We start from the raw sequence: 114,631 nt of genomic DNA on the forward strand, positions 1-114,631 counted from the left end.
CTCCGGCGGCGTCAAGCCGGTGACGGTCTGGGTCTCGCCCGACTACACCCGGGCCGGGCCCGGTGGCACCGGCGCGGCCAAGTGCGGCGGCAACTACGCCGCGTCGCTGGCCGCCCAGGCACAGGCCATCGAGCACGGCTGCGACCAGGTGGTCTTCCTGGACGCGGTGGAGCGCAAGTACGTCGACGAGCTGGGCGGCATGAACGTCTTCTTCGTCTACGACGACGGCTCGGTGGCCACCCCGCCGCTGACCGGCACCATCCTTCCCGGCATCACCCGGGAATCGGTGATCATGCTGGCCGAGGCGGCCGGACACCGGGTCGAGGAGCGTCCGGTGACCTTCGACGAGTGGCGTGCCGACGCCGCCAGCGGCCGGCTGCGTGAGGTCTTCGCCTGCGGCACGGCGGCGGTGATCACGCCGATCGGCGTGGTGCGCTTCCCCGAGGGGGAGTTCGCCGTCGGCGGCGGCGCGCCGGGCACGGTGACCATGGGCCTGCGTCAGCAGCTCGTCGACATCCAGCGGGGCAAGGGCACCGACCCGGCCGGCTGGGTCCACCGCGTGCTCTGAGCCGTTCTGAACTGCTCTGAGATGCAAGGAAGGGTCCCCTGCTAACGCCTACGGCATAGCAGGGGACCCTTCCTAACATCCGGACGGTGTAGCGCCGTGCGCGCGGCAGCGGCGTCGGGTGCGCTCGCTCAGGCGAGCAGATGGGTGCGCAGGGCGGTGAGCTGTTCGTCGGTGACTCCGGCGTGCCGCAGGTAGTCCTCGACCGAGCCGTGGCCCGCCCGGATCTCGGTGAGGAACAGCAGCATCGTCTCGGCCGGCGAGGACAGGAACGGCGCCGGCAACGCCGGGGCGTCGGGCAGGGTGGCGGCCACCCACTCGCTGAACCGTTGCGAGGCCTCGGTGCTCAACGCGTAGTCCGACGCGATCTCCTCGTCGTCGACGCCGAGCACGGCGAGGGTCAGCCCGCAGACGATCCCGGTGCGGTCCTTGCCGGCCACGCAGTGCACCACCACCGGGCTGTTCGCCGCGTCGGCGATCAGCCCGATCGCCTTGGCCAGCCCGGCCGTGCCGGTGCGGGCCAGGTCGGCGTACCGGTCGGCGAGGTAGCGGGCCAGGTCGGTGTGCGAGTCGTACAGCCCGGCCCACTCCGCGTGCTCGGGATGGATGTTGCGGTAGGTCAGCCCGTCGAACTCGGGGACCCGGCCGTCCCGCTCCACCTCGTGCGGCCGACGCAGGTCGATGACCGTGCGGACACCGAGCGCCGCGAAGGCGTCCCGGTCGCCGTCGCCGATGCGGTGCAGCGAGTCGGAGCGGTAGAGCCGGCCGGTGCGTACGGTCCGGCCGTCGTGCCCCCGGTAGCCGCCGACGTCCCGGAAGTTGAACGTCGTGGTGAACGGGATCCTGCGGTTGACCTCGATGGCGTCCACCCCTGTCACGGTAGACGGCCGGCGGGCGGATGCCCACCGGCCGTCAGGCCGTACGCCCTGCAGGGGAGTCGTCAGCGGAGGTGGCCGGGCGGGGTGGCGGCGTACGTGTCGTTGTAGTAGCCGCCGAGCTTGTCCCGGTACGCCGGGTCGGTGGCGGTCTCGTCGTACTCCGGAGCGGCCTTGATCTGGTCCTTCTCGCGGTCGACGTAGACCTTCTGCTCCTCGTGGTCGACGTGGTTGACGGTGCCGGCGGGCAGCATGACCTTCTTGCCGAAGATCCACGGCCCGGTGTCGACGACCAGGTAGCTCGCGTTGACCTCCGCGCTGTTGCTGTCGATCTTGCCAATCGACCCGTCGGTGGCCTCGACCTTGTAGCCGACCAGGTTGGCGCCGGCCACTCCGGCCTCGTCCCGGTAGCTCCACGGGTCGAAGGCGCCGGCGGGGGCGCCGCCGGGCACCGTCCCCTGGTCGCCCTGGATGGTGACGTCCTCGCTCGACACCGCGCGCAGCGTCGGGTCGGACTGAGTGCCGTGCAGCGCCGGGTCGGGCGTGGCGTGCGTGCTGTCCGGGTTGATCCTGTCCATGGGATCTCTCCTGCCCCGACTGTGGTCAGTCGTCTCGGAGGAAGTGGTTCGCTGTCCCGAAGACACGTACCCGGCGCGACGTCTTCTACACCCACTGCGGGGAATCCGCCTCGATGTCCCGTCCCGACATGTGGATTGTTTCTCCCACAGGCTGTCTGAGAGTGGCAGAGTACCCACCGTGACCAGCACCGCCCTCATTATTGGCAACTAGCGCGCCGGCTTCTCCCTCCGCCGAGCGCGCAGACCTCCCGCATCCGCGGGGGGTCTTTTTGTTGCGTCGGCCGGTGCCTGTACGAAGGGATCTCCCCCATGACGTTCCAGGTCTACGACACGACCCTGCGCGACGGTGCCCAGCGCGAGGGGGTCAGCTACTCGGTGGTCGACAAGCTCGCGGTGGCCCGGCTGCTCGACGAGTTCGGCGTCGGCTTCATCGAGGGCGGGTGGCCGGGTGCGGTGCCCAAGGACACCGAGTTCTTCCGCCGGGCGCGGACCGAGCTCGACCTGAAGCACGCGGTGCTGGTCGCCTTCGGCGCCACCCGCCGGGCCGGCGCGGTCGCCGCCGACGACCCGCAGGTGCGCGGCCTGCTCGACGCGCAGACCCCGGCGATCGCCCTGGTGGCCAAGGCCGACCTGCGGCACGTCGAGCGGGCGCTGCGCACCACCGCCAAGGAGAACCTGGCGATGATCCACGACACGGTGACCCACCTGGTCGCCGAGGGGCGGCGGGTCTTCGTCGACGGCGAGCACTTCTACGACGGCTACCGCCACGACCCGGCGTACACCGCATCGGTGGTGGAGACGGCGCTGGCGGCCGGGGCCGAGCGGTTCGTGCTCTGCGACACCAACGGCGGGATGCTGCCCTCCTGGGTCACCGCGGCCATCTCCGACCTCACCGACCGGATCGGGGTCGCACCCGAGGTGCTCGGCATGCACGCGCAGAACGACACCGGGTGCGCGGTCGCCAACACCCTCGCCGCCGTCGAGGCGGGCGTCCGCCACGTGCAGGGCACCGCCAACGGGTACGGCGAGCGGCCGGGCAACGCCGACATCTTCGCCGTCGCGGCGAACCTCCAGCTCAAGCTCGGGCTGCCGGTCCTACCGGAGGGCTGCCTGGAGCAGATGGTGCGGGTCTCCCACGCCATCGCCGAGATCGCCAACATCGCCCCCGACACCCACCAGGCGTACGCCGGGGCCGCCGCCTTCGCCCACAAGGCGGGGCTGCACGCGAGTGCGATCAAGGTGGATCCGCTGCTCTACAACCACGTCGAACCCGAGGTGGTGGGCAACGACATGCGGATCCTGGTCACCGAGATGGCCGGCCGGGCCAGCATCGAGCTCAAGAGTCGTGAGCTGGGGCTGGATCTGGCCGGCCATCCGGAGACGCTGTCCCGGGTCACCAACCGGGTCAAGGAACTGGAGGCCGGTGGCTGGTCGTTCGAGGCCGCCGACGCCTCGTTCGAGCTGCTGGTCCGCTCCGAGTTGCCGGACGCGGCACCGGCCCGGCCGTTCGCGCTGGAGTCGTACCGGGTGCTGGTCGAGCACCGCGAGGACGGCGCGGTGGTCTCCGAGGCGACCGTCAAGATCCGGGTACGCGGCGAGCGGGTGATCGCCACGGCCGAGGGCAACGGCCCGGTCAACGCGCTCGACGAGGCGCTGCGCGTCGGCCTCGGCCGGCACTACCCGGAGCTGCGCAACTTCGAGCTGGCCGACTACAAGGTCCGCATCCTGGAGGGCAGCCACGGCACCGGCGCGGTCACCCGGGTGCTGGTCGAGACCGCCGACGGTCGGGGCGGTGGCTGGACCACCGTCGGCGTGCACCCCAACGTGGTCGAGGCGAGCTGGCACGCCCTGGTCGACGCGCTGACGTACGGCCTCGACCGCGCCCGCGTGTAGCACCGCACCCGGCTAGCCGGCGGTCGAGGGCAGGCGCAGGTCGGCGAGGACCATCCGGTGGTCGCTGCCGGGTAGCGGGTGCACCGTCACGGCGCGTACCGCGATCCGGCGGTCGACCAGTACATGGTCGATCACGACCGGCGGGATGGGGTCACCGTCGTACGGCCCCCAGGTGCCGGTCAGCCCGGCGCCGACCGAGGCGGCGGCGTCGGCGTACCCGGTGCGTAGCAGGGCACGCAGCGGGCCGTGGTCGAGGGTGGCGTTGAAGTCACCGGCCAGGATGCTCAGCGGCCCGTCCGGGGTGGCCGCTGGTTGGGCCGCCAGGTCCGCGCGCCAGCCGGGCACCTGGTCCACCGCGTACGGGGCCGCCGGGTGGACCGACTCGACACGGACGGCCGGCGCCCCGGGCACCGCCACCGTCGCGTACGCCTGGGTGAAGCTCCAGCCGCCACGGAGTTGGCGGACGCCGCCGTCGCCGATCGGGTGGCGGGCGTAGAGCCCGGAGCCCGGCGTGCCGTCCATCGGGTTGAGCTGCCGATGGGGGAGCAGGTCGGCCAGGCCCAGCCGGTCCAGGTCGGCCTGGGCCGTCGGGGTGAACTCCTGCACCACCAGCACGTCCACCCGCGCCTGCCGGACCAGCGCGACCACCGTCCGTGGGTCGGCGGCACCGGCCAGCAGGTTGGCGGTGAGCACGCGCAGTTCCGGCCCGTCGACGGTCGGCTGCGGCGAGGGCAGCGCGCGGGGCACGACCGCCGCGAGCAGCGCCGCCGTGGTCACCGCCGCGACCACCGCTGGCCAGCGGCGTCGCAGGGCGACCGCGAGCACCACCGGGATCAGGCTGCCGAGCAGCGCGTACGGCGTGAAGGCCAGCGCCTGCACCAACGGTCCCCGGTCCAGCCCGGCCAGCCGGACGACCGCCCACCCGGCCCCGGGGGCGACGGCGAGCCAGCAGAGCACGGTACGTCCGGACAGCGTCGACGGCCGGCCGAGGGTGATCGCCACAGCAGGCAGGGTAGCCGTCGCCCGACGACCGGCGATCGGCGGAGATCCACCGCGTACGCGATTGACCGAATGGTTCTCACGCCTCGTTCGCGAATGTGTCTCTCACAATTGCTGACGATGTTCCGACATTGCTTCAGGAGCGTGAAGGGTTATTGACCGACGGTATTTTCCGGTGTTACGTTCCTGCTGGTCGGGTGGTTGCGGTCGGGAGATTTTCCCAGCTCAGAGCGTTTGTGGGCCATCGAGTGCAGCCGTTTGTGGAAGCGAATAAAAATGACGCATCCAGCGTTCGGCGGTCACTGCGGCCCGACCTCGAAATAGGCACTATCCGCCCCGCGTGTCGCGGGTCGGGTGTATCCCCACGGTCACCAAGGGAGACCTGTCATGACCAGATTTTTCCGACGGAAGGCGGCCGCGGTGTCGATCGCGGCCCTGGCCCTGGCCCTCGCCGGCGGTGGTATCGCCGCGGCGAAGCCCACCGTGTCGGGCAACCAGCCCACCGCCCGCGCCACCGCGCAGCAGCCGGCGGTCACCACCGCCTCGATGAACAGCGCCCGGTCCCTGCTGGCCAAGGGCGAGGTCGCCGCCGCCAGCACCTCCGGGTACGCGACGGCGGTCAACGCCAACGGCACCAAGGCCCGCGGTGACGGGGTCGTCATCAAGTACGGCGTCGGCCAGTACGAGGTGCAGTTCGGCACCAACGTCACCACGGGTATCTACGTGGCGACGATCGGCCGGCCGGACTCGTGCTGCGTCCCGCCCGGCGGGGAGGTCTCGGTGGCACCTCGGCTGCTCACTCCGAACGGGGTGTTCATCCAGACGCGCAACTCCGCCGGCGTCGCCGCCGACCTGCCGTTCTTCCTTCTCGTGCACCGCTGAGCGGCGCACTGTCAACGGCCTCCGCCCCGCCGGGCGGGGGCCGTTGTCGTGCTGCGGGACCGCCGTCCCGGTTCGGCACCGAACGACCGCGACCGGCACCTTCGCGGCGTCCGGGACGGTCCACGTCGTAACGGTGGCGGTCGACCCGTCTGGGCCGGGCAGGGCCGGTAATTCCGACGTTTGCCCGAGGTCCGCCTCGGGAAGCAAGCACCGTGACGGACATCTCGGACACCATGGCCAGCCTGCCCAGCCCGGTCGATCCGGACGCGACCGCAGCCGAGCTGGACCAGACGCTCTTCGAGGTCAAACGCGTGATCGTCGGGCAGGATCGGCTCGTCGAGCGCCTGCTCGTCGCCCTGATCGCCGACGGGCACTGCCTCCTGGAGGGCGTGCCGGGGGTGGCCAAGACGCTCGCCGCGCAGACGCTCGCCACGGTCGTCGGCGGCACCTTCTCCCGCATCCAGTTCACTCCCGACCTCGTCCCCTCGGACATCGTCGGTACCCGCATCTATCGGGCGTCGAAGGAGAGCTTCGACGTCGAACTCGGGCCCATCATGGCCAACCTGGTGCTCGCGGACGAGATCAACCGGGCCCCGGCCAAGGTGCAGTCCGCGCTGCTGGAGGCGATGGCCGAACGTCAGGTCTCGATCGGCGGGCGCAGCTACCGGGTGCCGGAGCCGTTCCTCGTGCTGGCCACCCAGAATCCGATCGAGTCGGAGGGGGTCTACCAGCTCCCCGAGGCGCAGCGTGACCGCTTCCTGATGAAGATCCTCGTCGGCTACCCGGACGGCGCCGACGAATTGGCCATCCTCTATCGGATGAGCGCCGACCGACCACGGGCCCGTCCGGTGCTCGACGCGGACCGCCTGCGCGCCTTCCAGCGGCAGGCCGCGCAGGTCTTCGTGCACCACGCGATCGCCGAGTACGTGGTCCGTCTCATCCTCGCCACCCGGGACCCGGTCCGGTTCGGGCTGCCGGAGATCGCCCCGCTGCTGGCGTACGGCGCCAGCCCGCGCGCCACCCTCGGCTTGGTCGCCGCCGCGCGGGCGCAGGCGCTGCTGCGCGGCAGGGAGTACGTGCTGCCCGATGACGTCCGGGAACTCGCGGGTGACGTGTTGTCGCACCGGCTGGTGCTCTCCTTCGACGCGGTCGCCGACGGGGTGACCGCCGAGGCCGTCGTGCGCCGCCTGGTGGAGGTGGTCCCGCTGCCCCGGGTGGCGGCCACCGGCCAGCCCGAGTACGCCCCTGACCTGGCCGCCGCCTGATGGCCCGCCGATCCGCCCCGGTGCCCGTACCGGCCGATCCGGTGCTCGCCGACCTCACTCCGGACCAGCGGCTGCGTCGGCTGGAACTGACCGTCACCCGCCGCCTCGACGGCATGCTGCACGGCGAGCACCGGGGCCTGCTGCCCGGTCCGGGCAGCGAACCCGCCGGCAGCCGGGAGTACCGGCCCGGCGAGGACGAGGTCCGCCGGATGGACTGGTCGGTGACCGCCCGGACCACCGTGCCGCACGTCCGGCAGGTGGACGCCGACCGGGAACTGACCACCTGGCTGCTGGTGGACGCCAGCCCCAGCATGGAGTACGGCACCGCCGAGCTGGACAAGCGGGAACTGGCGGTGGCCGCGGTCGCCACGGTCGGCTTCCTCACCACCGGTCCGGGCAACCGGCTCGGCGCCCAGGTGCTCACCACCTCCGGGCTGCGTCGGCTGCCGCCGCGCGGTGGGCGTACCCATCTGCTCGGCCTGCTGCGCGGGCTGCTGGCCGAACCCCGGGTGGGCGGCCACGACGGGCCCGGTGGGCCGTCGCCCGGCGCGGCCGACCTCTCCGACGCGGTGGCGGCGGTGCACCGGGTGGCCCATCGGCGCGGCCTGGTGGTGGTGGTCTCCGACTTCCTCGACGGTCTGCCCGACGATCCCCGGCTGCCGGCCACCTGGGAACGCCCGCTGCGCCGGCTGGCCGTGCGGCACCAGGTGCTGGCGGTGGAGATCACCGACCCTCGTGAGCTGGAACTGCCGGACGTCGGTCTGATCACCCTGGCCGACCCGGAGACCGGCGAGCGGCGCGAGGTGTGGACCGGCGACCGGCGGCTGCGCGAGCGGTACGCGGCAGCCGCCGCCGCCCAACGCGACCAGGTCCGGGACGCGGTACGCCGGTCCGGCGCGACCCACCTGAGCCTGCGCACCGACCGGGACTGGGCGGCCGACGTCGTGCGGCACGTCCACGCGCAACGGCGGCTGGCCGCCGCCGGAGCCGGCCCGCACCGGGGAGGTGCGGCATGATCTGGCAGTCACCGGTGCGGCTCTGGCTCCTGCTCGGCGTGCTGGCCCTGGCGCTGGCCTACCTGGTGGCGCAACGGCGGCGCAGCCGCTACGCGGTCCGCTTCACCAACCTGCGGCTGCTCGACCGGGTCGCGCCCCGGCGCCCGACCTGGCGGCGGCACCTGCCCGCCGGTCTCTTCCTGGCCATGTTGGCGCTGCTGGTGGTGGGTTTCGCCAGACCCACCGCCGAGGTGCGGGTGCCCCGGGAACGGGCCACCGTGATGGTGGCGGTGGACGTGTCCACCTCGATGCTCGCCGGTGACGTGGACCCGGACCGGCTCACCGCCGCCAAGAGCGCCGCCCGGCGGTTCGTCGACGGTCTGCCGGACGAGTTCAACGTCGGGCTGGTCGCCTTCGCCGGCAGCGCGGCGGTGCTGGTGCCGCCGAGCACCGACCGGGAGGCCCTGCACGACGGCATCGAGCGTCTCGCCGAGGGGGTGACCGGCGTGCAGGGCACCGCGATCGGCGAGGCGATCAGCACCTCGCTGGGGGCGGTGAAGGCGTTGGACGAGGCCGCCGCGACCCAGCCGCCACCGGCCCGGATCATCCTGCTCTCCGACGGGGCGAACACCTCGGGAATGGACCCGATGGAGGCCGCCGCCGACGCCGTCGCGGTCGAGGTGCCGGTGCACACGATCTCGTTCGGCACGCTGAGCGGCTTCGTGGACCGGGGCGGTCGGCCGATCCAGGTGCCGGTGGACGGCGAGACGTTGCAGGCCGTCGCCGAGCAGACCGGCGGCGTCTTCCACGAGGCCGCGACGAGCGACGAGCTGCGGGCCGTCTACGACGACATCGGCAGCTCGGTGGGCTGGCGCAAGGTACGGCAGGACGTCTCGTCCCGGTTCATCGGGCTCGGACTGGTGTTCGCGATGGGTGCGGCGTACGGCTCGATGCGGTGGTTCTCCCGCCTGCCCTGATCCGCCCCGTCGACCCGGCCGACCCGGGCCCGCCACACGTGAGGAGCGTACGAATGGCAGTGCAGACCGGACTGGGTGAGCCACGCGGGCCCTGGTTCGTCTCGCCGGACCTCGGCCCGGACGGGCGGGGCGGACCGGACGGGACGAGCGGTGACCGGGCGGCGTGGAGTTGGCGCCGCCGGCTGTTGGCGGGGCTGGCGGTGGTGACGCTCTCCACCGGATCGGGGGCGTTGGCCGGGGGCTGGGTGGCCGGTCGTGACGGTGTACCGGGTCCGGCTGCGGCATCCGCCGCCCCGGTGCCGGCCGAGCTGGTCACCGCGGCCGAGAAGACCGTGCCCGGAGTGGTGTCGGTGCTGGTGGGCGACGGGGGCGGCGCCTCGGCGACCGGCTCCGGGTTCGCCGTCGACACCGAGCAGCACATCATCACCAACGACCACATCCTGGCCAAGGGACGCGGTGCGGTGACCGTCGAGCTGCCGGACGGCCGGCGGCTCGCGGCGGAGGTGGTGGGCCGGGAACCGGGCAGCGATCTCGCCGTGCTCCGGGTGCCGCCGTCCGCCGGGCTGACGGCGTTGCCGTTGGCCAAGCCGGGATCGACCCGGGTGGGCGAGCCGGTGCTGGCGGTCGGTTCGCCGCTGGGGTTGCCGGGCACGGTCACCGCGGGGATCGTCAGTGCGCTGGACCGCCAGGTCCGCCTCGGTGACAACCGGCACCGGGCGGTGCAGACCGACGCCTCGATCAACCCGGGCAACTCCGGTGGGCCGCTGGTCAACGCCCGGGGCGAGGTGGTCGGGGTGAACACCGCGATCGCCACCATCGACGGCAACGGCTCGATCGGCATCGGGTTCGCCATCCCGATCGAGCAGGTGCAGCAGACCGCCGACACGATCATCGGCAAGGGCGGCTGATGTCACGTACGGTCACTGTCCGATTACGTGCGGATGCGCGGTCTGTCGGGTTTCTGGCGGTCAATGATCGGAGAATGGAAATATTACGCTGAGTATGGATACTGGCGTGGGTGGAGCGTCCTCTCATCGCGGTCCTCCTGCTGGTGGGCCTCATCATCGGAAGTGGTGTCGGGTCGTCGTACGCGCGGGCCCGGCGCGGCTGGAACGACTACCGGGCGGCGAAGAAGACCGTGCCCGGCGCGCGTCGCGCTGCCTGGCTGTTGATCAAGGTAGTCACCACGAAGGTCGGGGTGATCGCCCTGTTGCTGGTCGGGGCGGTCGCGTACGCGGCGGCCGGTGGCGACGAGTCGACCGTGCCGGAGTCGAATCCGAGCAGTGCTCCGAAGTAGCCGCCGGCACGTTAGCCTCGGTGCGTGGACGACGGACTGCGGGTGACCGACCGGTGGAGTGTCCCCGCCGCCGAGCTGCGGGAGCGGTTCTCCCGGTCGTCCGGGCCCGGCGGTCAGGGGGTCAACACCACCGACTCCCGGGTCGAGCTGAGCTTCGACCTGGCCGGGTCGCCCAGCCTGCCGGAGTCGCTGCGGGCGCGGGCGCTGGAGCGTCTCGCCGGCCGGCTGGTCGACGGCGTGCTGACCATCGCCGCCAGTGAGCACCGGGCGCAGCTCGCCAACCGCGAGGCGGCCCGGGAGCGGCTCGCCGCACTGCTGCGCGAGGCGGTCGCCCCGCCACCCCCGCCGCGTCGGCCGACCCGCCCGTCGCGGGCCGCCAAGGAGCGTCGGCTCGCCGAGAAGAAGCGCCGCTCGCAGCGCAAACGCGACCGTCGAGCGGACGGCGAGTAGCGCGGCGCGAGGCGGTGGCTGCGGCCATCGATTGATGAACATCGTTGCGTCTGGTTGACTGTCGGCGGGAGCGCCAGGGCCGGTCACCACAGCCACCACTCGTGACGGGAGTCCCTCCACCATGCTCCGAAGGTCCCTGCTGACCGCCTCCACCGCCGCCGTCGCGGCGGTCGTCCTCGCCCTCGCCGCCGGCTCGGTCGCGGCCCGTCCCTCCGCCGCCGCACCGGCCGCTCCCTCCGCCGACAACCGACCGGCACCCGCCGTCGCCGCTGCCGACCCGGTACGCGTGATGCCGCTCGGTGACTCCATCACCGGCTCGCCGGGCTGCTGGCGGGCGGTGCTCTGGAACCGCCTCCAGTCCGCCGGGCACACCGCCGTCGACTTCGTCGGCACCCTCGGCCCGCAGGGCTGCGGCCAGCCGTACGACGGCGACAACGAGGGGCACGGCGGGTACCTGGTGACCAACGTGGCCAACCAGAACCTGCTGCCGGGCTGGCTGTCGGCCACCCGCCCGGACGTCGTCCTCATGCACTTCGCCACCAACGACGTGTGGAGCAACCTCGCTCCGGCCACGATCCTGGCCGCGTACGGCCGGTTGGTGGACCAGATGCGGGCCGCCAACCCCGCCATGCGCGTCCTGGTCGCGAAGATCATTCCGATGGCGCCGAGCAGTTGCCCCGAGTGCGGCCAGCGGGTCGTCGCCCTCAACAACGCCGTCGACGGGTGGGCGGCGGGCAAGACCACCGCCCAGTCGCCGATCGTGGTGGTGGACCAGTGGACCGGCTTCAGCACCACCACCGACACGTACGACGGGGTGCACCCGAACGCCGCGGGCGACCAGAAGATCGCCGACCGCTGGTACCCGGCGCTGGTGGCGGCCCTGACCGGCGTACCCACGCCCACGCCCACCGCGACGCCCACGCCCACCGCGACACCCACGCCTCCCGCGACGCCCACGCCGCCGGTGGGCGGCTGCGTGGCGAGCTACCGGGTGGCCGGACAGTGGCAGGGCGGATTCCAAGGAGAGGTGACCGTCCGTAATGGAGGGTCGACCGCGATCGCCGGTTGGACGGTGCGATTCGACACCGCCGTCGGTCAACGGATCACTCAGGCGTGGGGTGCCGAGGTGGTCCAGAGCGGAACGACGGTCACTGCCCGTAACGCGGGCTGGAACGGCGCGCTGGCCTCCGGTGCCCAGACCACGTTCGGCTTCCTGGCCAGCACCGCCGGCACCCCCATCGTCCCGACGGTGAGCTGCACGGCCTCCTGAGCATCGGTGCGGGGCCGCGTCCATCGGAGGTGGCCCCGCCCGGTGTCAGGCGGGGATCGCCGCCAGCAGCCGATCGCGCAGCACCCCGGCCCGCTCGGCGAACTCCCGCTGCGCCCCGGCGTACGCGGCCCGCCCCTCCGGGGTCTCCACCCGCACGGGCGGGTAGCCGAGCGCCGCCAGGTCGTACGGCGAGGCCCGCATGTCCAGCGTGCGGATCTCCCGGGCCAGCGCGAAGGCGTCGGCGACCAGCTCCGACGGCACCAGCGGGGAGAGTTTGTACGCCCACTTGTACAGGTCCATGTTGGCGTGCAGGCAGCCCGGCTGCTCGTGGTCGTGCTGCGTGTCCCGGGTCGGCCGGAGCACGTTGAGCGGGCGGGCCGGCTCGGTGAAGAACCGGTACGCGTCGAAGTGGCTGCACCGTACGCCGCGCTCCTCGACGACCTCGGCGGTGCGCTCCGGGCTCAGCCGCAGCGGCCAGGCGCGGTGCCGGACCTCGTCCTGGTTCTGCCGGTAGACCATCGCCCACTCGTGCATCCCGAAACAGCCCAGGTGGGCGGGGCGTGCCGAGGTCGCCGCCAGCAGAGACCCGATCCAGCGCACCGACTCGCCACGACGGGCCAGGACCGCCCCGGTGTCGAGGACGACCCCACCGTCGACCAGCCGGTAGTCCGGACCGAAGTCGACCGCGTCCGCCTCGCGCAACAGCACCCCCACACCCGGATGCCATCGCCGCAACTGCGCCGGCCGGCACGAGTAGTAGGTGAAGAGGAAGTCCTCCACCGGATGCTTCTCGCCCCGCCTGCGGCGCTCCAGGTGCCCGCTGAGCCAGCCGTCCACCCGCTCCTCGTGGGCGCGGCGGCGCGCCTGCCAGTCGGCCGCGTCGAGCACGGCGGGGGCGAGGGCGGCGGTCATCGTCCCAGGGTACGGCCGCCGCCCGCCCGCCGGTCAGGGCACGTCCACCCGCACGCCGGCGGAGAAGACCCCGCTGCGCAACTCCAGGTGCCGGGGCGGCTCCGCGCCGTCGACCGTGAAGACCAGCGGCAGCACCGTACGACTGCCCGCCGCCATCGGCTCGGCGAAGACGTCCCGCCCCCGGTTGGCCCGCCGGGTGGCCTGCTCGTCGGTGGTGACCCAGTTGCCGTCCGCCAGGTACGCCCGCTGCAACTTGCCGTGCCAGGTGTGGTGCTCCGGGGTGACGTTGCGCACCCCCACGGTCGCCTGGCACTGGCGGGCGCCTCGGCCCGGCTCACAGGCCATCCGATAGACGGTGAACTCGAACGCGTCCTCGGTCAGCGGCACGCCGATCCCACCGCTGATCCCGGTGCCCTTCCAGGCGCCGCTGGTCGGCTGGCTGTCGGTGTCGATCGCGGCGACCCGCCGGGTGGCGGTCCACGCCGCCACCCCGATCGTGACGATGAGCACCGTCGCGGCCACCGGCACCACCAGCCAGACCGGCGGCGTACGGCGACGGACCGGGGGCCGGGGCGTGGCCGGGCGCGGGTACACCGTCCCCCGGCCCTCCGAGGCCAGCGCGGCGGCGACCGGCCGCCTGCGTCGACGCCAGGTGACGAAGCCGATAACGCCGAGCACCAGCACCGCGATCGCACCGGCGAGCAGCGCGGGCGCCTGATGCCGCCAGCCCGACTCCGCCGCCGCACCGGCCGCCGGTGCCGCCGGGGACGTCCAGGTGGCCGACGCGCAGTCGTACGGCTGCTGGTCGTCGGTGCCGTAGGCGCAGGCGGGCGTGGTCAGCGGTTGCTGCGCGGAGGCGGCGGTCAACGTGGTGTCCAACGTCCTGGTGCTGCGCGGCGGCAGGCTCAGACGCCAGGTCACCTCGGTCGCCGGTGACCCGTCGGGGCGTACCTCCCGGCCGCCGCCGCTGATCGTCGTCGCCGTGGCGCCCTGCGGCAGTTCCTGGCGCACCGTGGTGGAGACCGGCGCGTCGCCCCGGTTGCGGACCTCGATCCGGTAGCCGGGCGCGGCGGTGTTCTGCGGTCTCACCGCCACGCTGATCTCCGGCCTGGCCGCCGGTGAGGCGACCCGGGTCGGCGTGGGCACCGCCGGCGGTGCCGACGGCATGGTGGGCTCGGGCGTGGCGGCTGCCGCGTGCGGCCGACCGGGCGCCGGTGCGTCCGGGGCGGTGGCCGCCGGCAGGACCGGCAGCGCCGTGAGCAGACCGACGCAGTGCACGATCGCCGCGAGCTTCCTGTGGTGTCGTGTCGATGCAGGCATGCGAACGAACCTCCGCAGCCGACGCTAGGTGCGCGCGCACGTCGTGCGGGTACGAAGCGACGAATCCGGCCCCGACGCTGATCGTCGCGGGTACGCTGCGCCACCGTCGATCCGGCCGGACTGCGTTGGCCTGGGCGGTCCGGTCTGCGATCCGACGAGATTGGCTTGGGCGGTCCGGTCTGCGGCCGGACGAGATCGGCCTGGGCGGTCGGGTCTGCGGCCGGACGAGATTGCGCTGGTCGGTCCGGTCTGCGACCGGACTAGATTGGCCTGGTGCGTATCGCTCGTTTCGCTCATGCCAAGGGAATGTCGTTCGGGGTCGTCGAGGGGGAGCCGGAGGCGGGCCCGCAGGGGTTGACCGTCGCCGAGATCACCGGACACCCGTTCGGCCAGATCACGTTCAGCGGTGTCCGGTGGGCGCTGTCCGACGTCCGCCTGCTCTCGCCGATCCTGCCCAGCAAGGTGGTCTGTGTCGGCCGCAACTACGCCGAGCACGCCGCCGAGCACGGCAACGAGGTACCGAAGGAGCCGCTGCTCTTCCTCAAGCCCTCCACCTCCGTCATCGGCCCCCGGGACGCGATCCGCCTGCCCGAGTTCAGCAAGCAGGTGGAGCACGAGGCGGAGTTGGCCGTGGTCATCGGTGCCCCGGGCGCCCGCCGCGCCGACCGGGCCGCCGCCGAACGGGCGATCTTCGGCTACACCTGCGCCAACGACGTCACCGCCCGGGACCTCCAGCGTTCCGACAGCCAGTGGACCCGGGCCAAGGGGTTCGACTCGTTCTGCCCGATCGGTCCGTGGATCACCACCGGTCTGGACGTCACCGACCTGGAGATCCGCTGCGAGGTGGGACGCGACCCGGAGGAGATGGAGGTCCGTCAGCTCGGCCGTACCCGGGACATGGTCTTCGACGTGCCAGCCCTGGTGTCGTACGTCTCGCACGTGATGACGCTGCTTCCCGGCGACATCGTCCTGACCGGCACCCCGGCGGGGGTTAGCCCGCTCACGGACGGGGATACGGTGGCCGTCCGGATCGAGGGGATCGGCGAGTTGGCCAACCCTGTCGTGTCCGCGACCTGACCGCCGTTTACGCAGCTCAAGGGCGGTTTGGGGAAGTCGATTTGGCCCGTCGGTGCCGGGAGGGTAGAGTTTGCCCCCGGCGCCGCAAGGGGCCAATGGGGTATGGGGTAATTGGCAGCCCAACTGATTCTGGTTCAGTTAGTCTAGGTTCGAGTCCTGGTACCCCAGCGCAGCCGCGATTCGCAAGAATCGAGGCCGCTGGATTCTGGTGGAGTTCAGCACCGATGCTCTGCAAGGGCGTCGGTCGCGAGTTCTGGTAGAGTTTGGCGACACCACCGCGCGGTGGTGTCGCAATGTGTTCTGGCCCCGTCGTCTAGCGGCCCAGGACGCCGCCCTCTCAAGGCGGTAGCGCCGGTTCGAATCCGGTCGGGGCTACAAATTCAGGTGACGGCTCGTCCCGCTCAGCGGGCCGGGCCGTTTCGCTGTGGTGGGTGAGTCGAGCTGCGGCAGCCGATGCGCGCTCGACCGCCCGGCCCCCTGCCGCCCGATCTCCGCCCACCCCACTTCCGCCCGGCCTCCTGCCGCCCGACCCTCCGGCCCGGCTGCCCACCTCTTGCCGCCCGACCCTCCGGCCCGGCTGCCGCCGGCCGGGCGTCGCGCCTCACCCGATCGGGTGAAACCGCCTCCGACCTCGCCGGACGGCACCGCCCCACCCCAGATTCCGCCGCTGCGAAGGGCGCCGCTAGACTACTGCCGCACCGCCCGCAGGGGTGGTGAACCAGGAAAGTCTTGGCCCCGTCGTCTAGCGGCCCAGGACGCCGCCCTCTCAAGGCGGTAGCGCCGGTTCGAATCCGGTCGGGGCTACCACACCGAAGCCCGTCTCGCCCCGCGAGGCGGGCTTCTCCCATCCCACCCCCCCCCCGTTACCTCCCACTCCCACTCCCGCCCCAGCCCACTCTCCGGCGAGTTGATCAAGGAGTTTGCGTCGGGCTCGGGCCCTGCCGGTGACCAAAACTCCTTGATCACCGCGAACAAGCCGGGTGGGGAGGGAGGGGAGGGGAGGGTGGGTTAGAGGCCGGAGAGGCGTTGGCCGGCGCGGACGACGGCCATGGCGTGACGTTCGCCGGGGCGGCGGCCGAGCCGTTCGATGGGGCCGGAGATGCTGATCGCGGCGATGACCCGGCCGGTGCGGTCCCGGATCGGTGCGGAGACGCTCGCCACACCGGCCTCGCGTTCGGCGACGCTCTGCGCCCAGCCTCGGCGGCGTACCTCGGCGAGGGTGCGGCCGGTGAACTTGGACCGGGGCAGCAGCGGCATCACCGCCTCGGGCGGCTCCCAGGCGAGCAGGATCTGCGCCGCCGAACCGGCCACCATCGGCAGCACCGAGCCCACCGGGACGGTGTCCCGCAGGCCGCTGGCGCGTTCGGCGGCGGCCACGCAGATCCGTTCGTCCGCCCGGCGCAGATAGAGCTGCGCGCTCTCGCCGGTGGCATCGCGCAGCGCGGCCAGCAGTGGCTCGGCGGCGGTCAGCAGCACGTCCGGTGCGGCGTTCGCCAGTTCGCCCAGGCGTGGACCGGGACGCCAACGGCCCTGGGTGTCCCGGACCAGCATCCGATGGATCTCCAGCGCCTGTGCCAGCCGGTGCGCGGTGGCCCGGGGCAGCTTGGTGCGTTCAACGAGTTCGGCCAGGCTGGCGCCGTCGACACAGGCGGCCAGGATGACCACCGCCTTGTCGAGAACGCCGACACCGCTCATACTGTGTCCCACAAGCCGAAATTTACCTCCCAGAATTTAGGATGTCCAGATGGTGGGAGTCACTCCTGAGCCGAGGACCCTGGCCGAGAAGGTCTGGGACGCACACGTGGTCCGGTCCGCCGATGGTGAGCCCGATCTGCTCTTCATCGACCTGCACCTGCTGCACGAGGTGACCAGCCCGCAGGCCTTCGACGGGCTGCGGCTCGCCGGTCGCCCGGTGCGCCGTACCGACCTCACGCTCGCGACCGAGGATCACAACACCCCGACCGGGTACGCCGATCCCTCGTTCCGGCAGCGTCGTGGTGACCTGCTCACCATCGCCGACCCCACCTCCCGTACGCAGATCGAGACGCTGCGCCGCAACTGCGCCGAGTTCGGCGTGAAGCTGCACCCGCTGGGCGACGAGAACCAGGGCATCGTGCACGTCATCGGGCCGCAGCTCGGGCTCACCCAGCCCGGCATGACGATCGTCTGCGGCGACTCGCACACCGCCACCCATGGCGCGTTCGGTGCGCTGGCGTTCGGCATTGGCACCAGTGAGGTCGAACACGTCCTGGCCACCCAGACGCTGCCGCAGGCCCGCCCCAAGACGATGGCGGTCACCGTCAACGGCCGACTCCGTCCCGGCGTCACCGCCAAGGACCTGGTCCTCGCGCTCATCACGAAGGTGGGCACCGGCGGCGGGCGCGGGCACATCGTGGAGTACCGGGGCGAGGCGATCCGGGCGCTCTCCATGGAGGGCCGGATGACCATCGCCAACATGTCCATCGAGTGGGGCGCCAAGGCCGGCATGATCGCGCCGGACGAGACCACCTTCGCGTACCTCAAGGGGCGGCCGAACGCACCGGCCGGCGCGGACTGGGACGCCGCGGTCGCGTACTGGCGGACGCTGCCCACCGACGAGGGCGCGACGTTCGACGCCGAGGTGACGCTGGACGCGGCCGAGATCACGCCGTTCGTCACCTGGGGCACCAACCCGGGCCAGGGCGCGCCGCTGGGCGCGGCGGTGCCGAACCCGGACGACTTCGGCACCGAGCCGGAGCGGGCCGCCGCCCGTCGGGCCCTGGAGTACATGGACCTGCGGCCCGGCACGCCGCTGCGGGACCTCTCGGTCGACGTGGTCTTCGTCGGCTCCTGCACCAACGGTCGGCTGGAGGACCTGCGGGCCGCCGCCGACGTGCTGCGCGGCCACCAGGTCGCCGACGGCGTACGCATGCTGGTCGTGCCGGGCTCCGCCGCGGTACGCGAGGCCGCCGAGTCCGAGGGGCTGGACAAGGTCTTCACCGACGCGGGTGCCGAGTGGCGCTTCGCCGGCTGCTCGATGTGCCTGGGCATGAACCCGGACACGCTCTCCCCGGGGCAGCGTTCCGCCTCCACCTCGAACCGGAACTTCGAGGGCCGGCAGGGCCGGGGTGGGCGTACCCACCTGGTGAGCCCGCCGGTCGCCGCCGCCACCGCCGTGGCCGGTCGGCTGGCCGCCCCCGCCGACCTGTAGAGAAGGGCTGCGACAGATGGACAAGTTCACCGTGCACACCGGCACCGCCGTGCCGCTGCGTCGGTCCGACGTGGACACGGATCAGATCATCCCGGCCGTGTACCTCAAGCGGGTGACCCGTACCGGATTCGCCGACGGGTTGTTCAGCGCGTGGCGGGAGGACCCGGGATTCGTACTCAACGATGAATCATATTCGGGTGCCTCGATTCTGGTGGCCGGTCCGGAGTTCGGTACCGGGTCGTCGCGGGAGCACGCCGTGTGGGCGTTGCGCGACTTCGGCTTCCAGGCGGTGATCTCGCCGCGCTTTGGTGACATCTTCCGCGGCAACGCCCTCAAGGAGGGTCTGCTCCCGGTCGAGCTGGAATTGAAAGCCGTCGAGGAGATCTGGGCCCTGGTCGAGTCCGACCCGAAGGCCGCGATCACCGTCGACCTCACCGCCCGGCAGGTCCAGGCGGGCGGTTCCACGTGGTCGTTCCCGCTCGACGACTTCAGCCGCTGGCGGCTGATGGAGGGCTTGGACGACATTGGACTCACCCTTCGTCACGAGGCGCAGATCAGTGCCTTCGAGGGCACTCGGTCGCCCTTCCTGCCCCGCGTCGCCTAGGCCGTTCACCCGGCTCCGTCGCCGATTTCGCCCCCACCGGTGCCACCGGTGGGGGCGAATCCGTTACGACACAAGGGCTTTTTTCCACCGAATGTTTGTGTCCGGGCAGCACAGGGCATACCGTGCGCGCAGAATGGCTCGCGTCGAGTCAGTTGCACAATCAGGAGGAAGTAGTGAACAAGGCCGAGCTCATCGAGGCGCTCGCCGTTCGCCTGGGGGACCGGAAAACGGCGACGGCCGCGCTCGACGCGGTCCTCGCTGAGGTCCAGGCGGCGGTCACCAAGGGCGAGAAGGTGGCGATCACCGGATTCGGAGCGTTCGAGAAGCGCGTACGGGGCGCGCGAACAGCCCGCAACCCGCGTACCGGGGAGGCGGTGAAGGTCAAGAAGACCTCGGTGCCGACCTTCCGTCCGGGCGCTGGGTTCAAGGAGATGGTGGCCAACGGCAAGGTGCCGAAGGCCACGGCGGCGGCGAAGAAGACCGCCGCGGCCACCGCCAAGACCACCGGTGCGAAGGCGACCGGTGCGAAGGCGACGGGTGCGAAGGCGACCGCTGCCAAGAAGACGACCACGGCGAAGGCCACCGCGGCAAAGAAGACGACCGCCACGAAGACCACGGCGGCGGCGAAGAAGACGACCGCGGCCAAGGCGACCAAGACCACCGCCGCGGCCAAGAAGACGACCGCCAAGAAGACGACCGCCACGAAGAAGGCCGCCCCGGCGAAGAAGACCGCCACGGCGTCCAAGGCCACCGCGGCCAAGAAGACCGCGACGGCCAAGAAGGCACCGGCGAAGAAGGCGCCGGCCAGGAAGAGCGCGACCCGGCGCTGAGCCGGTCGTACGACGAGGGCGTCCGCCGCACGGCGGGCGCCCTCGCCATGTCCGTCGGGTCCGCCGCCGAAGGTCCGCATCCGAGAGACGTTGACGGGGCGGGGCACGACGCCCAGAATCGCCGGACCACCCCTCGGCGAAAGAGGAACCGTGTCGCGTCACCGCCATCTCGGTACCGCCACCCTGGCCCTCGGTCTCGTCGTCCTGACCGACGTGCTGCGGGTGTTCCTGCCGTCGGTCATCACCATCTTCGGGCAGGCCGCCTCGACTCCGGCCGAGCTGCTCGGGGCGTTCGCCCTCGGCTGGTTCGTGCTGGCGCTCGCCGCACCGCCGCTCGTCCGGCTGGTCGGCAGCCGCGTGGTCGGCGTGGTGGCCGTGGCGCTGCTGGGCGTCGCCCGGCTCGCCCTCACCGCCGGCCCCGGCGGCGACGCGCAGCTCTGGCTCGCCGGCGCCGGCCTGCTCGCCGGTCTGGTGTGGCTCGCCGCGACCGCGGTCCGGGGCGAGCGCACCGTACCCGGACTGGCGCTCGGACTGGCCGCCGCGGCGCTCGGGCACGTTCTGGTCGGCACGTACGACCTGGTGTGGTGGGGGAGTTGGGCGGCGTGGGTGGCCGGCGGTGTGATGGTGGTGGCGCTGCTCGCCGGTGAGGTCCTGCTCGCCCGTCGTTCCGATACGTCCACGCCGGTGCCGCACGGTCGGGCGTGGTTGCTCGTCGGGCCGGCGTTGTTGCTGGGCGGCATGGTGGCGTTGGCACCGGCGGTGGTGAGCACCGCGACGTCCTACTGGTTCGGCGCGGCGGGCACCGCCTCGACCCCGCTGTTCGCGTTCGCGCCGCTCGGCCTGGCGCTGGCGGTGTTCCTGCTCGCCGCCCTGACTCCGCCCCGGCCGCGTACCCGACTGGTGTGGCCGGGGCTGCTGCTGGCCGGTGCCCTGCTGTTCGGGTACGGCCCGCCGGCGATGCTGACCGTCGCGGTGCTGCTCAGCGCGGCCGGTCTGGGCGGCTGCCTGGCGTCGGCCGACGGGGCCGCCGTGCCGTCGGCACGGTCCGCGACCCGTCGGGGGTACGCGGCGGTGGGCGGCATGCTCGTCTTCGCGGTCGTCTCGGTGCTCTACTACGCCGCCTACGACCTCGGCTATCCCAACGGGTGGCTGCCGGCCCTGGTGGCCGCGCTGACCGGCCTGATCGCGCTGGAGGGCCGTCTTCGGCCCCGTCCGGCCACCGCACCGGCCACCGAGGAGTTCGGCGCTCCAGCGGCTGCTCCGGCCGTCCCGGGGGCCAGCACGTTCGCCCAGCTGCCCAGGGTGCCGATCGCCGTGCTCGCCGCGCTGACCGCCGTCGTCGCGGCGGTGGTGCACGAGCCGTGGCCGGTGGCGACGAACCGGCCCGGTCCGCCCGAGCAGGTGCGGGTGGTGGCCTACAACATCCGGATGGGCTTCGGCATGGACGGCCGGTTCGACCTGCCCGCCCTGGAACGGGCGGTCCGGGGCGCCGACGTGGTGGCGCTCAGCGAGGTGGACCGGGGCTGGCTGCTCAACGGCGGCCACGACACCCTGCACCTCTTCTCCGCCCGGCTGGGCCTGCCGTACGTCTTCGCGCCGGCCGCCGACGCGCTCTGGGGCGACGCGGTGCTCAGCCGGTGGCCGGTGGACCGGGCCCGGACCCGGGTGCTGCCCGCCGTGGGCGCACCCACCGGCGCGCAGGCGCTCGGCGTGACCGTGGACTTCAGCGAGGGCGTACGCCTGGCCGTGGTGAGCACGCACCTGCAACCACCGCCCGGTGCGGATCCGGTGGTGCAGGCCCGTGCCGTCGCCGAGTTCGCCACCGGGTACGCCGACGGCCTGCCGCTGGTGGTCGCCGGTGACTTCAACACCGAGCCGGGCGACCCGGCGTTCGCCGCGCTCACCGGCGCCGGTCTGGTCGACGCGTTCGCCGCCGCCCGCCCGCTGGCGACCAGTCCGGCCGACGACCCGCGTCAACAGATCGACCACGTCTTCGTCTCACCCGACCTGGTCGCCTCGGACGCCGTCGCGACCCCCGGCACCGCCAGCGACCACCTGCCGGTCGCGGTCACCCTCACCCTGCCCGGCGGTGCCGGCTGACGTCGGATCAGAGCCGGTCGGCGGCGACGAGGCGGTCGTCGCTGAAGGCGAGCAGCCAGCCCGTGCCCTTGTCGGTGTCGTAGTCGCCGTCCTGCCCGGCGAGGCGTTCCAGCGCGCCCGGGATCACCTTGCCCTGGCTGCACACCGCCGTCCGTTCGCCGGCGGCGGCCAGCGCGACCATCCGTGCCGCCGCGGCGAGGACCCGTTCGTCGGGCTGCTGGCCGGCGAGGGGCTCGTCCAGGTCGCCGCTGATCTCGATCGGCAGGTCCAGCGTCGCGGCGGCCGGGTCCAGTGTCTGTACGCAGCGGCGGGGTGACGCCGACAGCAGCCGGCTGGGCCAGGTCAGCGCGATCAGCGGTGCCAACGCCCGCGCCTGCGACCAGCCCCGGTCGTCCAACGGCCGGGCCGTGTCCGGGCCGGACCAGGTCAACCGCTTGCCGGCGTGGCCGTGCCGGACCAGCACCATGGTGGCGGTGACCCGGGGCAGGGCGGCGAACGCGGCCAGGATCTCCGCGTCGTGCGGGTAGCTGGCCAGCGCCACCGCGTCGTCCACGTCGAGCCAACGCACCGCGTCGACCTCGGTGCCCGGCTGGAAGCCGCCGGTGCCCATCGCCCGCATCGACCAGTAGTCGACCTCCTTGAGACTGCCCTCGCTGCGGTACCGCACCGAGGGCAGGCGCACCTCGGGCGCGGCCCGCGCGTCGGCCTCCTCGGCGACCTCCCGGACGGCTGCCGCCAACGGATGCTCGCCCGGCTCCAGCTTGCCCTTGGGCAGGGTCCAGTCGCCGTACCGGGGGCGGTGCACCAGACAGACCTGGACGTCGTCGTACGATCCGGGCCGCCACACCACGCCGCCGGCCGCCCGGATCTCGATCACGTCGGGCATCCGGTCCGTCGCCGTTCCTCCTCGATCATCCGCTCAGCCTATTCCGCCGTCGCTCACCCGGCGGTGCTGCCGACCCGCCGCAGCAGCATCCCCTGCAGGTGGGCCGGTGGCGCGTCGGTCGTGCCGTTACGCCGGGTCCAACTCCCGTCGGCGGCCAACTCGAACGCGTCGATGTCGGGGCTCATCGCGGCACCGAACACCTGGTCCAGTTCGGCCCGGGCCACCGGGTCGCTGACCTGGACCAGTGCCTCGACCCGCCGGTCCAGGTTGCGGTGCATCAGGTCGGCGGAGCCGATCCAGAACTCGGCGTCGCCGTTGTTGCCGAACCGGAAGACGCGGGAGTGTTCCAGGAACCGGCCGAGGATCGAGCGGACCCGGATGTTCTCCGACAGCCCCGGTACGCCGGGACGCAACGTGCACATGCCCCGGATGATGAGGTCGACGTGGACGCCGGCCTGGGAGGCCCGGTACAACGCGTCGGTGATCTCCTCGTCGACCAGCGCGTTCACCTTGAACTGCACGAGTCCCGGCATGCCCAGCCGGACGTGGGCGATCTCCCGTTCGACGCGTTCGATCAGGCCGCTGCGGATGCCCTGCGGCGCCACCAGCAGCCGCCGGTACGCGGTCTGCCGGCTGTAACCGGTCAGCACGTTGAACAGGTCGGTCAGGTCGGCCCCGATCTCCGGGTCGGCGGTGAGCATGCCGAAGTCCTCGTAGAGCCGGGCCGTCTTCGGGTGGTAGTTGCCGGTGCCGATGTGGCAGTAGCGCCGGATCTGGTTGCCCTCCTGGCGTACCACCAGCGCGGTCTTGCAGTGTGTCTTGAGCCCGACCAGGCCGTAGACCACGTGACAGCCGGCCCGTTCCAGGGTGCGCGCCCACCCGATGTTGGCCACCTCGTCGAACCGCGCCTTCAACTCCACCAGCACCACCACCTGCTTGCCCGCTTCGGCGGCGTCGACCAGCGCGTCCACGATCGGCGAGTCGCCGCTGGTGCGATAGAGCGTCTGCTTGATGGCCAGCACGTTCGGATCGGCGGCGGCCTGCTCCACGAAGCGTTGCACGCTGGTGGCGAACGAGTGGTACGGGTGGTGCACCAGCACGTCCCCGTCGCGCAGGGTGGCGAAGACGCTGCGCGGCACCTCGCCCTCGGCGAGCCGGGGATGGGTGGCCGGCACGAACGGCGGGTCCTTGAGGTCGGGCCGGTCGGCCTCGCCGTACAACTGCCAGAGCGCCGAGAGGTCGAGCAGGCCCCGGACCCGCAGTACGTCCTGGGCGTCCATGTCCAGTTCGCGGACGAGCAGCTCCAGCATGTGGTCGGAGATGGAGGCGGCCACCTCCAGCCGGACCGGCGGGCCGAAGCGACGCCGGGCAAGCTCCCGTTCCAGCGCCTGGAGCAGGTCCTCGTCGCGGTCCTCGTCCACCTCCACCTCGGCGTTGCGGGTGACCCGGAACAGGTGGCACTCCACCACCTGCATGCCGGAGAAGAGCTGGCCGAGGTGCACCGAGATGACGTCCTCGACCGGCACCATCCGCACCCCGGGCTGGTCCCGGTCGACGCGGACGAACCGGGGCACGTTGTTGGGCACCTTCACCCGGGCGAACAACTCGGGCCCGCCGTCCGGGTCGCGCACCGACACGGCCAGGTTCAACGACCGACCGGAGATGTACGGGAACGGGTGGGCCGGGTCGACCGCGAGCGGGGTGAGCACCGGGAAGATCTGCTCGCGGAAGTAGGCGCGCAGCCGGTCCCGCTCGGCGTCACCCAGGTCGGACCAGCGCAGGATCCGGATGTCCTCGTCGGCGAGCTTGGGCAGCACGTCGTCGACGAAGCAGGTGGCGTGCCGGGTGACCAGGGTGGCGGCTTTCTCGGCGACGAGCGCCAACTGGGTACGCAGCGGCATGCCGTCGCCGCCGCGCACCGGCAGGCCGGCGGAGAGCCGGCGCTTGAGCCCGGCCACCCGCACCATGTAGAACTCGTCCAGGTTGCTGGCGAAGATGGCCAGGAACTTCGCCCGCTCCAGCAGCGGGGTGCGCGGGTCCTCGGCCAGCGCCAGGACCCGGGCGTTGAAGTCGAGCCAGGACAGCTCCCGGTTGAGGAACCGGTCCTCCGGCAGCGGCCGGACCGGCGGCGGCTCGTCGCCGGAGGGTTCCGTGGCACCCGGCCCGGACACCGGGTCGATCACCTCCTCCAGCCCGGTGGAGGCGGCGGCCGGGTCGGTGCCGTTCAGGTCGTTGGTCGGCCGGGTACGGCGGAAGCGCCCGTCTGATCCCCGGGAGCGACCTGCGTCGCGGCTGGTGTCGTCGTCGGTGCCGGCGGGACTGGCGTGGCGTTCGCGAGGGGTGCTCACCTGCTCATAATCACCCGACTCGGGTTAACGCAAAATGAACTTCCGCTGGGTAGGTCAGGACATCGTCGGCAGGGTCACGCGGATCACGTCCCCGTCGGCGTCGGTCTCGACGCGGACCCGCTGGCCGAGCCGGAGCAGCCGCAGCCCGGAGGCGTCGAAGGCGCGGGCCGGGAAGGACAGCTCGGTGCCGTCGTCGAGCAGCAGCAGCCCGCTGCGGGTCGCCGCGTCGAAGGTCGCCACCGTGCCCTGCATGCCCAGCACCGTACACCGCAGGGGTGGCTCAGCCGGTGAGGCAGCCGGCGGCCAGTCGCGCGGTGCGCGGCCCGAGCCCGAGCCGGGCGGCGGCGGCCAGGTCGTCCGGAATGTCCACGTCTCGGCGCAGGCTGGGCCAGTCGCCGGCCAGCAGCCGGGCGCCGCTCGCCGCGTGCGCCGCGGCCGAACCAGGCCCGAAACACGGCCCGAGGGGCACGTCGGCCGGCGCGGTCAGCAGCACGGTGCCGGTACCCGGCGCGTCGGCCACGAAGCAGCGGACGCCGGGTGGGGCGTCCCGCGCCGCGCGCAGCGCCGCCGCCAGCTCTACCGGACGCAGCGCCGGAAGATCGGCGGTGATCCCGGCCACCGGACCGGACACCTGTGCCGCACCGTGCCGGAACGCGCCGTTGAGTCCGGCGTCCGCGACGTCCGCCAGCACCCGCGCCCCGGCCGCGAGGGCCTCGGCCCGGACCCGGGCGTCGTCGGTGACCACGAGCACCTCGACCACCTCGGGACAGGCCCGCACCGCGTCGAGGGTGTCGGCCACGAGCGCCAGCGCCAGCTCCTCGTGGGGTACGCCGGGCAGCCCGCCACGCAGCCGCGACTTGGCGGCGACCAGGCGTTTGACCGGCACCACCACGCTCCAGGGCTGACTCACACCTGTCATCCTGCCAGCCCGGCGGCGGTACCCTCACTGGCCGTACCAGGGGCGAACAGGCATGATTTCGGCTGCGGGCGTCACCGGATCTCTCCGGTGGGCGGGTCGGGGTGGGCACGAGGAGGCACGGTGGGTCGGCGCAGGCTGGGGTTCTGGCGGAGGTTCGCCGTGGTGCTGGTCAAGCCGGTGGTGACCGTCTGGACCCGGCGTACCTGGCGGGGCATGGAGCACCTGCCGCAGGACGGTCCGGTGATCATCGTGGCGAACCACATCTCGCACGCCGATCCGCTGGTGTCGGCGCACTTCGTCTACGACGCCGGCCGGTGGCCGCAGTTCCTCGGCAAGGCGAGCGTGTTCAAGGTCCCGGTGGTCGGCTGGATCCTGCAACGGTGCCGCCAGATCCCGGTGGAGCGCGGCTCGGTCGACGCGGCCAAGTCGCTGGAAGCCCTGGTCAAGGCGCTGAGCGAGGGCGCGGCGGTGATCATCTATCCGGAGGGCACCACCAGCCGGGAGCCGGACCTGTGGCCGATGAAGGGCAAGACCGGCGCGGCCCGGCTGGCGCTGACCACCGGTGCCCCGGTCGTGCCGGTGGCGATGTGGGGCCCGGAGCAGATCTTCGACCCGCGCCGGGCCCGGCTGAACCCGCGCCCCCGCATCCCGGTCAGCGTGGTGGCCGGTCCGCCGGTCGACCTGAGTCGCTGGGCCGGCGCCGCGCCGAGCCGGGCGGTGCTGGAGGAGATGACCGACGTGATCATGCTGCGGGTGCGGGACCTGCTCGCCGAGATCCGGGGCGGCACACCTCCGCCGCTGTGGCAGCGCACCTCCCGCGCCAACGCCAACGCCGACCGCCCCGAGGCGACGGCATGAGCGAGCGTCAGCCTCGTGGCGGCACGCAGCGAAGCGGAGTGCCGGCATGAGCGAGCGTCAGCGAGTGAATCGTCAGCGCGGTGCGGTGGTGCCTCGTGGCGGCACGCAGCGAAGCGGAGTGCCGGCATGAGCGGACATGTGGCGGTGCTGGGGGCCGGGTCGTGGGGGACCGCGTTCGCCAAGATCCTCGGCGACGCCGGGCGGGACGTCACGATCTGGGCGCGGCGACAGTCCATCGCCGACGTCCTCCGGGACGAACGGTGCAATCCGGAGTACCTGCCGGGAGTGGTGCTGCCGCAGCGGGTCACCGGCACCGGTGACGCCGCCGAGGCGATCGAGGGCGCCGAGATGGTGGTGCTGGCGGTGCCGTCGCAGACGCTGCGCGGCAACCTCGCCGAGTGGGTCGGTCACCTGCACCCCGACGCCACCCTGGTCTCGCTGATGAAGGGTATCGAGCTCGGCACCACCAAGCGGATGAGCGAGGTCATCGTGGAGACCGCCGGTGTGGCGGCGGACCGCGTGGTGGTGGTCTCCGGGCCCAACCTGGCCCCGGAGATCGCGGCCGAGCAGCCGGCCGCCACCGTGGTCGCCGGCACCGACGCCGACCGTGCCGCGCAGGTGCAGCACTCGATCACCACGCCGTACTTCCGGCCGTACACGAACGACGACGTGATCGGCTGCGAGCTGGGCGGGGCGGTGAAGAACGTGATCGCCCTGGCGTACGGCATCGCCACCGCCATGGGGTTCGGTCACAACACCCGGGCGATGCTGGTCACCCGGGGACTGGCCGAGACGGCCCGGCTCGGGGTGGCCCTCGGTGCCGACCCGCTCACCTTCGCCGGCCTGGCCGGCATGGGTGACCTGGTCGCCTCCTGCTCGTCGCCGTCGGCCCGCAACCGCACCTTCGGCGAGCACCTGGGTCGGGGCGCGACGCTGGAGGAGGCGCGGGTGGCGACCCGGCAGACCGCCGAGGGCGTGAAGAGCGCGCTGGCGATCCGGGACCTGGCCCGCGCGCACGGGGTGGAGATGCCGATCACCGAGCAGGTCGAGCTGGTCTGCCACGAGGGCGTCGACCCGCGGCGCGCGGTCCGGGCGCTGATGAGCCGCACCACCAAGCCGGAGTGAGCCGCGTGGACGAGATGCGTTCCCCTTCCCCCGAGCCGGACGACCGGACGTTCGGGTCGGCCGGTGACGGCACCCGCTGCGTACACGCGGGTCTGCCCGAGCCGACGCCCGGCGCGCCCTTCCTGCCCGGTCCGGTCTTCGCCGCGCCGTACCACCTGGATCCCCGGCAGGGACCGGCGGCGGCGCCGAACGGCTACGGGCGGCCGGACAACCCGACCCGTCGCCTGCTGGAGGCGGCGATCGGCGAGCTGGAGGGCGGCGACTGCCGGGTCTTCGCCAGTGGCCAGGCGGCGATCACCGGCCTGCTGCTGGCGGTGCTGCGGGCCGGTGACACCGTGGTGCTGCCCGCCGACGGCTACTTCCCGGTGCGCGCGTTCGCCACCGACACACTGGCCGGCAACGGGGTCCGGGTGCTGTTCGCGCCGACCGCCGGGCCGTACCCGGACTTCACCGGGGTACGCCTGGTGCTGGTGGAGACGCCGGCCAACCCGGGACTCGACGTGGTGGACCTGCCCGCCCTGGCCGAGCGGGTGCACGCGGCCGGCGCCCTGCTGGCGGTGGACAACACCACCGCCACCCCGCTCGGTCAGCGTCCGCTCGACCTCGGCGCGGACCTGGTGGTGGCCTCCGGCACCAAGGCGTTGACCGGGCACTCCGACCTGCTGCTCGGCTACCTCGCGACCCGGTCGACGCCGTTGCTGGAGCAGGCCACCGGCTGGCGGACGGTCACCGGTTCGGTGCCCGGGGCGTTCGACGCCTGGCTGGCCCACCGCTCGCTGGCCACGCTCGACCTGCGGCTGGCCCGGCAGACGGCGAACGCCGAGGCGCTGGCCCGACTGCTCGTGGCCCGCCCCGACGTGTCGGGGGTGCGCTGGCCGGGACTGCCGGACGACCCGGCGTACCCGGTGGCGTCGCGGCAACTGCGGCGGATGCCGGGGGTGCTCTCCTTCGACCTGGCCGACGCCGACCGGGTCGCCCGGTTCCTCGACGCGGCCCGGCTGGTCGGGGCGGCGACCTCGTTCGGCGGCCTGCACACCACCGCCGACCGGCGCGCGCAGTGGGGCGACGACACCGCACCCGGCTTCGTCCGACTCTCCTGCGGGGTGGAGGACACCGTCGACCTGGTCGCCGACGTCACGGCCGCGTTGGACGCGGCAGCCTGATGGAGCCCGTCTCCCCGGCCGAGATCGACGCCCTGGCGCGCCGGCTGCGGGAGGCCGGTTGTGTCTGGGCCGAGGACGAGAGTCGCCTGCTGGTCGAGGGGGCCGACAGCCCGGAGACGTTGGCCGGGCTGGTCGACCGGCGGGTCGCCGGCGAACCGTTGGAGTACGTGCTCGGCTGGGCGGAGTTCTGCGGCGAGCGGATCGGCGTACGGCCGGGGGTCTTCGTGCCCCGGTCGCGTACCGCGCTGCTGGTCTCGGCCGCGGTGGCGGTGACCGGACCGGGCGCGGCCGTGGTGGAGCTGTGCTGCGGTTCCGGTGCGGTGACCCGGGCGCTGGCCGGTCGGCTCACCGCGCCCCGGCTGGTGGCCGCGGTCGACCTGGATCCGGCGGCGGTGGCCTGCGCCCGACGGAACCTGGCCGACCTGGCGGTGCCGGTGCTCCGCGGTGACCTGTTCACGCCGCTGCCGGCCGCCTGCCGGGGTGCCCTGGACCTGGTGGTGGCGAACGCCCCGTACGTGCCGACGGCGGCGCTGCCGTTGCTGCCGCCCGAGTCCCGTCGGTACGAGGCGCCGGTGGCGCTGGACGGCGGCCCGGACGGCCTGGCGGTGCTGCGCCGGGTCGCCACCACCGCGTCGCGCTGGCTCGCCCCCGGCGGACACCTGGTGGTGGAGGTGGGCGAGGACCAGGTGGACGAGCTGTGGACGGTGCTGACCGGGGTCGGTCTGGTGCCGGAGGTGCTCCGCGACGCCGATCTGGGGGCCACCGCGATGACCGCCCGCCAGCCGGTCCGTGCCGGACACCGGGACGGGAACGGCCCGGCAAGCATGGCGGGCCGGCGGACCGAGAACTAACCTCGCGTCAGGTTCGGACGGCGGGAGGCGGGTTTCGGGTGAGTGGCGCAGCGGTGCCGGTGGTCGTCGGGATCGACAACGGAGGAACGAGCAACAACACCACGGTCCTGACCCTCGACGGGCGGTTCCTGGTGGACGAGCTGGTGGAGACGCCCAGCGAGGTGCAGGCCGGGCCGGAGGCGGCGGTGGCGGCGATGGCACGGGCCTTCGACGGCGTGCTGACCCGGACCGGGGTGCCCCGCGAGTCGGTCCGGGCGGTCGGGCTGGACACGCCGGGCCCGGCCAGCGCCACCGGGGTGATCTCGTCGAAGGGCTCGACGAACTTCTCCCAGCCGGCCTGGCGCGGGTACGACGTGCGGGGCGCGCTGGAGCGCCGACTCGGGCTGCCGGTGGTGTATCACAACGACGGCAACGCGGCCGCGCTCTACGCCCACCACGTGCACTTCGGTGCCGACGCGATGCGGCGGTCGTCGGTGTCGGCGATCGTCGGCACCGGGCTGGGCGGCGGCGTGGTGGAGAACGGCCGGGTGGTGTCCGGCGCGGCCGGCATGGCCGGTGAGCTGGGGCACGTGCAGATCCCGCTGACCACCGTGCTGGCCCCGGAGCAGCCGGTACCGACCTGCGCCTGCGGTTTCGCCGGTGACGTGGAGAGCGTGGCCTCGCTGACCGCGATCGGCCGCAACCTGTTGCCGTACTGGCTGACGCGCTTTCCGGGTCACCCGCTGGCCGACGAGTCACCGGCTCGGGCGGCCAAGCTGGTACGCGGCTACGGCGAGCGCGGCGACGAGATGGCCCGGGAGATCTTCGCGCAGCAGGCACGGGCGCTCGGCGCGCTGTTCACCATCGCGGCGAACTTCACGGATCCGCACGCGTACTTTGTCGGTGGTGGCGTGGTGGAGACGGTCCCGGAGTTCCGCGACTGGTTCCTCACGGCGGTACGCGAGCACACCGCGCTCCGCGCGGAGCAGGCCGCCCTGGCCACGTTCGCGTTGGTGCCGGAGCGAGACATGGCCGGTGCGCGGGGCGTCGCGCTCGCCGCACTGGAGGCGGCCCGGGACCTGCCGGCACCACTGCCGCTGGTCGGCGACTGACCCCGTCCGCTGGTCGGCGACTGATCCCGGTCGCCGGTCAGCCCAGTCGGACGTCTTCGAGGACCGGGAAGTCGTACCAGCTCAGCGAGAAGGGCTCGGTGGGGGACGGGGACACCGGGAAGGCGCCCCACGTGTCGGTCGACTGTCCCGGGGCGACGGTGACCGTCTCGCCGGCCCGTTCGGCGGCACACCAGGTGTCGGTGGGGCGTACGGTGCGGCCGTCGGCGAGGGTCAACGCGGAGGAGTTCAGGTCGTCCTCGCGGCTCGGGCAGCTCAACGGCCACGGCAGCAGCGAGTCGTTGCGGTAGCGGAAGGTGAGTCGCAGCGTGCCGGCGGAGGTCTCGGCACCGGTCAGCGTGAGGCTGAACGACGACTGCTGGTAGATCTGGCGGTCGAGCCGGTACGTCTGCCGGTCGGTGCCCGCCGGGGTCGGCGAAGCGTCGTCCGCGTCCCGGGCGGGAGTCCCGCTGCGGTCCGTCACGTTCTCCGGGCTCTGGTCCGATCCGGCCTCGACGGACGGCGACCGTGGATCGGCCAGGTAGTAGCCGGCGAGGGAACCGATGATGGCGAGACTGGCCGTCGCCACGACGACGGCGGTCAGGACGCCGTACCTTCTCTCCACACGGACCCCCGGCTGCTGGGCGGCAACGTCGGCCGTGAAGGTAGCACCGGTGGGGAAGCGCGTCGGCACCCGAGCCGAGGCTGACCGGGCCGGCGGTGCCCTTACCGGCCCGGTCAGCGGTCCTGGTGTGGTGGTACGGCTCAGGGGGTGCGGACCCGGGTCAGCGGGTCGGGGGCGACTGGGCGAAGGTGGTCCAGGCGGTCGGCGGGAAGTGCAGCAGCGGGCCGTCCGGGTCCTTGGAGTCGCGTACGGCCACCGTCCCGGGAACGACCGCCACCTCCACGCAGGCTCCCTCGTCGCCGCTGTGGCTGCTCTTGCGCCACCCGGCCACGGCCACCACGGTGTTGGTCGTCGGTGTCATTCTCTTACCGTCCCTTCAGGGTTTTCAGCAGGAGGTCACGGCTGTCCGTCGGGCTGAGTGCGACAGTCCGCAGGTGTTCCATGATCTTGGTGCAGGTGCGCAGGTCACCGGGCCGATCCAGGATCATCTGGCCGGCGACGGTCTCCACCGAGGCGATGATCGGGTCCTCCGGGTCGGCGAACTCGAGGATGTGCAGCGAACCTCGGGTGCCCCGGTGGTAACCGGCGACCAGCGGGATCACCTGCACGGTGATGTTCGGCAGATCGCTCATCTTGAGCAGATGGTTGAGCTGCCCCTGCATGGCCGACTCGTCGCCGACGGGACGCAGCAGCGCCGCCTCGTCGAGGATCGCGTCGAAGATCGGCGGGTCCTGCTCGAAGACCCGCTGTTGCCGGTCGAGCCGCATGTGGACCCGCTCCTCGACGTCGTTGTCGCTGAGCGTGTGCGGTCCGCCCCGCATCACCGCGCGGATGTAGTCGGCGGTCTGCAACAGACCCGGCATCACCGACGGCTCGAAGTTGGCGATGCCGGTGGCCTCGGCCTCCAACGCGATGAAGTCGATGGTGCGCCGGTCCAGCAGGTACGAGTACGAGACCCACCAGCCGGGCTTGCGCGCGTCCTTGGCCAGCGCGACGGCCGCGGCGACGTCCTCGGCCTTGACGCCGTAGAGGGTGAGCAGCGCCCGCACGGTGGCGGGGCTGACCAGTGTCTGCGCGTTCTCGTAGCGGGAGAGCGTGCTACGGGTGCTGTTGATCTCGTCGGCCGCGGCCTCCAAGGTGAGGCCGGCGGCTTCCCGGTGGTGGCGCAGCGCGAGGCCCAACCGGCGAGCGCGAGCGGTCTTCGGTGCCATGCATCGATGGTCGCACGTATTTGGGACTCTGTACATGAGAGAACGTCGGTGAGAGTTGCATTCATGCCCATGGACCTGTCAGTCTGTTAGCGCGTCCTCACCGCCGGTTGTCGTGGCGACGGTGGTGGTGAGCGACCGGAGGGGATGGGGCGCGCGGCGGTCGGGTTATTCCCCCGTACCCGACCGCCGCGTGCCGCGCCAGTTGTCGGCCACCGGAAGGGAATCGACGTGCGAACTGGTCAGCGGGTGTGCGCCGAGCGCCTCGGCGGCCGGCGATGACACGTTTCCTGGTAGTCCTGACCGACGTCCGTCCATACGAGATGGACGGTCGCAACGAGCGGGTCACCCCGGAGCGGCGACGCCAGGTCGTCGGCGCGAGCAGCCGGGAGGCGGCGGACCGGATCGCCGGCGCGTTCATGGCCCTGGGCATGGTGCGCGCGGGCCGGCAGCGGGTCAAGGTGATCGCCATCGGCCGGCGGCACGCGTTCGGCGAGCGGGAACTGGTCGGCTGAGCTGCCCCGGTAACGCACCGTATATGTCGCGTTGACCGAATGCTGTCATCCCGTGTTCCCGCAGGGTATCGGCCACCCGGCTCCGCCACGCACAGTAAGGTCATCCGGGAGAGCGCCAGCAGTGCGTCCCGGAAAGGTGACCGCAGTGACCACCCCAGGCAAGACCCGCGTGGCGATCGTCTTCGGCGGCCGCAGTCCGGAACACGGCATCTCCTGTGTCAGTGCCGGGAGCGTGCTCGCCGCGCTGGACCCCGACGAGTTCGAAGTGGTGCCGGTGGGCATCACCCGGGCCGGGCAGTGGGTGCTGACCAACGGCGACCCCGCCCAACTGGCGATCAGCGCGCGTCAGCTGCCGGAGATCACCGCCGCGTCCGGTGTGGACGTGGTGCTGCGCGCCGACCCGACCGGCAGCGGCCTGCTGGTGCTCGACCCGGCCGACGGCCCCCGCGCGCTGGCCGATGTGGACGTGGTCTTCCCGGTCCTGCACGGCTCGTACGGCGAGGACGGCACCATCCAGGGCATGCTGGAGATGGCCGGCATCCCGTACGTCGGGGCGAAGGTGTTCGCCTCGGCTGCCGCGATGGACAAGGAGTTCACCAAGAAGCTCTGCGCCGCCGAGGGCATCCCGGTCGTCCCGTACGCGGTGCTGCGCAGCGGAATGACGCTCAGCGAAGCGGACAAGGAGCGGCTCGGCCTACCGGTCTTCGTCAAGCCCTCCCGGGCCGGGTCCTCGTTCGGCGTCAGCAAGGTCAGCGACTGGGCGGACCTGGAGGCGGCGATCGCCTTCGCCCGGGAGATCGACAGCAAGGTGCTGGTCGAGAGCGCCATCGTCGGTCGCGAGATCGAGTGCGGCGTGCTGGAGGGCGAGGCCGGCGGGACGCCCGAGGCGTCCGTGCTCGCCGAGGTGCGGGTGGTCGGCGACTACGAGTTCTACGACTTCGAGGCCAAGTACATCGACGCGGCGTCCGCCTGCGAGTACGACCTCCCCGCCGACCTGCCCGACCGGGTCACCCGAGAGGTGCGCGACTACGCCGTCCGGGCCTTCACCGCCCTGGACTGCGCCGGCCTGGCCCGGGCCGACTTCTTCGTCACCCCGGAACTGGACGTCTATCTCAACGAGATCAACACGATGCCCGGCTTCACGCCGACGTCGATGTTCCCCCGGATGTGGGCGGCGGCCGGCCTGGAGTACCCGAAGCTGATCGACCGGCTGATCCGCACCGCGCTCACCCGCGGACCCGGGCAGTACTGAGTCCCCACCCCGACGCGGCGGGCCCGCCACCGGGGCGGCGGCCCGCCGTCGGCAGGTGGGTCAGGCGGTGCAGCCGGTGGGCTTCGAGTCGCCCGACGGGATCGACTCGACGATGGTCGCGGAGATCGGGGCGGCCCACTGCAACGCCTCGCCGTAGAAGTGCGGCACCCGCAGGGTCACCTCCGTCTCCCGGTCGACCGTGGTCAGCTCCGTCGCGTCCGGCCCCTCCACCGCGAACCAGCAGACCGAGTTGACCAGGTAGAGGTGCGCGTCGCGGGCCAGGGCGGGCCGTTGGGCACCGCAGGCCACCGTCATTGCCGGATCGCCGTACGCGGCGTTCTGCTCGGGACCGGCCGAGACCGGCCGCTGCGACAGGTCACGGACGGTGTCCGGCAGCTGTGACAACAGGGCGCGACAGACCACGGTCGGTCGTTCGGCCAGCTCGGGAGCCGCCATCTCGACCGGGGTGGTGGACCGGGGAGCGGCCGTGCTCGGTGACGCCGTGGGTGCGGCGGTCGGCTCGCTCGACGGGATATTGGCCCAGGCGACCGCGCCCACCAGCAGCGCCACCGGCAGCGCCACGGCGGTGGCGATCAGCGCGGCGGAGCGGTTCGTGCGGTCGGGCGCCTTCGCGCCCTCGGAGCGGTCCCCGTCGGCCGGCTTCTCGGTGGTCTCGTCCACTTACAGTCGCACCACCGAACAGGTCAGGGTGCGGGTGATGCCGGGCACCATCTGCACGTTGCTGACGATGAGCTTGCCCAGCTCATCGACGGTGTTGGCCTCGGTGAGCACGACCACGTCGTACGGCCCGGTGACGGCGTCGACCCGGACCACACCGGCGAGATCCGCGATGAGACCGGCCACGTCACGTGCCCGACCGACCTCTGTCTGGATGAGGATGTACGCCTGTACCACGCTCGACCTCCCTCCGTCGCCGCCGTCAAGCGGCCCGAAGGGAGAAAGTACCTTACGGACCAGGGGTGATCCCTATCGGTGGCCAAGGAGAAGCAGTGAGCGAGCGAGCTGAGCGGCTCAACGCGACGACGTCCCCCGTCGGCACGGGGCGTGACGGAGCGGCGGCGTGAGCGTGGCGGGTGTCGGCGAGTTCGGGCTGATCGACCGGGTGACCTCCCGCCTGTCGTACGGCTCCACGGTGCTGCTCGGCCCCGGTGACGACGCGGCCGTGGTCGCTGCGCCCGACGCCAGGGTGGTCGCCTCGACGGACGTCCTGGTGGAGGGGCGGCACTTCCGCCGGGACTGGTCCGGCGCGTACGACATCGGGCGCCGGGCGGCGGCGGCGAACCTCGCGGACGTGGTGGCGATGGGCGCCGACCCGACCGCGCTGTTGGTGGCGCTCTGCGTACCGGCCGACGCGGCCACCGACTGGGTGGAGCAGCTCGCCGACGGGCTCGGTGCCGAGGCGGCCGAGGTCGGCGCCAGCGTGGTGGGCGGGGACATGTCGGCCAGCCCCACCCTGACCATCGCGGTCACCGCCCTGGGTGACCTGGGTGGTCGTGCCCCGGTGACCCGGGCCGGTGCGCGACCCGGGGACCTCGTCGCCCTGGCCGGTCGCACCGGGTACGCGGCGGCCGGATTCACCGTGCTCTCCCGGGGGTTCCGGACGCCCCGGCTGCTGGTCGAGGCGTACCGGCGGCCGGAGGTGCCCTATCCGGCCGGGCCGCAGGCCGCCCGGCTCGGTGCCACCGCGATGATCGACGTCTCCGACGGGCTGCTGGCCGACCTCGGGCACGTGGCGAGGGCCAGCGGGGTGACCGTCGACCTCACCCGGGACGCCTTCGAGGTGCCGCCGCAGATGCGGGACGCCGCGCAGGCGCTCGGCGTCGACCCGTACTCCTGGTTGCTGGCCGGTGGCGACGATCACGCCCTGGTGGCGACCTTCCCGCCGACCACGGCGCTGCCCGCCGACTGGCGGGTGGTCGGCCGGGTCGGGGAGGGCTCCGGGGTGACCGTGGACGGGCGACCGTTCGACGGTCCGGGCGGCTGGGATCACTTCCGGTGACCCCGCCCGGTAAGGGGCAGGCCGGGTCGTACCCTTTACCTGTGCAGCAGATCGAGATCCACGTGGTGCCCTTCGACTCCCCGGTCGCGCAGCGGTTGATCACCGCCGCGCTGGCCGATCTGGGCGCCCGCTACGGCGGCAGCGGCGACGAGACCCCGGTCGACGCCGACGAGTTCGCACCCCCGGCCGGGGCGTTCCTGGTCGCCCATTTAAACGGGCAGCCGGTCGGCTGCGGCGGCTGGCGCAGTCACGGCGACCAGGGCGACACCGCCGAGCTGAAGCGGATGTACACCGCGCCGCAGGCCCGTGGCCGAGGGGTGGCCCGGACGGTGCTCGCGGCCATCGAGCGCTCGGCCCGCGAGCACGGCCGCAAGCGGCTCATCCTGGAGTGCGGCGACCGGCAGCCCGAGGCGATCGCGATGTACACCGGTGCCGGCTACGAGCGGATCCCCAACTTCGGGTTCTACGCCGCCGAGCCCGGCTGCCTGTCGTTCGGCCGCACGCTCTGAGACGTTCTGAGATGTTCTGAGATGTAAGGAAGGGTCCCCTGCTAACGCCTGGTGCATAGCAGGGGACCCTTCCTAACATCAGCGACGGCGCCGCCGCCGGTTCGGTGCCGGCGCTGCCGCCGGTGCGGACCTTCCGGGCGCGGACACGACGATGCCGGTGGGCCATCGGCCCACCGGCATCGAACGACAGTGTGATCCCGCGTCAGGCGCGCGCGACCTTGCCCGCCTTGATGCAGGACGTGCAGACCTTCAGCTTCTTGGTCGTGCCGCCACCGGCGGGGGTACGCACCGACTGGATGTTCGGGTTCCAGCGGCGGTTGGTCCGCCGGTGCGAGTGGGACACGTTGTGGCCGAAGCCCGGTCCCTTGCCACAGACGTCGCACACGCTAGCCACGGGATACTCCTGGGTTTGAAACGTTCATGAGGTCGCCGGCAGGTGCTGCCCGGGCAACCTGGCCAGGGTACCCGATGGTGGAACCGGCTGCCCAATCGGCCCCGGCCCGGCCTCGGCGGCCGCCGTCCGGCACCAGGACCGGCCCCACCGGGAGCCCGGCCGCCCGGCACGGCGGATCCGGCCGAGTGGCACCCGGGTCCGGCCAAGTGGCTTGTGGGCCGAGTGGCACGTGGATCCGGCCGCGACGTGACACGCCCGGCGACTGTCACCCTACGCCAGTAGGCTTCCACCGTGCTGGACACCCTCGATGCCGCCGCCGTGCGCCGCTGGTGTGCCAGCGGGCTGGCCACGCTCAAGCGGCACCAGCGGGAGATCGACGACCTCAACGTCTATCCGGTGCCCGACGGCGACACCGGCACCAACCTGGTGCTCACCCTCACCTCGGCCCAGCAGGCCCTGGCGATGGATCTCGACACCGGGGCGGACGGCACCTCGACCGCGCACGGGCACGCCCTGCGGCTGCTGGCCCGGGGCGCGCTGCTCGGGGCCCGGGGCAACTCCGGCGTGATCCTGTCGCAGATCCTGCGCGGCCTCGCCGACGCGCTGGGCCCCGTCCCCGAGGTGCGCGGACGGGAGTTGGCCGCCGCCCTGCGCGTGGCGAGCGACGCGGCGTACGCGGCGGTGGCCCGGCCGGAGGAGGGCACCCTACTGACGGTGGCGTCAGCCGCCGCCGACGCGGCCGCGCGGGTCGCCGACGGCGCGCTGCCCACGGTGACGCGGGCCGCCGCGTCCGGCGCGGCGACGGCCCTGGCGCGTACGCCCGAGCAACTGCCGGCGTTGGCCCGGGCCGGTGTGGTCGACGCCGGTGGGCGGGGGTTCAGCCTGCTGCTGGACGCGCTGGTCGAGGTGGTCACCGGGGAGAACCCGGTGACCTGCACGCCGACTCCCCGGCCGGTGCCACTGGCCGCCGCTCGGGAGACCATGTCCGCCGGGTACGCCTACGAGGTGCAGTTCCTCCTCGACGCCGAGCCCGAGGCGGTGCGGAGGATGCGCGACGAGTTGGACGCGCTCGGCGACTCCCTGGTGGTGGTCGGTGACGGCAGCCCGACCGGCGGGACCTGGCAGGTGCACGTGCACGTCGACGACATCGGGGCGGCGATCGAGGCGGGTGTGGTGGCCGGCCGCCCGTACCAGATCTCGGTGACCCGCTTCGCCGACCAGCGTGCCCCCGAGGCGACCCCGGCCTCCGACGCCGCCTCAGCTCTCGACAACACCCCGGCGCCCGGCACGACTCCGGCCCCCGGCGCGGCCCCGACCTCGCCCCCCGGCGCGGCCCCGGTCCCCGGCGCGACCCTGGCCTCCGGCGCGGCCCCGACCTCGGCCCCCGACGCGACCTCGACCGCCGGTGTGGTCCCGGCCCCCGGCGCGGCGCCCGGCGGAACTCTGGCCTCCGTGCCGGTCCCGGCGCTCGACGCGGTCCGGGCAGCCGCGACGGGTCCGGCGCCCGACGGCCGGGGGGCCGTGGTGGTGGCCACCGGGCCCGGCATCGCCGAGCTGCTGGCCGGTGAGGGCGCGGTGGTGGTGCCCGGCAACCCGTCCACCGGCGAACTGCTCGACGCGGTCCGCGCGACCGGGGCGGCGCGGGTCGTGGTGCTGCCCAACGACCCGAAGGCGCAGGCGGTGGCGAACCAGGTCGCGGTGGAGGCACACCGGTCGGGCGTGAAGGTCAGCGTGGTGCCCACCCGGTCACCGGTGCAGGCGCTCGCCGCGCTCGCCGTCCGTGACCCGGGTCGGCGCTTCGAGGACGACGTGATCGCGATGGCCGAGGCCGCCGGGGCCTGCCGGCACGCGGAGGTGTGCCGGGCCGGCCGGGACGCGCTCACCGTCGCCGGTCCGTGCCGCGCCGGTGACGTACTCGCCCTGGTCGAGGGGGAGGTGCACCTGATCGGCACCGATCTGGTGCAGACCAGCGTCGCCCTGGTCGACCGGATGCTCGGCGGCGGCGGCGAACTGGTCACCCTGCTCGTCGGCGCGGACGCGCCGGACGGGCTGGCCGAGGCGGTGCGTACGCACATCGTCGGCCGGTGGCCCTTCGTGGAGGTGCACACGTATCCGGGCGGACAGCCGCATTATCCCCTGCTGGTAGGTGTCGAATGACCTCGGATGCGTCCACCGTGGACACGCCGCTCAAGAAGCTCGTCGGTGACCGGACCGCCAAGGCGCTCGCCGGCCACCTCGACTTGCACACCGCCGGTGACCTGCTCTATCACTTCCCGCGCCGGTACGACGAGCGCGGCGAGCACACCGACATCCGCGCGCTCGACGTCGGGGAGCAGGTCACCGTGCTGGCCCAGGTGCAGCGCACCGCGGTACGCCCGATGCGTCAGCGTCGAGGCAACCTGCTGGAGGTGACCGTCGGCGACGGTTCCGGCGGCACGCTCACCCTCACCTTCTTCGGCAACCAGGCATGGCGGGAGCGGGAGCTGCGCCCGGGTCGGTGGGGCATGTTCGCCGGCAAGGTCACCGAGTTCCGTGGCAAGCGGCAGCTCAACGGACCCGAGTACGTGTTGCTCGGCGACCAGACCGACGGGGAGGCCGCGGCCAACGAGCAGGTGGAGGAGTTCGCCGGTGCGCTGATCCCGGTCTACCCGGCGGCTGCCGCCGTACCGACCTGGGTGATCGCCCGCTGCGTACGGGTGGTGCTGGACACGGTGGAGCCGCCGGAGGACCCGTTGCCCGCCACCGTGCGGGCCACCCGCAACCTGATCGGCCTCGACATCGCCCTGCGCGAGATCCACCGGCCGTCCAGCCGCGAGGACCTGTACCGCGCCCGGCGCCGGTTGAAGTGGGACGAGGCGTTCGCCGTGCAGTTGACCCTGGTCCGCCGCAAGCAGCAGGCCGCCGCCTGGCCGGCCCGGGCCCGCCCGGCACGGCCGGGCGGGCTGCTGGACGCGTTCGACGCCCGGTTGCCGTACGAGCTCACCGGGGGCCAGCGCGACGTCGGCGTGGAGATCGCGGCGGACCTGGCCACCCACCATCCGATGCACCGCCTGTTGCAGGGCGAGGTCGGCTCCGGCAAGACGGTGGTGGCGCTACGGGCCATGCTCCAGGTGGTGGACGCGGGCGGTCAGGCGGCGTTGCTGGCCCCGACGGAGGTGCTCGCCGCCCAGCACCACCGGGGCATGCTCGACCTGCTCGGCCCGCTCGCGCAGGCGGGTCAGCTCGGTGCCGCCGATCAGGCCACCCGGGTGGAACTGGTCACCGGCTCCCTGGGCGCGGCGGCCCGGCGGCGGGCGCTCGCCGAGGTGGCCAGTGGTGCGGCGGGCATCGTGCTCGGCACCCACGCCCTGCTCTACGAGGGCGTCGACTTCGCCGACCTGGGACTGGTGGTGGTCGACGAGCAGCACCGGTTCGGCGTCGAACAGCGGGACGCGTTGCGGGCCAAGGCCGACCAGCCGCCGCACGTGCTGGTGATGACCGCCACGCCGATCCCCCGGACGGTGGCCATGACGGTCTACGGCGACCTGGAGATCTCCACGCTGTCCCAGCTCCCGCAGGGCCGTTCGCCGATCGCCTCGCACGTCGTGCCGGCCGCCGAGAAGCCCGCCTTCCTCGACCGGGCCTGGCGCCGACTGCGCGAGGAGGTCGGCAAGGGGCATCAGGCGTACGTGGTGTGCCCCCGGATCGGGGAGGCGGACGCGAAGTCCGGCGGCGACGAGGAGCCGCCGGAGCTGGACGACAACGGCCGCCGTCCGCCGCTTGCGGTGACCGAGGTCGCTCCGCTGCTGGCCGAGGGACCACTGCACGGGGTACGCATCGGCGTCCTGCACGGTCGACTGCCCGCCGACGAGAAGGACGCGGTGATGCGGTCCTTCGCCGACGGGGACCTGGACGTCCTGGTGGCCACGACCGTGGTCGAGGTCGGCGTGAACGTGCCCAACGCGACGATGATGGTGGTGCTGGACGCCGACCGGTTCGGCGTCTCCCAGCTCCATCAGCTCCGGGGCCGGGTGGGCCGGGGCAGCGCGCCCGGGCTCTGCCTGTTGGTGAGCGAGGCGACCGAGGGCAGCAGTGCCCGCGAGCGGTTGGACGCGGTCGCCTCCACCACCGACGGTTTCAAGCTCGCGGAGCTCGACCTGGAGCAGCGGCGGGAGGGCGACGTGCTGGGCGCGACGCAGTCCGGCCGCCGCTCGCACCTGCGGCTGCTGTCGCTGCTGCGCGACGCGGACCTGATCCGTGACGCGCGGGCGGAGGCGATCGAGATGGTCGAGGAGGACCCCGACCTGGCCCGGCACCCGGCCCTGGCCGCGTCGGTCGCCGCCCTGGTCGATGCGGACCGCGCGGAGTACCTCGAAAAGGGCTGAGCACCTGCGCTGAGCGCCGCCTGCGCTGACTGCTTGCGCTGAGCGCCGCCTGCGTTGAGCGCTGCCTGCGTTGAGCGCTGCCTGCGTTGAGCGCTGCCTGCGTTGAGCGCTGCCTGCGTTGAGCGCTGCCTGCGTTGAGCGCTGCCTGTGCTGAGCGCCGCCTGTGCTGAGCGCCGCCTGCGTTGATCACGCTCGATCCAGGATCGAGTGGCCTCGACACGTCTGGGAAGGCACTCGATCCTGGATCGAGCACGACCATGGGCCGCGAAGTGTGCGGGGACCGGACAGGCGCACGGACGCCGAGGGGGTGCGGACGCCGAGGGGGTGCGGACGCCGAGGGGGTGCGGACGCCGAGGGCGCGCGGACGCCGAGGGCGCGCGGACGCCGAGGGCGCGCGGACGCCGAGGGCGCGCCGACCGGGTGGTCGGCGCGCCCTTGGATTCAGGCTTCGCCGGGGTCCCGCCTCAGTCGCGGGAGGGGCCCCTCAGCTCGGCTCAGGCGGTGAAGTGGATCCGACGCCGCCGGGCGATCACGAACAGCACCGCGCCGACCGCCAGCAGGGCGATCGCGCCTGCGGCGATGCCGCCGGCCGCCGCACCGGTCACCGGCAGGCCCGGGGGCTCCTCGCCGCCGCCGCCACCGCCACAGCCCTCGGGAGCGTAGACGACCTCGAGCTCCAGACCCAGGTCCGGCAGGACGACCAGGGCCGCCTCGTCGTCACCGGCCTTGAAGGTGACCTTTTCCGAGGTACCCGGCGCGACGGTCCGGCTCTCGGTCTTGTCGCCGTAGGTGAAGTCCACCTTGACCGGCACGCCACCCTCCGGGTTCGAGGCGGTCAGCGCGAAGGTCTCGCAGTCGGCGTCGGTGGTGACGGTCGGCAGCGGGCAGTCCTCGGGGCGCTGCCACGTGTACGTGCCGCCCTCGATGACCTTGCCGTCGACCAGCACCTCGATCTTGCCGGCGTTCTCGGCGGGCACCACGGTCTCGTTGTCGGCCTTGCCCGGCTCGACGGTGACCTTCTTGGACCAGCCGTTCTCGCCGCGCACCTCGAACTCGACGGCGTACCGGGAGAGCGAGCCGTCGTTGCTCAGCGAGACGGCCACGGTGCCGTCGCAGGCGGAGGCGAAGGTGGACGCCGGGGTGGTGCAGTTCTTGCTGCCGCCGTTGTACCAGCCCTGCGGGCCGGACGAGCGGTTGCCGGGCGCGCCCTTCTCGCCGAGCTTCTTGTCGCCGTAGCGCTTGCCGTTCTCGACCAGCGGGTCGATGACCTCGTCCACGCCGCCCCAGATCAGGTCGACCTGGGTGTGGCAGTCCGGAACGCCGACGTTCAGCTCGATCTCGGTCTGGTTGCCGCCGAGGTAGTCGCTGGCCGGGGTGCCGTAGACGTACTGCGGGGTGGCGAACTGCGGGCGCGGCGCGAAGTACGACACCAGCGTGAAGTACTGCTTCGCGTCACCGCAGAGCGGCTGGTCGCCCTCCAGCTTCACGGTCGCCGTGCCCTTCGGGCCGTCGAACGTGTGGCTGTACTTGGCGTCGCTGGCGTCGACGCACTTCGGTGCCGGGGCGCACGCGCCGTCGGCGTCGAGTTTGATGGTCTTGGAATCCGACGACCTCGGCGCCTTGTTCCGCCGGGAGTCGCCTTCCTGGAACCAGGCCGCGTCCACGGTGAGCGTGGCGCTCGTGGTGTCGCCGGGCACGCGCTGGACGCCCTCGACGAAACCGGCCTTCGGGATCGCCGTGCCCTTGAGTTCGGCAGCGTCGGCACCCTCGGGGGCGAGCACGACCGTGGTCGCCGGGTTGGCCGTCACGTTCGTGATGGTGGCGGTCTTCCGGCGCTCGCTGTTGACCACCTTCCAGGTGATCACCCGCTCGCCGCTGCGCTGGTCGCAGGCGACGGTGGCGGAGATGGTGGTGTGGTGAGCGCTGGCCGGGCTGGCCAGCGCCACTGCTCCGGTCGAGCCGATGAGGGCGGCTGCCAGGACAGCCAGCGGCCGCCGGAGCGACAGCTTGGGTCGGATCACGCGTACTCCCGGGGTGAAGAAGCGTCGGGTCGGCACGGGCGGGACAGGACGACGCCGGCGGAGTGTGCCGCGCCGGGAGAGGTGCCGCCCGTGTCGATGGCCGGCGGCGTCAGAACGCCGGCACCGGGGCAGACCCTAGCGAGATCGTGTGGAACGGGACAGTCCTCAGCGGGGGCTAAGGATGATGTTATGAATGCGAGATCATTGATATACGGCCGGTGATCGATCGAGGGCTGTTCGCGTCCGGATCGGACAGTCGACGGGCGTCCGGGGCGGCGTACTCGTCGCCACGGTCATCGTGTCCTCGCGTAGCGTCAGGGGCATGAGCAGGAGCGAAGGGTGACCCGGATCGTGGCCGGGAGCCTCGGTGGCCGGCGGATCGCCGCGCCGCCGGGTGCCGGCACCCGTCCGACCTCGGACCGGGTCCGCGAGGCGTTGTTCAGCGCGGTGCAGGCGGAGGTCGACCTGGACGGGACGCGCTTCGCCGACCTGTACGCCGGATCCGGCGCGGTCGGCCTGGAGGCGCTGTCCCGGGGGGCCGCGCACGTGTTGCTGGTCGAGTCCGACGCGCGTGCCGCGCGGGTGATCCGGGAGAACATCGCGGTGCTGCGCGCCGGGCCCGCGGCGCGACTGGTCACCGGCAAGGTCGCCACCGTGCTGGCCGGCGGGCCGGAGGGCGACCCGTACGACGTGGTCTTCGCCGACCCGCCGTACGCGCTGCCGGACGACGGCGTCACCGCGATGCTCGCCGGGTTGGTCGACGGCGGCTGGCTCGCGCCGGACGCCTTGCTCGTGGTCGAGCGCTCCAGTCGCGGCAACCCGGTCGAGTGGGTGGAAGGCGTCACTGGCCTGCGCAGTCGCCGGTACGGCGAGACCACCCTTTGGTACGGTCGCCGATCATGAGACGTGCGGTGTGTCCCGGCTCGTTCGACCCGGTCACCAACGGTCACCTCGACATCATCGGTCGGGCCAGCCGACTGTTCGACGAGGTGATCGTCGGTGTGCTCATCAACCAGTCGAAAACGGGCGTGTTCACCGTCGAGGAGCGGATCGAGATGCTCCGCGAGGTGACCGCCTCCTACGACAACGTCCGCGTGGAGTCGTTCCGCGGGCTGCTGGTGGACTTCTGCCGGGCCCAGCGGGCGACGGTGTTGATCAAGGGCATCCGGGCGGTCAGCGACTTCGACTACGAGTTGCAGATGGCCCAGATGAACATCGGCCTCGCCGGGGTCGAGACATTGTTCATGCCGACCAACCCGCTCTATTCCTTCCTCTCCTCCAGCCTGGTCAAGGACGTGGCCAAGTGGGGCGGGGACGTCAGCCCGCACGTCCCCGACCTGGTCCGCGAGGCGTTGAAGGCCCGCCTGACCCCGCCGTCCTGACGCGGTACGCGCCGCGACCCGGGCCGTCGTCGGCGTCCGGCGGCACCCTGCCGCAGGCGCCGCGAAGGGGGCCGGGCGCGACGCGCCGGGGGAGGGGTGGGGTGTCGCGGGGGTGTCGGGACGACATCATTGGATGAAGCGGGAACTTGGCCGCAGCCCGCATGATGTAGGTCGGCCCGACGAACGACAGGAGTGAGGTACCGGTGGACCCGCTCGACCGCATCGACGAAATGATCGCCATGGTGGAGCAGGCGCGCTCCGTGCCCATGTCGCGCAACAACTGCATGGTCGATCGGGGCGAGATGATCGCGGCCCTGGACGAACTGCGCGCCGAGCTGCCCGCCGACCTGCGCCGCGCCGCCGCCCTGCTGGAGGAGCGGGACAAGATCATGGAGGCGGGCAAGCGGGAGGCGGACCGGATCATCAGCGAGGGTGAGGCGGAACACGCCCGCCTGGTCTCGGTGAACGAGATCACGGTCTCCGCCGAGCACGAGGGCGCCCGGATCATCGCCGAGGCGCGTGCCGAGGCGCAGCGACTGCGCGAGGAGGTCGACGACTACGTCGACACCGCCCTGGCCAACTTCGAGCAGTTCCTCACCCGGGCGCTGGCCTCCATCGAACGCGGCCGGGACAAGATGCACGCGCTGCGCGAGATCGGCACCTTCGGCGGTGACGAGGCGGAGCGCCCGCTGCCCTTCTGACCCCACGGTCGGTACCCGCCGGAGCGGGCGTACCGCCGCCGAGCCTGCCGCCGACGCGGCCCGGTGGCGTCCGTCCCGGCAGGTGCCGCCGCTGGCATCCCTGCCGACGCCGGGGTAGCCCAGGCCGGCCCCGGTTCGACGGTGGGCCGCCGGTGCAGGTAACCTCGTTTGTCGGCCTCTCACCGGCCGGAGTCTGACTATGCCCAAGAACTCACCCATTTCACTCGACCCCAGGTCGCCGCTGGTCCTCGACACGAGGGAGCTACCGCGCCGGCCTGGTGCGTTGCGTACCGTCACACGGGTGGTCCCGGCACCGGCGGACCTCGGCGTGGAGTTGATCAGCGTGCCGGAGGGCGCGGACCTCGACCTCGATCTGCGGATGGAGTCGGTGTCCGAGGGCGTGCTCGTCTCGGGGACCGTCAGCGGTCAGGTCCGGGGCGAGTGCGGTCGCTGCCTGCGCGAGATCAACGACTCGGTGTCGGTGACGATCCAGGAGCTGTACGCGTACGAGAACAGCACCACGGACGTCACCACCGAGGATGACGAGGTCGGCCGGATGCAGGGAGACCTGATCGACCTGGAACCGGCGGTGCGGGACGCGGTGGTGCTCGCACTGCCGACCAACCCGCTCTGCCGCCAGGACTGCCCGGGCCTGTGCCCCGAATGTGGGGTACACCTGGACGATCTGCCGGCCGATCACAGCCACCAGCAGATCGACCCGCGTTGGGCGGGCCTGTCGCAACTGACCCGTACAGAGGAGTAAGAACCGTGGCCGTCCCCAAGCGCAAGATGTCGCGCAGCAACACCCGGTCCCGCCGGGCGAACTGGAAGGCCGCGGCGGTCGCGACCGTGGCCTGCCCGCAGTGCAAGTCCGCCAAGCTGCCGCACGCCGCCTGCTCCGTCTGCGGCACCTACAACGGCCGCCAGGTCCTCGAGGTCTGACCCGGACGCCGAGTGACGTCTCCGACCACGGGTCGGGCGACGCGCACACCCCGGCGATCGCCCGGCACTCCCGCCGACGCCGGCCGGCTCTCACCGGCCGGCGTCGCGATGGAGCCGGGCACCGCACGGATCGCCGTTGACCTCCTCGGCGGGGACGACGCTCCCGCCGTCGTGGTGGACGGCGCTCTGCGGGCGGTGCGCGCCGACCCTCACCTGCATCTGCTGCTCGTCGGCCCGACCGAGGTGGCCGGCGCGCTGGTCCATGCCCTCGACCCGGCCGAACGCGCCCGGGTCACCGTCCGGCCCGCACGGACCGCCGTCGACATGGCCGACGAGGTCGTCACGGCACGCACCGACTCCACCGTCCGGACGGCCGTCGCGGCCGTGCACGCGGGCCAGGCCGACGCGCTGGTCTCCGCCGGCTCCACCGGCGCGACCGTCGCCGCCGCCGCCCTCGGCCTGGGTCGCTGGCCCGAGGTGCGACGTCCGGCGCTCGCCGCCGTCCTGCCCGCCGTCTCCGGACCGGTGGTGCTGCTCGACGTCGGCGGCTCGCTGGAACCCAACCCCGCCACGCTGGCCCGGCACGCCGTGCTCGGGGCCGCGTACGCCGCTGCCGCCCACGGTGTCGTCGCACCCCGGGTGGGCCTGCTCTCGGTGGGCACCGAGGCCGGCAAGGGCGACCGGGCCCGTCGGCTCACCGATCCCGTGCTCAGCACCGTGACCCTGCCCGCCGACGCCCGCTACGTGGGCATGGTGGAGGGGTACGACGTCTGCGTCGGCACGCGTGCCGATGTGGTGGTCACCGACGGGTTCACCGGTAACGTGCTGCTCAAAGCCATCGAGGGCGCGTACGCGATGGCCGGTGGACCGCCGCCCGGCGGGGGTGCGCCCCGGGCGGCCGCCCTGCTCGGCGTGGGTGGGACGGTGGTCGTCTGTCACGGCGCCGCCCGTCCCGACGACATCTCCTCCGGCATCGCCCTGGCCGCCCACCTCTGGCGACGCGACGCCACCGACCGGGTCGCCGCGCTGCTCGCCGGCCACCGCACCGACCGCACCACCGACACCGAGGTACGCACATCATGAGCAACGACAAGCGGCGGAGGCCCTCCGTCGGCCATCTGGAAGCCGCCTTCGGCGTGACGCTGGACCCGGACCTGCTGGAGCGCGCACTCACCCACCGCTCGTACGCATACGAGAACGGCGGTCTGCCCACCAACGAGCGGCTGGAGTTCCTCGGCGACTCGGTGCTCGGCGTGGTGATCACCACCGCGCTCTTCCACAACCACCCGGACCTGCCCGAGGGGCAGTTGGCCAAGTTGCGGGCCAGCGTGGTGAACATGCGCGCCCTCGCCGAGGTGGCCCGTGGCCTGGGCCCGGACGGCCTCGGCCCGTACCTGCTGCTGGGCAAGGGTGAGGAGACCACCGGCGGGCGGGACAAGGCGAGCATCCTCGCCGACACCCTGGAGGCGCTGCTCGGTGCGATCTACCTCCAGTACGGGCTGGACACCGCCGCGATCGTGATCCACCGGCTGTTCGACCCGCTGATGGCCGAGTCGGCCGGACGCGGTGCCGCGCTGGACTGGAAGACCAGCCTCCAGGAGTTGACCGCCGCGCTCGGGCTCGGGGTCCCGGAATACCGGATCGAGGGCACCGGCCCGGACCATCTCAAGACCTTCACCGCCTGGGTGGTGGTGGCCGGGAACCGGTACGGCGGCGCCGACGGGCGCAGCAAGAAGGAAGCCGAGCAGCGGGCGGCCGAGTCCGCCTGGCGGATGTTGACCGCGGACGCCGAGGCGGAGTCGAGCCCGGCCGAGGAGATCACCGACCCGGGCGCCGAGCAGGACGCGGTGACCGTCGACGGGCGGGCCGAGACCGTCGGCGAGGTCCAGGCGCACCGTGCCTGAGCTGCCCGAGGTGGAGACGGTCCGGCAGGGCCTGGCCCGCTGGGTCACCGGCCGCCGGATCGACGTGGTCGAGGTACGCCATCCCCGGGCGGTACGGCGGCACCAGCCGGGCGGCGTCCACTTCGCCGACGTGCTGGCCGGTCGGACCGTGCTCGACGTGCGGCGGCGGGGCAAGTACCTGTGGCTCCCGCTGGACAGCGGCGACGCCGTGATCGGGCATCTCGGGATGTCCGGGCAGTTGTTGCTGCAACCGGCGGGCACTCCCGACGAGACGCACCTGCGGGTGCGGTTCCGGTTCACCGACGACGGACCGGAGCTGCGCTTCGTCGACCAGCGGACGTTCGGCGGGCTGTCGGTGAGCGAGGGCGGTGCCGGGCTGCCGGTCGAGATCGCGCACATCGCCCGGGACCCGATGGACCCGGAGTTCTCCGACGACGAGTTCGTGGCCGCGCTGCGGCGACGGCGCACCGAGGTCAAGCGCGCGTTGTTGGACCAGACGCTGATCTCCGGCGTGGGCAACATCTATGCCGACGAGGCACTGTGGCGCGCGGGCCTGCACGGGGTCCGGCCCACCGACGCGCTGACCGGTCCGGCCGCCCGGCGACTGCTCGGCCACGTCCGGGACGTACTCGCCGAGGCGATCACCGCGGGTGGCACCAGCTTCGACGCGCTCTACGTCAACGTCAACGGCGAGAGCGGCTACTTCGACCGGTCGTTGAACGCGTACGGCCGCCAGGGGCAGCCCTGTCACCGCTGTGGTGCGCCGATCCGGCGGGAGGCGTTCATGAACCGCTCCTCGTACAGCTGCCCCCGCTGCCAGCCGCGTCCCCGGGGCTCGCTGCGCGGCTGATCACGAGTCGGCGCGGCCCGGTCGGTGCGCGGGCCCCGGTTCACGGTGCCGGGCAGGGCAGCCGCCAGGCGTCCAGGGCGCGGTTCTTGCGGATGGAGGCGAAGCCGTAGCCGACGCTGGTGACGCAGAAGTCCGCCGGGTCGCCGGTGTACTCGACGTGGAAGACCGGCTTGCCGGCGTCGACCAAGGGCAGCAGCTTCTCGCACTGCGCCAGCCGTACGCACTCCTCGTCGACCGCGAAGTCGAGGTCGGGCGCGAGCGCGGCGACCTGCGGCAGAGCATCGAGCAGGCCGGGGGAGAGGTCGAGGGTGCGGGCCAGCGCCGCCACCTGACGGTTGAACCGGAGCTGGTGGTCGAAGTCCAACGGGAACCCGGAGCGCTGGGCGTACCCGTCGGCGTCGGCCAGCAGCACCGCGCCGAAGCCCTTGCCACGGCACAGCCGGAACCGGTCGGCCAGCACCGGACGCAGCACGTCCCACCGGCGTACGTCCAGCCAGGTGCGGTCGGTGCCGGTGGACGTGGCACCGCGTACCTCGGCCGGGTACCGGCTGGCGTCCGGATCGTCGGGGTGCACCGACCCGACGTGCACCTGACAGACCAGTCGGGTGTCGCGGGCGCGGAGCGTGGCGGTCTGCGCGGCGGTGGTGCGGACCGGGTCGAGCACGAACACGTTCGCCGGGACCGCCGGGTCCAGCTCGCCGTGCAGTTGCCACTGCCACTGCCAGTGGCGCGCCGAGGCCGCCGGCCAGCTCGTGGGCGCGCCGGGCGGCGGGCGTGGGGGCCGGCAGGCGACGGTGGCGGCGAGGACCGCCAGCGCCAGGCCGGCCGGTAGCACCCGGCGTACCCACCGCGTCCGGCCCACCCCGATCCGCATCGCCGTCTCCGCACGTCGCGGGGCGGCGTCAGACCGCCCGGGTGAGGTACGCCGACGCGTACCTCACCCGGTCAAACGAGGACAGACCCGATCAGGACTCGCAGTCCGGCCGGGACCGGCGTCGCGGCCTCAGCGCGGGGCGGCGAAGACCTGCGTCCAGTACGGCCCGTTGCTGCTGGCCACCCCGACGCCGATCTCGGTGAACGCGCAGTTGAGGATGTTCGCCCGGTGATCCGCGCTGTTCATCCAGGCGTCCATCACCGCAGCCGGGGTGCGCTGGTTCCACGCCACGTTCTCGCCGAAGGTGCGCCAGGTGTAGCCGACCCGGTCGATCCGGTCCCCGGGACTGCTGCCGTCGCTGCCGGTGTGCGACATGTTCTGCGTGTCGGCCTGGTCCTGGCTGTGCCGCTGGGCGGCGGTCGTCAGCTTGTCGTCGATGCTGAGCGCGCCGCAGCCCTCCTTGTCCCGCTCGACGTTGACCAGCCGGACGACCTCTGCCGCCTGCGAGGTGGCACCCGAGGAGGGGGTGGCGCTGGGCGTACTGGCGCGGTTGGGGCTGCCCTGACGGTCGGCGTTCTGCCGCGAGGGCGCGGTGGTGCGGGCCGCCGCCGGGGTGGGACTGCTGCTGGCCCGGCTCGGCGACGGCGACGGTGACGCGCTGCTCGGCGAGACGCTCGGGCTCGGGCTGGGACTCGGGGAGTCGGTCGGGTCGAGCGCCGGGTCCGGCGTCTCGTCCGCCAGGGCCGGCGCGGTGGCGGCGGGGATGTCGGCGGCGGTGCGGTCGGTCGTCTTGTCGTCGCCGGGCAGCGCGAGGGCCGCCACGCCGATGCTCACCACGAGGGTGGCCGCTGCGGCGGCACCGCCCAGCACCAGCGGCCGCCGCCAGGTGCGTCGCTCTCCGCGATCGCCGGGGCCGGCCGGCTCGTCCGGCTGGTCGGCGGTGCCCCCCTGGTCCGCCGGCAGGCCGTACCGGCCGTGGTCGCCGGTGCCACCGTACGGACCGGCAGCCGCCCCGTACCCGCCCTCGACGGCCGAGTCGTACCGGTCGCCGACCGGGCCGTACCGGCCCTCGACGGTCACGTCGTAGCGGCCCTGGTCGGCCGTCGCCCCGTACCGACCCTGGTCGCCGGTGGCGTCGTACCGGCCGTGGCCGGCGGTCGGGGCGTACCCGTCGTAGCGGTCCTGGGCCGAGGCGGCCGGGAAGCCCGACGCGGGCCCGGCCGGAGCGTCGAACCGCCGGGTGTCCCAGTCGGCGCCGTGGTGGTCGGCCTCGGGTGCCGCGTGCCGAGCGGGCCGGTCGGGGTCGGCCGGTGCGGGCCACCCGGGGATGTCCCGCCCGCCGGGTCCGTCCGGCGTCCAGCCACGGTCGGTCGGCTCGTAGTACCCGGTCTCCGGCTCGACGGCGTGGTGGTGCTGACCGGACCGCCGGTCGGTCTCCTCCGACCGGGCGGAGTGCGCGCCGTCCGCTTGCCACTGCTCGGTCGGCTGGTCGTCGTACCACCGGTCGGCCGAACTCCCCGGTTCGTCACCGAAGAGGTAGGCCGACCTCGGTGCGGGACGGTCGGTCAGCCAGGCCGGTTCCTCGGTCGGGGATTCCGGTCGACGAGGATCGCCCTCCGGGTCGCGCGGGTTGTTCCAGCCGTGCACGCCTGTCGCCTCCACGGGTCGGGTACGGGCCGAGGTGACGCTACGTGTCGCCCCTGGGGGCAGCAATCCGGCTAAGGAAGAGTTAAGAGGACCCTGTACATCCGGGTGAGGTAATCCACCGAACCGGCGCGTAGAGTCGAGGCGTCCGGACAGAGCGTGTCCGCGCCTCGTGGCAGCCGCCGGTGACCGGTCGGGCCGACGTCGAGATGATCTACGGCCTGCGAGAACTTGACGAATCAGGGGCTCCCGGCTCAATATGTATGTGTCGCCAGTCGCGCCCGGCCATGCCCAGAATCCGTGGGAGTGGTAGTCGCGTACACCAGGGCGCGCGTTGGCCGGCCTCTCCGGCAGCGCATATCAAGGAGTCAAAATGGCGAAGGCCCTCTATGGCCACGTAGGTGCGGCGCCCGACCGGCGCCTGCTCGACGAGGTCACCCGACTGCGTTCCAGGGTTCAGTCACTGGAGTTCGAGGTCACCCGTCTGCGTGCCGAGAACGATCGGCTCGCGGCGGCCGCGGCGGAGACGGACGATCTGCTCCGTCTGGCCGAGCCGGCACTGACCTGACCCACCTGGTCGCCACAACCGAATAGCACGACCGCACAGCAGCGCGCCGACACGATGTGTGCCGGCGCGCATCTCTGCCCGGCTCCGGACGCCGGCAGAGGCGGGTCGCGTCGGGTGGGCCACCCGCTGCCGGGTTACTCTGCGGGTTTACCAGGGTCCGCGCAGCCGGGCGACGGTACGGCGGCCACCGGACGAGGATCGGGACGTGCATCTCAAGAGCCTGACGGTGAAGGGCTTCAAATCCTTCGCCTCCGCGACGACGCTCAAGCTGGAGCCGGGGATCACCTGCGTGGTGGGCCCCAACGGCTCCGGCAAGTCCAACGTCGTCGACGCCATCGCCTGGGTGCTCGGTGAACAGGGCGCGAAGGCCCTGCGGGGCGGCAAGATGGAGGACGTCATCTTCGCCGGCACCGCCGGTCGGGCCCCGCTCGGCCGGGCCGAGGTGACGCTGACCATCGACAACACCGACGGCGCCCTGCCGATCGAGTACACCGAGGTCTCCATCACCCGCCGGATGTTCCGCTCCGGCGAGAGCGAGTACGAGATCAACGGCGACTCCTGCCGGCTGCTCGACATCCAGGAGCTGCTCTCCGACTCCGGTATCGGCCGGGAGATGCACATCATCGTGGGTCAGGGCCGGCTCGACGGCATGCTGCACGCCAAGCCGGAGGACCGGCGGGCGTTCATCGAGGAGGCGGCCGGCGTCCTCAAGCACCGCAAGCGCAAGGAAAAGGCGCTGCGCAAGCTCGACGCGATGCAGACCAACCTGAACCGGCTCACCGACCTCACCGCCGAGCTGCGCCGCCAGCTCAAGCCGCTCGGCCGGCAGGCCGAGGTGGCCCGGCGGGCCGCCGTGATCCAGGCCAACCTGCGGGACGCGCGGCTGCGGCTGCTCGCCGACGACCTGGCCACCCTGCGCACCACGTTGGACAAGGAGATCGCCGACGAGACGGCGCTGCGCCAGCGACGCGAGCAGGTGGAGGCCGAGCACGCCGAGGTGCAGTTCCGCCTCGGCGAGTTGGAGGAGGCGTTGGCCTCCGACGCGCCGCTGCTGGCCGCCGCGCAGGACACCTGGTACAAGCTCTCCGCCCTCCAGGAACGGTTCCGCTCGATCGAGCAACTCGCGCTGGAACGGCTGCGGCACCTCAGCGCGACCCCCGACGACGAGCGTCCCGGCCGGGACCCGGAGCAGTTGGAGGCCGAGGCCGAGCGGGTCCGCGAGCAGGAGGAGGAGCTGCGCGCGGCGCTCACCGACGACCAGATCCGGCTCGCCGAGGCGGTCGAGCACCGCCAGGAGCTGGAACGCCAGCTCGCCGCGGCGGAGCGGGAACTGGTCGCCGCGGCGAAGGCGATCGCCGACCGGCGGGAGGGGCTGGCCCGGCTCACCGGGCAGGTGAACTCCGCCCGTGCCCGGACCACCAGCGCCGGTGAGGAGATCGAACGACTCGCCGCCGCGCACACCGACGCGCTGGCCCGTGCCGAGCGGGCCCAGGCCGACCTGGACGCGGTCGCCGAGCAGTCCACCGAGGCGGACCGCGACAACGCCGACCTGGACACCCGGCACGCCGAGGCGGTCGGCGCCCAGGAGAAGGCACAGGCCACCGTCCGGTCGCTCGCCGACGCCGAGCGGGCGGCGGAGAAGGACGCCGCCACCTGGAAGGCGCGGGAGGAGGCGCTCGCCCTGGGCCTGCGTCGCAAGGACGGTGCCGGCGCGCTGCTGGCCCGCGCCGACCAGGTGCCCGGCCTGCTGGGCGGTCTCGCCGGCCTGCTCACGGTCGCCCCCGGCCACGAGGCCGCGCTGGCCGCCGCGCTCGGCGGGCTCGCCGACGCGGTCGCGGTCAGCGGGGTGGACGAGGCCGTCGAGGCGATGCGCCTGCTGAAGATCTCCGACGCCGGGCGGGCCGGCCTGCTCGTCGGCAGCCCGGCCGGGCCGGGGATGTCCGGTTCGGCCGACGCGCTGCGTCCCAAGCTGCCCGACCGCGCGCACTGGGCCCCCGACCTGGTGGACTGCGACGCCCAGATCCGTCCGGCGGTGCACCGGGCGCTGCGCGACGTGGTGCTGGTCGACGATCTGGCCGCCGCGGCCGAGGTGGTCACCGTCAACCCCGAACTGCGCGCGGTCACCCGGGAGGGCGACGTCGTCGGGGCGTACGCGGCGGCCGGTGGCTCGGCGAAGGCACCCAGCTACATCGAGGTGCAGGCGGCGGTCGAGGAGGCCCGGGCCAACCGGCTCACCGCCGAACGGAGCAGTGCCGACCTGCGCGACCAACTCGTGCAGGCGCGGGCCGAGGTGGCCGCCGCCAAGGAGGTGGTGCAGCACGCCGCCGCCGCCAAGCGGGAGGCGGAGAGCCACCGCAACGCCGCCGCCCGCCGCCTGGCCGAACTGGGCGCCGCCGCCCGGTCGGCGAAGGCGGAGACCGACCGGCTCGGCGACTCCCGGTCGCGTGCCGAGGCGGCCCGGGAACGGGACCTGACCGCCCTGGCCGAGCTGGAGGAGCGGCTGCGGCTGGCCGAGGCGACTCCGATCGACGCCGAACCCTCCACTGAGGAACGCGACCAGCTCGCCGCGATGGTGCCGCAGGCCCGGCAGAACGAGATGGAGGTCCGGCTCGCGGTGCGTACCGCCGAGGAGCGGGTGGCCTCCATCGCCGGGCGGGCCGACTCGCTGCGCCGGCAGGCCGCCGCCGAACGGTCCGCGCGCGAGCGGGCGGCGGCGCGGCGGGCCGCGCGTACCCGGGGCGCGGGCATCGTCCGGGCGGTGGCCGGCGGCGCCCGGGCGGCACTGAACCGGCTGACCACCAGCATCGCCCGGGCCGAGGAGCACCGCGACGTGGTGGCGCGGGAACGGGCCACCCGCGAGGCGGAACTCCAGGAGGTGCGGGCCGCCGCGAAACGCCTCGGCGGTGAACTGGACCGGTTGACCAGCCAGGTGCACCGGGACGAGGTGGCGCGGGCCGAGCAGCGGCTGCGCATCGAACAGTTGGAGGCCAAGGCGGCCGAGGACTTCGGCCTGACCGTGGAGACGCTGGTCGCCGAGTACGGCCCGGGGCAGCCGGTGCCGCCGACCGAGGCCGAGGTGGCCGCCGCCGAACGGGACGGCCTGCCAGTGCCCGAGCCGGTGCGGTACGAGCGACCGGTGCAGGAGAAGCGCGCCGCCAAGGCGGAACGGGAACTGACCCTGCTCGGCAAGGTCAACCCGCTTGCGCTGGAGGAGTTCGCCGCGCTGGAGGAGCGGTTCAAGTTCCTCTCCGAGCAACTGGAGGACCTCAAGGCGACCCGGCGTGACCTGCTCACCGTGGTCAAGGACGTGGACGACCGCATCCTGGAGGTCTTCGCCAGCGCCTTCGCCGACACCGCGCGGGAGTTCGAGCAGGTCTTCGAGGTGCTGTTCCCCGGTGGCGAGGGCCGGCTGATCCTCACCGAGCCGGACGACATGCTGACCACCGGCGTGGAGGTCGAGGCCCGCCCGCCCGGTAAGAAGATCAAGCGGCTCTCGCTGCTCTCCGGCGGCGAGCGGTCGCTGACCGCGGTGGCGATGCTGGTGGCGATCTTCCGCGCCCGGCCCAGCCCGTTCTACATCATGGACGAGGTCGAGGCGGCGCTGGACGACGTCAACCTGGGTCGGCTGATCACGCTGATGGCCCAGTTGCGGGAGAAGAGCCAGCTCATCGTCATCACCCACCAGAAACGGACCATGGAGATCGCCGACGCGTTGTACGGCGTGACCATGCGTGGCGGGGTCACCCAGGTGATCAGTCAGCGGCTCAACCGGGCCGACACCGACGACGAGCGGCACGGCCGCGGCGAGGAGAACGGGTAGTGGCTCGGGAACGCGCGACGGCGCTCCTGCTGGACTTCGACGGCGTACTGCGGCGCTTCGATCCGGCGGTGGCCGCCGGGGTGGAGCGGGAGTACGGCCTCACCGAGGGGGTGCTCGGCGAGATCGCCGAGCAGTGGGAGCTGCTGCAACCGGTGCTGACCGGCCGGGTCAGCCACGCCGAGTGGGTGTCGAGCGTGGCCGACGCGCTGGCCGACTCGGCCGGTGGCCCGCAGCGGGCCCGGGCCGCCGTCGAGCAGTGGCAGCGCTACCGGGGCGAGGTCGAGCCGGCGGTGCTCGACTTCGTCCGCGAGATGCGGGGCCGGGGCATCCGCGTCGGGCTCGCCACCAACGCCACCGACCTGCTCGACGAGGACCTGGCGACGTTGGGGCTCGTCGGCGAGCTGGACGTGGTGGTCAACTCCTCGGTGGTCGGGGTGCACAAGCCGGCCCGCGAGTACTTCCAGGCCGCCTGCGAGGCCCTGGAGACCGCGCCGGGCCGGGTGCTCTTCGTCGACGACGAGGACCGGGCGATCAGCGGCGCCCGGGTGGCGGGACTGTCGGCGCACCGCTGGAGCGGCCCGGAGGACCTGCGCTACCTGCGGGCGGCGTTGGCCGCCTGAGCCGGGCCGGCGGTCACTCGCCGGTGACGCCGTCGCCGTCGCGTGTGTGCCGCGTCGTGACCTGTTAAGAAGGGGCCCTTGCTCTACCGCAGGCGTTAACAGGGGGCCCTTCCTTTCACGAGGTGAGCCGCTGCCGGGCCACCTCGCGCAGGGTGCCGTCGCTGGTGGTGCCCTCGATCACCACTTCCGACCCACGGCCGGCGTTGGTCAGCGTCGACACCGCGTTGCCGAAGTACGGCCCGGCCAGCTTGCGCCACTTGATGAAGGAGCGGCGTACCCCGGCCGTACGGGCCATCGCGCGGGCCGCCCCGGCCGGACCGCGCGCCCAACCCAGCCGCATCACCGGTCGCATCCCGGCCGGCACCTGGTTGTGGATCGGCGAGCAGGTCAACTGGTGGACGGGCGTGTGGACGTCCGGGTCGGCGAAGCGGACCCGGGCCACGTACGAGTGGTGCACGTCGCCGGAGAGCACGCTGATCGACGCCGGAGGCGGGTACGCCGGCCCGGCGCCCTTGCGCTCGTCGGGCCCGCCCGGTGTGCCGGTGCCGAGGCGGGCGAACAGCTCGGCGAGGCCCTCGAAGGAGCGCCGGAACGCGCCCCAGTGCTCCAGGTCGAGCGCGCGGCGCAACTTCTCGGCCAGCCCGGCGACCCACGGGCGGTTCGAGTCGGCCAGCTTCTCGTTCCACGCCTCGACGTGGTGGATGCCGGGCGGCAGCAGCCAGGGCAGCGAGGTGCCGACGACCAGGTGGTCGTAGCTGCCGTGCGCCCGGTCGACGAACCAGGCCCACTCGGCGGCCGGCAGCATCGTCCGGCGGCCGGGCACCAGCACCCGGCTGCACCGGCTGTCCAACATCACCAGCCGGGTCCGGCCCAGGTCGAGCGCGTAGCTCCACTGGTACTGCACGGCGCTCCACCGGTCGGTGTCGTGTGACAGGTCGGCCTCGGTGTCGACCCGCGCGCCGAACTCGCGCAGCACCTCGGTGGCGTCCTCGGACGCGCGGACCTTGGCGAAGACCGGGTCGGCGTCGATCTCGTCCGGGGACAGGTTGCCCAGGTGCTGATAGACCCAGTACGACGCCAGTCCGCTGGCGATCCGCTCGGCCCACCAGGGCTGCTCGCGCATGTCCGCCCGCCAGGACGCCGAGGTGTTCCAGTCGTCGATGACCTCGTGGTCGTCGAAGATCATCACGCTCGGCACGGTGGAGAAGAGCCAGCGGATCTCCGGGTCGCTCCACGACTCCAGATAGAGCTTGGTGTACTCGTCGAAGCTGACCACCTGGTCGCTGGGAGCGTCCTTGGGACGCCGCCGCCGACGCCGCAGCAGCCGCTTGATGGTGGGCGAGGTCTCGTCGGCATAGACCTGGTCGCCGAGGAGCACCACCAGGTCGGGCAGGGCCGCCGGGTCGGGGTCGTCCAGGATCCGCCGGGTGTAGGCGTCCAGCGCGTCCGGCGGGAGCTTACGGGTGGTGGCGTGCTGGGTGGTCTCCCGGCAGGACCCGAAGAGCAGCCGCACCGGCTGGTCCCGGTCGTCCTCCGCGCGGGTGCGGATCACGCTGGGCGGGAAGCGGCTCTCCGGCGCCGGCCAGGCCACCTCGTCGTCGATCAGCACCTCGTAGGTGGTGGCGCTGTCCGGGGTGAGGCCCTCCACGACCACCAACGCGTAGTGGTGCTCGTACGCGGAAAAGGTGGCGGCCGTCCCGGCGGCGCCGCCCGCCGTGCGGACGGTGACCGTCGCGGGGGCCGTGGTCTCGACCCACACGGTGGCCCGGGTGCCGACGACCCGCCGGAGAAGCGGACCGATGAGCAGTCGGGCGGTGGGCATGGCGAACCTCCGAGGTGAGGGGGGAAACCTCTTCTTATTACCCCGCCGGCGGCCGTGGCATTGCTGGCGGGGCGAGCCTACCGCTCCTGGGGTGGACGACCGGGGGGAGCGGTGGATGAGACGCCGTCGCGAGCATCTGACAGGATTTCGGCATGATGGATTACCTCCTCGTCGCACTCGCCCTGCTCGGCGTGCTGATCCTCGCCGGAGTCGGGCTGGTCGTGCCGCGGCTGCGCCGGCGGCCGGAGCCGCCGCTGCCGCGTACGGAGGTCGACACCCGGGCCGAGGAGGACCTGGCCGGACCGCCGGTCGAGGCCCCGGAGTCCGATCTGTCCACCGGTGTCCTGGTGGAGCCGCCGGTCATCGAGGCGCCGCCGACCGTCGAGGTGCCCGAGCCGACCGCCGGGCGGCTGGTCCGGCTGCGTTCCCGGCTGTCGCGCTCGCAGAACGTCTTCGGCAAGGGCCTGCTCGGCCTGCTCAGCCGTGACCGGCTGGACGAGGACGTCTGGGAGGAGATCGAGGACAGCCTGATCACCGCCGACGTGGGCGTCGACGCCACCCGGGAGATCGTCGACCGGCTGCGGGAGCGGACCCGGGTGCTGGGCACCCGGTCGGTCGCCGAGCTGCGGACCCTGCTCGCCACCGAGCTGGTCAACGCGCTCGACCCGGCGCTGGACCGGTCCCTGCACACCACACCCGCCGACGGCGTGCCGGCGGTGCTGCTCGTGGTCGGCGTCAACGGCGCGGGCAAGACCACCACCTGCGGCAAGATCGCCCGGGTGCTGATCGCCGACGGGCGTACCGTGCTGCTCGGCGCGGCCGACACGTTCCGGGCCGCCGCCGCCGACCAACTGGAGACCTGGGCCGGTCGGGTCGGTGCGGAGACCGTACGCGGCCCGGAGGGGGCCGACCCGGCCAGCGTCGCCTTCGACGCCGTCAAGCGCGGCATCGACACCGGCGTGGACACCGTGCTGGTGGACACCGCCGGTCGGCTCCAGAACAAGATCGGCCTGATGGACGAGCTGGGCAAGGTCAAGCGGGTGGTGGAGAAGCACGGGCCGATCGACGAGACACTGCTGGTGCTCGACGCCACCACCGGCCAGAACGGCCTGGAGCAGGCTCGCGTCTTCACCGAGGTGGTCAACGTCACCGGCGTCGTGCTGACCAAGCTCGACGGCACCGCCAAGGGCGGCATCGTGATCGCGGTACAGCGCAAGCTCGGCATCCCGGTCAAGCTGGTCGGGCTCGGCGAGGGACCGGACGACCTCGCGCCGTTCGACCCGGCGCAGTTCGTCGACGCGTTGCTGGGTGCCGAGTCCTCCGGTCCGACCGCGTAACCTCGGGTGACCAGAGACGATCGCGCGTACGCGGGCTGGCGCGACCCGAGCCACCCGTCGCAGCGCCTCGGGAGACCGTACGTGACTTCGCAGGAGATCCCGCTGCACGGCGGGAACGTGAGCACCGTGGTGCGTGTGGGCGACACCGTCCGGCGCAACGCCGGGCCGTGGACACCGGCCGTGCACGCCCTGCTGCGTCACCTGGAGTACGTCGGGTTCACCGGCGCACCCCGCGCCCTCGGCATGGACGAGCGCAACCGCGAGGTCCTGTCATACCTGGAGGGGGAGTGCGGGGAGTACCCGCTGGCCCCGCACTGGGTCACCGACGAGGCACTGGTCACCGTCGCCACCATGCTGCGGATGTTCCACGACGCGCAGTACGGCTTCGCCCCGCCCCCGCAGGCGGTGTGGCGCTCGTTCGGCCCGCCCCCGCCGGACACCGAGGTCATCTGTCACCACGACGCCGCCCCGCACAACGTGATCTGGCGACCGGACGGCACCCTCGGACTGATCGACTTCGACCTCGCCTCGCCCGGCGCGCGGATCTACGACGTGGCGTACGCGGCCTGGACCTGGGTGCCGATCTTCTCCGACCGGGACTCGATCACGCTCGGCTGGAAGCACCCGGACCGCCCGCGCCGACTGCGGCTGTTCGCCGACGCGTACGGGTTGATCCCGCGTGACCGGCACCGGCTGATCCGGACCATCCGCAAGCGGATCGTGGACCACGTGGAGGGCATCCGCCGGATGGCCGCCGCCGGGGAACCGGCCTTCGTGCGGATCGTGCACAAGGGCCACCTGCGTCGGCCGATGCGGGACCTGCGGCTGCTCGACTACGAACGGCACGCCCTCGAGTACGCCCTGCGCTGATCCATCGGGGGAACGGGGTACGCCGGACGGCTGACCCACCCCCCGCCGTGTCACCGAGGCGTCCGACGTTCTTCACACGTACGAAACAAGCCGTCACGGTTCGGAAACCACTCGGGGACCCTGGGTGAAACAGCCGACAATCAGGCTTCCGCGCAACCGGCGTACGGGCGATGCTGCGCGATGCCGGGAGGGAGGGAATACAACCCGAGAGGAGGCAGCGTGCCGGAGCTAGATTCTGGTGCCACCGCCTGGATTTTGACTTCTGCCGCCCTGGTGTTGCTCATGACGCCCGGCCTGGCGCTGTTCTACGGCGGCATGACGCGATCCAAGTCCGTGCTCAACATGATGATGATGAGCTTCGGGGCGATCGGCCTGGTCAGCCTGTTGTGGGTGTTCTACGGCTACAGCATCGCATTCGGCGACGACATTGGCGGGATCACCGGAGATCTCTCCTACGTCGGCCTTCGCGGCATGTTGGAGAGCGGCACCGAGGGCGGTATTCCCGACCTCCTGTTCGCCGGTTTCCAGTTGATGTTCGCGGTGATCACCGTCGCCCTGATCAGCGGCGCGATCGCCGACCGGGCCAAGTTCGGCCCGTGGCTGCTCTTCGCCGGCCTGTGGGCCACCCTGGTCTACTTCCCGGTCGCGCACTGGGTGTGGGGCGGCGGCTGGATCGGCGAGCTGGGCGTGCTCGACTTCGCCGGTGGCACCGCGGTGCACATCAACGCCGGTGCCGCGGCCCTGGCCCTGGCGCTCGTGCTCGGCCGACGGGTCGGCTGGCCCAAGGACAAGTTCAAGCCGCACAACCTGCCGATGGTGCTGCTCGGTGCGGCGCTGCTCTGGTTCGGTTGGTTCGGCTTCAACGCCGGCTCGGCGGGTGCCGCCGACGGCGCCGCAGCCGTCTCGCTGATCAACACGCAGGTCGCCACCGCTGCGGCGGTGCTCGGCTGGATCGTGGTGGAGTGGCTGCGCGACGGCAAGCCGACCACGCTCGGCGCGGCCTCCGGTGCGATCGCCGGCCTGGTCGGCATCACCCCCGCCTGCGCGTTCCTGGAGCCGCTGGGCGCGATCGCCCTCGGCCTCATCGCCGGTGCGGTCTGCGCGCTCGCCGTCGGCCTGAAGTACAAGCTCAAGTACGACGACTCGCTCGACGTGGTGGCCGTGCACATGGTCGGCGGCATCATCGGCTCGCTGCTCATCGGCTTCCTGGCCATTGAGGTGCTGGCCGGCGAGGGCAACGACGGTCTGCTCTACGGCGGCGGCATCAAGCTGCTCGGCCTGCAGGCGATCGGTGTGGTCGCGGTGCTGGCGTACTCGTTCGTGGTCGCGTACATCATCGGCTTCGCGATCGAGAAGACCATCGGCTTCCGGCTCAGCCCGGAGGCCGAGGTCGAGGGCATCGACAACGCCGAGCACGCGGAGAGCGCGTACGAGTTCAGCTCCACCAGTGGTGGCGGTGGCGGCGGGGCTTTCGCCGCCGCGGGCATCGCTCCGTCGGCCAAGCCGAAGAGTGAGCCCACCGAAGCGGTAAGCGAAAAGGTCGCCGGCTAACGTTCTCGGAATGGAGGGGTTGGACATGAAGCTGGTGACCGCGGTCATCAAGCCGCACCAGTTGGACGCCGTCAAGGAAGCCCTGCACACGCTGGGCGTGGCCGGGTTGACCGTGAGCGAGGTCCAGGGCTACGGACGGCAGAAGGGCCACACCGAGGTCTACCGGGGTGCCGAGTACACGGTCGAGTTCCTGCCCAAGATCCGGGTCGAGGTGCTGACCGACGAGATCGACGTCGACAAGATCGTCGACGCGGTGGTCGGCGCCGCCCGGACGGGCAAGATCGGTGACGGCAAGGTCTGGGTGACCGGAGTCGAGGAGGTCGTCCGGGTCCGCACCGGTGAGCGCGGCCTGGACGCCCTGTAGGACACCGTCGATGACCTCGTTGACCGGGAGGGCGGCCGTGGAGAGTGACGGCGGGACGACACCTCCGGTCGACGGGGTCGTCGGCGTACCGGCCGGGATCGGCGCCGCCGCGCGCCGGGCCCGGGCCGACGCGTACGACGCCTGGCTGGCCCGGCTGTTGCCGGACCGGCCGGGCGTCGCGCTGCTCGCGGTCGGCGGGCTGGGCCGACGGCAGTGCGCCCCGCACGGCGACCTCGACCTGGTGCTGGTGCACGCCGGGGTGCCCGGCGTCGACGAACTGGCCGCCTCGCTCTGGTATCCGATCTGGGACGCCGGCCTGCGGCTCGACCACTCGGTACGCACCGTGGCCGAGGCGCTGTCGGTCGCCCAGGACGACGTGAAGGTGGCCCTGGGCCTGCTCGACGCCCGCCTGGTCGCCGGTGACCCGGAACTCGCCGACACGCTGATCGCCAGCGCCGTCGACCACTGGCGGCGCACCGCCGTACGCCAACTGGCTCCGTTACGGGAGAGCGCGGCGACCCGCTGGCAGGCCCACGGCGAGCTGGCGTTCCTGCTCGAAGGCGACCTCAAGGAGGCGGCCGGCGGCCTGCGGGACGTCGGTATCCTCAAGGCCATCGCGCTCGCCGGCATCACCGACGCGCTACGGCCCGCCGTCCACGCTGCGCACCTGCGTCTGCTGGACACCCGCGACGCCCTGCACCACCAGCTCGGTCGACGGGTCGACCGGCTGCTCGCCCAGGAACGCGCCGGGGTGGCCGCGCTGCTCGGACTCCGGCAGGGGCCGGCCGAGAGCGAGGCGCGCCCGACTCTGGCCGACGCCACCGACGCCGCTCCGGTCTCGGACCGACGCGCGCAGGCCGAGGAGGGCGACGGTGACGCCCTGCTCCGCCGGGTGGCCGGCGACGCGCGCACCGTCAGCCACGCTCTCGACGACGCGTTCCGCGCCGCCGACCGGCTGCGTTCCGGCCGCCGTCGGGGTGCCGACGGTCGCCCGGTACGCCGTCCGGTCGCCCGGGACGTGGTCGAGCACGACGGGGAACTGGTGCTGGCCCGCACCGCCATCGGCGCCCGCCCCGACGCCAGTCTCTCGCTGCGGGTGGCCGCCGCCGCGGCGGTCACCGGGCTGCCGATCGCCCGGGCCACCTGTGAGTGGTTGGCCGCGTACTGCCCGCCGTTGCCGACGCCCTGGCCGGTCGAGGCGCGGGCCGCGCTGACCACGCTGCTGGGTGCGGGCGCGGGCCTGCTGCCGGCCTGGGAGACCTGCGACCGGTACGGCCTGATCGACGGCTGGCTGCCGGAGTGGACCCGGCTGCGCAGCCTGCCCCAGCACAACCCGGTGCACCGGTTCACCCTGGACCGGCACCTGGTGCAGACCGCGTACGAGGCCAGCCGGCACACCCGCGACGTGGATCGACCGGACCTGCTGCTGCTCGGCGCGTTCCTGCACGACATCGGCAAGGGCCTGCCAGGCGACGGTGCCGCCGGGCGGCCCGGCAGGCACGAGCCTGCCGGCACCGTCGCAGATCACTCGACCGTGGGTGCGCCGATCGCCGAGGCGATGGCCACCCGGATCGGTCTGCCCGAGGCGGAGGCGGCGCTGATCGGCACGCTGGTCCGGCTGCACCTCGTGCTGCCCGAGGTGGCCACCCGGCGGGACCTCGCCGACCCGGTCACCATCTCCCGGGTGGCCGAGGCGGTCGGTGACGTGGCCACCCTCGACCTGCTCTACGCACTGGTCCGCGCGGACGCCGCCGCCACCGGACCGGGTGCCTGGTCGGACTGGAAGGGGCGGCTGGTCGCCGAGTTGGTGGCCCGGGTCCGCACCACGCTCGACACCGGCACCGTGCCGCAGCCACCGGCACCCGATCCGGCGCTGGTGGCGGGGCCGCTGCCGGTCGTACACCTGACCGGGGACCGGGTGGCGGTGGCCGCGGCGGACCGGCGGGGCCTGCTCGCGACGGTGGCCGGTTGCCTGGCGCTGCACCGGCTGGAGGTGCTCGCCGCCGACGCGTCGACGGTGGACGGCCGGGCCCTGGTGGAGTGCCGGGTGCAGCCGCGCTACGGGTTGGCGCCGGATCCGGTCGCGCTCACCGCGGACCTGCGCCGGGCGGTCGGCGGCGACGTGTCGGTGACGCAGCGCCTGCGCGGGCGGGCCGGACGGGGCACCGGGGCCGAGCCCCGGGTGGTCTGGCACCGGGACGCGGCCACCGACGCCGTGCTGCTGGAGTTGCGTGCCGCCGACGCGGCGGCCCTGCTCTATCGGGTGACCACCGCGCTGGACGCGGCCGGTGCGCAGGTCCGGGCGGCCCGGATCGCCACCCTCGGCGGGGACGTGGTGGACGTCTTCTATCTCGTCGGCTCGTGGCCCTCGGACGCCGAGCGTGACCGCCTTGGAAGCGCCGTGCTCGGGGCGGTGTAAGGAAGGGCCCCCTACTAACGCCTCGTGTATAGGAGGGGTCCCCTCCTCACATCCAAGGCGGCGTGGAGCGGGGGTTCCGGCGGCCGGATACGCTAACGGTGGTCGGAGCGCTCATTCGGCCCCACTCGTGCTCGCCGGAACCACTGACAAACGGGATGTTCGTGTGTTTGACACCTTGAGTGACCGCCTCTCCGGGATCTTCACCAAGCTCCGCGGCAAGGGACGCCTCACCGACGCCGACATCGACGCGACCGCGCGCGAGATCCGTCTCGCGATGCTGGAGGCCGACGTCGCCCTGCCGGTGGTCAAGGGCTTCATCGCGAACATCAAGGAGCGGGCCCGGGGGGCGGAGGTCTCCCAGGCGCTCAACCCGGCGCAGCAGATCATCAAGATCGTCAACGAGGAGCTGGTCGCGGTCCTCGGCGGAGAGGGGCGTCGGCTCCAGTTCGCCAAGCAGCCGCCGACGGTGATCATGCTCGCCGGCCTCCAGGGTTCCGGCAAGACCACCCTCGCCGGCAAGCTGGCCCGCTGGCTGCGGACCCAGGGCCACCAGCCGCTGCTGGTCGCCGCCGACCTCCAGCGCCCCAACGCCGTCGGGCAGCTCCAGGTGCTCGGTGGCCGGGCCGGTGTCGAGGTGTACGCCCCGGAGCCCGGCAACGGCGTCGGTGACCCGGTGCAGGTGGCGAAGGCCTCCATCGAGCACGCTCGGCGGTCGGCGCGGGACGTGGTCATCGTCGACACCGCCGGTCGGCTCGGTATCGACGCGGAGATGATGCAGCAGGCCGCGGACATCCGGGACGCGGTCGAGCCGGACGAGGTCATCTTCGTCATCGACGCGATGGTCGGTCAGGACGCGGTGCGGACCGCCGAGGCGTTCCGTGACGGCGTCGGCATCACCGGCGTGGTGCTGTCCAAGCTCGACGGCGACGCGCGCGGTGGTGCCGCGCTGTCGGTCCGCGAGGTGACCGGGCAGCCGATCCTCTTCGCCTCCACCGGCGAGAAGCTGGAGGACTTCGACGTCTTCCACCCCGACCGGATGGCCAGCCGGATCCTCGGCATGGGCGACGTCCTCACTCTGATCGAGCAGGCCGAGGCGGCCTTCGACACCGATCAGAAGGAGAAGATGACCGCCAAGCTGATGGGCGGTGAGCAGTTCACCCTGGAGGACTTCCTCGACCAGCTCATCGCGGTACGCCGGATGGGCCCGATCGCCAACGTGCTGGCCATGATGCCGGGCATGGGGCAGGTCAAGGACCAGCTCGCCGAGCTGGACGACAAGCACTTCGACCGGATCACCGCCATCATCCGCTCGATGACCCCGGCCGAGCGCACCAACCCGAAGATCATCAACGGCTCCCGGCGGGCCCGGATCGCCAACGGTTCCGGCGTCACGGTGATGGACGTCAACCAGTTGCTCAACCGCTTCACCGACGCGCAGAAGATGATGAAGCAGATGGGCGGCATGATGGGCCTGCCCGGCGGTGGCCGGCGCAAGGCGACCAAGAGCCCGAAGAACAAGCGCAAGGGCACCAAGGGCGGCAACCGGCCGCGCACCGGCGCCGGGATGCCCGGTGGCTTCCCGGGCGGCATGCCGCAGCTCCCGCCGGGGATGAACCCGGACGACCTGGCTGCCGGCCAGGGCCTGCCGCCGGGCTTCAAGCTGCCGAAGATCGACTTCAACAAGCTGGGTAAGCGGGACAAGCCCTAGCGCGGTCCGGCCGGGGCGAGGCGCCCGGCCACCGGTCGAAGTAGAACGGCAGCCACCGCAGACAGTGCCGCGCGAACGGCGTGGCGGCGGGGCAGACGCGCCTGCTGAACCCGGACAGCAGCACGGTGTCCAGGGGAGCGGTCCCGTGGAACAGGCCCACCGTGGTGCTGAACACGCCGCGCCGGATCGCCGCCTCGACGCCGCTGGTCAGCACACCGGCGTCCAGGGCGTCCTCGTCGGCCGACCGGCGCAGGAGTTCACCCGCCACGGCGGGCAGGACGTTGTGGCACAGCACGGTGACCAGCTTCGGGTTGGGCGACAGGTCGATCACCGGGGACCGGTAGCCGGTCCGGTTGACGTACGCCTCGGTGAAGGGCAGCAGGACACGCGTCGTCCCCCAGTCGGCGACCAGCCGGGCCGCTGTCGCCGACGATTCGGCGACGAGACGCAGGTGCGTGGCGAGCAGCGCGTACTGGAGGCGGGGCCGGCGGGCCAGCCGCTGTGCCAGGCGCAGTTCCTCGTCGGAGAAGCAGAGCCGACCGAGCATGCAGAGACGGGCCAGATCCCGGACCTCGGCCTCGGTGAGGCGGGCGTCGGTGTCGCGGGCGTCGGCGTCGGGGTGGTGGGTGTCGGTCGGCTCGGCAGGCGGCGGCGTGTCGGCGACGGGCTGCGGCGGACGCCGTCCGAGGCGGCCGGAGGCGAGCGCCTCGTGGAACGCCGCCAGGACGGCGCCGACCTCCGGGCGTACGTCCTCGGGGGGTCCGTCCTCGGGCCCCCGGCACTGCGTGACGAGATCCCGCCAGTGCGTCGAGAGCAGGTGCAGCACCTGCCGGCACGACTCGGCCGGCGACGTGCCCGATGCGGTCAGACGGTCGATACTCCGGAGCAGGTGACCGGCGGGGGAGTCGACCGCGATCGTGTCGCGGGCCCGCGCCGTCGCGGCGGAGGTGCTGCGCTCGGTGGAGACGGTGAAGTAGTCGTCCAACGCGTCGTGGTCCGCCGCCCCGAAGTGCACCGCCATCGGCTTGGCCCGGGTGACCCGCTGCCAGTAGTGCTCCCGCAGCGCCGCCGGGTCGTCCAGGAGCGGGCCGAGATGATCCGGAGCCGGGTCACCGCGCACCAGAGCACTGCGGACGAGCGACCGTACGAAGTGGTCGTTCTCGGCGACGACACGACCCGGGGCGCTGCGCAGCCACACCTCGGAGGCCAGTTTGGCGGTCTGCATCTCCTCGTTGACGTGCCGCAGGTAGCCGTCGAGTCGCCGCCGGTCAGGCCGCATCGGCGTCCCGACCGCCCGGTCCGGCCGCGTCGGCGCGCCGAGGTGTCGGTCTGGTCGCATCGGCGTCCCGACCGGCCGGTCCGGCGTCGGCGCGCTGATCCAGGAACTCCGGTGCCACCAGCGCGGCGTACCGCGCGAACAGCCGTGCCGTGACCTGACGCGTGTCGTCGTCGAGCACGAGCAGGTCAGCGGCGAGCGCGGCGCTGAGCGCACCGAATCCGCTGGCGGTGACCAGCGAGTCCAGGTCGTCGACCCGCCGCGCGGTGCGTTCGAGGTCCAGCACGAAGCGGTGCAGCGAGTCGGTCACCCGGCGGCCGTCGGTCGGCCCCCAGGCCGGATGGACGCGCCCGGACGGCGCGGCACGCGGTATCGCCGTTTCGAGGACGCCGAGACAGCGGCACAACTCCGCCACCGCCTCGTCGTGCGATCCCGGGTCGGGTACGGGTGCACCCTGTTGTATCCAGTCGGCCCGCGACCGGGTCAGACAGTCGAGGATCTGCTCCGGTGCCATCTCCCGGATGACTATTCGGGTGCGCTTGCGGACCTCCTCGCTCATGTCCGCGTACAACGGCATGTTCAGGGGGCCCTGGAGGTCGTACCGCATCCGCCGGACCAGGCGCTCGGCGGCGGGTTCGGCGGCGTCGCCGGCCAGGTCGGCCTCGCGGAGCCGGTTCAGCGTGACTCCCGCGCTCTGGCGGTCGTACCAGGTACGCAGTGCCGCACCCGACAGGAGATGACGGTCGGTGTCGACCACCAGGCCGGGGCGGGCGAGCGACTGCCGCAGCGCGTCGACGATGCGGGCGACCTCGCCCCGGAGCAGGTCCAGGAAGCTCGGCCCGGCGGCTCCCGCCAGCAGGAACCGGTCGAGGTCCGAGCCGGCCAGGTCCGGTACGCCGAGCTGGTCGGTGCCGTCGTCGACCCGGTGGAAGGACGCCATGATCGCGCTGCGCGGCGCGCCGGTCGAGGTCCGGTAGCGGTGATGGACCACCCGACTCGCGGCGAAGATCGTGTGACAGGGGGCGGTCAGGTCTTCGAGGTGGACGACGCGTGGCTGCCGGTCGTCGAAGAAGCGGGCCTGGGCGGCCAGCGCCTCGTCGACCCGGGCCCGGGTCGGGAAGATGCAACTGTCCTCGTCACTGGAGGCGTCGCCGTCCGCGTCGACGAAGCACTGCCGGAAGAGCCGGTTCGTCCGGGGCAGGTAGGTGAGTCCCTGCCCGGCGGGGCCACGATCCGTGCCCAACGTCCAGGTCACGATCACCTTGAACTCGTCCATGAACGGGTTGTTGTCGATGTGCAGGGTGTTGTCCCGGGCGACCACGTCGACTGGCTGGGTGTCCTTGGCCCGCAGGTCCACGATCTTCACCGGCCCACCGAGGGCGTGGGCGACGAGCGCGACCAGCAGCGGGTGGGCGAACGTCTCCCGGAAGTGCGGATCGTCGAGCAGCAGCGGCGAGTGACTCGCGTTCAGGTAGTTGTGCAGGGTGCCCCGGCTGCCCTTGGCGCTCATCTCCGCGTCGTACGCGGTGCGGGCCGCCTCGAAGCGGGACGTGGACAGCAGACCGGCGAAGCTGAGCGCGCCCTCACCACGCAGGTCGCGACTCAGGGCGACGAACGCCGCGGTGAGCCGTACGCCGTCCTCCTCGCTCCGACACGCCTGCCCGACGAGTGCCTCGACGTCGCGACGGAACTCCTCGGCGGCCTCCGGCCGGCGCAACTGGCGGTACGCCTGCGGGCTCGCCAGCTCGTCGGCCGGCACGAGCGGCGAGTACCTGGCGCTCACGGCGCGGTCGTCCCGACCGTGAGCGTCGACCGGGTCAGGTCGGGATGGCGTTCCAGACGTGCCAGGGCGCGGCGGACCTCGTCGCCGGCGCCCTCGTCGCCCAGCTCGGTGTAGGCGTTCGCCAACTGTCCGAGGATCGTCCGCACCGACCGCACGTTGCCGAGCGAGTCCTCCACCCGCCACGCCCGCTCCCACCAGGTGCACGCCTGCTCCAGGTCACCGGTGCGCAGACTGACGTCGCCGAGCAGACGCAGCGCCAGGGCCCGGCCGTAGGCGTTCTGCGCGTCCTCGCAGATCGACAGGCTGCGTACCCCGAGGGCGTGTGCCCACCAGTGGTGACCCGTCTCGGTGAGCGCGCGGGCGGCGTCGTACAGACCGCGCGCCTCGCGTACCGGCTTGCCCGTCCGGCGCGACTCCCGGGCCGCACGCAGGCCCCACCGCAACGCCTCGACGTACTCGCCGGAGCGCAGCGCGAGTTCGGCCATGGCGTGCTGGGCGGAGGCCACCCCGCTGTCGTCGTGCTGCGCGGCGTCCAGCGCCATCGAGGCACGTAACTCCGCCTTCGCGGCGTCCAGCCGCCCGACGTCGGCGAGGGCCCGGCCGAGAGCCCGGCGGGACAACGCCTCCATCGCCGGGTCCCCGGCGACCGCCGCGGCGACCGCCGCCTCCTGGACGGCCAGTGTCCTGGTCACGTCCTGCCGCCAGTACAGGAACGTGTTCACCGAGCGGGCGAAGCGGGTGACGAACGTGAAGTCCCCGGCGGCCGTCGCCTCCTCGACAAGGAAGGTCAGCGACGGCGTCAGCGACTCGAACCAGGCCAGGGCCTCGGCCACGTCGAAGGGGGCGGCGTCGGCCAGGTCGGCTGTCTCCCGGTCCAGCGGCGACGGGTGCCGGTTGGGGTCGATGGCCCGGTCGGCGGCGTGGCTGAGCGCCAGGTGGACGACGCGGACGCGGCGCGCGTACGCCTGCTGCTCCTCGTCGTTCATCACCAGGGCGCGTGTCTCGGTCAGGTACGCCTTGATGATGTCGTGCATGCGGTATCGCCCCACCCCGATCTCGTCGACCAGGGAGGCCAGGCAGAGGGACTGGAGCAGACGGTCGCAGTCGCGCCGGGGCAGGTCGAGGATCAACGAGAGGACCGACAGCGAGCAGTCGGTGCTCGGCAGCATCGACGCGACGTAGAGGACGCGCTTGGCCGGCGCGTCCAGGTCCTCGACCGACCAGGAGATCACCCGTCCCACCTCGATGCCCAGCCCGGCCCCGTCGAGGAAGCGCAGCGGATTGCGGTCCGACTCGATGCCCAGCATCGCGTCGCGTACCGTCCAGCTGCTGTGGATGGCGAGCTTGGCCGAGACGATGGCGAGCGCCAACGGGTGTCCCTCCAGGAGTTCGACGATGCGGCGGGCGCTGCGGTCGCCCCGCTCGACCCGGACGAACCCGACCCGTTCGGCGAGGAGCTCGACCCCCTCGTCCGTGGTCAGCAGCGGAAGCTTGAGCACCTTGGCCTCGTGCCGGACGCTCATCTCGGGGATGGCGCGGCGGCTGGTGACCACCAGCCCCGACCCGTACCCGGGCACCAGGTCGCGCACCTGGTCGTAGGAGCCCACGTTGTCGACGATGACGAGGCACCGTCGGCCGGCGGTGGCGGACCGGAACACGCTGCCCCACTCGTCCTCGTTGTCCGGCAGGTCGCCTCGGGTGATCCCGAGCGTGGCCAGGAACGTGCGGACCGCGTCCCGGGCCTCGACCCGTGGCGTGCCGGAGTACGCCCGCATGTCGACGAAGAACTGACCGTCGGGATAGTTGTCGATGCGCGAGCTCGCCCAGGCCAGGGCGAGGGTGGTCTTTCCCGAGCCGGCCAGTCCCCAGAGCATGCAGGACCGGGACCCGGGTTCGCCCATGGCCTCGTCCATCGCCTGAAGGAGATGATGCCGGCCGACGATTCTTCCGATTCCACCGGGAAGCATGCGTGGAATTTCCGCCGACCACATCGTCGACCGCGATTGTTGGACGTAGATCGCCCCGGACGTCCCCACCTGGAGTACCTGGTTGGCGGTGAGTTCCTTGGCGACGTTGCGCGGCGTGTTCTCGTCAGCGGGGACCATACCTGCGCCCTTTCCGGCAACGGATTCCTGGCGTCGATCGGAGGCTTCCGGCTCGGGTCCGCTGGTCACATGGTGACGTCGCCGACCTGCTGGGCCTGGATCAGCTTGCCCACCGTGCTGGAGGTGACCGAGTTGACCGCGCCGGTCGACACCGACACCTGCCGGAGCGCCTCCAGGAGCCGGGGATCCTCGGCCGCGTACGCCGAGAGCACCTCGACCAGTCGCGCGGTGTCCTCGTCGGACGGAACCCGGTGCGCGGTCCGCTCCAGGGCCCCGACGACCTCGTCCGGCTCGTTGCGGCGAAGGAATCGTTGTCGAATGGCGTCGACGACGGCTGCTCCGGAACCTTCGGCGATCTTGAGTAGTGCGGCGGAAACGATTGCCTCGATCATTTCGCGGCTCCTACGGTCGAGGAACGGCACACCCGTTTGACGCGAGGCAAAGATTACCGACCGACGTGACCACAAGAAAGCCTCGTTCGTGTCGATCCTCGATCGGAGAAACAATTTCGCGGGCTCTCCACCTGCCCTGACAGCCGCGAGCGCGGCGTGATCGGGTAGGACTGTCCCATGGCTCTGCACGTGCGTGGTGTGCTCCTGCCCGACGACGAGGTACGCGACCTGTGGCTGGTCGGCGACCGGGTCACCTTCGATCCGGTGCCCGGCGCCGAGACGGTGGTCGACGGCGGTTTCGTGCTGCCCGGGCTGGTCGACGCGCACTGCCACATCGGCATCGCCCGGGGCGGTACGCCGATCGCCTCGCTCGACCACGCCCGCGCGTTGGCCCGTACCGACCGGGACGCCGGTGTCCTCGCGATCCGCGACGCCGGTTCGCCCTTCCCGTACCCGGAGCTGGAGGACGAGCCCGACCTGCCGCGACTGGCCCGCGCGGGTCGACACGTCGCACCGCCCAAGCGGTATCTGCGGGACATCGGGATGGAGGTCGACGCGGCCGAGGTCACCGCCGCCGTGACGGCGCAGGCCGCCGCCGGCAACGGCTGGGTCAAGCTGGTCGGCGACTGGATCGACCGGGGCGTCGGCGACCTGGCGCCGGCCTGGGACGCGGCGACGATGACCGCCGCGGTGGCCGCCGCGCACGCCGCCGGGGTGCGCGCCGCCGTGCACACCTTCAGCGAGTCCGCCGTGGAGATCATGGTGCGGGCCGGGGTGGACTCGGTGGAGCACGGCACCGGGCTGAGCCTCGACCTGATCGACCTGATGGCCCGGCAGGGCACCGCGCTGATCCCCACCATGATCAACATTCGGACCTTCGGCGGCATCGCCGACCAGGCCCGACCCAAGTTCCCCGGGTACGCCGACCACATGATCGCCCTACGTGACCGCTTCCCGCAGGTGGTGCGCGCCGCGTACGAGGCCGGGGTGCCGATCTACGTGGGCACCGACGCGGGCGGCGGCATCGACCACGGCCTCGCCGTCGAGGAGATGCTGCTGCTGCACGAGCAGGCCGGCATGTCCCGCACGGACGTGCTCGCCGCCGCCTCCTGGGGCGCCCGCGCCTGGCTGGGCTTCCCCGGCCTGGTCGAGGGCGGCCTGGCCGACCTCTCCGTCTATCCGGAGGACCCCCGCCGAGACCTGAACGCCCTCCGCGCCCCCGCCCGCCTCATCCTCCGCGGCCACATCCTCCGCTGACCCCCACCCCCACCCCCACCCCACCCCACCCCCACCCCACCCGGTCGGGGTCGCGGTCGATCAAGAAGTTCGGGTCGGGTTCCGCGCCTGACGGCGACCTGAACCTCTTGATCAACTCGGGATGGTGGGGTGGGAGCGGGGGAGGGGGCGGGAGGGGCGCATAGGATGTGCGGTCATGGCGCGTGTGCTGACTCCCCGGGCGGAGGACTTTCCCCGCTGGTACCAGGACCTCATCGCTAAGGCGAAGCTGGCCGACAACGGGCCGGTGCGGGGGACCATGGTGATCCGACCGGCCGGCTATGCCATCTGGGAGCGGATGCAGGCCGAGATGGACGACCGGATCAAGGCGGCCGGGGCGGAGAACGCGTACTTCCCGCTGTTCATCCCGGAGAGCTACCTCAAGCGTGAGGCCGAGCACGTCGAGGGCTTCTCGCCGGAGTTGGCGGTGGTCACCCACGGTGGCGGCAAGCAGTTGGCCGAGCCGGTCGTGGTGCGCCCCACCAGCGAGACGGTGATCGGCGAGTTCATGGCCAAGTGGATCGACTCGTACCGGGACCTGCCGCTGCTGCTCAACCAGTGGGCCAACGTGGTCCGGTGGGAGTTGCGGCCCCGGGTATTCCTGCGCACCAGCGAGTTCCTCTGGCAGGAGGGACACACCGCGCACGCCACCCGCGCCGACGCCCGCGCGTACGCCCGCCAGATCCTGCACGAGGCGTACGAGGACCTGATGGTGAACGTCCTCGGCATCCCGGTGGTGGTCGGGCTCAAGACGGCCCGCGAGCGCTTCGCCGGGGCCACCGCCACGTACACCTGCGAAGGCATGATGGGCGACGGCAAGGCGCTCCAGCTCGGCACCAGCCACGAGCTCGGGCAGAACTTCGCCAAGGCGTTCGACATCAGCTACTCCTCCGCCGAGGGCGGCCGGGAACACGCCTGGACCACCTCCTGGGGCACCTCCACCCGGATGCTCGGCGGCCTGATCATGTGCCACGGCGACGACAACGGACTGCGGGTGCCGCCGAAGCTGGCGCCGGTGCAGGCGTACGTCATGGTGGTCAAGGACGGCGACGGCGTCGGCGCGGCGGCGACCAAGCTCCGCGACGCGCTGCGCGACGCCGGTGTCCGGGTCACGCTCGACGACCGCACCGACACCCCGTTCGGCCGCCGGGCCGTCGACGCCGAACTGCGCGGCTACCCGGTACGCGTCGAGGTCGGCCCGCGCGACCTGGCCGCCGGGAACGCGGTCGTGGTGCGGCGTACCGACGGTTCGAAGGCGCCCACGCCCGTCGCCGACGTGGTCGGTGCGGTACTCGCCGCCCTGGAGGCCGACCAGCAGTCCCTGCACGACCAGGCGCTGGCCTTCCGCCAGTCGCGCACGGTCGAGGTGGCGACCCTGGACGAGGCGCTGGAGGCGGCGGGCACCGGCTGGGCCCGGGTGCCGTGGTCGGCGGTCGGCGTCGAGGGCGAGGCGAAGGCCAACGCGCAGGGCGTGACCGTCCGCTGCCTGGTCCGCGCCGACGGCTCGGTGCCGGACACCGAGGACGAGCCCGACCTGGTCGCCATCCTGGCCCGCGCGTACTGAGGCACCGGTCACGACGGTGAGATTCCAGCCGGGCCGCCTGATCGTGCACCGCAACGTCCGGCGGGGCCGGATCGGGTGGGTGCGCCCGATGCGCGTGGTCAGTGACGACGAGCGCGGGCTGCTCCTCTGGCTGGCCCGGGACACGGCGGTGGCCGGCGAGGTCACCGAGGCCGGCGTGGGCATGCGGGGCGTCCCGTTCGCCGAGTGGATCGTGTCGACGTACCGGCTGTCGACCGGCCGGTGGATGGGACCACCGCTGCTGAAGTTCCTGCCGACGGGCGCCGCCCACTCGGTCTGGTGGTTCCAGGACGCGCAGGGGTGCTTCGCCCACTGGTACGTGAACCTGGAGGAGCCCGGGGTCCGCTGGGACGACGGCGACCTGGCCGGCGTCGACATCGTGGACCAGGACCTCGACGTGGTGGTGCGCCCCGACCTGAGCTGGGAGTGGAAGGACGAGGACGAGTTCACCGAGCGGCTCGCCTTCCCGGAGCACTACTGGGTGTCGGACGAGGCGGCGGTACGGGCCGAGGGCAAGCGGGCCATCCGGACCGCCGAGGCGGGCGGATTCCCGTTCGACGGCACCTGGTGCGACTTCGCCCCGCAGGCGGAGTGGACCGTCCCGCCGGAGTTGCCGTCCGGCTGGGACCGCCCGCCGGCCCGCTGACCGCTTCCGGGTGTGATCTGGATCACGTTCGAGTGGTCGTCGGTGTCGGTGGCAGGTCCGGTGTGAGGGATCCGGGACCGATCTGGCAGAATGGCTGGCTGGTATCCGGCGCGTGTCCGGCGCCCTCTAACCCGGGCGCGTCGCCAGTCCACCCGAGCGGTCTCCGGCCCAACCCCACTGTGCCGGTCGGCGTTCACCCATGCACACCGCCCATACCGGGCCGGTGATATCGCAACAGGAGCGAAACAACCGTGGCCGTAAAGATCCGGCTCCTGCGGATGGGCAAGATCCGCAACCCGCAGTACCGCATCGTCGTCGCCGACTCGCGCACCAAGCGCGACGGCCGGGCGATCGAGTTCGTCGGGATCTACCAGCCGAAGGAAGACCCTTCGGTGATCGAGGTCAAGTCGGAGCGGGTCCAGTACTGGCTGTCCGTCGGCGCCCAGCCGAGCGAGGCGGTGCAGCGGCTGCTGGAGCTGACCGGTGACTGGCAGAAGTACAAGGGCCTGCCGGCCCCGCCGCCGCTGAAGGTCGCCCCCGAGCGGGCCGACCGCAAGGCGGCGTACGAGGCCGAGGCGAAGGCCGCCGCCGGCCTGGCCGAGGCGCCGGCCAAGCCGGCGAAGAAGGCTGCCAAGGCCGCCGAGGCGAAGGCCGCCGAGGCCGAGGCCCCGAAGGCCGAGGAGCCCGCCGCCGCCGAGTCCGGCGAGCAGGCCTGACATGGCGCTGCGGCCGGCGTTGGAGCACCTGGTCAAGGGCATCGTCGACCACCCCGAGGACGTGCGCGTCCGGATGGTCGACTCCCGTCGGGGCAAGCGGCTCGAAGTCCGCGTGCACCCCGAGGACCTGGGCACCGTGATCGGGCGGTCCGGCCGGACCGCCAAGGCGCTGCGCCAGGTGATCGGCTCCATCGGTGGGCGCGGCGTGCGCGTCGACATCGTCGACTCGTACTGATGCTGCTCATCGTCGGCAGGATCGGCAAGCCGCACGGCATCCGTGGTGAGGTCACCGTGGAGGTGCGGACGGACGAGCCCGAGACGCGGTTCGCCCCCGGCATGGTGTTGACCACCATGGCGGGGGCGAAGGCCGCGAACGGACGAGGCGCTGCGCCTGCCGCTCCCGGAGTGCCCTTCGAGGTGCCCGACGAGTTGACCGTGGAGTCGGCCCGTTGGCACCAGGGGCGGATGCTGGTCGCCTTCGAAGGGGTGCTGGACCGCGACGTCGCGGAGGTGTTGCGCGGCACCCTGATCGCGGTGGACAGCGCCGGCGTCGCCCCGCCGGAGGACCCGGAGGAGTTCCTCGACCATCAGCTGGTGGGTCTGGCCGTGGTCACCCCCGACGGCGAGCGCCTCGGCGAGGTGGCCCGGATCGACCACGCTCCCGCCTCCGACCTGCTGGTGCTGCGCCGCCCCGAGGGCGGCACCGCGCTGATCCCGTTCGTCAAGGAGATCGTCCCCGAGGTCGATCTCGCCGGTGGTCGTGTCGTGGTCGACCCGCCCGGCGGCCTGCTCGACCTGTAGACCCGGGAGCACCCCTGATGCGCGTCGACATCGTGTCGATCTTCCCGGAGTACTTCGCCCCGCTGGACCTGTCGCTGGTCGGCCGGGCCCGGACCAACGGCACGCTGCGGCTGGCCGTACACGACCTGCGGACGTGGACGCACGACGTGCACCGCACCGTCGACGACACCCCGTACGGCGGCGGGCCCGGCATGGTGATGCGGCCCGAGCCCTGGGGCGCGGCGCTGGACGCGCTGGCCCCGCCGGAGGCGCCCCCGCCCCGCCTGCTGGTGCCCTCCCCGGCCGGCGTGCCGTTCACCCAGGCGCTGGCGCACGAGCTGGCCGCCGAGCCGCGCCTGCTGTTCGCCTGCGGCCGGTACGAGGGCATCGACCAGCGGGTACTCGACCACGCCGCGACCCGGATGCCGGTCACCGAGGTCAGCCTCGGCGACTACGTGCTCTTCGGTGGCGAGGTCGCGGTGCTGGTGATCCTGGAGGCGGTGACCCGCCTGCTGCCCGGCGTGCTCGGCAACACCGGCTCGCTGGACGACGAGTCGCACGCGCACGGGCTGCTCGAAGCGCCGATGTACACCAAACCGGCGACCTGGCGGGAGCTGGAGGTGCCGGCGGTCCTGCGCTCCGGCGACCACGGCCGGATCGCCCGCTGGCGTCGGGACGAGGCGCTGGCGCGGACCGGTCGACGTCGTCCGGACATGCTCGCCGCGATCGACCCGAGCAGCCTCGACAAGCGGGACGTCGCGGCGTTGGACCGGGCCGGATTTCAGGTGCCCGGGGCGGATGTGGCAAAGTAGGGGGGTTGCCGCAGACGCCTACGCCGTGGGCGGCTGCGAGGATCCCCGACCGGGGTCGGTTCCGGCCGGCCACCACCCGGAGATCAGTATCACCCATCCGCGCGCCGAGTGACGGTGCGCCGTGAGCCTCACGAGGACACCACGATGAACATCCTGGACGCCCTTGACGCCCAGTCGAAGCGCACCGACCTCCCCGACTTCCGTGCCGGTGACACCGTCAAGGTGCACGCCCGCGTCGTCGAGGGCAACCGGTCCCGGGTCCAGATCTTCCAGGGCGTCGTCATCCGCCGCCAGGGCGACGGGCTGCGCGAGACGTTCACCGTCCGCAAGCTCAGCTTCGGTGTGGGTGTCGAGCGGACCTACCCGATCAACAGCCCGGCCATCGACCGGATCGAGGTCGTGGTCCGTGGTGACGTCCGCCGGGCCAAGCTCTACTACCTGCGTGAGCTGCGGGGCAAGAAGGCCAAGATCAAGGAGCTGCGCGAGAAGCAGCCGAGCTGACATCGCGCTCCGCCACGCCGCCCGAGCTGCGCGTATGCCGTACCGGTCAGACCGCACTACCCTGGTCGGTACGGGCGCAGCGGGGCGGTGATCCGCCGGACAGGCGGATGGACCCCACTGCCGCCCGGGAGGTCTCGACGAGACTTCCGGGCGGTAGTCGTTTCTGCGGACCGGGGAGTGGGCGTGGTGCAGGCGCTTGACGACAGCGGCGCGGTCGATCCGTGGCGGCGACGCACCCGTCGCAGCAAACCGCAGATGCCGCTCTGGCAGGAGCTGCCGCTGCTGCTCGTCGTCGCGTTCTGCCTCGCGGTGCTGATCCGCACCTTCCTGCTCCAGGCGTTCTTCATCCCCTCCGGGTCGATGGAGGACACGCTGCTGGTCAATGACCGGGTGCTGGTCAACAAGGTTGTCTACACCATGCGCGACCCGGAACGCGGCGAGGTGGTCGTCTTCCGCGGCACCGAGGAGTGGGTGCCACAGGTCGACACGCAGCCGCCCACCGGCTTCGCCGACAAGCTCGGTCGCACCATCGGTGACCTGGTCGGCGTCGGCCGGCCCGGTGAGAAGGACTTCATCAAGCGCGTCATCGGGCTGCCCGGCGACCGGGTGAGCTGCTGCGACGACCAGGGTCGGGTGCTGGTCAACGGCACCCCGCTGGACGAGTCGGCCTACGTGCTGCGGGACTCTCCGCTGGACCTGCCGCCGAATCCGGAGGAGTGCCGGTCCCGCCGGTTCGAGGAGATCGTCGTACCACCCGGGCAGATCTTCGTGCTGGGTGACCATCGCCTGGTCTCGCAGGACGCCCGCTGCCAGGGCCCGGTGCCGATCGACAACGTGGTGGGCCGGGCGTTCGCGGTGGTCTGGCCGTCGGACCGCTGGCACTCGCTGCCGATCCCGGAGACGTTCGCCAGCGTCGCCCCAGCCGACGGTGCCGACGGTGCCGCGCCGCCGGTCCGACCCACGCCGGTGGGGGACGTCGTCCTGATCCTCCCGATCGCGGCCACGCTGACCGTTCTCGCGCGTTCCGGACGGTGGTCCTCGACCCGGCAACGTAGGCTCCTTCCGTGATTGACGAGCAGACCGACAAGTCGCGCCACTCGTTCTGGAAGGAACTGCCCATCCTTCTGGGGGTGGCGATCGTGGTCGCGGTACTGGTGCGAGCCTTCGTACTGCAGACCTTCTTCATCCCCTCGCCGTCGATGGAGAACACTCTCAAGATCGACGATCGGGTGCTGGTCAACAAGCTGGTGTACAACTTCCGGTCACCGCACCGGGGCGAGGTCATCGTCTTCAAGGCGCCGGTCGAGTGGAGCGGCAACCCGGCGGGGGAGGACTTCATCAAGCGCGTGATCGGCGTCGGCGGCGACCGGATCGTCTGCTGCGACGACCAGGACCGGCTGACGATCAACGGCACGCCGCTGGACGAGCCGTACATCTTCTCCTTCGACGGACGGCGCGACAAGCCGGCGGACCAGGAGTTCGACGTGCAGGTGCCGCCGGGCCGGCTCTGGGTGATGGGCGACCACCGGTCCGCCTCGGGCGACTCGCTGGAGCACTACCAGCAGTCCGGGCAGAACATCGACACGGCCACCATCCCCGAGCAGGACGTGGTGGGTCGAGCCTTCACGATCTTCTGGCCGGTCGACCGGGCCACCCTGCTGACCGTGCCCGAGCAGTTCGAGTCGATCCCGCAACCCTGACCTCGGGCGCCCGGCAACGGGTGGCGTGGGAGTTGTCGGCGGGGTCTGGCAGGCTATTGCCGTGACGGTCTATACCCCGAGGCGCGCTGCCCGCGTGCTCCTGGTCGACGCGGTGGGCAGGTTGCTGCTCTTCCGTGGCGTCGACCCGGCCCGACCGGAGCACGGCCGCTGGTGGTTCACCGCCGGCGGTGGCCTCGACCCCGGGGAGACGTACGCCGAGGGCGCCGCCCGTGAGCTGGCCGAGGAGACCGGATTGCGGCTGTCCGTGGCCGAGATCGGCGAGCCGGTGCACGCCGACCTGATCGAGTTCCCCTTCGACGGGGTGTGGTACCGGCAGGAGCAGCAGTTCTTCCTCGTGCGGGTGGCGGCGCACGAGGTCGACACCGCGGGCTTCAACGAGATCGAGCGGGGCAGCGTGGACGGCCACCGGTGGTGGTCGGCGGCGGAGCTGGCCGGCACCGACGAGCGGTACTACCCGCAGGACCTGCCGCAGTTGCTGGCCCGGGTGCTCGCCCCCGGTTCGCCCCGGACCTCGGGTGCGGCATGCTGACCCCGCCCCGCACCGTGGTACGCCGCGACGCCGGTCTCTACGCGCTGGAACGCGCCCTGCAACGACGGGGCTTCCGACACGTCGCCGGTGCCGACGAGGCCGGTCGGGGCGCCTGCGCCGGGCCGCTGGTGGCCGCCGCCGCGATCCTGCCGGAGGGGCGACGCGGCGAGGTCGACGGGCTGGCCGACTCCAAGCTGCTCACCCCGGCCAGCCGGGAGCGGGTGTACGACGAGGTCGTCGCGCGTGCCCTGGCGTACGCGGTGGTGGTCGTCCCGGCCGAGGAGGTCGACGCCCGGGGGCTGCACGTGTGCAACCTGGCCGCCATGCGTCGGGCGCTCGCCTCGCTGACGGTGCGCCCGGAGTACGTGCTGACCGACGGGTTCGGCGTGGACGGTCTGGGCGTGCCCGGTCTGGCGGTCTGGAAGGGCGACCGGGTGGCCGCCTGTGTGGCGGCGGCGAGCGTGCTCGCCAAGGTCACCCGGGATCGGATCATGGTGGAGCTGGACGGGGTGCATCCCGGCTACGGATTCGCCGAGCACAAGGGGTACGTCACCGCGGAGCACAGCGCGGCGTTGCGCGACCGTGGGCCGTGCCCGCAACACCGGTTCTCGTACGTCAACGTGGCCGCCGTCTCGGGGCGGGACGGGCGGCCGCCACGCTCCCGGCGGCCGCTGGGTGCAAGCCCGGACGAGCCGATGGAGCGCTCAGCCGCCGTAGGGGGTACCGTCGGCGTGGCGTTGGGCGAGCAGCCTCGGCCTCCGGCGTCGGTGGGGGAAGATGTGGTCATGGAAGGCGGAGTGCGATGAGCGCGGAAGATCTCGAGAAGTACGAGACCGAGATGGAGCTCCAGCTCTACCGGGAGTACCGCGACATCGTCCGTCAGTTCTCCTACGTGGTGGAGACCGAGCGCCGGTTCTACCTGGCGAACCAGGTCGACCTGCACGTGCGTAACTCCGACGGCGAGGTCTACTTCGAGGTCGAGATGCACGACGCGTGGGTGTGGGACATGTATCGTCCCGCCCGGTTCGTGAAGAACGTTCGAGTGATGACGTTCAAGGACGTCAACGTCGAGGAGTTGGAGAAGCCGGACATCTCCCTCCCCGCCGACTCCGGCTTCGGCGGCTGACCCGCACGTCCCCGCCCGTACGTCCGGCCCGGACGGGCATCGCCGGTGACCCCCACCGCCGCGATCCGTCCACCGTGTCCGGTCAGCGGTCGACGTCGTCGGTCGGCCGCCCGGTGAACTCGAACATCGTCACCCCGCTCGGCAGCGGGCGGGGCGTACCGAGGAACCGGTGCACACCCACCCCCACCCCGTCCGCCGGCCCGTGCCACCGCCGCACGTGCCACCTCGACGTTGCGCGGATCGAGCTCCACCAGCCGGGCGGTCACGTCGCCGCCACGCGGGTGCGTCGCCAGCACCGGAATCAGGTCACGTCCCTGACCGGCGCAGAGACTGACCGCCCGCAGAGGCCCGGGCCGTGCCGCGTCCAGCGCCGCGCCGACGTGGGTACGCACCTCCGCCAGCCGCCGGGACAGCGGCGAGGCGGGGTCGGTGTACTGGTCGTGCCAGGCGTACCAATCGCGCGTCATCCCGTCGAGCCTAGGCCCGCCGGGCCATAGCAGATCAGCTCCTCCGGCGTGGGTTGTCCACAGGACGTCCCGCTGTCCACAGGCGAGGCGCGCGGGGCGGCGGGCCCGCGTCCGTCCGGTCAGGATCGCCGACATGCCCATCCGGTCACTGATCAGACTCGTCCCTTACGCTTCGGCGTCTCCTGTCCCGGTGCGGTCTGCCCTGGTGTGGTCTGCCGTGGTGTGGTCCGCCGTGGTGCGGTCTGCCGTGGTGCGGTCCGCCTTGGTGCCGCGTGCCTCGGCGTGGTTCGCCTCGCTGTGGTCCGGCTCGGCGGCTGGTTCGGGCGGGCGGGTGTCGGCGCGGGGTGGCGAGGTTGTGCCATCTCTTGCCGCGCGGGTGCGGCCGACGGTCACTCTGCGTCCCACTGCGTGCCGGTGTCCCGTCGTACGACCGGCAGGTGCGGCACGCCCGCGCTCGGCGGCCCGGCGCGGTGGCAGGCGGGGTGTCCTGCTCGCCGGTGTCGTCGCGCTGCTGCCGGTCCTGGCATCGCCAGCGGTCGCGGTCATGCCGCGTGCGGCTCCGGTGCGGACCGGGCCCGCGGCCGTCCCGCCTGTTGGCGCGCCAGTTCCGGACCTGCCGTCTGCGGCTGCCACATCGCCCGCGCCAGCCGTTTCGCCTCCGGTCGTGCCGTTCCGGGCTGCTCCGGAACGGCCGGTGGAGACCGGGCGGTTCAGGTGGCCGGTCGACGGTCGACCGCACCCGGTGCGTCGGTTCGATCCGCCGCCCCGCCCGTGGTTGCCCGGTCATCGCGGGGTCGACCTGCTCGCTCCGGCCGGTGCGACGATCCGGGCCGCCGGCACCGGCACGGTCCTGTTCGCCGGCATGGTCGCCGGCCGCCCAGTGCTCTCCGTGGCGCACCCGGACGGCCTGCGCACCACCTACGAGCCGGTCCGGGCGGACGTCACGGTCGGCACGTCGGTGTCGGCGGGAACCGCGCTGGGCACCCTGCTGCCCGGCCACGCCGGTTGCCCCGAGGCGGCGTGCCTGCACTGGGGGCTACGCCGGGGCGACGACTACCTCGACCCGCTGGCGCTGCTCGGTCTCGGTCGATCCCGCCTGCTGCCGCTCGACCCGGACCCGGCCGCCGTCATGTTCCGTGGCGGGGGCGGATGATCCCAGGCGCGACCACCCGGACGGCGGAACGACGGTCAGCGTTGGGCGAGCAGGGTGGGCAGCCGGACGGCGAGCCGCTCGTACTCGTCCGGCGAGTTGTACACCTGCCCGCACAGCCGCAGCAGCCCCCGTCCGCCGAAGGTCATGACGGCCACCTGGGTGGCGAGCCGCTCGGCGATCCGGGCCTGCAACGCCCGCGCCGCGTCGAGGGTCGTGGCGAGGCCCGCCGGCAACGGGACGATCCGCATGGCAACGGTCGGTCCGCCGGGGTCGAGCAACTCGGCGGGCGGCACCGCGAGCGCGTCCCCGACCACCCGCTGCCCGTACGCGGCCAGTGCGGCGTTGTGCGCGCGTACCCGGTCCACGCCGAGGTTACGCAGCGTGTAGAGCCCGGCCGGTGCGCTGAGCCAGGCGGTGTAGTCCGCCGTCCCCTGCCACTCCAACCGGCCGGGGAAGCCCGACTCCTGCTCCCAGGAGACCACCAGCGGCTCGATCCGCTCCCGCCACGCCGGTGACACCACGAGCACGGCGGTGCCGCGTGGCGCGTACCCCCACTTGTGCAGGTTGCCGACCCAGAAGTCGGTGCCGATGCTCTGCACCGACGCGGCCAGCATGCCCGGTGCGTGCGCGGCGTCGACCAGCACCGGCACACCCTGCTCCCGGGCGATCCCGACGATCGCGGCGACCGGGAACAGCCGGGCCGTGGCCGAGGTGACCTGGTCCACCACCAGCAGCCGGGTACGCCCCGGACGCAGCCCGGACCGGACGACCTGCAGGATCTCCTCGTCGGTGGCGGTCAGCGGCACCCGCAGCACCCGGTGGGTAACCCCGCTCCGGCGGCATTCCCGCTGCACCGACAGGGTGACCGCGCCATAGCCGTGGTCGGTGGTGAGCACCTCGTCGCCTTCGCGCAGCCCGAGGGACTGGAGCACCACCGCCACGCCGGTGGTGGCGTTCGGGGTCAGCGCGGTGCCGTCCGGGTCCGCGCCCAGAAAACCGGCCAGGTGTCGGCGGGTGTGCGCGATCCGGTCGGCCAGTCCCTGCACGAAGAAGCGCAGCGGATCCGACTCCATCTCGTCGCGCAACCGCTGCTGGGCCCGTTGCGCGACGATCGGTACCGCCCCGAACGAACCGTGGTTGAGGTGACTGGTCGCCGGATCGAGGGAGAAGAGCAGACGGGCACCCGCGATCGGCTCGGGCGGCGGCGGGACGCTCACCCGATGATCGTAACCGCTGACCGGCGTCGCCCGGACCGCTCCGGTCAGGCGCGGGGATGGGCCTGCCGGTACGCGGCGCGCAGCCGCTCCACCGAGACGTGGGTGTAGACCTGGGTGCTGGCCAGCGACGAGTGCCCCAGCAACTCCTGCACCGCTCGCAGGTCCGCGCCACCTTCGAGCAGGTGGGTGGCGGCCGAGTGGCGCAGCGCGTGCGGGCTCGTCCGGGGCAGGTCGGCGGCCTCGGCGTACCCGGCGACGATCCGGCGGGCGGTCGTCGGGTTCAGGCGACCACCCCGAGCGCCGAGCAGGAGCGCGTCGCGCGAATCCGGGACCGCCAGCACCGGCCGCCCCCGCCGCAGCCAGTCGTCGAGGGCACGCTGAGCAGGCAGCCCGTACGGCACGCTCCGTTCCCGACCACCCTTGCCGTGGACCCGCACCACACGTCGGGTGTGGTCGACGTCGGCCACGTCGAGCCCGCACGCCTCGCTGATCCGTACCCCCGTGCCGTAGAGCAGCTCCAACAGCACCCGGTCCCGCAGTAGCACCGCCTCGGCGGCCCGATCCGGCTTCCCGGGGCCGTCACCGGGTGCGCGGTGTCCCCGATCAGTCCGCCCGACGTCCGTGTCGGCGGCCCCCGGCGCGGCATCGGTGTCGGTGGCCCTTGGCGCGGCATCGGTGTCGGCGGTCTCCGGCGCGGTGCCGGGGCCGGCGGCCTTCGGCGTGGCATCGGTGTCGGCGGCCTTCGGCGTGGTGCCGGGGCCGGTGCTGCGGTCGGTGACGCGGGCGGGGGCGGTGACGCGGGTCGGTGCCTCGACGAGCTGGGCGGCCTGGTCGGCACGGAGCACCGTGGGCAGGGTCCGCTGCGCGCGGGGACTGGCCAGGGTGGCGGCCACGTCGGTGGGCAGCAGCCCCTCCCGGTGGGCCCAGGCGCTGAAGGTCCGCGCCGCCGCCGCCCGCCGGGCCATGGAGGTGCGGGCCGCGCCCGTCGTGCGTTGCCGGGCCAGCCAGCTACGGACCGTGTCGAGGGTCAACTCGGCGACCCGGGTGCAGCCCATCCGTCGCGCATGCTCCATCAGGGACACCAGATCCGCGACGTAGGCGCGTACGGTGTGGGCCGACCGGTTGCGGACCGAGGCGAGGTGGCGGGCGAAGTCGTCCACCGCGTCGCGCAGCGGCTCCGGAAGCGCCGCGTGCACCGCCCGGGTGCCGCGGACGTCCCGGCCCTGTCCGTCCGTACCCCGCACGGCTGCCAGCCTACGGCCGGTCGGCGCCACCCGCGACCACGCGGCCCGGCCGGACGCGCTTGCCGGCTGGGGACGCGCTTGCCGGGTGCGGACGCCCGTGTCGCGTGCGGACGCCCGTGTCGGGTGGGGACGCCCGTGTCGGGTGGGGACGCCCGTGTCGGGTGGGGACGCCCGTGTCGGGTTCACGGGGACCGGGGCGGACTGCCCGCCGGGTCGGCCAGGGCGTAGCCGCCCTCGCGTCGCACCACGAGGGACAGTTCCTCGAGCATCGGCAGCGTGCGCAGCGCCGTGCGGACGACCAGACCGGCCCTCGCCGCGATGTCGTCCACGCCGAGGGTGCCGCGTCGGGGCAGCGACTCCAGGATCGACCTCGCGTCGTCGTCGAGCAGGTCGGCGGGGTGCTCCGGACCGCGCGGCACCGGCGCCAGCTCACCGATCGGACCCACCTCCTCCAACACCTGGGCCAACCCGGTCACCAGCCGTGCCGCCGAATCTGCCCGCAGGATCTCGTGCGCACCGACCGACATCGCCGAGGTGACCGGACCGGGCACCACCATCGCGCGCTTGTTCAGGGCGAGCGCGCGTCGGGTGGTCTGGGTCGCGCCGCTGCGCGCCGCCGCCTCCACCAGCACGGTGCCCCTGGTGGCCGCCGCGATCACCCGGTTGCGGATGAGGAAGCGTGGACGCAACGGCTCGGCACCCGGCGGCCACTCGCTCACCAACAGGCCGGTCTCGGCGATCCGGTCGAACAGCGCGGTGTTGCCCAGCGGGTACGGCCGGTCCACCCCACACGCGAGCACCGCGACGGTCAGCCCACCGGCGTTCAGGGCGCCCCGGTGTGCGGCGGCGTCGATGCCGAACGCGCCGCCGGAGACGACCGTCCACTCCCGGTCGGCCAGCCCGTAGGCCAGGTCGGTGGCGACGTGCAGGCCGTACGGCGTGGCCGCCCGCGCCCCCACCACCGCCACCGACCGCTCCAACGTCTCGTCCAGCCGCCACGCGCCGCGTACCCAGAAGCAGAGCGGGGGATCGGTCTCGATGTCGACCCGACGCTGCTTGCCGGGCAGGTCGAGCCGGAGGTGGAGCAACTGCTCGACCGTCGTCGGCCACTCGTCGTCGTCGGGCGTGACGAGGCGGGCACCGAGCCGGTCGGTGCGGCGTAGCGCCTCGGCGGCGACCGCCCGGGGATCACCGGCCCGGGTGCGCGCGGCCACGGTATTACGCAGGTCCTCCTTCGGTGCCCCGCCGTCGAGCAGCAGGTCCAGTGCGGCCACCGGCCCGATCTCGGCGACCAACCGGTAGACCGAGCGGGTGCCCGGCTCGGCCAGCCAGGTCAGCGCCACCCGCGCCAGCCGCGACTCCTCGTGCGTGCTCACGTACCCTCTCCCGTCCGGAGTGTGATGGCCTCGGCGATGTCCTTCTTGTCCGGCTGGGTCCGTCCGTCCAGGTCGGCGATCGTCCAGGCCAGCCGGATGACCCGGTCGAAGCCCCGGGCGGACAGCGACCCGGAGTCCAGCCGGGCCCGCAGGTCGGCGGTGACCGGGTTGGGCAGCCGCCACGGTGCCCGGCGCAGATTCGGCCCGGGTATCTCGGAGTTGAGCCGGCGTCCCAGCGCCGCCCACCGCTCGGCGGCGGCCTCCCGTGCGGCGGAGACCCGCACGGCGACGACCGCCGAGGACTCGTGCGCCGCCGGTTCCATCAGCTCGGCCGCCCGCATCGGTTGCAGGCGGACCTGGAGGTCGATCCGGTCGAGCAGCGGACCGGAGAGCCGGGCGAGGTAGCGGCGGCGGGCCGCCGGAGCGCACTCGCACCGGTCGTCGCCCGCCGGGTTCGCACACGGGCACGGATTGGCGGCCAGCACCAGTTGGGCCCGGGCCGGGTACTCGGCGCCGCCCCGGCTGCGGGTCAGCAACACCCGACCGTGCTCCAACGGCTGGCGCAGCGCCTCCAGCGCCGGCTTGCTGAACTCGGGGGCCTCGTCGAGAAAGAGCACTCCACGGTGGGCGAGAGAGATCGCGCCCGGCCGGGCCAGTCCCGCGCCGCCGCCGACGATGGAGGGCACGGTGGCGGTGTGGTGCGGGGCCTGGAACGGTGGCCGCCGGATCAGTCGACCGCCGGCCGGCAGCAGGCCCGCGACCGAGTGCAGCGCGGTCACCTCCAGCGCCGCGGCGTCGTCCAGCGTCGGCAGGATCGACGGCAGGCGTTCGGCCAGCATGGTCTTGCCGGCGCCGGGCGGCCCGATCAACGCCAGGTGGTGTCCACCGGCGGCGGCGACCTCCAGCGCCCGTCGGCCGAGCCCCTGCCCGGCGACGTCGGCGAGATCCGGTCCGGTGACCGCCTCCGGCGCGTCGTCGACCGGCGGTTCGATCAGCGGTCGGCCGTCGCGGACGAAGCAGACCAGCCGATGCAGGCTGTCCACGCCCCGCACCCGCAGGCCGGGCACGACGGCGGCCTCGGCGGCGTTGCCCACCGGCACGATCACCCGGTCGATGCCGGCCCGAGCCGCCGCGGCCACCATCGGCAGGACGCCCCGGACCGGGCGTACCGCGCCGTCGAGACCCAGCTCGCCGAGGATCGCCACGCCGTCCAGCGGGAGCAGCGGCAGTTCGCCCGAGCCGCCGAGCAGCGCCACCGCGATCGCCAGGTCGAACGTCGACCCGAACTTGGGCAGGGTGGCCGGCAGCAGATTGAGGGTGATCCGCCGGTTGGGCCAGCGCTGGCCGGAGTTCACCACTGCGGCGCGGACCCGGTCGCGGGCCTCGTGCAGCGCCGTATCGGGCAACCCGGAGATGACCACTCCGGGCAGGCCCGGCGCGAGATCCGCCTCCACCTCCACCAGGTGGCCCTCCACCCCGACCAGGCCGACGCAGAGCACCCGGGCATAGCTCATCGCGGACCCACCGGACACTCGTACGGCGACACGACCCCGCCGCTCGACGGGCGTACCTCGATGCCGGTCGACGGGCGTGCTCGACCGCCGCTCGGCGGGTGTGTCCCACCGCCGGTCGGTGGCGGCGCGCTTCGTTCGGAGTCGCGGGGCATCAGAAGGCACCCTTGAGGTGTTCGACCCGGGCCCGGCCGGCTGCGGGCAGCAGGACCGAGAGGACGTCGAAGCGGATCTCGTCGGCAGTGGTGCCGGTGCTCGCGAGCCACGTGGCGGCGAGCCGGCGCAGGCGGCGCGCCTTCCGCGCCACCACGGCCTCGGCGGGACTGCCGAAGCGGGTGGTGCGACGCGTCTTCACCTCGCAGAAGGCGAGCACCGGCCCGTCCCAGGCGATGATGTCGATCTCTCCGGAGGGACAGCGCCAGTTCCGCTCCACCGGCCGCAGGCCCGTCTCGATCAGGTGTCGGACGGCGCACCGTTCCCCGTAGCCGCCGACCGCCTGGTTCCGCTTGGTCATGCCGGCACCCTGCGCCCGTACGTGGTGCCGGGGCGACCCCGCCGCCGCGATCTGTGGACAACCGCAGGGGCTGTGGACGAACAGACGATCATGCCTTTCGTGTGCTAGGCGTGTGCTAATCCACGAATACGGCCGTTACTCTGCGTACCTGGTCGAAAGGGGGCAGGGTCTCTGGCCAGGCGCGGGACGGGAATGGCGAACGCCCTGCCCGTCGCATACGGTGCCGACGTGGACGGAAGACGCAGCTTTGCCGATGACCAGGAGTCGCGCTGGTACCCGGGTGAACGCGACCGTGGCTACGGCGACCCGGATTGGCGCAGTACCTCGGAGGCGCGGTACCGCGAGGAGGATCCCCTGACCGCTCCCGAGCAGCGGGCGGACGACGACGACCGGTACGGCTCGCCACGGCGCTTCGGCACCCCTGATCCGCTCGGCGACGCCCCGGCCGAGACCGAGCGCTACCGGGCGTCGCGCTTCCGGCGGCCGGACGCTGCCATCGATCCGGAGATCTCCGGTGAACTGCCCACCGATCGTCCCGGTCGCCGGGCCGCCCGGGAGGCGGCACCGACCTCCGGCGGCGCGCTGCCGGTGACCGATCCGACCCGACCGGCCCCGCTGGGCGGGTACCCGATCGTCGAGGCCAAGCGGTCGACGGAGACACCGAACCCGTTGGAGATGCCGACCGGCTCGATGCCGCCGGTGGCACCTCGAACGGACCTGCCGAACACCGAGCACCCCTACCCGATCGGCGGTGACGCCGAGCCGCTGGCCGTACCGACGGCCGCACACCAGACCGTCGGTACGGGTGCCGGCTCACCGCCCGGCGGTACGGGCACCGGGTTCCCCGCCAGCGGTACGAGCACCGGGGTCCCGGCCGGTGGCGCGGGGTCCGCGTACCCGGTCGACGCCGCGACCGCCGGCTACCAGGCGCTGGCGACGCAGCCGGGGCTGCCGGCGGGTGACGGTGTCTACCGGTCGCGTCGTCCGGTGCTCGCGGTGCTGTTCGCCGTGCTGGTCGCGATCTTAGAGGTGCCCGCGCTGCTGGTGCTGCTGCACGGCGTCACCGCGGATCCCATCTCCGCCGCCGACGTGCTGACCGGCATGCTCCTGATGATCGGCCTGCCGATCTTCGTGGCCGGCCTGTACGGGCTGCGGACCACCGGCTTCTCGCTCACCGACGGGGCACGAGGCTGGCTGCGGCCGCCCACCGCGTACCTGACCGTCGGCCTGGCGCTCTTCCTCATCGCCGCGCTGGCCGCCGGCTGAACCACCGGCGGCGTCTCGCGGGGGGTTAGGAGGGGACCCTTCCTATACCGCAGGCGTTAGTAGGGGGCCCTTCCTTACACCCGGGCGTGGCGGGGTGGGGAGGGCGCGTACACTGGGCGACTGGCGACCGCCTCGCGCGGTCGACCTCGCGTGCCCTCTCCACGAATCGTCGTGGGGCGACGGCCTCCCTGGTCCCGACCCTGTCGGGCCCGTCATGGCCGGCGACCGGGCGCCAGGACGCCCGACCGCCGGTCGGGCGGCACAACCAGGGACCGCAAGGAGTAATCAACCATGGCCGTCGTGACCATGCGTCAGCTGCTGGAGAGTGGTGTTCACTTCGGGCACCAGACCCGGCGCTGGAACCCGAAGATGAAGCGCTTCATCTTCACCGAGCGTAACGGCATCTACATCATCGACCTCCGCCAGACTCTCGACTACATCGAGAAGGCGTACGAGTTCGTGCGCAACACGGTGGCGGAGGGTGGCAGCATCCTCTTCGTCGGCACCAAGAAGCAGGCCCAGGAGGCGATCTCCGAGCAGGCGACGCGGGTCGGTCAGCCGTACGTCAACCACCGCTGGCTCGGTGGCATGCTGACCAACTTCCAGACGGTGTACAAGCGGCTGCAGCGGATGAAGGAGCTGGAGGCCCTCGGTGACCTCAGCGGCACCGCCGCCGGTTACACCAAGAAGGAGACCCTGCAGCTCTCCCGCGAGAAGATCAAGCTGTCCCGCACCCTGGGTGGTCTGCGGGACATGCAGAAGCTTCCGGCCGCGGTCTGGGTGGTCGACACCAAGAAGGAGCACATCGCCGTCGACGAGGCCCGCAAGCTGGGCATCCCGGTGATCGCCGTGCTCGACACCAACTGCGACCCGGACGAGGTCGACTTCCCGATCCCGGGCAACGACGACGCGATCCGCTCGGCCGAGCTGCTGACCAGGGTCGTCGCCGCCGCCGTCGCCGACGGTCTGATCGCCCGCTCCGGCCGTCGCCGGGGCGGCGACGAGAAGCCGGAGGCCGGCGTGGCCACCGACGAGCCGCTGGCCGAGTGGGAGCGCGAGCTGCTCGAGGAGCCGAAGAAGGCCGACGAGCCGCAGGCGGCTGCCGAGCCGCAGCAGCCCGCCGAGCCGCAGGCAGCTGCCGAGCCGCAGCAGGCCGACGAGCCGCAGCAGCCCGCCGAGCAGCCGGCCGCCGTCGCCGGTCAGTGACCGCACCGCCGCCGGCCACCGTCCGTCCCTGACGGCGGTGGCCGGCGGCGGACAGACCGGGCACGAACCTCTCGGAACCGGGTAATCGTCACCTCAGTCCATTTCACCCGCAGTCCCAACACCGAAGAGAGAGCCATGTCCCAGATCACCGCGGCGGACGTCAAGAAGCTCCGCGACCTGACCGGCGCCGGCATGATGGACAGCAAGAAGGCCCTGACCGAGGCCGAGGGCGACTTCGACAAGGCCGTCGAGATCCTGCGCGTCAAGGGCGCCAAGGACGTCGGCAAGCGGGCCGGTCGGACGGCCGCGAACGGCCTCGTCGCCCACTCCGGTCAGGCGCTGCTGGAGCTCAACTGCGAGACCGACTTCGTCGCCAAGAACGACGCCTTCATCGCGCTCGCCCAGCAGTTGGTCGAGCACGGTGAGCGCTCGGGCGCGAGCAACGCCGAGGAACTGCTGGCCAGCGAGATCGACGGCCGTCCGGTCGCCGACGTGGTCCAGGAGCAGTCCGCCAAGATCGGCGAGAAGCTGGTGCTGAACCGCTTCGCCAAGCTGGACGGCACGGTCGCGGTCTACCTGCACCGCAAGGCCCAGGACCTGCCCCCGGCGGTGGGCGTGCTGGTGCAGTACGCCGGCAAGGCCGACGAGGCCGGCGACGCCGACGCCCGTGGCGCGGCCATGCAGATCGCCGCGATGCGTCCGAAGTACCTCACCCGGGACGAGGTGCCGGCGGAGATCGTCGAGTCCGAGCGGCGGATCGCCGAGCAGACCGCCCGCGAGGAGAACAAGCCCGAGGCCGCTCTGCCGAAGATCGTCGAGGGCCGGGTCAACTCCTTCTTCAAGGACTTCGTGCTGCTGGAGCAGTCGTCGGTCACCGACAACAAGAAGTCGGTGAAGCAGGTGCTGGCCGAGGCCGGCATCGAGATCACCCGCTTCGTGCGGTTCGAGGTCGGCCAGTCCTGACCTTCGGCCGGGCGTACGCGCCCGTGCTGGGCAACGACACGACGAGGAGGCCGCCGGTGTACGCGACACACACCGCGGTCTCCTCGTCCCATAAGGTCGGCAACGGCAGATGTGCGCACCCGGGCGCGGCAGTGGGGGAAGGACGGGCGGATGACGCAGGTTGTGAGTGACCCGACGCTGGCGGTGGACGACCCGACGGCACCACCGCCCGGCCGGGCCCGCCGGGTGGTGCTGAAGCTCTCCGGCGAGGTGTTCGGCGGCGGCGAGATCGGCGTGGACCCGGACGTGGTCCAGGCCATCGCCCGGCAGATCGCCACCGTGGTCCGCCGCGGTGTGCAGGTCTCGGTGGTGGTCGGCGGCGGCAACTTCTTCCGCGGCGCGGAGTTGCAGAAGCGCGGCATGGACCGGGCCCGGGCCGACTACATGGGCATGCTCGGCACCGTGATGAACTGCCTCGCCCTGCAGGACTTCCTGGAGAAGGAGGGCATCGAGACCCGCGTGCAGAGCGCGATCACGATGGCCCAGGTGGCGGAGCCGTACATCCCGTTGCGGGCGATCCGGCACCTGGAGAAGGGCCGAGTGGTCATCTTCGGCGCCGGCGCGGGTATGCCGTACTTCTCCACCGACACGACGGCCGCCCAGCGTGCGCTGGAGATCCACGCGGACGTGGTGCTGATGAGCAAGAACGGTGTGGACGGCGTCTACAGCGCCGACCCCCGGATCGACCCGACCGCCAGCAAGTTCGACTCGATCACCTTCTCCGAGGTGCTGCGCCGCAACCTGCGGGTCGCCGACGCGGCCGCCTTCAGCCTCTGCATGGAGAACGGACTACCGATGCTGGTCTTCGGCGCGCAGGGTGACGACACCATCGTCCGCGCGGTGGGCGGCGAGAAGATCGGCACGCTGATCACCACCTGAGCTGACCGTCGACGGTGACCTCGGCGGTCCGTCCCGGTGACCCGACAAGCCCACGACGAGCACAAGAAGGAGGCGAGGAGAGCGGTGATCGACGACACCCTCCTCGAGGCCGAGGAGAAGATGGAGCGTGCGGTCGAGCACGCCAAGGAGGAGTTCGGTGCCATCCGCACCGGTCGCGCCACTCCGGCCATGTTCTCCAAGATCATCATTGACTACTACGGCAGCCCCACGCCGCTGACCCAGATGGCGTCCGTGGGCGTCCCCGAGCCGCGCATGGCCATCATCAAGCCGTACGACAACTCGCAGATCAACGCCATGGAGAAGGCGATCCGCGACTCGGACCTCGGGGTGAACCCGAACAACGAGGGTAACCAGCTGCGCATCCTGCTCCCGCAGATGACCGAGGAGCGCCGCCGCGACATGATCAAGGTCGCCCGGAACAAGGGCGAGGAGGCGAAGATCGCCATCCGCAACATCCGTCGCAAGGGCAAGGAAGAGCTGGACCGGCTCGTCAAGGACGGCGAGGTCGGCGAGGACGACGGCCGTCGCGCGGAGAAGGAACTGGACGACGTGACCCAGCGCTACGTGGCGCACGTCGACGAGTTGGTCAAGCACAAGGAAGCCGAGCTGCTGGAGGTCTGATCCGCAGCCACCCTCGCCACGTCCGCCCGGCTCGTCGATCATGACGTTGTCGTCCTCCGGCTCTCCGGCCGGTACGGCAAGCTCATGATCGACGAGGCGGGCGGTGGGTACTGGTGCGTCCTGCGGAGCCTCCGGGTGCAGTAGGCTCGGCACGATTCCCGGCGACCCGGGGGTGAACGGTGGAGATCAACCGGCTTACCGGCCGGCGAATCAGACGGAGCGCCTCGCGCGGGTAGGGGATGGTAGTGGCTGTGCGTCAAGTGGTTGATCTCGTACCGCTGTCGTCCGGTGCGTGATGTCCCACCTCGACCCCTACGGTGGCGCCGAGGCCCGCGGCTGGGACCGCCCGGATCGGCCGACCTCGCTGCCCTGGCCCGACCCGGATCTCGAACCGGGCCCGTGGTCGCGCGGCCCGCGCCCCGGCGCTGAGCTCTCCGCCGAGCCGCGTACCCGCCCGCGCCCGCCGGCCGACAACCCGTACGCCCGGCCCGTCGAGGACCGGGGCGACCCGGCCGGGACCGGCTTCGGCTCCCGACCCGACCCGTTCGACGACCGTGACGGCCCCGGGCGGTACGACGACTCGGCCGGTCCGTACGACGACCGGGACCAGCCGCGTGACGCCCCCGACGCTGCTCCGCGACGCACCGAGGGCAACGGACGCCGCGACCTGGAGCACGAGGACGCGCCGACGGCGCAGTTCGCACCGGTACGCCCCGACGACGGCCGGGACCACGACGACGCGCCGACCACGCAGTTCGCTCCGGTGCCGGCGGACGACGCCCCCGAGCCCGACGCCGACCCGGCCCAGGCCCGACGCCACCGTGGGCGACGGCGGGCCGGCGCCGGTCGTCCGGCGAACCAGCCGACGCCGAGCCGCGCCGGCCGGAACCTGCCGGCCGCCATCGCCGTCGGGGCCTGCCTCGGCGCCGCCGTCCTGCTGCCGCTGTTCCTGTACACCCCGGCGTTCCTGTTGCTGATCGCGGCGGCCTACGGCGTGGGCATCTGGGAGATGTCCCGGGCGGTACGCCGTGGCGGCGCCCGGGTCCCGCTGGTCCCGCTGATCTCCGGTGGCGTGCTCACCGTCACCCTGGGCTGGTTCGCCGGCCTGGACGCGCTCCTGCTCGGCCTGCTGGTCACCCTCGCGGGCACCCTGGTCTGGCGGCTCGGTGACGGCGTCGCCGGTCTCCGGCGGGACATGACCGCGGCCACCCTCATCGCGGTGTACGTGCCCTTCCTCGGCGGCTTCGCCGCACTGCTCGCCTCCTCGCCCGGTGACGGCCCGCTGCGGGTGCTGGTGACCCTGGTCGCGGTGGTGCTCTCCGACACCGGCGGGTACGCGGCCGGCGCCAACTTCGGCAAGCACCCGATGGCGCCGACGATCAGCCCGAAGAAGTCCTGGGAGGGTCTGGTCGGCTCGCTGGGCGCCGCAGCGCTGGGCAGCGCCGTGCTGCTCTGGCTGCTGTTCGACGTGGCCCCCTGGTGGGGTGCCGTGTTCGGGATGGCGATCTCGGCGGCGGCGGTCATCGGTGACCTCGCCGAGTCCATGATCAAGCGGGATCTGGGCGTGAAGGACATGAGCAACCTGCTGCCCGGGCACGGCGGTCTGATGGACCGGCTCGACTCGGTCCTGTTCGCGGTGCCGACCGCGTACCTGCTGCTGGTGGTCTTCGTGCCGGCGGTGAACTGAGGCATGGACCACGCCGGCGTGCCCGGGTCGCGCAGGAGGTCGGAGGGGATGCGCCGCCTCCGGACCGGTGCGTTCCTCGGCGGGCGTGCCAGACTGGACGGGCCATGACGAGTCTGCCCCTGATCCCGGTCGACCCGGACGCGCCCGGCGCGCGTCGGGCGGCGATGCCACCGCAACACCTCGCCGACCTCGACCTGAACGGTCGCAAGGAGTTGGTGACGGAGCTGGGCGAGCCGGCTTTCCGAGCCCGCCAGATCTCCACCCACTACTTCGGTCGCCTGGTGCGTGACCCGGCGCTGATGACCGACCTGCCGGCGGCGTCCCGTGACCGGCTGGCCGACCGACTGCTGCCCCGGCTGCTCAACCCGGTTCGCGAGCTGGCCTGCGACGACGGGGCCACCCGGAAGGCGCTCTGGCGGCTGCACGACGGTTCGATGGTGGAGAGCGTGCTGATGGGGTACCCGGACCGGGTCACCGTCTGCATCTCCAGCCAGGCCGGATGTGGCATGGCCTGCCCGTTCTGCGCCACCGGCCAGGCCGGGCTGACCCGCAACCTGTCGACCGCCGAGATCGTCGACCAGGCGGTCTACCTGGCCGGGGTGGCCGCCTCCGGCGCGGTCGCCGGGTCACCGCCGAGGCTCTCGCACGTGGTCTTCATGGGCATGGGGGAGCCGCTGGCGAACTACAACCGGGTGGTCGCGGCGATCCGTCGGCTGGTCACGCCGGCCCCCGAGGGTCTGGGTCTGTCGCAGCGGCACATCACCGTCTCCACGGTCGGCCTGGTGCCCGCCATCAACCGGCTGGCCAGCGAAGACCTGTCGGTGACTCTTGCGTTGTCGCTGCACGCGCCCGATGATGAGCTGCGCGACGAACTCGTGCCGGTCAACCAGCGCTGGAAGGTGTCCGAGGTGCTGGCGGCGGCCTGGGCCTACGCGGCCCGGACAGGGCGTCGCGTGTCGATCGAATACGCGATGATCAAGGACGTGAACGACCAGCCGTGGCGAGCGGATCTGCTCGGGCGGCTGCTGGCCGGCAAGCTGGCCCACGTGAACCTGATTCCGCTCAACCCGACTCCGGGCAGCCGCTGGGACGCCAGCCCGAAGCCGGTCGAGCGGGAGTTCGTCCGGCGGTTGCGCGACGCCGGGGTGTCCACCACGGTGCGGGACACCCGAGGTCGCGAGATCGACGGGGCGTGTGGGCAGCTGGCCGCCGCGGAGGACAGGGGCACCGACCCGGCCGGGGAGATGTCAGCGTGACCGGGCGTGGCGAACGAGACCAGGAGACATAGTGGCGAGTCAGGGTCAGCGTTTCCGGCGTAAGGCGCTCCGCCGGGGCTACAAGGTTGACGAGGTGGACGCTTTCCTGGACCGGGTCGAGGCGACTCTCGCGGGTCAGCCCGTCGGCGCCCCGGTGCTCTCGCAGGAGGTCCACGACGTCGTCTTCCGGGTCCGCTTCAACGGCTACGACGAGTGGCAGGTCGACCTGCACCTCGACCGGGTCGAGCGGCAGCTGGCCGAGGTGGAGGAGCGCGGCGGAACGGGTGGCGTCCGGGGCAGCGACTCCGGGATGGGCTCGTCGGACCGGATGGCGCCCCCGGACCGGATGGGCCCGCCCGATCGCATGGGTCCGCCCGATCGCATGGGCCCGCCGGACCGGATGGGACCCCCGGACCGCATGGGTCCGCCGGTGCGCGACGAGCGGGGCATGGCCCCGGTGCCGCAGCCGCCGATGCCGCCCCGGTCGATGCCGGCACAGGCCGGACCCTACGGCCGCTACGACGAACCGACGGGAGCCTTCGCCGGCGGGTACGACTCCCCGCGCGGCGGGTACGACGGACCGCGCGGTGGCGGTCCGATGGGGCCCGGTGGCCAGATGGGGCCGCCCGGCGCACAGATGGGCCACGGCGGCCCCCCGCCGCGCGGCCTGCCCGCCGGCCCCGGCGGCTACGGCCCGCAGGACGGCCCGGGCGGGTACGGCCCGCCGGAGGGCCGGGGTGGCTACGGCTCGCAGGACGGCCCGGGCGGGTACGGCCCGCCGGAGGGTCGGGGCGGCTACGGTCCGCAGGACGGCCCCGGTGGGTACGGCTCGCCGGACTACGGTCCGCCGGACGGTCCGGGCGGGTACGGTCCGCCGGAGGGTCGGGGCGGCTACGGTCCGCCGGACGAGCAGCGGTTCGACGGCTTCGAGGCGGGACGCCACGGCCGGACCGACATGACCGCGGAGATCCGGATGCCGGACCGTGAGCAGCGGCGCGGCCCGCAGGGGAGCCCGCCCGGGCTGCCGCAACAGGCGATCGGCGGTCCGTCGATGGGCGTCCCCTCGCTGGGTGGCCCGCCGGCCATGGCCGGCCCGCCGATGGCCGGGCCGCCCGGCAGCGACCTCTACCGGGTGGACGAGATCCGGCGCAGCTTCCAGGTGCGTCGCTTCGGCAGCGGGTACGACCCCGACCAGGTGGACCGGTTCTTCGACACCCTGCTCGGTGGGATGGCCGGCCGGAACCCGATGCCGGTCAACCCGAAGGACCTGGACACGCTCCGGTTCGGGCTGGTGCAGGGCGGCTACTTCGAGGCCGAGGTCGACGCCGCGCTGAAGAACGTGCAGGACATCCTCTTCGGCCGCTGAGCCACCACGACGAGAGCCGCCCCGCCCGGCGGCGCGACGAGGGCCCGCCCCTTCCGGGACGGGCCCTCGTCGTACGTCGTGTCGTCCGCTCGGCTCAGGAGCGCAGGCCGTTGCGCCGCAGCACCGTGTCGCCGATCACGATGAGCAGCAGGAGCGCGGCGACCCCGACCAGCCAGAGGTCCTCGACCCTGCCCTCGTGGTTGCCGCAGAGCATGGCCAGCATCGCGAACGCGGTGAGGACCGCGCCGATCCGCCCGGCCTTGCGGTGCCCGGGCTTGTGCTGGTCTGGCGACGTTACCGGCTCGCTTCCCGCCACTGTCGGTCCTTCCTCGCGTTCGGATCTCCGGTTAGTCTGGCACGCCACCCGGGAGGGGACCTGCGGTGGGGCGGATACGCGGGGCCGACACCTGCTGCGCCGACCTCGGGACCTTCGGCCCGGCCGGGTGGGGCGGGCGACTATGGCGGCGTCGCGGGGCGCAGACCAGACTGCCTCCGGTAGCGTTCTGACGTACACCTTGATTGTCTTTTTTGAGGGGGAACTGCGGTGCGAGTGACCGGTACCGGGCACGCCAGCATGCGGATCGACACGGCTGCGGGCAGCATCCTGTGCGACCCGTGGGTCAACCCGGCCTACTTCGCCTCCTGGTTCCCGTTCCCGGACAACTCGTTGCTCGACTGGGAGACCCTCGGCGACGTCGACTACCTGTACGTCTCGCACCTGCACCGGGACCACTTCGACGCGGCCCACCTCAAGCGGTACGTGTCGAAGAAGGCCACCGTGCTGCTGCCGGAGTTCCCCACCTCCGAGATGGAGGACGAGTTCCGGGCGCTGGGCTTCACGAAGTTCCTGAAGACCCGCAACGAGGAGGTGTACGAGCTGGACGGTGGCCTGAAGATCATGATCCAGGCGCTGACCAGCCCGACCGACGGCCCGATCGGTGACTCCTCGCTCTGGGTGGAGTACGACGGTGTCCGGCTGCTGAACCAGAACGACGCGCGCCCCACCGACCTGACCACCTTCGCCGAGCTGGGTCACGTGCACGCGCACCTGCTCCAGTTCTCCGGCGCGATCTGGTACCCGATGGTGTACGAGCTGCCGCAGTCGGCGAAGACCGCGTTCGGCAAGCAGAAGCGGGACCGGCAGTTCGACCGCACCTGGCGCTACATCGACGACCTCAAGGCCGACCACGTCTTCCCGATCGCCGGCCCGCCGTGCTTCCTCGACGACGAGCTGTGGCAGTTCAACGACATCTTCGGTGACGAGGGGAACATCTTCCCCGACCAGTCGGTCTTCCTGAGCGAGTACGCCAAGGTCGGTGGCACCAACGGCATCGTGCTGCTGCCCGGCAGCGTCGCCGAGGTGACCACCGAGGGGGCGACCACCACCCACCCGGTGCCGATCGAGGAGTTCTTCGCGAACAAGGTCGCTCACCTGGAGGAGATGCGCGAGCGCAAGCGGCCGGTGATCGAGGCGGAGAAGGCGTCCTGGCGGCACCCCGAGGTGGACGTGCTCAAGGAGTTGAAGCGGCGGATCGAGCCGTTGCTGGACGAGTCGATCTATCTCGCCAAGGGTGTCGGCGGCCCGGTCCGCTTCGACCTGGTGGGCTACGACGGCGAGAGCATCGAGTCGATCGTGGTCGACTTCCCCGGCAAGCAGGTCCGGCCGTACGCGGACGAGAAGGTGCGCTACCGGTTCCGCACCGAGCGGGCGCTGGTCGAGCACCTGCTGCACATCGGTGAGGTGGACTGGGTCAACTCGCTCTTCCTCTCCTGCCGCTTCTCGGCCGCCCGGATCGGCCAGTACAACGAGTTCGTGTACGCCTTCTTCAAGTGCCTCTCCACCGAGCGCCTCCAGTACGCCGAGGGTTGGTACGACGAGCACGAGCGGGCGGTGGACGCCGAGGACATCACCCTGGGCGACTGGGTGGTGCAGCGGCGCTGCCCGCACCTGAAGGCGGACCTGAGCCGGTTCGGCATCGTCGAGGGCGACCAGCTCACCTGCCAACTGCACGGGTGGCGTTTCGACCTGCCCAGCGGCCGCTGTCTGACCAGCGTCGGGCACAAGGTCCGCGCCCACCGGGTCGGCGAGGAGGCTCCGGAGAGCCCGCAGCCCGCGAGCTGACTGATGTAAGGAGGGGTCCCCTGCTAACGCCTCGCGTATAGCAGGGGACCCCTTCTAACGTCTCAGGCCGTCGGCCGAGGTGCGATGGGTGCCGTAACCGTCGAATTGCGACGCTGACTACGATTCCGGGCATGCAATCGTCCCCTGGCGTCATCGTGCCCGAATCCGCGCTCGGCTCAACGATCTCCGCGTACCGCACCTGCGAGCTGGCAACGCTCACCAAGGACGGCACACCGGTCGCCTGGCCGACGTCCGGGCTGCTCCGCCCGGACGGCACGATCATGCTCACCACCTCGTTGGGTTACCCGCACAAGGCGTTCAACGTTCGCCGCGACGGCCGGGTGGCGCTGCTCTTCTCCGACCCGACGGCCAGTGGGCTGACCCAGCCGGAGCAGATCCTGGTACGCGGCACGGCGCACTGCCCCGACGAGGTGCACACCGATCCGACCGGTGACCTGGCCGACTTCTGGACCCGGATGTTCCAGCGTCAGCCGAACTGCCGCAAGTACCTCGACTGGCCGGCGACCATGTTCACCGACTTCTACTTCATGCGGCTGCTGATCACCGTCACCCCGACCGAGGTGACCACCCGTCCGCTACCGGCCACCAGGGAAGCGGGCGAGGCGTCGGTGGAGGACGGGTCGCTGATCGGTGCGGAGGTGCTGGCGGCGTACCCGAGTGTGGTGCTGGCGGCCCGGGACGGCGCGGGCGCACCGCTGTTGGTGCGGACCACCGCGACTGCCGGCGCGGACGGCTACCGGGTGGTGGTGCCGGACGGGGTGGACCCGGTCGAGGGCGCGGCGACCCTGCTGGTCCACCGGCACGACGCGCAGTTGTGGAACCTGCACAACGCCAACGTGCGCGGTGAGCTGGTCCGCAGCGCCGACGGCTGGACGCTGCGTCCGCAGAAGCTGGTCGAGCCGGCGGCCCGGCACAAGGCCCGGATGACGGATTCGCTGCGCACGGTGCGTACCACCCGGGCCGCGACCCGTCGCTACCTGGACCGGCGAGGCTGGCCGCGTCCCACCGTCCCGTGGGCGGCCTACCGCGCCCTGCGCCCGGCCGACTGAGCCGTGCGGGTGTGCGGGTGTGCAGGTGTACATGTGTTAGGAGGGGACCCCTCCTATACACCAGGCGTTAATAGGGGGCCCTTCCTTACACCGCACACCCGCACCCTTCCTTACAACCGCATCGCGCTCAGCGGCCCAGGTCGGCGAGGATGCGTTGGGCGGCGTTGTGTCCGGCGGCGCCGATCACGCTGCCCGCAGGATGGCAGCCCGCGCTGCCCGCGTACACCCCGTCGACACCGGTGGCGTACGGCATCCGGTCGGTGAACGAGACGGTGTTGTCGACGTGGTGGATGTGCCCGCCGGTGATGCCGAAGTGCGCCTCGATGCCGGGCGGCGGCAGCGGCACCGCATCGGCGATCAGGTCACCGGTGCCGGGGGCGTACCGTTCGCAGATTTCCACCAGCCGGGCGACGTATCCGGGCAGCGCCGCGTCCCAGGTGGTGCCGGCCAGCTCGTACGGCACGGACTGGACGAACAACGCCGACGAGTGGTGCCCCTCCGGGTCGGCCAGCGACGGGTCGACGGTGGTGTGCAGATACCACTCGATGGTCGGCTCCTGCGGCAGCCGCCCGGCCTGCACGTCGGCCCACATGGCGCGCAGCGCCGCCATCGGCGACTCGCCGCCGCCACCGGCCAGTGACGCCGACCCGGGCAGCAGGTGGATGGTGGACCCGAACGGGCTGGGCGCGTCCGGCGGCAGGCAGGAGAAGCGGGGCAGGTCGCGAAGCGCCAGGTTGAGCTTGAGCGTGGTGCCGGTGCGCCGGACCGCCGTCATCCGCTCGCCGAGTTCGGCCGGCAACGCGCCGTCGGGCAGCAGCGCCATCAGCCGGTACGGGTCGCAGGCGCCCAGCACCACCTCGGCGTCGATCTGCCGTCCGTCGGCGAGGACGACACCGGAGGCGGCCCCGCCGTCGAGCGTGATCGCGGTGACCGGGGTGCCGGTGACGATCCGGGCACCGGAGGCGCGTGCCGCGTCGGCGAAGGTACGCGACACGGTGCCCATCCCGCCTTCGGCGATCATCCAGGTGCCGTCCGAGCCGGGCAGCCGGCACATGTTGTGCACCAGGAAGTTGTGCCCGGTGCCGGGGTCGTCCGGGCCGGCGTTGAGCCCGGACAGGCCGTCGGTGACCGCGTACATGCTGACCAGCAGCTCGGACTGGAACTCGAAGCGGGCGAGGTAGTCGGCGACCGAGCCGCGTACCAGGTCGACGAAGACCTGCCGCAGTTCGGGCCGCACGTAGCGGTCGGCGGTCTCCTCGACGGGCAGCGGCTCGGCCAGCCAGGCGGGGGCGAGGTCCGTGCGCAGGGCGGCCAGCTCGGCCTGCAACGCGTCGTCGGCAGCCACGTCGGCGGGGGAGAAGAACTCGGCGAGTTGGGCCCGGGTGGCCGTGGCGTCGGTGCCGAAGAGGAGGTACGGCGATCCGGGGCCGCCGGGGGTGGGCAGGAAGTAATGCGGGTCCCGGCGTCGTACCGGAATGCGGACGTCGAGCGCCGCCAGCAGTTCCGGGGGCATCAGGCCGAGCAGGTACGAGCCGGTGGAGTGGCGCAGCCCGGGCACCTTGGGGAAGGGGTTCTCGGTGCGGGTGGCACCGCCGATCACGTCGGCGGCCTCCAGCACCAGCACGTCCAGGCCGGCTCGGGACAGCAGGATGGCGGAGACCAGCCCGTTGTGTCCGGATCCGACGATGACCACGTCCGCGCGCCCTGGAACCTCACCCCTCATCCCCGCACCCTAACCCGTCGGCACCTGCTCCGGGACCGAGTTGATCATGGTCAGGCCGGCGATCCGTCGTCGGCGCGGGCGGCGCGGCGGCTACGCCAGTCGGCCAGCGCCAGGGTGGCGGAGTAGCCGGCCAGCACGATCACGTGGAAGAGATAGAGCCAGAGCAGCACGGCCACGGCCGCACCGACCTCGACCAGACCGCCGAAGGGAAGTCCCAGGTCGAGCGGGAGCGAGGCGAACAGCACGAAACCGTGCAGGAAGCCGGAGAGGTTGGCGGCGGTGAACGACCCGACCGCCAGCGTGGAGAGCCAGTCCGGTGACGCCGGGCCGACCACCCGGAAGACCCACATCAACACCGGAGTGAGCACCAGCCACACCGCCAGGAAGGACAGCACCACGCCGAGCACGCCGGCCCAGCCGCCCCGCCGGACCAGCTCGGTGGTGGTGGGCAACGCCAGCAGGATCGACAGCAGCAGGGCCGGGGCCGGCGCGAGCAGCGGCAGCAGCAGCACCCGACCCCGCCAGCCGACCAGGTGCTCGTCGGAGCGGGGCGCGGCCACCGAGACGAACGCCCGGCGCAACCCCTCGCCGTAGAGCGACGCGGGCAGCAGCGCGGCCAGCGCCAGCCAGGGCGTCAGACCCACCCCGGCGTCGACCAGGGCGGCCACCGCGTGGGGCGCGCCGATGGCGTCCGGCAGGGTCTCCACGGCGTACGCGGTGAGCCGGCGCACCCGGTCGCCGCCGGCGAGCAGCGCGGTGAGCCAGATCGCCAGCAGCGCCACCGGCACCACCGCGATGCCCCCGTAGAAGGTGATCGCGGCGGCGTGCAGAGACAGGTCTCGTCCGCGTACCGGGCGGAAGGCGGCCCGGGTGATCCGTCTGGTTCGTCGCCACGCACCGCCCATCCCGCTTCTCTTCCCCCTCGCGACTCCGCCCACGCCTGGTGTCACCGGCAGCACACCCAACGCGCGGTGGCCGGCGTCGTTACGATCGGCGGCCATGACCGTGGACGTGACCGAGCGGCTGCTGCTGCGCGAGTGGCAGGACACGCCGGAGGACCTGGGCCGGCTCTACGACCTCTACTCCCGAGAGGACGTGATGCGCTGGCTGGGCGGGGGAGCGGGCCGGCTGACCGAGCCCGACCAGGCGGCCCCCCGGCTGGCCGCCTGGCGGGAGCGGTACGCCCCGTACGCCGGCCGGTACGGCCTCTGGGCGATCGAGGTCCGCCGGACCGGGGTGGTGGCCGGCAGCGTACTGCTCAAGCCGTTGCCCGGGGCCGATGGCATGACGCCGACCGACGACATCGAGGTGGGCTGGCACCTGCACCCCGACTCCTGGGGGCACGGCTATGCCACCGAGGCGGCGCGGGCGGTGCTGGCCCGCGAGTTCGCCACCGGCACCGAGCGGGTGTACGCCGTGGTGCTGCCGGGCAACGAGCGGTCCACGGCGGTCTGCCGCCGGCTGGACATGACCCACCTGGGCCGGCGCACCGACTGGTACGGCGGTACCGAGGTGGAGACGTTCGCGCTGACCCGCCGCGAGCTATCGACGTAGCACTGTCGCCGCTGGTAGAACAGCCAATCATCACGGTGCCGGCGATCACGACTCCCGGCACCCCACCTCCCTCGAGACGAGGTATCTGCGTGGCTGTTCGACGACCACTCATGGCACTGCTCGCCGCAGTGCTCCTCTTCGGACCGGCCCCCGCCGCCGTGGCGGCGCCGGCCGCCCCTGACCCCACGGGTGCGGCGGTCCAGTCGCCCCGCGGTCAGTCCGACACCGACCTGCCGTTCACCGTCGGGTCGCCGCAGCAGCGGGGACGCTCCGCCGACGCCCCCGGCCGGCAACCCGCCCAGCCGGCCCCGTCGGCGAAGCTGCCCGGCAAACCACGGAACGACGTGATCCAGGACGTGCCGGTGGAGCTGACCGACGCGTCCATCCCGCTCAACCTCATCCCGTACCACGACATCCCGGCCGCGCTGCGCGGCCTGCAGCGCAGCGACCGGATCAGTGTGGAGGTCATCGGGCAGTCCGTGCTCGGCCGTGACCTGCACCTGGTGGTGGCCACCTCGCCGATGTCCGACACCGCCTGGACGTCCTGGCAGAAGCTCTCCGACCTGCGGTTCAGTGACCCGGCCGCGGCGCGGGCCACGATGGCGGCCGGCGGCTACGACACCTGGCGGACCCCGCTGTTCGTCAACAACAACATCCACGGCAACGAGTGGGAGGGCACCGACGCCAGCCTCCAGGTCCTCCAGGAGTTGGCCTTCTCCACCGACCCCGAGGTCGTCGGGATGCTCGACCGCCACGTGATCGCCTTCGTGGTCACCAGCAACCCGGACGGCCGGGTCGCGGCGACCCGGGCCAACGCCAACGGCTTCGACATGAACCGCGACTTCATCACGGCGTCGCAGCCCGAGGTCCGCGCCGTGCGCGCGCAACTCGTCCGCTACAGCCCGCTCACCATGGTGGACATCCACGGGTACGTCTCGTGCACGCTGATCGAGCCGACCACCGGCCCGCACGGCGACAACTACGAGTACGACCTCTACATCAAGCACGCGCTGCGCAACGCGCTGGCCATGGAGCAGGCCGTCCTCGCCACCGGCGAGACCCGCGCCTCGTGCGCGGACGGCAGCGGCGGTCGGCGTGCCGACATCCCGTTCCGGGACCGGGCACAGGGCTGGGACGACTGGCCGCCGATCTTCACGCCGATGTACTCGATGTACCACGGCACCATCGGGCACACCATCGAGGTGCCGCTCAACCCGCGCGGCAACCTGACCGAGGCGGAGCGGCACGAGCGCACCCGGATCAACACCGCCGTGGCGCGGGCGTCGATCGAGGGGAACCTCCGGTACGCCACCGAGAACCGGGCGGCGCTGCTGGACACCCAGCTCGAATGGTTCCGGCGGGGTGCCGCCGGGGAGCCGACCCGCCCCATCGACGACCCGCTCGCCCTCTCGCTGGCCCGGGGGGACAACGCCAAGACGCACCCGCAGAGCTTCCCCCGCGCGTACGTCATCCCGGCCGGTACCGGTCAGCGCAGTGAGACCGCGGCGGCCCGGCTGGTGCAGTTCATGCTCGACAACGACGTCGTCGTGCACCGCGCCTGGCGTCCGTTCACGCTCGACGGCACGCGCCACGAGGCCGGCGCGTACGTCGTCGACATGCGTCAGGCCAAGCGTGGCCTGGTCAGCGCGCTGCTCGACGTCGGGCGGGACGTGACCCAGGACTTCAACGCGATGTACGACATCTCGGCCTGGAGCCACGGTCACCTCTGGGGCGCGACCGTGCAACGGGTGACGCGGAACGTCACGCTCGACGACAAGGTGCTGCGTCCGGTGACCGAGGCCCGTGCCACGGGTTCCGTCGCACCCGGCAACCGCACCCAGTACGGGCTGGTCGTCGACTCGGTCGCCGGCATCCAGGCGGTCAACCGGCTCCTCGACGACGGCGTGACGCTGGGACGGACCCCCGACGGGACGTTCGTGGTGTCGGCCGGTGCCGCCGTGGTCGGTCCGATCGCCGAGGCGTACGGCGTCGAGTTCACGAAGATCACGCCGCCGCAGGCGCGTACCGCCACGCCGGTGTCCCGGGTCCGGCTCGGTGTCGCGGCCAACGCCGGTGAGATCCACGCCTTGCGGCAGATGGGCTTCGCGCCCATCTCGGTGACGCACACCGCTTTCAACAGCGGGGCGCTCTCCTTCGCCGACTTCGATGCGCTGTTCGTCTCCACCACCTCGTTCAACCCGCTCAGCCTGGACGCCACCCGCGGTTTGGAGTTCACCCGGTGGCTGGGCGACGGCGGGACCGTGGTGGGCCGAGGCAGCAGCGGCAAGCTGTTCAACGACCGCGCCGGGCTGCTCGACGTGACGATCGCGGCGGGCCGCAGCGACGCCAACGGCATCGTCGCGGTGCGCAACGATCCGGCCTCGCCGATCACCGGTAACGCGCTGCCGACCGCGTTCGTCGACGCGCCGCAGTACTTCACCCGGGTCGGCGACGGCGTCCGCGTCGACCAGCGCCTGGCCGCCGAGGGCTTCTTCCTCGCCGGACACTGGGGTGGACAGGAGGCCGCCGCCGGTCACGCGGTGGTGGTCAGCGGCGTGGCCAAGGGCGCGAACGTGACCCTGTTCGGCACCGAACCGCTGTTCCGGGCCCACCCCGAGGGCCTCTTCCCGCAGGTCGCCAACGCCCTGTGGCAGTGACCTGACCGACGATCGCCCCGGCCGGTGCCGCCAGCGCCGGTCGGGGCGATCACGTTGCGCGGTCACCGGCCGCCGTTACGATCGAGGATCATGGCGATCCTCTCCCCGCACCGGCCCGCCTGACATGCCCTCGGAACCGGCTCTGCCCTCCGACCCGGCTCTGACCTACGTCGAGGCGCGTACCGTGGCCGTGGCCGTGGCCGAGGCCGACCAGCAGGAGCTGCGGCAGCACCTGGACCTGACCGGCGGCCCGGTGACCCCGCCGAGGCTGGTGGCCGGTGTCGACGTCTCCTACGACAAGACCTCCACCCGGGTCACCGCCGCCGCCGTGCTCGTCGACCTGACCACCGGCGTCGAGGTGGAGACCGTCGTCGTACCCGGCGAGGTGACGTTCCCGTACGTCCCCGGGCTGCTGGCCTTCCGCGAGGTCCCGATCCTGCTCACCACGCTGGGCAGGCTCAGCCGCCGCCCCGACACCGTGGTCTGCGACGGGTACGGCATCGCCCATCCACGGCGGTTCGGGCTGGCCTGCCACCTGGGCGTGGTGACCGGCCTGCCCACCTTCGGCGTGGCCAAGACCCCGTTCGTCGGCACGTACGCCGCACCCGGGTCGCGTCGGGGCGACCGGTCGGTGCTCTCCGACGGCGACGACGTGCTCGGCCACGCCCTGCGTACGCAGACCGACGTCAAGCCGGTCTTCGTCTCCGTGGGTCACCGCACCGACCTGGACCGGGTGACCGAGTTGACGCTGACGTTGAGCCCGCGCTACCGCCTGCCGGACGTGATCCGACGTGCCGACTTCCTGTCCCGCGAAGCCCTTCGCCGAGGCGAGGCTGCTTCCCGGCCCGGGCTCCGGGCTCCGCGGGTGTGACAGGTCAGCCGAGGACCCGGAACATGGTGTTGTAGTTCCCGGAGAGGACGACCTGCACCGACGCGTCGATGTTGGTGAGGGACGGTCGATGCAGTTGGATCTTCCCGTCCACACCGGCCCGCACCCAGAGGTCCGGGATCCCGTCGCCGCTGACGTCGGGGATGCCGACGACCGCGTTGTACGTCGTCTCGGTCCAGCCCGTGCCGATCCGCACGTCGCCGTCGCGGGAGTTGGCCGCCTGCTTGAGCGAGTCCAGGTTGACGCTGTTCGGGCCCGACCCGGGCCGTCCGTGGCGGACATAGAGCGTGCCGGCGTCCAGGTTGCGCCAGAGCAGGTCCGGTGTGCCGTCCCGGTCGAAGTCGGTGATGTTGAGGATCTCCCGACGGGCCCAGGCGGTGCCCTCCATCAGCGTCGCCTCCTGGAAGCTCGCCCCGGTGTAGCCGGAGAGCACCCAGAACTGGGTCCCGGAGCGCAGCGCCAGGTCGGGTTTGCCGTCACCGGTGATGTCGCCGAGCGCCTTGATCTGGGTCCAGGTGGACGGGGCCGGCGCGGTGGCCGGCAGCAGGATCCGCAGCCGCTTGTCCACGTTGAAGCTGCCGTATCCGTCACCGGGGTAGAGCCAGAACCCGCCGTCGGGGGTACGGGCGAACAGGTCGGTGAGCCCGTCTCCCGGGTACGCGTCGGAGTGCTTGGTGATCAGTGCGGCCTGACCGGTGGCGGGGTTGTACCAGTGCCCGGGCGGGTTCTGCTCGCCCTTGTCGTTGTAGGAGGCGGCGAGGTGGTCGTACAGCTCACCGCCCTCGTCGCCGACGAAGGTGCGCAGGTTTCCGTCGGCGTTGATGACGAGCAGGTCGGGTCGCCCGTCACCGGTGATGTCGGCGGGCCCGTCGGCCTCGTCCCGTGGTGGCACGAAGAAGGTGTAGTCGGTGCGGACGCTGCGGTTGCCGACGGCGTCGTAGGCGTACACCTGCAGGGTGGTGGGCCCGGCGTGCCGTGGTCTGAGGTCGGGCACGGTGACGGTGCCGTTGGTGGCGTTCACGGACGTGCTGCCGATGGACTCGAAGGCATAGGTGAACCGGACCGCGCCGGTGGCGGTGAAGGTGATCGGGCCGGTCCCGCCGAACTTCACCGTCGCCCAGGTGTCGCCGTCGTGGCTACCCTCCAGCCAGACGTCACTGGTCACCGTCGGGGCGGGCGGCGCGGACGCGTCGACGTTCAGCCGGCAGGGTTCGCTGCCGGGCGGGAAGTACGTCGACGTGGCGCCCACCTGGTCCTCGGCCTGGACGTCCCAGGAGTAGGTGGCCTTGTCCTCCAGGCTGCTGGACGGGATGGTCAGCCGTGCCTCACCGCTGCTGGTGGCGGTGACCAGGGTGCCGGCGGGCACCGTCGAGCCGGTCTTCCAGAAGCGGAACCGCAGCGCCTTGAGGTTGTTGTCGGGGTCGGTGGCCTTCGCGTACAGCTCCAGGTTGGTCCTCGCGACCGTGACTCCGCTGCCGGGGCCGGGCACACAGTTGCCGCCGGGGGTGCTCCTGCCGCCGGTCGGCTCCTTGGGCGGCGAGTTGTACTCGACCGTCAGTTGGGCGGTGCTGACCCGGAAGCGGCGCCAGGTCAGCGTGTCGGACTCGCTGGTCGCCTGCATGCCCAGGGTGAGGGTGGAGTCGCTGCTGTCGGCGGCCGACCGGGCGGCGGCCGCCACGTCGAAGCGGGCGTAGTCGTTGTCGCAGCTGCCGTCGTAGCCGTAGGCGAAGGACTGCTTGTCCTGCACCGAGCGCCAGGTCGGCTGCTTCTTCCACGTGGTGCCGGACGAGATCGCCGCCGTGTGCCACAGCTCCATCTGGCGGCGCGTGCAGTTCCAGGAGTGGACGTTGAGCACCCGGAAGGTGGCGGTCTCGATGTCCGGGCCCTTCAGGGTGCTCTTGAAGCCCATCCGCCAGAAGGAACGAGCCGTCAGCGGCGTGTTCCGCTCGTGACCGACCCGTGCGTCCGTGCTGCCGGAGTTGAAGTTCGTGCCGTTCCAGGTGTTGGTGCTCGGGTGCTGCTTGTAGATGGTGGCCCAGGCCTGCGTGGTGGTGTTCAGGGTGGGGTCGAGGAAGATCGGGAAGATCGCGTCGGCGTCGTCGAGCAGCCCGCTGGCGGCGGCGTCGAGGTGCAGGCGTACCTGCCCGGAACCGTCGCCGTCGAGGCGGGTGGGCATCCGCGCGTGGCGGGCGCCCGGCTCGACGCCGCTGAGACCGGAGAGGTTCAGCACGTCGGCGTTGGTGGCCACGGCGGTGCGGGGCGCGGCCGGGGGCGCTTCGGGTTCCTGACCGGCGGAGTCCCAGGCGAAGGGGGTGGGGATCGAGCCGATCTCCGCCCCGTCGACGGAGTCGAGGATCCGGACGCCGCCGGTCTCCCGGTCGTGGCGGAAGGTCGCGGTCGGGGACTCAAGGCCGTAGACGAGGGACCGGACGGCGTCGATCGTGCTGCTCGCCCGGGTCTTGACGATCAGCAGTTGGCCGAAGCCGCCGTCGTCGCGGGCGACCAGGAGCAGGTCCACGCCGGGCCGGACCTCGGGATAGAGGGCGCGCGGGCCGTCGAGCACCGGCTCGGGCAGCGCACCGGGCCACAGGTAGGTGACCGTGTGGCCGTCGATCTCCACTTCGGCCAGCGGCGTGTCGGCCGGTTCGGTCCGCGTGTTGGCGACCAGCCGCAGCGCGTGGCGGGAGGGGCTCGGCTCGGGGCTGGCCCCGGGGCTGTTCGGTTCGCTGCCGCCGGCGAACCGTACCGGCACCGCGGCGTTGACCGGGCGGATACCGAGGCCGTCGGGGGCGGTGCTGGTACGGGTGAGCGCGGTGTCGATCGGTGCCCACTGCCCGGTGGCGTCCTTGGCGCGCTGTGGCACCGCGTGGGACGTGGAGCGCCAGCGACCGCTCGGCAGTGCCCAGGTCAGCGAGGTGGGCGTGGTGGCGGTCTCCACCAGCACCTCCTTGCCGGTGCGCAGCGCCTCGGCCATCGCGGTGGCCTCGTCGACTGGGGGAGTGGACACCGGAACGGCCGGGGTGGCGGTGGCCGGCCGGGAGTCGGGTCCGTCGAATCCGGGCCACCACGGCAGCGTCGCCGCGACGACGGCGGCCAGCAGAAGGCCCATGGTGCACAACAGCCGGGTGCGCGTACGCACGAGCGGGCTGAGCAGGCGAGGCACAGTCACGGCGGTCTACTCCCGTGGGCCGGGCGGACAGGAAGACGGCGTGCAGAACCGCCCCTGTCGGCGGGCCGTGGGGCAGAAATGCGGGCACACGATCGCACGCCACCGGTACGTCCCGTCTATCCCGTCAACGTTATCGATCCGTGATCTTCACTCCTTGAATATGTGCCGTAACGCCGGAATTTGATCTTGTGTCTGGATTTGCGGGTCCGGCCTGTCGGACATGGCGGATCTGTTCGTTTAGATGATCTTCGGGGCGATCGGAGATCCACTGCGGCAATAGCGGCGTGACGGGGATCACTCCAACCCGATGTTGATCACTTTAGGTGACCTTGAGCTACTCAGCGCTCTGACGGAAGGTGCTCACGCACGGGCCGCACCTGGCATGTGCCCGGTGCGGTTTCCGCACCGTCCTCTTTCGTCTTGACGCCTGGGTGGGAGTCGACGCGCATGCGTGGTACCGGTTTGCTGGCTCGGCGGTGGGGTCGTCCCGCCCGTACGACCTTCGTCCTGGCGCTCACCATGACCATGGCGGTGACGACCCTGCCCGCGCCCGCCTTCGCGAAGCCCGGACCGGGTATGAGCCGTGGCGCCATCGAGCTGCCGGAGATTCCGGAGGTCGATCAGGTCTCGCCCGACGAGGAGGCGGTGGCGAACCTGCTCACCGACGAGCCGGAACCGTCGGAGCTCTACGAGCCCACGGCCGTCGAGGCATGGGAAGAGGGCAGCGGCACCGTCGACCTGACCGGGGTGACGCCCGGTGAGACGCTGCCGGTCGACGACCTGCCGGTCGCGCTCGGCGTGCCGGACGGCGGCGATCCCGCTGCCCTCGCCGGCACCTGGGCCGTCGACCTGGCCGCACCCGAGGCGTCCCACGACGCCGGGGTGGCCGGCCTGATCATGAAGATCACCCCGCCGGCCACCGCCGACCCGGAGGCCGAGGTCGCCCTCACCGTCGACTACACGCCCTTCGCCGACTTCTACGGCCCGCAGGCCGCCGACCGGTTCGGCGTCATGCTGCTGCCCGACTGCGTCTTCGACGACCCCGACGGCGGCGACTGCGCCCCCGACGACGCCGCCCGAGGAACGGCGGACCCCGCGAGCATCGCCGGTCAGACCGTCTCCAGCGAGGTGGAGCTGGTCCCGGTCGCCGGCTCCGCCGCCCGCAGCGCACGGGTCGCCGGGGTCGAGGAGGGCGCTCCCGCCCGCCGGATGGTCACCAGCAGCCTGCCGGTCGGCGCGCTGCTCGGTGACGCCACGCCGGTGGCGGGTCGGTCGGCGATCGGCGCCCAGTCCGCCGCGTCGGGCAGCAGCGTCGTCGGCGTGCTCGACACCGGCGCCTCGGCGGCCGGTGACTTCACCGCCACCCCGCTGCTCTTCTCCGGCTCGTGGGCGGCGGGTTCGTCGTCCGGCGCGTTCACCTACTCGTACCAGGTCCAGGTGCCCGAGACGGCCGGCGGTCCGACGCCGAAGGTCGCGTTGTCGTACTCGTCGCAGTCGGTGGACGGGCGTACCTCGGCGACCAACAACCAGGCGTCCTGGATCGGCGACGGTTGGGACTACGCCGCCGGCTCGATCACCCGGACCTACGTCAACTGCCGTCAGGACTCCAAGAAGGCCGGCTCCAACAACGCCACCCACCGGACCGCCGACCTCTGCTGGGGCTCGAAGAACGCGACCCTCTCCCTCGGCGGGATGACCACCGAGCTGGTCTGGAACCAGTCGGCCGAGACGTGGACCACCGCCAACGGCGACGGCTCCAAGGTGGAGTTGCGCAAGAACGCGAACCTCGACAACGGCGACGAGGACGGCGAGTACT

The 114,631-nt window shown here is 72.5% G+C and carries 103 protein-coding genes, 3 tRNA genes and 3 pseudogenes (2 of these 109 only partly in view); 75 read left to right on the forward strand and 34 right to left on the reverse strand.

From position 1 onward, the window contains the following. Positions 1-568, forward strand: partial view of a branched-chain amino acid aminotransferase gene (locus ACWDVW_RS11995; RefSeq protein ID WP_396749240.1) — the 3' portion only. It extends 530 nt beyond the left edge of the window; 568 of the gene's 1,098 nt are visible here — the last part of the coding sequence; its start codon lies beyond the left edge, outside the window; the stop codon is at positions 566-568. 128 nt (positions 569-696) lie between these two features. Here the strand turns inward: ACWDVW_RS11995 and ACWDVW_RS12000 are convergent, their stop codons facing one another. After that, positions 697-1,434: a tyrosine-protein phosphatase gene (locus tag ACWDVW_RS12000; protein ID WP_449947218.1), complete on the reverse strand. Its 738-nt coding sequence runs from the start codon at positions 1,432-1,434 to the stop codon at positions 697-699. 71 nt (positions 1,435-1,505) lie between these two features. After that, positions 1,506-2,018, reverse strand: coding sequence for a PRC-barrel domain-containing protein (locus ACWDVW_RS12005; RefSeq protein ID WP_449947221.1), 513 nt, complete (start codon positions 2,016-2,018; stop codon positions 1,506-1,508). A 309-nt stretch (positions 2,019-2,327) separates the two neighbouring features. Between ACWDVW_RS12005 and cimA the strand changes: the two genes are divergently transcribed. Next, complete coding sequence (gene cimA, locus ACWDVW_RS12010) at positions 2,328-3,911, forward strand: citramalate synthase (protein WP_396749233.1); 1,584 nt, start codon at positions 2,328-2,330, stop codon at positions 3,909-3,911. A gap of 12 nt (positions 3,912-3,923) precedes the next feature. Here cimA and ACWDVW_RS12015 read toward each other — a convergent pair whose 3' ends face one another. Then, on the reverse strand, positions 3,924-4,913 hold the full coding sequence (locus ACWDVW_RS12015) for an endonuclease/exonuclease/phosphatase family protein (RefSeq protein WP_396749230.1): 990 nt from the start codon (positions 4,911-4,913) through the stop codon (positions 3,924-3,926). A gap of 384 nt (positions 4,914-5,297) precedes the next feature. Here ACWDVW_RS12015 and ACWDVW_RS12020 point away from each other — a divergent pair, with 384 nt between their 5' ends. From ACWDVW_RS12020 to ACWDVW_RS12055, 8 genes are all read left to right on the forward strand, one after another. Next, a complete protein-coding gene (locus ACWDVW_RS12020; RefSeq protein ID WP_449947226.1) occupies positions 5,298-5,792 on the forward strand; it encodes a hypothetical protein in 495 nt (164 codons plus the stop codon). A gap of 212 nt (positions 5,793-6,004) precedes the next feature. Next, on the forward strand, positions 6,005-7,057 hold the full coding sequence (locus ACWDVW_RS12025) for an AAA family ATPase (protein ID WP_449947229.1): 1,053 nt from the start codon (positions 6,005-6,007) through the stop codon (positions 7,055-7,057). Next, on the forward strand, positions 7,057-8,073 hold the full coding sequence (locus tag ACWDVW_RS12030; protein ID WP_449947232.1) for a DUF58 domain-containing protein: 1,017 nt from the start codon (positions 7,057-7,059) through the stop codon (positions 8,071-8,073). Before ACWDVW_RS12025 ends, ACWDVW_RS12030 begins: the two co-directional genes overlap by 1 nt. Further along, positions 8,070-9,029, forward strand: a complete 960-nt coding sequence (locus ACWDVW_RS12035; RefSeq protein ID WP_396749220.1) for a VWA domain-containing protein — start codon at positions 8,070-8,072, stop codon at positions 9,027-9,029. The genes ACWDVW_RS12030 and ACWDVW_RS12035 overlap by 4 nt, the downstream gene beginning before the upstream one ends. A 53-nt stretch (positions 9,030-9,082) precedes the next feature. Then, complete coding sequence (locus ACWDVW_RS12040) at positions 9,083-9,937, forward strand: S1C family serine protease (RefSeq protein ID WP_449947235.1); 855 nt, start codon at positions 9,083-9,085, stop codon at positions 9,935-9,937. A gap of 110 nt (positions 9,938-10,047) precedes the next feature. Continuing rightward, positions 10,048-10,326 (forward strand): hypothetical protein, encoded by a 279-nt coding sequence (locus ACWDVW_RS12045; protein WP_449947238.1) that lies wholly within the window; start codon positions 10,048-10,050, stop codon positions 10,324-10,326. A gap of 24 nt (positions 10,327-10,350) precedes the next feature. After that, entirely contained in the window at positions 10,351-10,776 is a 426-nt protein-coding gene (arfB, locus tag ACWDVW_RS12050) for an alternative ribosome rescue aminoacyl-tRNA hydrolase ArfB (RefSeq protein ID WP_396749215.1), read from the forward strand. 121 nt (positions 10,777-10,897) lie between these two features. After that, the gene (locus tag ACWDVW_RS12055) at positions 10,898-12,046 is read left to right on the forward strand and encodes a cellulose binding domain-containing protein (protein ID WP_449947241.1); all 1,149 of its coding nucleotides are present in this window, start codon (positions 10,898-10,900) and stop codon (positions 12,044-12,046) included. 45 nt (positions 12,047-12,091) lie between these two features. Here the strand turns inward: ACWDVW_RS12055 and ACWDVW_RS12060 are convergent, their stop codons facing one another. Together ACWDVW_RS12060 and ACWDVW_RS12065 are read right to left on the reverse strand one after the other, a co-directional pair. After that, positions 12,092-12,958, reverse strand: coding sequence for a 3-methyladenine DNA glycosylase (locus ACWDVW_RS12060; RefSeq protein ID WP_449947244.1), 867 nt, complete (start codon positions 12,956-12,958; stop codon positions 12,092-12,094). A 33-nt stretch (positions 12,959-12,991) separates the two neighbouring features. Continuing rightward, positions 12,992-14,278 (reverse strand): hypothetical protein, encoded by a 1,287-nt coding sequence (locus ACWDVW_RS12065; protein WP_449947247.1) that lies wholly within the window; start codon positions 14,276-14,278, stop codon positions 12,992-12,994. A gap of 273 nt (positions 14,279-14,551) precedes the next feature. Here ACWDVW_RS12065 and ACWDVW_RS12070 point away from each other — a divergent pair, with 273 nt between their 5' ends. From ACWDVW_RS12070 to ACWDVW_RS12085, 4 genes are all read left to right on the forward strand, one after another. Beyond that, positions 14,552-15,355, forward strand: a complete 804-nt coding sequence (locus ACWDVW_RS12070) for a fumarylacetoacetate hydrolase family protein (RefSeq protein WP_350693595.1) — start codon at positions 14,552-14,554, stop codon at positions 15,353-15,355. A gap of 96 nt (positions 15,356-15,451) precedes the next feature. Further along, positions 15,452-15,523 (forward strand) — tRNA-Gln (locus ACWDVW_RS12075). A 134-nt stretch (positions 15,524-15,657) separates the two neighbouring features. After that, positions 15,658-15,730 (forward strand) — tRNA-Glu (locus tag ACWDVW_RS12080). A gap of 356 nt (positions 15,731-16,086) precedes the next feature. Then, positions 16,087-16,162: transfer RNA gene (locus ACWDVW_RS12085), tRNA-Glu, on the forward strand. 201 nt (positions 16,163-16,363) lie between these two features. On the opposite strand, the gene ACWDVW_RS12090 is transcribed toward ACWDVW_RS12085, so the two are convergent. After that, entirely contained in the window at positions 16,364-17,050 is a 687-nt protein-coding gene (locus ACWDVW_RS12090) for an IclR family transcriptional regulator (RefSeq protein ID WP_091084913.1), read from the reverse strand. A gap of 49 nt (positions 17,051-17,099) precedes the next feature. Here ACWDVW_RS12090 and leuC point away from each other — a divergent pair, with 49 nt between their 5' ends. From leuC to ACWDVW_RS12110, 4 genes are all read left to right on the forward strand, one after another. Then, entirely contained in the window at positions 17,100-18,545 is a 1,446-nt protein-coding gene (gene leuC, locus ACWDVW_RS12095; RefSeq protein ID WP_449947252.1) for a 3-isopropylmalate dehydratase large subunit, read from the forward strand. Positions 18,546-18,561: 16 nt separating this feature from the next. Continuing rightward, entirely contained in the window at positions 18,562-19,149 is a 588-nt protein-coding gene (gene leuD, locus ACWDVW_RS12100) for a 3-isopropylmalate dehydratase small subunit (protein WP_350693599.1), read from the forward strand. Positions 19,150-19,322: 173 nt separating this feature from the next. Beyond that, a complete protein-coding gene (locus ACWDVW_RS12105; protein ID WP_350693600.1) occupies positions 19,323-19,979 on the forward strand; it encodes an HU family DNA-binding protein in 657 nt (218 codons plus the stop codon). 150 nt (positions 19,980-20,129) lie between these two features. Then, positions 20,130-22,079: an endonuclease/exonuclease/phosphatase family protein gene (locus ACWDVW_RS12110; RefSeq protein ID WP_449947255.1), complete on the forward strand. Its 1,950-nt coding sequence runs from the start codon at positions 20,130-20,132 to the stop codon at positions 22,077-22,079. 7 nt (positions 22,080-22,086) lie between these two features. Here ACWDVW_RS12110 and ACWDVW_RS12115 read toward each other — a convergent pair whose 3' ends face one another. From ACWDVW_RS12115 to cofC, 4 genes are read right to left on the reverse strand one after another with little or no spacing between them, the layout of a single operon-like run. Further along, the gene (locus ACWDVW_RS12115; RefSeq protein ID WP_449947258.1) at positions 22,087-22,965 is read right to left on the reverse strand and encodes an NUDIX hydrolase; all 879 of its coding nucleotides are present in this window, start codon (positions 22,963-22,965) and stop codon (positions 22,087-22,089) included. Positions 22,966-23,018: 53 nt separating this feature from the next. Continuing rightward, complete coding sequence (locus ACWDVW_RS12120; RefSeq protein WP_449947261.1) at positions 23,019-25,313, reverse strand: RNA degradosome polyphosphate kinase; 2,295 nt, start codon at positions 25,311-25,313, stop codon at positions 23,019-23,021. Between the two features lie 54 nt (positions 25,314-25,367). Further along, positions 25,368-25,565: a cold-shock protein gene (locus ACWDVW_RS12125; protein WP_449947264.1), complete on the reverse strand. Its 198-nt coding sequence runs from the start codon at positions 25,563-25,565 to the stop codon at positions 25,368-25,370. A 28-nt stretch (positions 25,566-25,593) separates the two neighbouring features. Beyond that, positions 25,594-26,223 (reverse strand): 2-phospho-L-lactate guanylyltransferase, encoded by a 630-nt coding sequence (gene cofC, locus ACWDVW_RS12130; RefSeq protein WP_449947267.1) that lies wholly within the window; start codon positions 26,221-26,223, stop codon positions 25,594-25,596. A 129-nt stretch (positions 26,224-26,352) separates the two neighbouring features. Between cofC and ACWDVW_RS12135 the strand changes: the two genes are divergently transcribed. From ACWDVW_RS12135 to ACWDVW_RS12155, 5 genes are all read left to right on the forward strand, one after another. Then, on the forward strand, positions 26,353-27,090 hold the full coding sequence (locus ACWDVW_RS12135) for a lysophospholipid acyltransferase family protein (RefSeq protein WP_449947270.1): 738 nt from the start codon (positions 26,353-26,355) through the stop codon (positions 27,088-27,090). Positions 27,091-27,216: 126 nt separating this feature from the next. After that, positions 27,217-28,215: an NAD(P)H-dependent glycerol-3-phosphate dehydrogenase gene (locus ACWDVW_RS12140; RefSeq protein WP_449947273.1), complete on the forward strand. Its 999-nt coding sequence runs from the start codon at positions 27,217-27,219 to the stop codon at positions 28,213-28,215. A gap of 14 nt (positions 28,216-28,229) precedes the next feature. After that, positions 28,230-29,378 carry a cystathionine gamma-lyase gene (locus tag ACWDVW_RS12145; protein ID WP_449947275.1) on the forward strand — a complete coding sequence of 383 codons (1,149 nt, stop codon included), beginning with the start codon at positions 28,230-28,232 and terminating at the stop codon, positions 29,376-29,378. After that, positions 29,378-30,229 carry a putative protein N(5)-glutamine methyltransferase gene (locus tag ACWDVW_RS12150; protein WP_449947278.1) on the forward strand — a complete coding sequence of 284 codons (852 nt, stop codon included), beginning with the start codon at positions 29,378-29,380 and terminating at the stop codon, positions 30,227-30,229. The genes ACWDVW_RS12145 and ACWDVW_RS12150 overlap by 1 nt, the downstream gene beginning before the upstream one ends. A 38-nt stretch (positions 30,230-30,267) precedes the next feature. After that, a complete protein-coding gene (locus ACWDVW_RS12155) occupies positions 30,268-31,320 on the forward strand; it encodes an ROK family protein (protein WP_449947280.1) in 1,053 nt (350 codons plus the stop codon). A gap of 37 nt (positions 31,321-31,357) precedes the next feature. Here ACWDVW_RS12155 and ACWDVW_RS12160 read toward each other — a convergent pair whose 3' ends face one another. From ACWDVW_RS12160 to ACWDVW_RS12170, 3 genes are all read right to left on the reverse strand, one after another. Continuing rightward, entirely contained in the window at positions 31,358-32,011 is a 654-nt protein-coding gene (locus ACWDVW_RS12160; protein WP_449947283.1) for a hypothetical protein, read from the reverse strand. A 91-nt stretch (positions 32,012-32,102) separates the two neighbouring features. Further along, the gene (locus ACWDVW_RS12165; RefSeq protein ID WP_449947285.1) at positions 32,103-32,303 is read right to left on the reverse strand and encodes a DUF397 domain-containing protein; all 201 of its coding nucleotides are present in this window, start codon (positions 32,301-32,303) and stop codon (positions 32,103-32,105) included. 4 nt (positions 32,304-32,307) lie between these two features. Next, complete coding sequence (locus tag ACWDVW_RS12170; RefSeq protein ID WP_396749180.1) at positions 32,308-33,153, reverse strand: helix-turn-helix domain-containing protein; 846 nt, start codon at positions 33,151-33,153, stop codon at positions 32,308-32,310. Between the two features lie 275 nt (positions 33,154-33,428). On the opposite strand from ACWDVW_RS12170, the gene ACWDVW_RS12175 reads away from it, so the two are divergent. After that, positions 33,429-33,665, forward strand: coding sequence for a hypothetical protein (locus tag ACWDVW_RS12175; RefSeq protein ID WP_396749178.1), 237 nt, complete (start codon positions 33,429-33,431; stop codon positions 33,663-33,665). 145 nt (positions 33,666-33,810) lie between these two features. Next, positions 33,811-34,917, forward strand: coding sequence for a D-alanine--D-alanine ligase family protein (locus tag ACWDVW_RS12180; RefSeq protein WP_449947289.1), 1,107 nt, complete (start codon positions 33,811-33,813; stop codon positions 34,915-34,917). Between the two features lie 60 nt (positions 34,918-34,977). Here ACWDVW_RS12180 and ACWDVW_RS12185 read toward each other — a convergent pair whose 3' ends face one another. Together ACWDVW_RS12185 and ACWDVW_RS12190 are read right to left on the reverse strand one after the other, a co-directional pair. Further along, a complete protein-coding gene (locus ACWDVW_RS12185; protein ID WP_449947291.1) occupies positions 34,978-35,598 on the reverse strand; it encodes a DUF3515 domain-containing protein in 621 nt (206 codons plus the stop codon). Then, positions 35,599-35,832: an Lrp/AsnC ligand binding domain-containing protein gene (locus ACWDVW_RS12190; protein ID WP_088646044.1), complete on the reverse strand. Its 234-nt coding sequence runs from the start codon at positions 35,830-35,832 to the stop codon at positions 35,599-35,601. It abuts the gene before it with no gap. Between the two features lie 166 nt (positions 35,833-35,998). Here ACWDVW_RS12190 and ACWDVW_RS12195 point away from each other — a divergent pair, with 166 nt between their 5' ends. Beyond that, positions 35,999-36,937 carry a thiamine-phosphate kinase gene (locus ACWDVW_RS12195; RefSeq protein ID WP_449947294.1) on the forward strand — a complete coding sequence of 313 codons (939 nt, stop codon included), beginning with the start codon at positions 35,999-36,001 and terminating at the stop codon, positions 36,935-36,937. 41 nt (positions 36,938-36,978) lie between these two features. Then, entirely contained in the window at positions 36,979-37,446 is a 468-nt protein-coding gene (locus tag ACWDVW_RS12200; protein ID WP_449947297.1) for a GNAT family N-acetyltransferase, read from the forward strand. 202 nt (positions 37,447-37,648) lie between these two features. Here ACWDVW_RS12200 and rpmB read toward each other — a convergent pair whose 3' ends face one another. Further along, positions 37,649-37,840 (reverse strand): 50S ribosomal protein L28, encoded by a 192-nt coding sequence (gene rpmB / locus ACWDVW_RS12205; protein WP_093401721.1) that lies wholly within the window; start codon positions 37,838-37,840, stop codon positions 37,649-37,651. Positions 37,841-38,131: 291 nt separating this feature from the next. Here rpmB and ACWDVW_RS12210 point away from each other — a divergent pair. From ACWDVW_RS12210 to recG, 3 genes and pseudogenes are all read left to right on the forward strand, one after another. Beyond that, positions 38,132-39,076 (forward strand): annotated as a pseudogene (locus ACWDVW_RS12210) (DAK2 domain-containing protein); the annotation flags it as partial. Between the two features lie 246 nt (positions 39,077-39,322). Next, positions 39,323-39,997 (forward strand): annotated as a pseudogene (locus ACWDVW_RS12215) (DAK2 domain-containing protein); the annotation flags it as partial. Next, on the forward strand, positions 39,994-42,204 hold the full coding sequence (gene recG, locus ACWDVW_RS12220; protein WP_449947301.1) for an ATP-dependent DNA helicase RecG: 2,211 nt from the start codon (positions 39,994-39,996) through the stop codon (positions 42,202-42,204). The pseudogene ACWDVW_RS12215 and the gene recG, both read left to right, overlap by 4 nt. Before the next feature lie 494 nt (positions 42,205-42,698). Here the strand turns inward: recG and ACWDVW_RS12225 are convergent, their stop codons facing one another. After that, on the reverse strand, positions 42,699-44,225 hold the full coding sequence (locus ACWDVW_RS12225; protein ID WP_449947304.1) for a cell wall anchor protein: 1,527 nt from the start codon (positions 44,223-44,225) through the stop codon (positions 42,699-42,701). Between the two features lie 339 nt (positions 44,226-44,564). Here ACWDVW_RS12225 and rsmD point away from each other — a divergent pair, with 339 nt between their 5' ends. The 8 genes from rsmD (at position 44,565) to mutM (ending at position 50,004) form a co-directional block, all read left to right on the forward strand. After that, positions 44,565-45,128, forward strand: a complete 564-nt coding sequence (gene rsmD, locus ACWDVW_RS12230; RefSeq protein ID WP_449947307.1) for a 16S rRNA (guanine(966)-N(2))-methyltransferase RsmD — start codon at positions 44,565-44,567, stop codon at positions 45,126-45,128. Beyond that, positions 45,125-45,607: a pantetheine-phosphate adenylyltransferase gene (gene coaD / locus ACWDVW_RS12235; RefSeq protein WP_396749157.1), complete on the forward strand. Its 483-nt coding sequence runs from the start codon at positions 45,125-45,127 to the stop codon at positions 45,605-45,607. The genes rsmD and coaD overlap by 4 nt, the downstream gene beginning before the upstream one ends. A 203-nt stretch (positions 45,608-45,810) precedes the next feature. Next, a complete protein-coding gene (locus tag ACWDVW_RS12240) occupies positions 45,811-46,308 on the forward strand; it encodes an SPFH domain-containing protein (protein ID WP_131054984.1) in 498 nt (165 codons plus the stop codon). 199 nt (positions 46,309-46,507) lie between these two features. Then, the gene (locus ACWDVW_RS12245) at positions 46,508-47,071 is read left to right on the forward strand and encodes a YceD family protein (RefSeq protein WP_176092952.1); all 564 of its coding nucleotides are present in this window, start codon (positions 46,508-46,510) and stop codon (positions 47,069-47,071) included. Between the two features lie 5 nt (positions 47,072-47,076). After that, positions 47,077-47,250 (forward strand): 50S ribosomal protein L32, encoded by a 174-nt coding sequence (rpmF, locus tag ACWDVW_RS12250; RefSeq protein WP_091435485.1) that lies wholly within the window; start codon positions 47,077-47,079, stop codon positions 47,248-47,250. 108 nt (positions 47,251-47,358) lie between these two features. Next, the gene (locus ACWDVW_RS12255) at positions 47,359-48,333 is read left to right on the forward strand and encodes a phosphate acyltransferase PlsX (RefSeq protein ID WP_449947446.1); all 975 of its coding nucleotides are present in this window, start codon (positions 47,359-47,361) and stop codon (positions 48,331-48,333) included. Further along, a complete protein-coding gene (gene rnc, locus ACWDVW_RS12260) occupies positions 48,330-49,154 on the forward strand; it encodes a ribonuclease III (RefSeq protein ID WP_449947313.1) in 825 nt (274 codons plus the stop codon). The genes ACWDVW_RS12255 and rnc overlap by 4 nt, the downstream gene beginning before the upstream one ends. Further along, a complete protein-coding gene (mutM, locus tag ACWDVW_RS12265; RefSeq protein ID WP_449947316.1) occupies positions 49,147-50,004 on the forward strand; it encodes a bifunctional DNA-formamidopyrimidine glycosylase/DNA-(apurinic or apyrimidinic site) lyase in 858 nt (285 codons plus the stop codon). Before rnc ends, mutM begins: the two co-directional genes overlap by 8 nt. A gap of 40 nt (positions 50,005-50,044) precedes the next feature. Here mutM and ACWDVW_RS12270 read toward each other — a convergent pair whose 3' ends face one another. Continuing rightward, the gene (locus tag ACWDVW_RS12270) at positions 50,045-50,878 is read right to left on the reverse strand and encodes an endo alpha-1,4 polygalactosaminidase (protein ID WP_449947319.1); all 834 of its coding nucleotides are present in this window, start codon (positions 50,876-50,878) and stop codon (positions 50,045-50,047) included. Positions 50,879-51,007: 129 nt separating this feature from the next. Beyond that, complete coding sequence (locus ACWDVW_RS12275; protein WP_449947322.1) at positions 51,008-52,540, reverse strand: CAP domain-containing protein; 1,533 nt, start codon at positions 52,538-52,540, stop codon at positions 51,008-51,010. A gap of 355 nt (positions 52,541-52,895) precedes the next feature. On the opposite strand from ACWDVW_RS12275, the gene ACWDVW_RS12280 reads away from it, so the two are divergent. The 3 genes from ACWDVW_RS12280 (at position 52,896) to ACWDVW_RS12290 (ending at position 57,530) form a co-directional block, all read left to right on the forward strand. Then, a complete protein-coding gene (locus tag ACWDVW_RS12280) occupies positions 52,896-53,090 on the forward strand; it encodes a hypothetical protein (protein WP_117226739.1) in 195 nt (64 codons plus the stop codon). A gap of 205 nt (positions 53,091-53,295) precedes the next feature. Next, entirely contained in the window at positions 53,296-56,910 is a 3,615-nt protein-coding gene (gene smc / locus ACWDVW_RS12285) for a chromosome segregation protein SMC (protein WP_449947326.1), read from the forward strand. Continuing rightward, positions 56,910-57,530, forward strand: coding sequence for an HAD family hydrolase (locus ACWDVW_RS12290; protein ID WP_449947328.1), 621 nt, complete (start codon positions 56,910-56,912; stop codon positions 57,528-57,530). Before smc ends, ACWDVW_RS12290 begins: the two co-directional genes overlap by 1 nt. 115 nt (positions 57,531-57,645) lie before the next feature. On the opposite strand, the gene ACWDVW_RS12295 is transcribed toward ACWDVW_RS12290, so the two are convergent. Further along, positions 57,646-59,352: an alkaline phosphatase D family protein gene (locus ACWDVW_RS12295; RefSeq protein ID WP_449947331.1), complete on the reverse strand. Its 1,707-nt coding sequence runs from the start codon at positions 59,350-59,352 to the stop codon at positions 57,646-57,648. Positions 59,353-59,504: 152 nt separating this feature from the next. On the opposite strand from ACWDVW_RS12295, the gene ftsY reads away from it, so the two are divergent. The 6 genes from ftsY to ffh all read left to right on the forward strand — a co-directional run bounded on the left by ftsY (position 59,505) and on the right by ffh (position 67,601). Further along, positions 59,505-60,689, forward strand: a complete 1,185-nt coding sequence (ftsY, locus tag ACWDVW_RS12300) for a signal recognition particle-docking protein FtsY (protein ID WP_396752371.1) — start codon at positions 59,505-59,507, stop codon at positions 60,687-60,689. A gap of 6 nt (positions 60,690-60,695) precedes the next feature. After that, a complete protein-coding gene (locus ACWDVW_RS12305) occupies positions 60,696-61,559 on the forward strand; it encodes an aminoglycoside phosphotransferase family protein (RefSeq protein ID WP_176092960.1) in 864 nt (287 codons plus the stop codon). Between the two features lie 180 nt (positions 61,560-61,739). After that, positions 61,740-63,110: an ammonium transporter gene (locus tag ACWDVW_RS12310; protein ID WP_449947335.1), complete on the forward strand. Its 1,371-nt coding sequence runs from the start codon at positions 61,740-61,742 to the stop codon at positions 63,108-63,110. 25 nt (positions 63,111-63,135) lie between these two features. Beyond that, complete coding sequence (locus ACWDVW_RS12315) at positions 63,136-63,474, forward strand: P-II family nitrogen regulator (protein ID WP_176092961.1); 339 nt, start codon at positions 63,136-63,138, stop codon at positions 63,472-63,474. 10 nt (positions 63,475-63,484) lie between these two features. After that, positions 63,485-65,893: a [protein-PII] uridylyltransferase gene (locus ACWDVW_RS12320; RefSeq protein ID WP_449947338.1), complete on the forward strand. Its 2,409-nt coding sequence runs from the start codon at positions 63,485-63,487 to the stop codon at positions 65,891-65,893. 163 nt (positions 65,894-66,056) lie between these two features. Continuing rightward, positions 66,057-67,601 (forward strand): signal recognition particle protein, encoded by a 1,545-nt coding sequence (gene ffh / locus ACWDVW_RS12325; RefSeq protein WP_350693655.1) that lies wholly within the window; start codon positions 66,057-66,059, stop codon positions 67,599-67,601. Here the strand turns inward: ffh and ACWDVW_RS12330 are convergent. From ACWDVW_RS12330 to ACWDVW_RS12345, 4 genes are all read right to left on the reverse strand, one after another. Further along, a complete protein-coding gene (locus ACWDVW_RS12330) occupies positions 67,570-68,880 on the reverse strand; it encodes a hypothetical protein (protein WP_449947342.1) in 1,311 nt (436 codons plus the stop codon). The two genes, ffh and ACWDVW_RS12330, sit on opposite strands and share 32 nt — an antisense overlap. Continuing rightward, positions 68,870-70,660 carry a hypothetical protein gene (locus ACWDVW_RS12335; RefSeq protein WP_449947344.1) on the reverse strand — a complete coding sequence of 597 codons (1,791 nt, stop codon included), beginning with the start codon at positions 70,658-70,660 and terminating at the stop codon, positions 68,870-68,872. Before ACWDVW_RS12335 ends, ACWDVW_RS12330 begins: the two co-directional genes overlap by 11 nt. After that, positions 70,657-72,573 (reverse strand): NB-ARC domain-containing protein, encoded by a 1,917-nt coding sequence (locus ACWDVW_RS12340; RefSeq protein WP_449947347.1) that lies wholly within the window; start codon positions 72,571-72,573, stop codon positions 70,657-70,659. The genes ACWDVW_RS12335 and ACWDVW_RS12340 overlap by 4 nt, the downstream gene beginning before the upstream one ends. A gap of 257 nt (positions 72,574-72,830) precedes the next feature. Next, complete coding sequence (locus tag ACWDVW_RS12345) at positions 72,831-73,157, reverse strand: hypothetical protein (RefSeq protein ID WP_449947350.1); 327 nt, start codon at positions 73,155-73,157, stop codon at positions 72,831-72,833. Between the two features lie 177 nt (positions 73,158-73,334). Here ACWDVW_RS12345 and ACWDVW_RS12350 point away from each other — a divergent pair, with 177 nt between their 5' ends. The 13 genes and pseudogenes from ACWDVW_RS12350 to ACWDVW_RS12410 all read left to right on the forward strand — a co-directional run bounded on the left by ACWDVW_RS12350 (position 73,335) and on the right by ACWDVW_RS12410 (position 82,845). Next, a complete protein-coding gene (locus ACWDVW_RS12350; protein WP_449947353.1) occupies positions 73,335-74,414 on the forward strand; it encodes an amidohydrolase family protein in 1,080 nt (359 codons plus the stop codon). Positions 74,415-74,589: 175 nt separating this feature from the next. Next, positions 74,590-75,996, forward strand: a complete 1,407-nt coding sequence (gene proS / locus ACWDVW_RS12355) for a proline--tRNA ligase (RefSeq protein WP_449947356.1) — start codon at positions 74,590-74,592, stop codon at positions 75,994-75,996. Between the two features lie 16 nt (positions 75,997-76,012). Further along, on the forward strand, positions 76,013-76,660 hold the full coding sequence (locus ACWDVW_RS12360; protein WP_449947358.1) for a DUF402 domain-containing protein: 648 nt from the start codon (positions 76,013-76,015) through the stop codon (positions 76,658-76,660). A 251-nt stretch (positions 76,661-76,911) separates the two neighbouring features. Beyond that, positions 76,912-77,376 (forward strand): 30S ribosomal protein S16, encoded by a 465-nt coding sequence (rpsP, locus tag ACWDVW_RS12365; protein WP_449947361.1) that lies wholly within the window; start codon positions 76,912-76,914, stop codon positions 77,374-77,376. A gap of 1 nt (position 77,377) precedes the next feature. Continuing rightward, a complete protein-coding gene (locus tag ACWDVW_RS12370) occupies positions 77,378-77,611 on the forward strand; it encodes an RNA-binding protein (RefSeq protein WP_117226727.1) in 234 nt (77 codons plus the stop codon). A gap of 2 nt (positions 77,612-77,613) precedes the next feature. Beyond that, positions 77,614-78,177 carry a ribosome maturation factor RimM gene (rimM, locus tag ACWDVW_RS12375; RefSeq protein ID WP_449947449.1) on the forward strand — a complete coding sequence of 188 codons (564 nt, stop codon included), beginning with the start codon at positions 77,614-77,616 and terminating at the stop codon, positions 78,175-78,177. 17 nt (positions 78,178-78,194) lie between these two features. After that, complete coding sequence (trmD, locus tag ACWDVW_RS12380) at positions 78,195-78,968, forward strand: tRNA (guanosine(37)-N1)-methyltransferase TrmD (RefSeq protein ID WP_449947364.1); 774 nt, start codon at positions 78,195-78,197, stop codon at positions 78,966-78,968. A 144-nt stretch (positions 78,969-79,112) separates the two neighbouring features. Continuing rightward, complete coding sequence (gene rplS / locus ACWDVW_RS12385) at positions 79,113-79,469, forward strand: 50S ribosomal protein L19 (protein ID WP_117226724.1); 357 nt, start codon at positions 79,113-79,115, stop codon at positions 79,467-79,469. A gap of 183 nt (positions 79,470-79,652) precedes the next feature. Beyond that, positions 79,653-80,524 (forward strand): annotated as a pseudogene (lepB, locus tag ACWDVW_RS12390) (signal peptidase I). A 9-nt stretch (positions 80,525-80,533) separates the two neighbouring features. After that, positions 80,534-81,169: a signal peptidase I gene (gene lepB, locus ACWDVW_RS12395; protein ID WP_131052215.1), complete on the forward strand. Its 636-nt coding sequence runs from the start codon at positions 80,534-80,536 to the stop codon at positions 81,167-81,169. Between the two features lie 61 nt (positions 81,170-81,230). Beyond that, positions 81,231-81,719 (forward strand): NUDIX hydrolase, encoded by a 489-nt coding sequence (locus ACWDVW_RS12400; RefSeq protein ID WP_449947368.1) that lies wholly within the window; start codon positions 81,231-81,233, stop codon positions 81,717-81,719. Next, positions 81,713-82,525 carry a ribonuclease HII gene (locus ACWDVW_RS12405; protein ID WP_449947371.1) on the forward strand — a complete coding sequence of 271 codons (813 nt, stop codon included), beginning with the start codon at positions 81,713-81,715 and terminating at the stop codon, positions 82,523-82,525. Before ACWDVW_RS12400 ends, ACWDVW_RS12405 begins: the two co-directional genes overlap by 7 nt. After that, on the forward strand, positions 82,522-82,845 hold the full coding sequence (locus ACWDVW_RS12410; RefSeq protein WP_007075222.1) for a DUF2469 domain-containing protein: 324 nt from the start codon (positions 82,522-82,524) through the stop codon (positions 82,843-82,845). Before ACWDVW_RS12405 ends, ACWDVW_RS12410 begins: the two co-directional genes overlap by 4 nt. 82 nt (positions 82,846-82,927) lie before the next feature. Here ACWDVW_RS12410 and ACWDVW_RS12415 read toward each other — a convergent pair whose 3' ends face one another. Beyond that, positions 82,928-83,062, reverse strand: a complete 135-nt coding sequence (locus tag ACWDVW_RS12415; protein WP_449947373.1) for a hypothetical protein — start codon at positions 83,060-83,062, stop codon at positions 82,928-82,930. 794 nt (positions 83,063-83,856) lie between these two features. On the opposite strand from ACWDVW_RS12415, the gene ACWDVW_RS12420 reads away from it, so the two are divergent. After that, on the forward strand, positions 83,857-84,465 hold the full coding sequence (locus tag ACWDVW_RS12420) for a murein hydrolase activator EnvC family protein (RefSeq protein WP_449947375.1): 609 nt from the start codon (positions 83,857-83,859) through the stop codon (positions 84,463-84,465). Between the two features lie 35 nt (positions 84,466-84,500). Here ACWDVW_RS12420 and ACWDVW_RS12425 read toward each other — a convergent pair whose 3' ends face one another. The 5 genes from ACWDVW_RS12425 to ACWDVW_RS12445 all read right to left on the reverse strand — a co-directional run bounded on the left by ACWDVW_RS12425 (position 84,501) and on the right by ACWDVW_RS12445 (position 90,327). Next, on the reverse strand, positions 84,501-85,682 hold the full coding sequence (locus ACWDVW_RS12425) for an aminotransferase class V-fold PLP-dependent enzyme (protein ID WP_449947377.1): 1,182 nt from the start codon (positions 85,680-85,682) through the stop codon (positions 84,501-84,503). Between the two features lie 44 nt (positions 85,683-85,726). Then, positions 85,727-86,926 carry a tyrosine-type recombinase/integrase gene (locus ACWDVW_RS12430; protein WP_449947380.1) on the reverse strand — a complete coding sequence of 400 codons (1,200 nt, stop codon included), beginning with the start codon at positions 86,924-86,926 and terminating at the stop codon, positions 85,727-85,729. A gap of 182 nt (positions 86,927-87,108) precedes the next feature. Continuing rightward, complete coding sequence (gene dprA, locus ACWDVW_RS12435; RefSeq protein ID WP_449947383.1) at positions 87,109-88,302, reverse strand: DNA-processing protein DprA; 1,194 nt, start codon at positions 88,300-88,302, stop codon at positions 87,109-87,111. Beyond that, positions 88,299-89,816, reverse strand: a complete 1,518-nt coding sequence (locus ACWDVW_RS12440; RefSeq protein WP_449947386.1) for a YifB family Mg chelatase-like AAA ATPase — start codon at positions 89,814-89,816, stop codon at positions 88,299-88,301. Before ACWDVW_RS12440 ends, dprA begins: the two co-directional genes overlap by 4 nt. 151 nt (positions 89,817-89,967) lie before the next feature. After that, a complete protein-coding gene (locus ACWDVW_RS12445; RefSeq protein WP_449947389.1) occupies positions 89,968-90,327 on the reverse strand; it encodes a YraN family protein in 360 nt (119 codons plus the stop codon). A gap of 228 nt (positions 90,328-90,555) precedes the next feature. Between ACWDVW_RS12445 and ACWDVW_RS12450 the strand changes: the two genes are divergently transcribed. The 8 genes from ACWDVW_RS12450 (at position 90,556) to ACWDVW_RS12485 (ending at position 99,631) form a co-directional block, all read left to right on the forward strand. Further along, positions 90,556-91,593 (forward strand): hypothetical protein, encoded by a 1,038-nt coding sequence (locus ACWDVW_RS12450; RefSeq protein WP_449947391.1) that lies wholly within the window; start codon positions 90,556-90,558, stop codon positions 91,591-91,593. 291 nt (positions 91,594-91,884) lie between these two features. Further along, entirely contained in the window at positions 91,885-92,799 is a 915-nt protein-coding gene (gene rpsB / locus ACWDVW_RS12455; protein ID WP_449947392.1) for a 30S ribosomal protein S2, read from the forward strand. A gap of 135 nt (positions 92,800-92,934) precedes the next feature. Then, positions 92,935-93,762, forward strand: coding sequence for a translation elongation factor Ts (gene tsf / locus ACWDVW_RS12460; RefSeq protein WP_350693691.1), 828 nt, complete (start codon positions 92,935-92,937; stop codon positions 93,760-93,762). Between the two features lie 150 nt (positions 93,763-93,912). Beyond that, positions 93,913-94,680, forward strand: coding sequence for a UMP kinase (gene pyrH, locus ACWDVW_RS12465; RefSeq protein WP_449947396.1), 768 nt, complete (start codon positions 93,913-93,915; stop codon positions 94,678-94,680). Between the two features lie 84 nt (positions 94,681-94,764). Beyond that, positions 94,765-95,322 carry a ribosome recycling factor gene (gene frr, locus ACWDVW_RS12470; RefSeq protein ID WP_131057263.1) on the forward strand — a complete coding sequence of 186 codons (558 nt, stop codon included), beginning with the start codon at positions 94,765-94,767 and terminating at the stop codon, positions 95,320-95,322. Between the two features lie 295 nt (positions 95,323-95,617). After that, complete coding sequence (locus ACWDVW_RS12475; protein WP_449947399.1) at positions 95,618-97,009, forward strand: phosphatidate cytidylyltransferase; 1,392 nt, start codon at positions 95,618-95,620, stop codon at positions 97,007-97,009. Between the two features lie 104 nt (positions 97,010-97,113). Beyond that, positions 97,114-98,265, forward strand: coding sequence for a 23S rRNA (adenine(2503)-C(2))-methyltransferase RlmN (gene rlmN / locus ACWDVW_RS12480; RefSeq protein ID WP_350693695.1), 1,152 nt, complete (start codon positions 97,114-97,116; stop codon positions 98,263-98,265). Between the two features lie 31 nt (positions 98,266-98,296). Continuing rightward, positions 98,297-99,631 (forward strand): DivIVA domain-containing protein, encoded by a 1,335-nt coding sequence (locus ACWDVW_RS12485; protein ID WP_449947402.1) that lies wholly within the window; start codon positions 98,297-98,299, stop codon positions 99,629-99,631. Between the two features lie 94 nt (positions 99,632-99,725). Here ACWDVW_RS12485 and ACWDVW_RS12490 read toward each other — a convergent pair whose 3' ends face one another. Next, positions 99,726-99,947 (reverse strand): DUF2631 domain-containing protein, encoded by a 222-nt coding sequence (locus ACWDVW_RS12490; RefSeq protein WP_396752420.1) that lies wholly within the window; start codon positions 99,945-99,947, stop codon positions 99,726-99,728. A 228-nt stretch (positions 99,948-100,175) separates the two neighbouring features. On the opposite strand from ACWDVW_RS12490, the gene ACWDVW_RS12495 reads away from it, so the two are divergent. Beyond that, positions 100,176-101,753 (forward strand): Rieske 2Fe-2S domain-containing protein, encoded by a 1,578-nt coding sequence (locus ACWDVW_RS12495; RefSeq protein WP_449947406.1) that lies wholly within the window; start codon positions 100,176-100,178, stop codon positions 101,751-101,753. 131 nt (positions 101,754-101,884) lie between these two features. Beyond that, positions 101,885-102,823, forward strand: a complete 939-nt coding sequence (locus tag ACWDVW_RS12500; RefSeq protein WP_449947409.1) for a pyridoxamine 5'-phosphate oxidase family protein — start codon at positions 101,885-101,887, stop codon at positions 102,821-102,823. 127 nt (positions 102,824-102,950) lie between these two features. Here the strand turns inward: ACWDVW_RS12500 and ACWDVW_RS12505 are convergent, their stop codons facing one another. Further along, complete coding sequence (locus tag ACWDVW_RS12505) at positions 102,951-104,546, reverse strand: phytoene desaturase family protein (RefSeq protein ID WP_449947412.1); 1,596 nt, start codon at positions 104,544-104,546, stop codon at positions 102,951-102,953. 50 nt (positions 104,547-104,596) lie between these two features. Beyond that, complete coding sequence (locus ACWDVW_RS12510; protein WP_449947415.1) at positions 104,597-105,451, reverse strand: YhjD/YihY/BrkB family envelope integrity protein; 855 nt, start codon at positions 105,449-105,451, stop codon at positions 104,597-104,599. Positions 105,452-105,545: 94 nt separating this feature from the next. Between ACWDVW_RS12510 and ACWDVW_RS12515 the strand changes: the two genes are divergently transcribed. The 3 genes from ACWDVW_RS12515 to ACWDVW_RS12525 all read left to right on the forward strand — a co-directional run bounded on the left by ACWDVW_RS12515 (position 105,546) and on the right by ACWDVW_RS12525 (position 109,628). Next, positions 105,546-106,100, forward strand: a complete 555-nt coding sequence (locus ACWDVW_RS12515) for a GNAT family N-acetyltransferase (protein ID WP_449947418.1) — start codon at positions 105,546-105,548, stop codon at positions 106,098-106,100. Positions 106,101-106,189: 89 nt separating this feature from the next. After that, positions 106,190-108,757, forward strand: a complete 2,568-nt coding sequence (locus ACWDVW_RS12520; protein ID WP_449947421.1) for a M14 family metallopeptidase — start codon at positions 106,190-106,192, stop codon at positions 108,755-108,757. Positions 108,758-108,881: 124 nt separating this feature from the next. After that, positions 108,882-109,628 (forward strand): endonuclease V, encoded by a 747-nt coding sequence (locus tag ACWDVW_RS12525; protein ID WP_449947424.1) that lies wholly within the window; start codon positions 108,882-108,884, stop codon positions 109,626-109,628. Between the two features lie 4 nt (positions 109,629-109,632). Here ACWDVW_RS12525 and ACWDVW_RS12530 read toward each other — a convergent pair whose 3' ends face one another. Further along, on the reverse strand, positions 109,633-112,815 hold the full coding sequence (locus tag ACWDVW_RS12530; RefSeq protein ID WP_449947427.1) for an FG-GAP repeat domain-containing protein: 3,183 nt from the start codon (positions 112,813-112,815) through the stop codon (positions 109,633-109,635). A 447-nt stretch (positions 112,816-113,262) separates the two neighbouring features. Between ACWDVW_RS12530 and ACWDVW_RS12535 the strand changes: the two genes are divergently transcribed. Further along, positions 113,263-114,631, forward strand: partial view of a ricin-type beta-trefoil lectin domain protein gene (locus ACWDVW_RS12535; RefSeq protein WP_449947429.1) — the beginning only. It continues 5,915 nt past the right edge of the window; only the first 1,369 of its 7,284 coding nucleotides appear in the window; its start codon is at positions 113,263-113,265; its stop codon lies beyond the right edge, outside the window.

Source organism: Micromonospora sp. NPDC003241 (genome assembly GCF_053589795.1).

What these genes read in the sequence shown, in the direction of transcription:
- ACWDVW_RS12005 (WP_449947221.1), bottom strand. Translation starts at nt 2,018, where the DNA reads ATGGACAGGATCAACCCGGACAGCACGCACGCCACGCCCGACCCGGCG.
- cimA (WP_396749233.1), top strand. Translation starts at nt 2,328, where the DNA reads ATGACGTTCCAGGTCTACGACACGACCCTGCGCGACGGTGCCCAGCGC.
- ACWDVW_RS12020 (WP_449947226.1), top strand. Translation starts at nt 5,298, where the DNA reads ATGACCAGATTTTTCCGACGGAAGGCGGCCGCGGTGTCGATCGCGGCC.
- ACWDVW_RS12030 (WP_449947232.1), top strand. Translation starts at nt 7,057, where the DNA reads ATGGCCCGCCGATCCGCCCCGGTGCCCGTACCGGCCGATCCGGTGCTC.
- ACWDVW_RS12035 (WP_396749220.1), top strand. Translation starts at nt 8,070, where the DNA reads ATGATCTGGCAGTCACCGGTGCGGCTCTGGCTCCTGCTCGGCGTGCTG.
- ACWDVW_RS12040 (WP_449947235.1), top strand. Translation starts at nt 9,083, where the DNA reads ATGGCAGTGCAGACCGGACTGGGTGAGCCACGCGGGCCCTGGTTCGTC.
- ACWDVW_RS12055 (WP_449947241.1), top strand. Translation starts at nt 10,898, where the DNA reads ATGCTCCGAAGGTCCCTGCTGACCGCCTCCACCGCCGCCGTCGCGGCG.
- ACWDVW_RS12060 (WP_449947244.1), bottom strand. Translation starts at nt 12,958, where the DNA reads ATGACCGCCGCCCTCGCCCCCGCCGTGCTCGACGCGGCCGACTGGCAG.
- ACWDVW_RS12065 (WP_449947247.1), bottom strand. Translation starts at nt 14,278, where the DNA reads ATGCCTGCATCGACACGACACCACAGGAAGCTCGCGGCGATCGTGCAC.
- ACWDVW_RS12090 (WP_091084913.1), bottom strand. Translation starts at nt 17,050, where the DNA reads ATGAGCGGTGTCGGCGTTCTCGACAAGGCGGTGGTCATCCTGGCCGCC.
- leuC (WP_449947252.1), top strand. Translation starts at nt 17,100, where the DNA reads ATGGTGGGAGTCACTCCTGAGCCGAGGACCCTGGCCGAGAAGGTCTGG.
- leuD (WP_350693599.1), top strand. Translation starts at nt 18,562, where the DNA reads ATGGACAAGTTCACCGTGCACACCGGCACCGCCGTGCCGCTGCGTCGG.
- ACWDVW_RS12115 (WP_449947258.1), bottom strand. Translation starts at nt 22,965, where the DNA reads ATGCCCGACGTGATCGAGATCCGGGCGGCCGGCGGCGTGGTGTGGCGG.
- ACWDVW_RS12125 (WP_449947264.1), bottom strand. Translation starts at nt 25,565, where the DNA reads ATGCAGGGCACGGTGGCGACCTTCGACGCGGCGACCCGCAGCGGGCTG.
- ACWDVW_RS12140 (WP_449947273.1), top strand. Translation starts at nt 27,217, where the DNA reads ATGAGCGGACATGTGGCGGTGCTGGGGGCCGGGTCGTGGGGGACCGCG.
- ACWDVW_RS12145 (WP_449947275.1), top strand. Translation starts at nt 28,230, where the DNA reads ATGCGTTCCCCTTCCCCCGAGCCGGACGACCGGACGTTCGGGTCGGCC.
- ACWDVW_RS12150 (WP_449947278.1), top strand. Translation starts at nt 29,378, where the DNA reads ATGGAGCCCGTCTCCCCGGCCGAGATCGACGCCCTGGCGCGCCGGCTG.
- ACWDVW_RS12165 (WP_449947285.1), bottom strand. Translation starts at nt 32,303, where the DNA reads ATGACACCGACGACCAACACCGTGGTGGCCGTGGCCGGGTGGCGCAAG.
- ACWDVW_RS12170 (WP_396749180.1), bottom strand. Translation starts at nt 33,153, where the DNA reads ATGGCACCGAAGACCGCTCGCGCTCGCCGGTTGGGCCTCGCGCTGCGC.
- ACWDVW_RS12175 (WP_396749178.1), top strand. Translation starts at nt 33,429, where the DNA reads ATGACACGTTTCCTGGTAGTCCTGACCGACGTCCGTCCATACGAGATG.
- recG (WP_449947301.1), top strand. Translation starts at nt 39,994, where the DNA reads ATGACCTCGGATGCGTCCACCGTGGACACGCCGCTCAAGAAGCTCGTC.
- coaD (WP_396749157.1), top strand. Translation starts at nt 45,125, where the DNA reads ATGAGACGTGCGGTGTGTCCCGGCTCGTTCGACCCGGTCACCAACGGT.
- ACWDVW_RS12245 (WP_176092952.1), top strand. Translation starts at nt 46,508, where the DNA reads ATGCCCAAGAACTCACCCATTTCACTCGACCCCAGGTCGCCGCTGGTC.
- ACWDVW_RS12255 (WP_449947446.1), top strand. Translation starts at nt 47,359, where the DNA reads ATGGAGCCGGGCACCGCACGGATCGCCGTTGACCTCCTCGGCGGGGAC.
- rnc (WP_449947313.1), top strand. Translation starts at nt 48,330, where the DNA reads ATGAGCAACGACAAGCGGCGGAGGCCCTCCGTCGGCCATCTGGAAGCC.
- ACWDVW_RS12270 (WP_449947319.1), bottom strand. Translation starts at nt 50,878, where the DNA reads ATGCGGATCGGGGTGGGCCGGACGCGGTGGGTACGCCGGGTGCTACCG.
- ACWDVW_RS12280 (WP_117226739.1), top strand. Translation starts at nt 52,896, where the DNA reads ATGGCGAAGGCCCTCTATGGCCACGTAGGTGCGGCGCCCGACCGGCGC.
- ACWDVW_RS12295 (WP_449947331.1), bottom strand. Translation starts at nt 59,352, where the DNA reads ATGCCCACCGCCCGACTGCTCATCGGTCCGCTTCTCCGGCGGGTCGTC.
- ftsY (WP_396752371.1), top strand. Translation starts at nt 59,505, where the DNA reads ATGATGGATTACCTCCTCGTCGCACTCGCCCTGCTCGGCGTGCTGATC.
- ACWDVW_RS12310 (WP_449947335.1), top strand. Translation starts at nt 61,740, where the DNA reads ATGCCGGGAGGGAGGGAATACAACCCGAGAGGAGGCAGCGTGCCGGAG.
- ACWDVW_RS12315 (WP_176092961.1), top strand. Translation starts at nt 63,136, where the DNA reads ATGAAGCTGGTGACCGCGGTCATCAAGCCGCACCAGTTGGACGCCGTC.
- ACWDVW_RS12320 (WP_449947338.1), top strand. Translation starts at nt 63,485, where the DNA reads ATGACCTCGTTGACCGGGAGGGCGGCCGTGGAGAGTGACGGCGGGACG.
- ACWDVW_RS12330 (WP_449947342.1), bottom strand. Translation starts at nt 68,880, where the DNA reads ATGCGGCCTGACCGGCGGCGACTCGACGGCTACCTGCGGCACGTCAAC.
- ACWDVW_RS12340 (WP_449947347.1), bottom strand. Translation starts at nt 72,573, where the DNA reads ATGGACGAGGCCATGGGCGAACCCGGGTCCCGGTCCTGCATGCTCTGG.
- ACWDVW_RS12345 (WP_449947350.1), bottom strand. Translation starts at nt 73,157, where the DNA reads ATGATCGAGGCAATCGTTTCCGCCGCACTACTCAAGATCGCCGAAGGT.
- ACWDVW_RS12350 (WP_449947353.1), top strand. Translation starts at nt 73,335, where the DNA reads ATGGCTCTGCACGTGCGTGGTGTGCTCCTGCCCGACGACGAGGTACGC.
- proS (WP_449947356.1), top strand. Translation starts at nt 74,590, where the DNA reads ATGGCGCGTGTGCTGACTCCCCGGGCGGAGGACTTTCCCCGCTGGTAC.
- ACWDVW_RS12370 (WP_117226727.1), top strand. Translation starts at nt 77,378, where the DNA reads ATGGCGCTGCGGCCGGCGTTGGAGCACCTGGTCAAGGGCATCGTCGAC.
- trmD (WP_449947364.1), top strand. Translation starts at nt 78,195, where the DNA reads ATGCGCGTCGACATCGTGTCGATCTTCCCGGAGTACTTCGCCCCGCTG.
- rplS (WP_117226724.1), top strand. Translation starts at nt 79,113, where the DNA reads ATGAACATCCTGGACGCCCTTGACGCCCAGTCGAAGCGCACCGACCTC.
- ACWDVW_RS12405 (WP_449947371.1), top strand. Translation starts at nt 81,713, where the DNA reads ATGCTGACCCCGCCCCGCACCGTGGTACGCCGCGACGCCGGTCTCTAC.
- ACWDVW_RS12410 (WP_007075222.1), top strand. Translation starts at nt 82,522, where the DNA reads ATGAGCGCGGAAGATCTCGAGAAGTACGAGACCGAGATGGAGCTCCAG.
- ACWDVW_RS12420 (WP_449947375.1), top strand. Translation starts at nt 83,857, where the DNA reads ATGCCGCGTGCGGCTCCGGTGCGGACCGGGCCCGCGGCCGTCCCGCCT.
- ACWDVW_RS12440 (WP_449947386.1), bottom strand. Translation starts at nt 89,816, where the DNA reads ATGAGCTATGCCCGGGTGCTCTGCGTCGGCCTGGTCGGGGTGGAGGGC.
- ACWDVW_RS12445 (WP_449947389.1), bottom strand. Translation starts at nt 90,327, where the DNA reads ATGACCAAGCGGAACCAGGCGGTCGGCGGCTACGGGGAACGGTGCGCC.
- rpsB (WP_449947392.1), top strand. Translation starts at nt 91,885, where the DNA reads ATGGCCGTCGTGACCATGCGTCAGCTGCTGGAGAGTGGTGTTCACTTC.
- tsf (WP_350693691.1), top strand. Translation starts at nt 92,935, where the DNA reads ATGTCCCAGATCACCGCGGCGGACGTCAAGAAGCTCCGCGACCTGACC.
- pyrH (WP_449947396.1), top strand. Translation starts at nt 93,913, where the DNA reads ATGACGCAGGTTGTGAGTGACCCGACGCTGGCGGTGGACGACCCGACG.
- ACWDVW_RS12475 (WP_449947399.1), top strand. Translation starts at nt 95,618, where the DNA reads ATGTCCCACCTCGACCCCTACGGTGGCGCCGAGGCCCGCGGCTGGGAC.
- rlmN (WP_350693695.1), top strand. Translation starts at nt 97,114, where the DNA reads ATGACGAGTCTGCCCCTGATCCCGGTCGACCCGGACGCGCCCGGCGCG.
- ACWDVW_RS12500 (WP_449947409.1), top strand. Translation starts at nt 101,885, where the DNA reads ATGCAATCGTCCCCTGGCGTCATCGTGCCCGAATCCGCGCTCGGCTCA.
- ACWDVW_RS12505 (WP_449947412.1), bottom strand. Translation starts at nt 104,546, where the DNA reads ATGAGGGGTGAGGTTCCAGGGCGCGCGGACGTGGTCATCGTCGGATCC.
- ACWDVW_RS12510 (WP_449947415.1), bottom strand. Translation starts at nt 105,451, where the DNA reads ATGGGCGGTGCGTGGCGACGAACCAGACGGATCACCCGGGCCGCCTTC.
- ACWDVW_RS12515 (WP_449947418.1), top strand. Translation starts at nt 105,546, where the DNA reads ATGACCGTGGACGTGACCGAGCGGCTGCTGCTGCGCGAGTGGCAGGAC.
- ACWDVW_RS12525 (WP_449947424.1), top strand. Translation starts at nt 108,882, where the DNA reads ATGCCCTCGGAACCGGCTCTGCCCTCCGACCCGGCTCTGACCTACGTC.